Genomic DNA, 115,343 nt, shown 5'->3' on the forward strand with positions numbered 1-115,343 from the left:
AACTGGTGGTCGATCAGGCCAGCCAGACGGTAGTGGGCGCGCATATGCTGGGTGATGACGCGCCCGAGATCATGCAGGGGCTGGCCATTGCCGTCACCGCCGGGCTGAAGAAGGGCGACTGGGACCGTACCATCGGTATCCATCCTTCGGCGGCGGAGGAATTCGTGACCATGCGGACCCGCACGCGCGTCACGCCGCGTAGCGCGGAGTAGGCGCGGACGCTCCAGCGCCGGTCCTGTGCATGGGTACGGGACCGGCCAGGCATGAAAAAACCGTTGGGGGACCGATCCGCCAACGGTTTTTTTTATTTAATATTGCACGCTGGCTTTAGCGCGGCGCGACCCAGCCATTGCCGGTGGAATCGCCAAGCTGCCCATCACCATTGATCCCGCTGCTCTGGTATGCGGAACCGAAGCGCGACAGATCCGTGCCCGTGACCGAATCACGATGGACGTGTTCCAGATGGTCGGGGTCAGGACCGTGGTTCAGTTCCATGGACGGCGCTTCCTCATAGCCCGGCGGCAGATGGCCGCGCTGGCCGTGAACGGTCATCCGGTCCTCGTTCTGGCTGCTTTCATCGCTGCTGTCCGCTGCGGGCGCGGCCATGGCTGTCACGCTGAACAGGCACAGCCCGGCCGATAGGGCGGTTATGAATTTCCCACGTGACGTGGCCATGATCCGTAATCCTTTTACCTGAGTGGCAAGCATGCCAACCCGCCCCCTTTTGGGGAAGCGCCGGTCTGACAGCCCAACCATGTCGCTTTTACATATGGGTTCCGGCCCATGGCAATGCGACCTTCTGGCGTAATGATACGCAGGCTTTGTGGCGACAATGCAACATTTCCCGCCAGCAGGCCCCCACCGATCCCCCGCAAAGCCCAGAACAGGCTTTGCGTTGCCGGGGTTTTTTCGACATAAAGGCTGCCCTTCCGCCACAGGCGGCGGGGATTGTCTTGTATCAAGAGGAATTAGGATCCGACCCATGAGTGCGACGCACAAGCATAACAGTTCTTCCCGGCAGGCCTGGACGCCGGAGAGCTGGCGGTCGTTTCCGGCGCGGCAGATGCCGCGATATCCTGATGAAGCAGCGGTGGAGGACGTGGAGGCACGCCTGCGCCGTTATCCGCCGCTGGTCTTCGCCGGGGAAGCCCGCCGCCTGCGCGCCCATCTGGCCAAGGCCGCTACGGGACAGGCTTTCGTGCTGCAGGGCGGTGCATGTGCCGAAAGCTTCAGCGAATTCACCGCTGACATCGTTCGCGACACCTTCCGCGTACTGTTGCAGATGGCGGTGGTGCTGACGTTCGGTGCAAAAGTGCCGGTCATCAAGATCGGCCGCATGGCGGGGCAGTACGCCAAGCCGCGCTCTTCCGATATGGAAACGAAGGATGGCGTGAGCCTGCCGTCCTACCGTGGCGATATCATCAACGGTTCCGACTTTACGGAAGCTGCGCGCATTCCCGATCCCAGGCGGATGGAGACGGGGTATTTCCAGTCCGTCGGCACGATGAACCTGCTGCGCGCGTTCGCGGGCGGTGGTTATGCCAACCTGCATGAGGTCCATCGCTGGAACCTCGGCTTCGTCGAACGTTCGCCGCTGGCGCAGCGTTATGGCCAGCTTGCCGAACGCATTGGCGAAACGCTGGACTTCATGGCCGCATGCGGCCTGACGGCGGCCACCACGCCCCAGATTGACGAGACCGAGTTCTATACCTCGCACGAAGCCCTGCTGCTGCCCTATGAGCAGGCGCTGACCCGCATCGATTCGACATCGGGCGAATGGTATGACTGCTCGGCCCATTTCGTGTGGATCGGTGACCGTACCCGCCAGCCCGATGGCGCGCATGTCGAATTCCTGCGTGGCGTGCGCAACCCCATCGGCATCAAGGTCGGTCCCACCACGACCATCGAGGATCTGGAGCAGCTTCTCGATATCCTCAACCCGACCGATGAAGCGGGGCGCATTTCGCTCATCTCGCGCATGGGGGCGGGCAAGGTGCGTGATCATCTGCCGCCGCTGCTCGATAAAGTGATGGCCACCGGACGCACGGTCACGTGGTTGTGTGACCCCATGCATGGCAACACCAGCTCGACCGCATCGGGCGTCAAGACGCGGTCCTTCGATGCCATCCTGTCCGAGATTCACGGGTTTTTTGACGTGTTCGAGGCCGCTGGCGCCAGCCCCGGCGGCGTGCATTTCGAGATGACCGGGCAGAACGTGACCGAGTGCATCGGCGGTGCCCACCGCTTGACGGAAGACGACCTTGGTGAACGCTATGAAACCTTCTGCGACCCGCGCCTGAATGCCGAACAGTCGCTTGAGATGGCGTTCCGTCTGGCTGAGGAACTGAAAACGCGGGTCGGTCGTATCGCTGGCGGGGCAGACTAGTCCCGCCATCAGGGGGGATCAGGAGGGTGCATGACCCAAGGTGACCATGCCGGTCAGGGCGCGTTGGCCGATCCGGCGGCATATGATGTGATTGCCGACCGTACGGATGCCTACTTCAACCGCACGCGCGCCATTGTGGAGCATTTTGGCGACAGGAAGGTGACTTACGCCATCTTCCTGCGCCGCCCGGTCATTTCCGCCCCCCGCCTCATGGTGGACTGGTTCCATGCCGTGGCGGCGAAACAGGGCGTGGATATCGACTGCACCATCATGTTTCCCGAAGGGACGTGGGTGGGGGCGGGCGAACCGCTGGCCTATGTGACCGGGTCGTTTGCATGGCTCGCCACGCTGGAGACACTTGCGCTCCAGCAGCTTGGCCCGGCCTGCGTTGCCGCCCATAACGCCTACCAGATGGCCATGGCGCTGCCGCATGTGCGTTTCATGGCGATGGAAGCCCGCCACTGCGCGGGCTTCGACATGCAGGACCAGATGGCCTATGCCGCCTCCGTCGGCAGTCGCGCCGCGCAGAAGGAAGGCGCGCTGGGTTTTGTCGGGGGCGCCAACGACGCCACGGCCCATTATTTCGGGACCGGCAAGGGACTGGGCACCATGCCCCACGCCTTGGTGGGGTATGCCGGGTCCACGCTGCGCGCGGCCGAGATGTTTCATGAAGTCTATCCCCAGATGGACCTTGCCGTCCTCGTCGATTATTTCGGGCGCGAGGTGACAGATGCGCTGGAAGTCTGCCGCCATTTCCCCGAACTGGCCGCAACCGGACGCATCGGCGTGCGGCTCGATACCCATGGCGGCCGCTTTCTGGAGGGGCTGGACCCGCAGTCTTCATACGCGGTGCTGGAACGCCACTCGCCGGGCAGCATACGGCGCTACCGCTCCGACAAGGAACTGAGCTATCTTGTCGGCACCGGCGTTTCCGCCGCCGCCATCTGGCGCATGCGCGAAGTGCTGGACGAGGCGGGATTTCCCCATGTGCGCATCATTGCGTCGTCGGGTTTCAGTGTGGAAAAATGCCTCAGCATGGCGGATGCCCACGCCCCGGTCGATGTGATCGGGACCGGTTCCTTCATTCCCGACCGCTGGTCGGAAACATACGCCACGGCGGACATCGTGGCCTATGACGGCACGCCACGGGTCAAGGTCGGGCGCGAGTTCCTGCTGCGCCGTAACGGCGGCTGACAGCGCGCGGCCCCGCCCGTGGGGACGGATAACGAAAGGCTTCATCTTGTCAGAGACCATTTTTGCCCCCGAAGGGGGGTGGCGCGTACGGATTCTGGATCTGTCAGGCGGCGCGGAGGACAATATTGTCGAGGAAGTGGGTGGTTTCCCCGACCTGATCCAGGCCAACGCCTTTGCGCGCGCCTATGTGCGCGACAGCATCGAACGCTGCCGTATGCCCGGCCTTTCGGCGGCAGACATTCTCAAGGCCTGGTTCTCCTTTGGGGAGGACGCGGAAGTGCTGGAAGCAGGCGATCAGGGCTGGCGTTCAGCCAATGAACTGGATGATTTCGCAGCGCATGCCGCCACCCCGATGGAACGCGACTGGCGTGCGTTTGATCCCCGCCGTGGCGATGATGAGGATGACGGGGCATAAGGATACCCGCAGTTCACTTCGCAATTATCAGAAGTCATAAAAGTTTTGGGTGCTGCCTTTTTTCAACAAGGCGGCGTTCCCCGTAACCCATTAAAACAATCGCCCCATGTGTCGGATATTGGATGGCTAAGCTGTTCAGATACCCTGCTGCGAATCTGACGGAGCCGGCATGTCGGGCCGTTGCTGCAGGTCGGTGTATTCCACACCGGATTGCGCATGTGTTCTCTGGCATTTGGGGCGTAATCGCCGCATATAGGGGGCATGAAACTCCGTTTTGCGCCCAGCCCGACCGGGCTGATCCATGTCGGCAATGCGCGTCAGGCCATTGCCAATGCCCTGTTTGCCCGCCGCCACAATGCACGCTTCCTGCTGCGTATTGACGATACCGATCGCGGTCGATCGAAAGAGGAGTATGTGCAGGCCCTGCAGGATGACCTGCGCTGGCTGGGTATCGGGTGGGATGAATTCGTCCGCCAGTCGGATCGTCTGGACCGCTACGCACTGGCCATCGAGCAACTGAAGGCCAGCGGGCGGCTCTATCCCTGTTTTGAAAGCGAACAGGAACTGGCCTCCAAGCGCGAGGCGCGCATCCGCATGCGCAAGCCCCCGGTTTATGATCGCGCGATGCTGCGCATGACGCCCCAGCAGCGCGCGCAGGCTGAAGCCAATGGCAAGGTGCCTTACTGGCGCTTCCGGCTGTCCGACCATCGCACGGTGGAATGGAACGATCTTGTCATGGGGCCGTCGCGTGTCAAGCTGCCCGCGATTTCCGATCCCGTTCTGGTCCGTGCCGATGGCACGGTGCTGTATACGCTGGCCTCGGTCGTCGATGATATGGAAACGGGTATTACCCACGTCATCCGTGGGGAAGACCACGTCACCAATACCGGCGTGCAGATCGACATTGCCGAGGCGCTGGGTGCGAAGCGCAACCGCTTCACCTTCGCGCATCTGCCGCTCCTGCTGGATGAAGGCGGCGGCAAGCTGTCCAAGCGGTTTGACGGGCTTTCGATTCGGGCGCTGCGTCAGGACGGGATCGAGCCATCGGCCATTGTGTCCTATCTCGCCCGGCTGGGTAGCGCGGATGACCCGGCCCCGCTGTCATTTGATGAACTGGCTGCCAGCTATGACCTCAACCGCGTTTCGCGTTCCGCCGCGCGGTTTGACATGCGGCAGTTGCTGGGCCTGAACCGCCGCATCATGCACGCCATGCCTTTCGATGAAATCCGCAGCCGCCTGCCCGAAGGGGCGACGGAAGCCTTCTGGCTTGCCGTGCGTGGCAATGTGGATATGGCGGGCGAACTGCGCCACTGGTGGGATGTGGTTGCGGGCGAGATCGTGCCCCCGGTAATGGAAGCGGAAGATACGCCTTTCCTGTTGCAGGCCCTCGAAGTCCTGCCCGATGCGCCATGGGACGACACGGTGTGGAAGACATGGACCACCGCCATCCGGGAGGCCACGGGCCGCACGGGCCGCGCCCTGTTCCATCCGCTGCGCCTTGCCCTGACGGGGGAGGATAGCGGACCTGAAATGCGTGACCTGCTGCCGCTCATGGGGCGGGAGCGTGTTGCGGGGCGCCTGCGGATTGCAGCGCGCTGACATGAAAAAAGCCCGGTTCGCACCGGGCTTTTTTATTAAAGGGTGGTTGTGGCCATCCCTTATTTGGCGTCTTTCTGCCGTGCCTTGCGTCCGCGGGACAGTTCCGTCACCACGCCGTGCAGGGTGCGCAGTTCCTGTTCCGTCACTTCCCCGCGCAGGAAGAAGTGGCGCAGGTTGCGCACCATCCCCGCGCGCTTCTGTTCGTTGCGCAGGAAGCCACATTCATCCAGATCACCGATCAGGTGGCGCATGAAGTTGTCGAGTTCGCCCCGTGTCGCGACATGCGTCTCGTTGGTCATGAGGGTGCGCTGGGGCGTGGCGTCTTCGGCCATCCACCATTCATAGGCCATGATCATCACCGCCTGCGCCAGATTGAGCGACATGAAGGCGGGGTTGAGCGGATACCGGATCAGCGCATCGGCGCGGGCCATGTCCTCGTTATCCAGCCCGGCGCGTTCCGGGCCGAACATAAGCCCGACCTTCAGGCCACGCCCGGTCATCTCACGCAGTTCTGCGGCACCGCCCCGGGCGGTCAGCACGGGTTTGACGATGTGGCGCGGGCGTGGGCAGGTGGCGAAGACATGATGCAGGTCGGCTACTGCGTCATCGACCGTTTCATGCACCGTGGCGGCTTCCAGAATGCGGTCCGCGCCCGATGCGCTGCGCCATGCGCGTTCCAGCGGCCAGCCGTCGCGCGGGGCGACAAGCCGCATGTGGAACAGGCCGCCATTGGCCATGGCGCGCGCGGTGGTGCCGATGTTTTCCGCCATCTGCGGGCGGACAAGGATAACGACCGGACTGTTGCCTATGGGGCCGATATCCGCCCCGCCGTCACGTCCGGTCATGCCTGTCTCCATGTCGTGCCCTGCGGGCCATCTTCCAGCACAATACCCTGTGCTGCCAGTTCATTGCGGATTGCGTCCGCGCGGGCGAAATTACGCGCCTTGCGCGCGGCCAGCCGTTCGGCAATCAGGGCTTCGATGGCGCTGGCATCCACATCCACCCCGCCACGGAACCACTGTTCGGGCGTATCGTGCAGCAGCCCGATCAGGTTGCCCGCCGCCTTCAGGCGGGCAGCGGCAATGTTGCCGCCAGCCGCCGCGTCATGGGCCAGCGCGTCATCGGCCAGCGCGTGCATTTCCGCCAGCGCGCGGGGGGTGTTCAGGTCATCGCACAGCATCTGCACGAACCGCTGGGGCGGCGGGGCGGTGATGCCGGGATCAAGCTTTTCCAGCGCGCGGTAGAAGCGGTCGAGCATCTGGCGCGCTTCATCCAGACCGGCCTGCGTAAAGTTCAGCACCGAACGGTACTGCGCGCGCAGCAGCAGCAGGCGCAGGGCTTCGGGCGGGGTGTCCCGCAGCACGTCGCGCACGGTCAGGAAGTTGCCGAGCGATTTCGACATCTTCTCCCCGTTCACCAGTAGCATCGCATTATGCACCCAGTGATTGGCGAAGCGTCCGTGCGGATGGCAGCACATGCTCTGCGCGCGTTCGTTTTCGTGGTGGGGGAACAGAAGGTCCGACCCGCCGCCATGGATGTCGAAGCTTTCGCCCAGATAATGATGCGACATGGCCGAGCATTCAATATGCCAGCCCGGCCGCCCCCGGCCCCATGGGCTGTCCCAGCCCGGCGTCTGGTCATCCGATGGCTTCCACAGCACGAAGTCGCCCGGATCACGCTTGTAGGGGGCGACTTCCACCCGTGCGCCGGCGATCAGGTCATCCGGGCTGCGTCCCGACAGCGCGCCATAGGACGGATAGGTACTTACCGCGAACAGGACATGGCCCTGCGCTTCATAGGCATGGCCGCTTTCGATCAGGCGGCGGATCATATCCTGCATCTCACCGATATGGTGGGTCGCGCGCGGTTCCGCATCCGGGGACAGGATGGAGACGGCCTGCAGGTCCTCATGAAAATCGCGGATGGTGCGTGCCGTCAGGTCCGCGATGGATTCGCCGTTGGCATGGGCGCGGGCGTTGATCTTGTCATCCACGTCCGTGATGTTGCGCACATAGGTCACGCGTGGATACAGGTGGCGCAGCAGGCGCACCAGCACATCCGCCGTAACCATGGCGCGCAGGTTGCCGATATGCGCCAGATCATAGACCGTGGGGCCGCAATAATAGACCCGCACGTTCTGCGGGTCGAGCGGGACGAAGGGAACGGTGCTGCGGGTCCTGCTGTCGTGCAGGTGCAGGCGGGGCTGTGTATCGGGCATGATGCGTCTAGATGCGACAGACAGCCGGTGGGACGCAAGACCTCATCTGCGCGAGCATCCACGCGGCGGATGAATGCCCGGCCAACCCGTCCCGCCGGGCCATCCGGTCAGCCGATTTCCTGTCCGATCTGCTTGATGTCATGAAAGGCCAGATCGGGGTTTCCCTCCGCCGTGCGACGCATCATGAACGCGGAAGATGCAAGGAAGACCGGGTCGCCATCAATGTCATCCGCCATGGCCGTGCGGTTGGCCATGGAAAAGGTTTCCAGCTTTTCCCGTGGTCCCGTGACCCAGCGCGCAAGGTTGTAGGGCGTGGATTCAAAACCGATCGCCACGCCATATTCGCCCTTCAGCCGGGCCTGCAGCACGTCAAGCTGCAGCGTGCCCACCACGCCCACGATGGGGGGCGCGCCATCCTGCGGGCGGAAAAGCTGGACCACGCCTTCTTCCGCCAGTTCGGTCAGCGCCTGACGCAGCTTCTTCGCCTTCATCGCATCATCCAGCCGCACGCGGCGCAGGATTTCAGGCGCGAAGTAGGGCACGCCGGTAAAGCGCAGGTCCTCGCCTTCCGTCAGCGTATCGCCAATGCGCAGGGTGCCATGATTGGGAATGCCCACCACGTCGCCCGCGAATGCTTCTTCCGCCAACTGGCGGTCACGCGCGAAGAAGAACTGCGGTGTATGCAGGGCGAACTGCTTGCCGATGCGTACGTGCTTGAGCCGCATGCCGCGCTGCAGCCTGCCCGAACAGATTCGCGCAAATGCCATGCGGTCTCGGTGGTTGGGGTCCATGTTGGCCTGGATCTTGAACACCAGCGCGGTCAGGGCGGGTTCGTCGGCGCGGACGTTGCGGGTCTCGGTCGCCTGATCGCGCGGCGGCGGCCCGAAGGCGGCCAGCGCGTCCAGCAGGTCGGTCACGCCGATTTCCTTCATCGCGCTACCGAAAAATACCGGCGTCAGATGGCCCGCATTGAAACTTTCCCGGTCGAATTCGGGCAGTGCCGCTTCAACCAGTTCCAGATCCTCGCTCAACTGCACCATGCGCGGGTCGGACTGGTCCAGTTCCTCGCTTACATGCAGTTCGCGGCTGCGCAGGTCGTATGTGCCCACGAATTTCGCGGCACGTCCCACCGGCCATGTGGCCGGAGCGGTATCGAGTGCCAGCGAAGATGAGATTTCATCAAGCAGGGCGAACGGGTCCTGCGATTCGCGGTCCATCTTGTTGATGAAGGTGACGATGGGGATATCGCGCAGGCGGCAGATTTCAAACAGCTTGCGGGTCCGGGCCTCGATCCCCTTGGCGGCGTCGATCACCATCACCGCCGCGTCTACCGCCGTAAGTGTGCGGTAGGTATCTTCCGAGAAGTCTTCATGACCCGGCGTGTCGAGCAGGTTGAAGATGCAGCCGCCATATTCAAACGTCATGACCGATGTCACGACGGAAATGCCACGGTCGCGCTCGATGCCCATCCAGTCCGAACGGGTGCGCCGCCGCTCACCTTTGGCCCGCACGTTGCCCGCCATCTGGATCGCGCCACCCGCGCGCAGGATGCGTTCGGTCAGGGTGGTCTTACCCGCATCGGGATGGGAGATGATGGCGAAGGTGCGCCGCCGGACGATTTCGGCGGTAAGGGAGGTATCGGCAGCGTTGGCGGTCACGTGCTTGTCCATTCCTGCGGCTGGCCCGGCGGAAAGGATAGGGAACGGGGCAGGGGCCAGAAACGCGGACGCCGGACGCGGGGACAAAGCCCCACGCCCGGCGTCACGCCTGCCCGGTTCCGGGTATTGATCAGCGAGAGTAGAATTCGATGACCAGGTTCGGTTCCATCTGGACCGGATAGGGGACATCCGACAGCTTGGCGCTGCGCAGGAACGTGCCCTTCATCTGGCGATGGTCGACTTCCATGTATTCCGGCACGTCGCGTTCGCCGCTCTGTGCCGCATCCAGCACGATGGCGAGCTGCTTGGACTTTTCACGCACTTCGATCACGTCGCCATCACGCACCAGGAAGGAGGGGATGTTGACCTTGCGACCGTTGACCGTGATGTGGCCGTGGCTGATGAACTGGCGTGCCGCGAACGGGGTGATCGCGAACTTCATGCGGTAGACAACCGCGTCCAGCCGGCGTTCCAGCAGGTCGATCAGGTTTTCGGAAGTATCGCCCTTGCGACGCACCGCCTCATCGTAATACTTGCGGAACTGCTTTTCGCCGATGTTGCCGTAGTAGCCCTTCAGCTTCTGCTTGGCCATAAGCTGCACGGAGAAGTCGGACGGCTTCTGCTTGCGGCGCTGGCCATGCTGGCCGGGGCCGTATTCGCGCTTGTTGACCGGGGACTTCGCACGGCCCCACAGGTTCACGCCAAGGCGGCGGTTGATTTTATACTTGCTCTCAAGGCGCTTGCTCATGTCGCGCTCTCACTTCATTCATCTGCATGCACCACGGCGGGCCGTGTTTCATGTCGTTGCACCGGTAGGTCCTGTTCCCCATGAACAGGACGGGCGCGCCACGTATTACCGGCACCGGGGAGCAATCACCCATGGGCACCAGCCGTATCGTCCACATTCCCGGCAGTCGGGCGCGTATAGGGGTACAGCCCGTTCGTGTCAATCATGGCGTGGGGCTGGACCCTGCGTCGGACATGACAAAACCTGTATCGCAGGGGGCTGGCGGCCTGTTATGAAACGGCATGCCGGAACATAGGGAAGGGCTTCGCATGGAAACGCCGCTTACGCAGCGCTGGGGACTGTTTGTCGGGCTTGGGGTGGTATCGCTCGGGCTGGGATTCGTGGCCTGGGCGGACGCGCTGGCGCTGTCGCTGGCCAGTACCATCCTGTTCGGGCTGGTACTGTTCGTCGCGGGCGCGGTCCAGCTTGTCCATGCCTTTGCCGTACGGGACTGGGATGGCAGGCTGATGTCCATCCTTGGCGGTGGTCTTTATATACTGGCGGGCACGATGATGATGGAGGAACCGGCCACCGGCTCCCTGATCATCACCATTTTCATCGCCGCCTGTCTGGTGGTGTCGGGAATCGGGCGCATCATCATGGCGTTCCGGCAGCGTGGGCTGCAGGGCTGGTGGATCATCCTGTTCGGCGGGCTGATCAGCCTTCTGGTCGGGCTGTGCCTGTACATCACGCTGCCATGGTCGGGCCTGTGGCTGATCGGGACATTCATCGCCATTGAACTGATCGCAGCCGGGATCGGCTGGGTCCAGTTCGGCCTTGCCCTGCGCCGGGCCGCCTACCTGCCGCCGGAAGCCTGAGCTGCGGCAAACCGGGCGGCAAGGCTGCGTTCAACGGCACTGTCGCCCGTAACCCCCAGCAGCTGGCGCAGGTCATCGGCGTCCATCCGGGCCTCGAATGCCGGGCCGCCGGGCTGAAACAGGCCTGCCGCTGACAGGCCACCCGCCATGACCGGGTCAAATCCCGCATCATGGATCAGCCAGCCCGCCATAGTGAGCGCCCGTGCCACATCGCCCGCCATGGGCAGCGCCATGCGTGGCGGTGGCCGGTTGCTCTGGGCCAGCAGGGTTGTCATATCCTCTGAATTGAAGGCCCGCACTACGGCGGCGGTGGGAAAGAGCGACTGCGTGACCATGCCCGCGCCCTCAAGCAGCGCCTGACGGCCAATCTTGCCATCGCGCCATGTATAGGGATTCGTCGCGTCGATCAGCGGCCTTGCATTCAGGACCGGGCCAATCGTATGCCCGAGTTGCTGCAATGCCCCATAGGGTACCGCCAGCACCACCACATCGCCAAAGGCAGCGGCATCGTGCGATGTGCCCGCGCTGCCGAAATGCAGTTCCTCAACCCGTTCCTGCGCCTCCCTCAATGTCAGGGCGGACAGCATGACCTCGTGCCCCGCCCGGCTCCATAACTGCCCCAGCGTGCTGCCGACATGGCCGGACCCGATCATGCCAATGCGCAGGGGCGTGCGGGCCATGGCCCCATGGGGCGTAAGGACGGGCAGCAGTCCGGCCAGCAGGGTGGTCAGGCTCTGCCTGCGGGTCAGTTTCAGGGGCATGGCTTTCTCCTGCGCGGGCAGCGGGTGGTAGTATGTCGGGATGTCTGATCTGCCGTTTGGTTCTTTGCCGAACTGACAGGTATATGGCACAGAGTTGGGGAAAGCAGGAGTACAGCGTCAATGACCGACACACCCGATCAGGACAGGACTGTTGTAGCGGAATCCGCTGTTCCCGTGGGCGTGGACCATCCGGTCGAGGCACTGCACGACGCCACGCAGGAAGACGAGGCATCGGCTGCGGCGACCGACGTGCCCGATCCCGGCCCGGTACCCGTGGCCCAGACGCAGGTGGTGCCGCAGGCCGATGACGCTGTTGCGACATCCAGCAGCCATGCCGCCGCCATGGCTGGCGCGTCCGCTCCGTTCATGCCCTACAAGGAACTGTTCCAGTTGATGGGGGCAATCGTGTTCGTGCTGGTCGTGCTGGGTGTGGGGTGGAATGCGCTGCATGCTTCGGGCATCTGGCCGGAATAAGGTTGTCTGCCACGCCGTCCGGTCCTTCAGGTTCAGGGTGGCGATAGCCGAACCGAGACGGGGCAGTGATCGGACAGGCGCATGGCCTGCTCCCGTCCGCTGTCGCGATAGAGCATGACGCGCAGGCTGTCAGGTTGCAGCCAGCCGCGTGCGGCACCCCCCAATATGATGTGGTCGATAAAATAGCTGCCCTGCCCGCAGGGGCTGGCATGGCCCGCCGTGGCAAGGGTCAGCGGCCCGTTTTCGGCAAGGTTGCGCAGCGCCGGGTCATCGGGGGCGAGCAGGCGGTTGAAATCGCCCAGCACGGCAAAAGCCTCGCCTTCATCCTGCCGTTCCATGATCCAGTCCTGAATGACGGCAATCTGCCGTAAAAGCGTACGGCAGGCAGGCTTGCGGCTGGTGGGCGACGAATCCCTGCATCCCGCCTTGAGGTGAACGACAAGCAGCCGCAGCGTGTCCGGCCCGCTGCCAATGCTCAGATCCAGACCGGAACGCAGGTGACGTGGGGCGGTGGCTGGATAGACATCCAGCGCGGTAACATCCGCATGGCGCTCCACCTGTAGGTCGGCCCGGATGGCGAGTGCGACCTTCTGCACCACCTGATCGCCAGATATGATGATGTGATAGAAAGGGGCAGGGAACAGCCGGGCGGCCAGTTCCGGCGTATCCACTTCCTCCAGCGCCGCAATGTCGGGTGCAAGATGGCGGGCATACCGGGCCAGTGCATCCAGTTCGGCGGGCGTGCGGGGCGTTACATCCGGCGGCAGGGCGGCATCGCCCTGCGTGCGGGTGGTCAGCCAGTCAAGATTCCATGTGGACAGTTTAAGACTGGCCGCCGCCTGCGCGGGGCCAGGCGGCATGGTGGTGAGGCACGCGAACAGCGCCAGCCACACCCCATGCCGGTGGGAGCATTCAGGCGGTGGCGGGCGTACCCGACTGGGCGCGCAGCCGGGCGATGGCTTCGTCCACATGGACGAACTGCCGCGACGTTTCATCCAGAACGACAACTTCCCCGCTTGCGATGTCATAGAACCATCCCTGCAACGTCAGGGTGCCACGGGCAAGCCCTGCGGCCACGGCGGGATGGGTGCGCAGATGGGCGATCTGAAGCTGGACATTCTGTTCTGCCAGACTGCGTACGGTCGCGGGGCCAGCATCGGATGCCTCCAGCACGGCGCGCGCGGCTTCGGCGTTGCGCAGCCAGCTTGCGACGGTCGGCATCTTGTTCAGGTTGGTGGGGTCGGGATCGAGCAGGGCCTTCATCGCGCCGCAGTTTGAATGACCGCATACGATGATATGGGACACCTTCAGCGCGCTGACCGCATATTCGATGGCAGACGAGACGCCGCCAAGCATTTCCCCATAGGCAGGCACGATATTGCCGATATTGCGCAGCACGAACAGGTCACCCGGCTGGGTCTGGGTAATCATGCTGGGGTTAACCCGGCTGTCGGCGCAGGCGATGAACAGCGTATCAGGGGACTGGCTTTCAGCCAGACTGGCGAACAGCTCGCGGTTCTGGGGGAAAACTTCCGTATTGAAACGTTCCACGCCCTGCAGCAGCTCGATGAGGGTATCCCGGGCAGTATTGGTATCGGCCATTGTAAAATCCTGTCACCTGAATGTCCGGACATTGGGGGAAGCATGCCGTGCGGTACAGCCGCCGTGGCATCCGATGGTCCGGCCTGTCTCTCCTATCCCCTATACCATGGGAAACACCCGGCGGGCATAAATGTTTCTCAATGCAGTGCAGTGGAAATACTATGTAACCACAATATAATTAATAAATATTCACTTTCTGTACTGAATATATTTCATCCTGTGATTGCACAGTACAGCACAACGGCGCGACTGGGCGCGCCGTTGCATGGTATTGGACCGCAGCAAGAAGCGGGGACTAGCCCGCTGCCTGCTTCAGTGCCGCACGCACCGCATCAAGTGCGGCATCAACCTTGGTGATGTCCGGGCCACCGGCCTGCGCCATGTCGCGTCGGCCACCGCCGCCCTTGCCATCCATGGCGGCACTGGCCACGCGCACCAGGGTCACGGCATCGACCCGTTCCGCCAGATCGGGCGTAGCCGCCACCACGATGCTGCCCTTGCCATCGGCGGTGGAGATCAGCACCACCACGCCGGAGCCGATTTCAGTGCGCAGGGAGTCCGCCAGCGGCTTGAGTTCCTTGGGCGGCAGTTCGCCCACGTTGCGGGCATCGAGTTTGATGCCGTTGATGTCCTCGATGCTGCTGGCGGCCTGACTGCCCGATGCCAGCTTGCGCTGCAGATCGGAAATCTGGCGTTCCATGACCTTGCGTTCTTCCAGCATCACGGCAAGGCGCTCGGGCGCTTCCGCGGGCGGCACGCGCAGCATGGCGGCAATCTGGTTCAGGCGTTCCTCGGTCGCGACGGTGGCGTTTTCTGCGGCACGTCCTGTCACCGCCTCGATCCGGCGCACGCCGGAGGAGACGCCGCTTTCGGACGTGATGCGGAACAGACCGATATCACCCGTGCGGCGCACATGCGTGCCACCGCACAGTTCGATGGACCAGCCTGCGCGCCCTTCTTCCGGGCCACCCATGGACACCACGCGCACTTCATCGCCGTATTTTTCGCCAAACAGGGCCATCGCACCCTGTTCGATGGCTTCTTCCGGCGTCATGTGGCGGGTGGTGACTTCCGTGTTTTCACGGATGCGGGCATTCACCTCCGCTTCGATCTCGGCCAGTTCTTCCGGTGTGATCGGGCGGGGCTGGCTTACGTCAAAGCGCAGGCGGTCGGGTGCGTTCAGGCTGCCCTTCTGCGTGACATGCGCGCCAAGGCGGCGGCGCAGGGCTTCATGCAGCAGATGGGTTGCGGAATGATGCGCACGGATGGCGCTGCGACGGGTATGGTCAACCTGTGCGGTAACGGCCATGCCGGGTTTGACCGTGCCTTCGACAACCGTGCCGTAATGCACCAGCAGGTCGCCCAGCTTCTTCTGGGTATCCGTGATGGCGATGCGCAGGCCCGGTGCCGTGACCGTGCCGGTGTCGCCAACCTGACCGCCACTTTCCCCGTAAAAGGGTGTCTGGTTCAGCAGCAGTGCGATCTGCGCGCCTGGGCCGGCACTTTCCACCTGCGCATTGTCCACGATTATGGTCTGCACCTCGGCATCCGACGTTTCGGTGGTGTAGCCGAGGAATTCGGTCGCCCCGAAGGTGTCGCGGGCTTCGAACCATACGGTTTCGGTGGCGCTGTCGCCCGAACCGCTCCATGCCGCGCGGGCGCGCCTGCGCTGCACGTCCATGGCTTCATTGAAGCCCGCCACATCCACGCCATGGCTGCTGCCGCGCAGGGCATCCTGCGTCAGGTCAAGCGGGAAGCCGAATGTGTCATACAGCTTGAACGCCACATCGCCGGGCAGCGGCGCGCCATCGCCAAGGCGTTCCGTCTCGTCCGCCAGCAGCGACAGGCCGCGGTCGAGCATGGCCTTGAAGCGCTCTTCCTCGCCCTTCATCGTTTCTTCGATCAGGGCGCGGGCATGCACCAGTTCGGGATAGGCTTCGCCCATCTGCCGGATCAGGGCGGGAACCAGACGGTAGAAGGTCGGTTCCGTGGTGCCCATCATGTGCAGGTGGCGCATGGCGCGGCGCATGATGCGGCGCAGCACGTATCCACGCCCGTCCTTGGAGGGCAGCACGCCATCGGCGATCAGGAAGGACGAGGAGCGCAGATGGTCGGCTACAACGCGATGGCTGGCGTTGAACGGGCCATCGGGGTCCTGACCCGTGATCTCGGCGGAGGCGAGGATCAGCGCGCGGAACGTGTCTATATCGTAGTTGTCGCGCTTGCCCTGCAGGATTGCGGCAAAGCGTTCCAGCCCAAGCCCGGTGTCGATCGACGGACGGGGCAGGGGAGAACGGGTGCCGGGCGGGTTTTCGAAATACTGCATGAACACGAGGTTCCAGATTTCGGTAAACCGGTCGCCGTCTTCCTCGGGGGAGCCGGGCGGGCCGCCTGCCACTTCCGGGCCATGATCATAGAAGATTTCCGAACACGGGCCACAGGGACCGGTATCACCCATGCGCCAGAAATTGTCGGATGTGGGAATACGGATGATCCGGTCATCGGACAGGCCGGCAATCTTGCGCCACAGGGCGGCTGCTTCCTCGTCATCGGCATAGACGGTGGTCAGCAGCCTTTCCTTGGGCAGCCCGAACGTGCCGGTCACCAGCTTCCATGCCAGTTCGATGGCTTCGGCCTTGAAATAATCCCCGAACGAGAAATTGCCCATCATCTCGAAAAAAGTGTGATGGCGGGCGGTATAGCCCACATTGTCCAGATCGTTGTGCTTGCCGCCCGCGCGCACGACCTTCTGCGCCGTTGTCGCGCGGGAATAGGGACGTGTTTCCTGCCCGGTGAAAACGTTCTTGAACTGCACCATACCAGCATTGGTAAACAGCAGCGTGGGATCGTTATGCGGCACCAGTGACGAGGACGGCACGATCTGATGCCCATTCCCGGCAAAATAGTCGAGGAAGGTGGCACGAATGTCGTTTGTTGTGGGCATGGCGGGAAACAGACGATCCTGTATTGAAGATAGATGTAAAACCGGATTCATTCACCTAGCGCACGTAGCAGCGGACCGGAAGTGAGAACATGCGTGTTTTGCCCATATGGCCGATGCGTGATGTGCGTGCATACCCAGGCGAAAAGGAAACATGATGCACGACTGGCAGGCGGAACGGGACTGGCCACTGCTGACACGGGGACTGGCGGGACGACTGCGGCAGGACTGCATGCCCCGATGGCTGGATTTCGTACGTCATCCCTTTGTGCAGGGTATGGGCGCGGGGACGGTCAGCCCTGATGCGTTCAGGAATTTCCTGATTCAGGATTACCTGTACCTGATCCAGTACGTCCGTGCCTGCGCGCTGGCCGTCCATAAAGCGGATAGTGTTGCGGGCATGCGGCATGCCGCCCAGCTTCTGTCGGGCATACTGGATACCGAACTGTCGATGCATGTGGCGTATTGCCGGGGATGGGGGATCGAGGAAGCCGATCTTGAGGGGGCGGAAGAATCGCTCGAACTGCTGGCCTACAGCCGTTTCATCCTCGATCGCGCACAGACGGGCGACCTGCTCGATCTGCTGGTGACCATGGCGCCCTGCCTGATCGGCTATGCGGAGGTGGGTGCGCGACTGCATGTTGATCCCGCGACCCGGCGGGAGGGGAATCCCTACTGGTCATGGATCGCGCTTTATGGCGGGGATGAATACACCGCGCTGGTGGAAGACGGTATCAGCCGCCTTGAGCAGGTTGGCGCGGCCTATGGCGCGCAGATGCGTTATCCGGCCTTGCGGCGGGAATTCGAAACCTCGGTCCGTCTGGAAACGGCATTCTGGGCCACGGCGCGCTGCGGCTGAAAGGGCGTGATCTCGGCACTTTTCTGCTGACAGGCCGGGCGGCATGAATGGAAGACAAGCTTCCGGCTGATATGGAAGTTCGCCAGCATGCCCGCTACCGCGCCTGCGGCCAGCGCCAGCACGGGGTTGGCCTTGAAGACCGGGGAGAGGTGGAACATCATGAACACGCAGCCGCGGTTCAGGAAGAAGCCCAGTGAATTGCCTGCAAGAAAGCGCAGCCACTGGATAACGAAATGATGCTGGTTGCCCGCCTTGCGGAAAGTCCACAGCCGGTTGACGAGCCAGTTGATCGACGCCGCAATAAAATAGGCCGCAATCGTGGCGGTCGTCAGTCCGATGAGCGGACGCAGGCTGTAAACGGCTGTTGTGTCCCAGAATAGCCCAAACAGGCCGACAATTCCGAATTTCAGAAATTGTGTGACTTTCTCACGGGAAAGCTGGGGCAAGATGGTATCCTTCTGCCTGCATCGAGTGGAAGGGCCTTGCTATCGGACAGATGCGCGACAGACAGGCTTGTTACCGGCAGGCACCTCATAGGGGAATGAGGCCGGAAATAAAAGAAATGAAAAGTAATAAAGGGAGCAGATGACTGCTCCCTTTATTGACTGCCAGATCAGTGCAGGATGATTTCCACGCGACGGTTCTGGGGCTCACGGGTGTCGGGGCCTGTGGGCACCAGCGGGTGTGCTTCGCCGTAGCCATGGATGTCGATGGCATTGGCGGGCACGCCGTCACGGATCAGTTCCGCCTTCACGCTGTCAGCGCGACGCAGGGACAGACCCATGTTGTACTTCTCACCACGCGGGCCAGGGTGGGCCGCGGAGTTGTCGGTGTAGCCGTTGACTTCGATGCGGGTGGTCTGGATGTGGGTGGAAGCCTGGGCGGCCTCTGCCACGATCTCACGCGCACGGCCGGTCAGGGCGGAGCCGTCCCAGTCGAAGAACACCAGATAGGTGCGGGCTGCTGTCGGCGCGGGCGGCACGACGGCGGGAGCCGGCGGCGGCGGCGGCGGCGCGTTGTTGAACGCGTAGCGGACGCCTACGATGAACTGGTGGTTGAAGCGGTGGTCGAAGCTTGCATGGCCGTCACCAGCGGTGAAGTTGCCCATGGTGAAGCTCTGCGGCTGACCGATCATGCGGTATTCGGTGGTCATCTGCAGGCCCGGCACGCCCGGGATGTCATAGGCCGCACCGACGATACCCTGGTAGGCGAAGCCACCCTTGGTGCCGCTCAGGCTGCGGGCGCCCGACGGGTTGTTCGCGCCGACGGTAACGTTGTGGGCGTTCTGCCACAGGTAACCGGCACCGACACCGACGAACGGCGTGACAGGCACGTCGATGTTGAACAGACGCTTCAGGTCGATGTCATACAGCACATTGACGAAGCCGCCATAGGAGCGGTCGCTGCCCTTGTCGCCACGGGACTGGCTGTAGATTTCGGACCAGTTGTAGTCGCCCTCGACTTCCGCACGCAGGCCGTTGCCGAAGCCCCAGCCAACTGCACCGAAACCGGTCCAGCCATGACGGTGGCCAAGCTTTTCACGGCCCGGCTCGCCGGGGGTGCCTGCACCGGAATTGGTGTCGGCAAAGTGCCCGTGCTGGGTCTGGGTCAGGTTGTAGCCACCGCCGATATCGACATACGGGCCGGTGATGGTCGTGGCCTTGGCTGCGAACGGTGTCGCTGCCAGCAGGCTGGTCGCCAGCAGAGCAGAGCGGAGACGCATATGATCATCCTTCCTCATGTTATTACTTCTTTGTAAACCACATCTTTCGCGTGATGCGAAGATTAATCGATTTCACCAGATCAAACACAGTGTGCTTCAGGTGGTTTCATTCTGTCTGTTATCCAGACGCGGCAGAAAGGTGACACCATAGCGACGCATGCATATGCAAGTGTTTTTTCTGTTTAATAACAACTAATTATATGGGCTGTATCAAAGCAGGCACAATCTTGTAATAAAAGATTTAGAGTATTTTGTGGCAAAATGGACACAAAGTTACGATAGCCTACTGAAGATAAAGAAACGTTTAGAAATAAAAAAAAGGGGCACCGAAGTGCCCCCTTTCCGGTAGTCGCCCTGCGCCAGATCAGTGCAGGATGATTTCCACGCGACGGTTCTGGGGCTCACGGGTGTCGGGACCTGTGGGCACCAGCGGGTGTGCTTCGCCGTAGCCATGGATGTCGATGGCATTGGCGGGCACGCCGTCACGGATCAGTTCCGCCTTCACGCTGTCAGCGCGACGCAGGGACAGACCCATGTTGTACTTCTCACCACGCGGGCCGGGATGGGCCGCGGAGTTGTCGGTGTAGCCGTTGACTTCGATGCGGGTGGTCTGGATGTGGGTGGAAGCCTGAGCGGCCTCTGCCACGATCTCACGCGCACGGCCGGTCAGGGCGGAGCCGTCCCAGTCGAAGAACACCAGATAGGTGCGGGCTGCTGTCGGCGCGGGCGGCACGACGGCGGGAGCCGGCGGCGGCGGCGGCGGCGCGTTGTTGAACGCGTAGCGGACGCCTACGATGAACTGGTGGTTGAAGCGGTGGTCGAAGCTTGCATGGCCGTCACCAGCGGTGAAGTTGCCCATGGTGAAGCTCTGCGGCTGACCGATCATGCGGTATTCGGTGGTCATCTGCAGGCCCGGCACGCCCGGGATGTCATAGGCCGCACCGACGATACCCTGGTAGGCGAAGCCGCCCTTGGTGCCGCTCAGGCTGCGGGCGCCCGACGGGTTGTTCGCGCCGACGGTAACGTTGTGGGCGTTCTGCCACAGGTAACCGGCACCGACACCGACGAACGGCGTGACAGGCACGTCGATGTTGAACAGACGCTTCAGGTCGATGTCATACAGCACGTTGACGAAGCCGCCATAGGAGCGGTCGCTGCCCTTGTCGCCACGGGACTGGCTGTAGATTTCGGACCAGTTGTAGTCACCCTCGACTTCCGCACGCAGGCCGTTGCCGAAGCCCCAGCCAACTGCACCGAAACCGGTCCAGCCATGACGGTGGCCAAGCTTTTCACGGCCCGGCTCGCCGGGGGTGCCTGCACCGGAATTGGTGTCGGCAAAGTGCCCGTGCTGGGTCTGGGTCAGGTTGTAACCACCGCCGATATCGACATACGGGCCGGTGATGGTCGTGGCCTTGGCTGCGAACGGTGTCGCTGCCAGCAGGCTGGTTGCCAGTAACGCTGCGCGAAGACGCATGTTTAAGTCCTTAAAGTCTATTGTTGCAGGGCGGGCCCTGTTCTTGTGGTCCGGGCAATGGTTTTGCCCCGATACAGGGCAGCCTGAGATTACCCGCAAGCTATAATGCGGGGCTTAGCGTGTCTGAAGCGGCTTGAGAATGGGCTAAATGGTGCAAGCCGGACGGGTGTGACCAAAAAAACACATATGTCACGGGTATCTTTGGTAATGCCGATCAAAAGACGTGAGTTTATAAGGGTTTTTCCGATATTGCCGATAGATCTCCTTATTTTGCATAGGTCATTATTATAAACGGAAGACCTCTGCTTTCTTCCGTTTCAGGCCCGGACGATTCGACAGGAAAGGGGGAATGCCGGTGCATTCCCCCTCTGCCTGATCAGGAATATCGTTTGCAGGCCGTTTCGGTTCCGATCAGTGCAGGATGATCTCGACACGACGGTTCTGGGGCTCACGGGTATCTGGACCTGTGGGCACCAGCGGGTGTGCTTCGCCGTAGCCATGGATGTCGATGGCATTGGCGGGCACGCCGTCACGGATCAGTTCCGCCTTCACGCTGTCAGCGCGACGCAGGGACAGACCCATGTTGTACTTCTCACCACGCGGGCCGGGATGGGCTGCGGAGTTGTCGGTGTAGCCGTTGACTTCGATGCGGGTGGTCTGGATGTGGGTGGAAGCCTGGGCGGCCTCTGCCACGATCTCACGCGCGCGACCGGTCAGGGCGGAGCCGTCCCAGTCGAAGAATACCAGATAGGTGCGGGCTGCTGTCGGCGCGGGCGGCACGACGGCGGGGGGGCGGCGGGGGTGGTGGCGGCGCAGTGTTGAAGGCGTAGCGGACGCCCACGATGAACTGGTGGTTGAAGCGCTGGTCATAACGGAGTCGGGTGCTGTCATGACCCAGCGGGCCGGAATAGGACTGCTGTATGAAGCCGTTATCGAAGGATTCGACCTGCCCGATCATGCGGTATTCGGTGGTCATCTGCAGCCCGGCAACTCCGGGGATGTCATAGGCGGCGCCCACGATACCCTGATAGGCGAAGCTGCCATTGGTGCCATGCTGGCTGATGGCGGTCTGCAATGCGGTGGTGCTGTTCACGTTTTCCCACAGATAACCGGCACCGACACCGACGAAGGGGGTAACGGGCACGTCAATGTTGAACAGACGCTTCAGGTCGATGTCATACAGCACGTTGACGAAGCCGCCATAGGACCGGTCGCTGCCATTGGTCCTGCCATGCATGGGGTGCCCTTTCGGGTCGCCCGTGGTGGCGCTGATGCTGCTCAGGTCCGACCAGTTATAGACCCCTTCCACCTCGGCCCGCAGGCCATTGCCGAAGCCCCAGCCGAAGGCGGCGAAACCGGTCCATCCGGCACCATGGCGCACCTGTTCGCGTTCATGCAGGCCGGGGTCGATCCCTTTGTCAAAATCGCGGACGATGGCGGGCGACGCCCCGTTAAGGTAGGTGTTGTTTATGGCGTCACGCCGTTCCACATCGTAATTATGGACATGCTGGGTCTGGGTCAGGCTGTAGCCGCCACCGATATCGACATAGGGACCCGTAATGGTCGTGGCCATGGCGGCAGCCGCCGGGGCCGCGATTATGGGAGTCGCCAGTAAAGCCGCGCGAAGACTCATGTTCCCATCCTTGAAGCTTGATCAGGCGGCTTCGTGTTGGTGGAAAATGGGGGCATGTTCCACATCGGCCTGATACAGGTTGACACAATCGGCCTTCGGGCCGTTATCGCTGTGCCGATGGGTCTGTGCGGGAAAGGGGAACTGGTCCTGTCCGCACAGGGGCCATGGCCCGATCGTTGTGCGGTGCAAGGATTGAAATAAGGTAAATGCCCCTTCCCGCTGTCAGGGGAAGGGGTAACGCGTTGTAAAAAAGTCACATGGCGGTGATGGGCGGGTCAGGGCGTGCAGCCATCAGCGCGCAGGACCTCGATCACGGCGTCATCGGGCACGTCACGGCAGGTGAAGGCCCGGCCAATGCCGCGCACCAGAACAAAGGACAGGCGCCCGTCGCGCATTTTCTTGTCGCGCTGCATGTTGCGCACAAGTTGCGTGGCGGAGAAATTGCGCCCCGTATCGCTGATCCGCGCAGGCATGGACAGGCGTTCAAGGTGGGATGTCACGCGGTCCAGATCCGCCGCCGCGCAGTAGCCCAGCCGGACCGACAGCATGAAGGCCAGCCGCAGCCCGATGGATACGGCTTCCCCATGCAGCAGGCTGCCGTCGTAGCCCATTTCCGCTTCCAGCGCGTGGCCGAAGGTATGGCCAAGATTGAGCAGCGCGCGGCCATCGGCCTTGCGCTCCTCGCGTTCATCATCGCTTACCACCCGTGCCTTGAACGCGCAGGCCATGCCGATGGCTTCGGCCTGGGCTGCAGGATCGCCCGACAGTACGCCCGCGCCATGGCGTTCGCACCAGTCGAACAGTCCCGCATCGCCCAGCAGCCCGGACTTGACGATTTCAGCATAGCCCGCGCGCAGTTCGCGCACCGGCAGGGTGGCAAGGGTGGATGTATCGGCCAGCACCGCGATGGGCTGGTGGAAGGCCCCCAGCAGGTTCTTGCCAAACGGCGTGTTGATGCCGGTCTTGCCGCCAACTGACGAATCCACCTGCGAAAGCAGCGTGGTCGGGATCTGCACGAAAGGCAGGCCGCGCAGCGTGGTCGCGGCACAGAAACCCGCCAGATCGCCCACAACGCCGCCGCCCAGTGCGACGACCGTGGTGCCACGCTCCACATGCGCTTCCAGCAGGGCGTTGGTCACGCGCTCATACATGCTGATGGTTTTTGATCCCTCACCGGGCGGGATGGTGATGACCTCGGCGCGGATGCCGGTTTCCTCCAGCCCTTCCAGCAGACGGGGCAAGTGCAGGGGGGAAACGGTTTCGTCCGTCAGGATCATGACGCGCTTCTGCGGCAGAACCGGGGCCAGCAGCGCGCCTGCGCGGCGGATCACGTCCGGGCCGATCATGACATCGTAGCTGGCCCGTTCCAGCCGCACGGGCACGCGCAGGGGCTGCTGGTTGTGTTTCAGGGCCTGTATGACGCGCTCGGCGCTGTGTTCCACGTTGTCGTCTCCACAATCCACGATGATGTCAGCCTCCGCATAGACGGGGTGGCGTATGCGCATGAGATCCGCCAGCACCGCATGGGGCGGTGCGGCGTTGAGCAGCGGCCGGTGCGTACGTTCCGCCACGCGCTGCACCAGAACCGGTAGCGGGCAGCGCAGCCAGACGGAAACGGCATGCTCGCGTATACCTGCACGCGTCCGTGCGTCCATGAATGCCCCGCCTCCTGTCGCCAGCACCACCGGCGGTCCCGACAGCAGGCGGCGCAGGACAAGCCTTTCTCCCCGGCGGAATTCCGGTTCGCCATATCTGTGGAACAGGTCGGCAATGGTGCAGCCGGCGGCGCGTTCGATTTCCTCATCCGAATCGACAAAAGGCATGCCCAGCCGCGCGGACAGGATGCGCCCGATGGTCGTCTTGCCCGCCCCCATCAGCCCCACCAGCACGATGGTGCGTCCGCTGCCTTCGCGCCACGGGGTGGTGGGACCAACGGCATTGAGGTCGAGGGGGATGGTGAGGGATGGGTCCTCCGGACTGGGCCGGTCGGGGGGAATCGGGCGTGACATGAACGGCAACCTAACATACAGCAGGACGGAACCGGTAGAGTCCGCGGTCAGGGGCGGCCCCGCATGGGGCGGGTGGGCGCTCCGCCAGCCCCGGCAGCGGAACACCGGCATCTGCAGGATATGGGAAGCGGTTGGATGGTCCGTATTTTTATTGCCGTAATAGGCGTCGTTGCGGTGTGCGGCGTGGGGGCATTTGTCTCGCTGGGTGCGTTTCCGCCCGCGCTGGTGGCGCATGACGTGCACAAGGATATCCCGATGGCGGTGGCCCCCGCCCCGGCTCCGATCGCCGCCCCGATGGGCGTGGCAAGCGCCCTGCCGGTCGCCCCGCTGGCCCCCGCGCACTAGGCTGCGGGCGATATGGGCATGGACGCCGTCGATGCCTTTCTGGAAATGCTGGCGGCTGAACGTGGCGCCGCGCTGAATACCATCCGCGCCTATGCCCGCGATCTGGCGGATATGGGGCGTGAACTGGCTGCGCGCGGGCTTACGCCGCTGGATGCGGGGGAAGGCGACCTGCGGGAATATCTGTCCGGTCTGGCCGGGCAGGGGCTGGCCCCGCGCACGCAGGCGCGCAGGCTGTCATGCCTGAAGCAGTATTTCCTGTTCCTTGCACGTGAGGGACTGCGACCGGACAATCCCGCCGCCCTGCTGGAAGCACCCAGGCTGGATGCGCCGCTGCCGCGCTTCCTGTCGGAAGGGGAAGTCACGGTCCTGCTTGCGGCGTGCGAACCGGATGCGGATGCAACGCCTGCGCGCAGGCGGCGGCTGCTTATGGCGCGTGCGGCGCTGGAAATGCTGTATGCGTCGGGCCTGCGCATATCCGAACTGCTGTCCCTGCCGCGCCGTGCGCTACAGGCCGCGCCGGGTATGATACTGGTGCGCGGCAAGGGGGGGCGGGAACGGATGGTGCCCCTGTCCGCGCGTGCGCGTGCGGCGGCGCATGCGCTCATGGACATCGATTCCGCGCGGGGAAGTCCCTTCCTGTTTCCCGGCAGGGGAAAAAGCCAGCCCATGACCCGGCAGGGATTCGACCGCATCCTGCATGACGTGGCCCTGCGCGCGGGACTGGACCCGCAGCGGCTTTCGCCCCATGTGCTGCGCCATTCCTTCGCCACCCATCTGCTGGCCCATGGCGCGGACCTGCGTGCGTTGCAGGTGCTGCTGGGGCATGCGGATATCGCGACGACCCAGATCTATACCCATGTCATGCTTGACCGGCTGCGCGATGCGGTGGCGGCGCATCACCCGCTGTCGGAAACCATGGCGGCGGATGCGGAATAGGTAAAAATGCACGGCAGGGAAAATTCCCTGCGTGAAAATGTTTGGCTGGCGTGCAGGCTGTGCTATCGGCAGCGCATGCGCCAGTTTCTAGATTTCGAAAAGTCGGTCGCCGAGCTTGAGAACAAGATCGACGAGCTTCGCAGGATGTCCGGTCCGGACGGGATCAACATTGCGGAAGAGATCACCCGGTTGAGCGAGAAAGCCGACCGGCAGTTGCGTGCCGCCTATGCCAAGCTGACCCCGGGCCAGAAGGTGCAGGTCGCACGGCATGCCCAGCGGCCGCATACGGTCGATTACATCAGCACGCTGATTACCGAATTTTCGCCGCTGGCCGGTGATCGCCTGTTTGGTGAGGACAAGGCCATCATCGGCGGTATCGGGCGTTTCCGTAACCAGCCGGTCGTGGTGATCGGGACCGAGCGCGGCGCGGAAATCGAAACGCGGCTGAAGCATAATTTCGGCATGGCCCGACCGGAAGGCTACCGCAAGGCGCAGCGCCTGATGAAACTGGCGGGACGATTCGGCCTGCCGGTCCTGACCTTTATCGACACGTCCGGCGCATGGCCGGGTATCGATGCCGAAGCACGCGGTCAGGCGGAAGCCATCGCCCGCTCCATCGAAACCTGCCTGACCGTGCCCGTGCCGGTCATCGCCACCGTCATTGGTGAGGGCGGATCTGGCGGCGCCGTGGCGCTGGGTGCGGGCGACCGCGTGATGATGCTGGAACACGCGATCTATTCCGTCATCTCCCCCGAAGCTTGTGCATCCATTCTGTGGCGTGATCCCAAGCAGGCCGCCACTGCCGCCGATGCGCTCCGGCTTACGGCGCAGGACCTGCTTCAGCTCCGTCTGATCGACCGGATCATTCCCGAACCCCTGGGGGGCGCGCAGCGTGAACCGCAGGTTGCGATTCGCGCCGTGGGTGACGCCATCGCAGCCGAACTGCCTGCGCTGCTGGCGAAAGATCCCGCGCTGCTCAAGGCGCAGCGACGGGAAAAATTCCTCGCCATGGGGCGTGAGGCCGTAGCCTGATTGCCGGCTCCGTGCCAGCAGCCTGCCTTGGGGCAGGTTACTGGCACGGTCCTGATTTCAGCTTTTGGCCGGTTCGCCTTCATACGGCTCGAAGCCAAGCCGTGCGATCATGTCGCGCACGGCGGTGGCGGCGGCCGATACGGCCTGCGCATCCGTTCCCTTGCACAGCAGGCACACCCCGCGCTGGGTTTCATCCAGACGGTAGGGATAAGACCCGATATCAATGGTGGGGTAGTGATTCTGGATCGCTTCAAGCGGGGCGGCCAGCGCGCCTTCATACAGTCCCGTCGCATGCCATGCCCGTGACGTGACCGGCGTGCCGTGGGGCAGGGTGGGCAGCACTTCTTCAAACATGGCGCGCATGATGCGGGGCACACCCGCCATGACATGCACGTTTCCCATGCTGAAGCCCGGAGCGACCGATACGGAATTGCGGATTGGTACCGCCCCCTGCGGCATCGTGGCCATACGCTGACGGGCGGCGTTGAATTCACCGGGTGCGAAATGGGCTTCCAGCAGGCGGAAGGTCTCTGCGTGGTGAACCCATGGCACGCCGAACGATTCCGCAACGCAGGCGGAGGTGATATCGTCATGCGTTGGCCCGATGCCGCCGGTGGTGAACACATTATCGTAAGCGGCACGGGCTTCGGTCACGGTGCGCACGATGACCGCGCGGATGTCCGGTATGATGCGGACTTCGCTCAGGGTAATCCCGGTTTCGGACAGGCGGCGTGCAATATACTGCACGTTCACGTCCTGTGTCCGGCCGGACAGGATCTCGTTGCCTATGACCAGCAGGCAGGCGGTGGGGTTCATGAAGCACATTCCACTATATTGCGGGCAGGAGCATTTTCTCCCCATCCTATAACGACAGGCCGCCAACCGGAAGGAGAAGCCATGGACACGGCAGCAATGCCACAACCACGTTGCGTATGGGACATTCAGGCGCAACTGGGGGAAGGGCCGGTATGGTCCGCGCGTGAACAGGCGCTGTATTTCGTCGATATCGTGGACCACGCCATCCATCGTTTTCATCCCGCCACAGGGGCGCGGTCATCATGGCCCACGCCGAAACGGCCCGGTTTCGTGGTGCCGGTCAGTGACGGGACGCTGATGTGCGGGCTGAAAGATGGCCTGTACCGTTTCGACCCGACGTCCGGCGATTTCCGGTGCGAGGTCGCGGTGGAACCGGGCCTGCCGGGCAACCGGATCAATGATGGCTGTGTGGATTCCATGGGGCGGCTGTGGTTCGGCACCATGGATGATGGCGAAAGCACGCCCACGGGTGCGCTGTATTCCGTAACCCGCAAGCCCGATGGGCTGTGTGTCCAGCGACATGACGAGGGGTATATCGTCACCAACGGGCCTGCCATCTCCCCCGATGGCATGAAGCTGTATCACAACCATTCCCCTGCCGGGATCATCTATGTCTTTGATCTGGCGGCAGACGGGGAACTGACCAACCGGCGCGTTTTTGCCCGTCTGGCGGATGGCTATCCCGATGGCGTGGTGGTCGACAGCGCGGGTGTCCTGTGGGTCGGGGTATGGAACGGGGGGCGGATCGAACGTTTCCAGCCGGACGGCACGCGGCTCGAACCCATCACCGTTCCGGCGCAGAACGTGACGAAAGTGGCTTTTGGCGGGCCTGACCTGCGGACCGTGTACATCACCACCGCGCGCAAGAACACGCCAGACGGGCGTCTGGCAACCCTGCCGCAGGCGGGTGGCCTGTTCAGCATGGCGGTGGAGGTGGCGGGTCAGGCGCCCACCATGTTCCCGGCCACCGAAATGGCCGAGATGGCAGCGCTGCCAGATATTACGAAGGGCTAGAAGCTACAGCAGGTCCTGCAGCAGCGGGACCAGCGGGCGGTCGGCATCGGGCATAGGGTAATCACGCAGCCCGGTGGCGGGCACCCATTCCAGTTTCTGCCCTTCGCGGGGGGTGGGTGTATTTTTCCAGCGGTGGCAGACATAGACGGGCATGAGAAGATGGAAATGCCCGTAATCGTGGGAAATGAACGTGAACGGGGCAAGGCAGGAGCGGGCGACATCCAGCCCCAGTTCCTCATCCAGTTCCCGTATCAGCGCCTCTTCCGGTGTTTCGCCCGCCTCGACCTTTCCACCGGGGAATTCCCACAGGCCGGCCATGGATTTGCCTTCCGGCCTGCGGGCCAGCAGGACACGCGCATCCGAATCGACCAGTGCGACAGCCGCCACCAGCACGATCTTGCGGCCGCCATCCGGTGCGGTTTCCGCCGCCCCGTTTTCGCCTTCACCGGCAAAGTCGGCATGACGCGCTTCAAACAGGCGGACGGGATATTCCCCCCCGCGTGAGACGAATTCCTGTGATCCCGTCCCGTTTTCACGAAAGCCGATGCGGCGCAGGACCGCGACCGAGGCATGGTTGTCATGGGCGACCGATGCCGTAAGGCGGTCCACCGGCAGATTGGCCAGCGCCCAGCGGGCAAGCCGTCCCGCCGCCGTGCTGGCAACCTTGCGGTTCCAGTGCGCGCGCCCGACCCAGTAGCCCAGCGTGCAGGACCGGTCGGCTGGATTGATGCGCAGCCCGATGCAGCCGATCAGCGCATCAGGCTGGTCCGACTGCGGGCAGGTGATGGCAAAGTGATAGGCTTCGCCACGCCGGGCCTGCTCGATGGTGGCGGCGATCCATTCCTCGGTCATGGAAAGGGCGTAGGGGAACGGAACGCGGCTGAGCATCCGCACCACGCTCCAGTCATTGATCAGCCTGTGCATGGTCCCGGCATCGGACATGCGGACTTCACGCAGCCTGTATTCACCGGCCTCCAGCACGGGGCCGGTTCCCTGTCCATTGCGTTCAGGCATGCGGCTGGGGCGCACCTGTGGCGATCGGCGCAGGCGTATCCTGATCCGCGGGCAGCCCGCATTCCGCCAGAAGCGAACGCAGGTTGCAGATGACGGGGAAGATTTCCTGATTCCGGTCGCCGCCTTGTTCGTTCCACGCGGCCTGTTCCAGTTCCACGATTTCCCGGTCCTCGCGGAAGATCCGTTCGGTGAACGCGGTCAGGAACGGCCATGCCAGATCCAGAACGCCCGGAATGCCCGGCCGCTTGATGGACAGTAGCCCGAACACCCGGTTGGTCAGTTCGGCTTCATCCTGCGGCACATAGGCGATCCACAGATCCATGACCGGGGCATTGTCGCCCGTCTGGATATGAAGGGTCTGGTAGGGATAGACCGTGCGGATGGTCATGACATCGCGGAAGGCGAATTTCTCGCTGTTGTCGCGCTTCTGGCCAAAGATCAGCGCTTCCCCCAGCGGCTGCTTGCCGCCGGTGCGCGCGAAGCTGTAGCGGGCTTCTACCAGTCCCGGTCCGCGTTCCTGCCCCAGGAAGCGCGGCTTCATCTGGCCCATCTGCTTCATGTGCATGAACTGATGGTTCATATCCATCAGGTTTTCATGCATGAAGCTGTAGTGGCAGTTCACAAGCTGGCCGAAACGGCGGGTCTTGTAGGCCGGGTTCGCAACTTCCGCCAGCCGGGGCAGGGGTGTTGTATCCGCCTTGGCCGCATCGCCCGGAAAGACGAAGATCAGCCCGTCCATTTCCCGCACGGGATAGGTACGCACCCCGTTGGGCAGCTTGCCCTTGCCAAGGTAGGGCACGTCGATGCAGCGGCCCGAACGGCCATAGGCCCATCCGTGGTAGCAGCACTGTACGGAGTCACCCTTGACCTGTCCCTTGCTAAGCGGGACCTGCCGGTGGGCGCACCGGTCTTCCAGCGCGAAAACACTGCCCCCTTCGCGGGGACGTACGAGGGCTATGGGCTGCCCCGCATAGCGGGTGCCGATGGTCTTGCCCGGCTTCAGTTCCCGTGACCAGGCAACGGGATACCAGAAATCGGGGTTGGCACGGATTCGGCGCAGGTCCCGCCCGTTGACCGGGGCGGTGGACTGCATGCTGTCAGGCGGTGACGACTGATCCATTGTCTCTCTTGACTGTTAACGGGGCATGGCAGCCGGATGTGCCATGGGGCGGGATGCCGATTGCAAGGGGGCACTTGTTCCCAACCGTATCCTGCCACCACGGCGATATTAAGGATGTTTTTTACGGGCAGGGCAAATGGTTCAGTCTTTTAATTATTTTGTAATCTATCGCCGTGGTTTTCCCCGCCTGCCCGATGCTGTCGCAACGGGGACGGGGTGGATGGTGTAATTACGGGCCGGGGGCGAGTTCAGCGCTCAGATCCTCGATGAACTGGAACGCGACGCGGCCCGACCGCCCGCCCCGCGCCAGCGACCACGCATTGGCCCGCCGGGTCAGTTCTTCATCGCCGATCGGCAGCTTCCGTTCCCTGGCGTAGCCCCGGACCATGTCCATGAACGTATCCTGCGCACAGTTATGGAAACCGATCCACAGGCCAAAGCGGTCTGACAGCGATACTTTTTCCTCCGTCGCTTCGGAGGTGTTGATCGCCGTCGAGCTTTCGTTCTCGATCATCTCGCGCGGCATGAGGTGACGGCGGTTGGATGTGGCGTAGAACAGCACATTTTCCGGCCGCCCCGCGATGCCGCCATCCAGAACGGATTTCAGGGCCTTGTAGTCCGCGTCTTCGCGTTCGAACGACAGGTCATCGCAGAATACGATGAACCGGCGCGGACTAGACCGCAGCAGGGCCAGCAGTTCGGGCAGGGTGGCCAGATCCTCGCGCTGGATTTCCACCAGCACCAGCCGCCCCCTGCCGGGGCTTGCGGGTCTGCCGTCCACCATGTTGGCCTGCGCGTGCGCTGCCTTGACCAGCGAGGATTTACCCATCCCCCGCGCCCCCCACAGCATGGCGTTATTGGCCGGAAGCCCGCGTGCGAAGTGCAGCGTGTTGTCCAGTATCATCTGGCGCTGCCGTGCGATGCCCTGCAGCAGTTCCATCTCGACATGCGCGACATGGGGCACGGGGGTCAGCCGTCCCAGCGAGGGATGCCAGATGAAGGCATCCGCCCCGTCCAGCCCGGCAAGGGAGGGGGCAGGCGGCGAAAGCCGTTCAAGGGCCGCGGCAATACGTTCAAGCAGGGGCAGGGTGTTGCTGTCCATCGTCGATCCTGATTCAGCATGGCGAATACGGTGGGCATGCCACCGGGTGATCCGGAGCGCGTTGGCCAGTTGCGGCAGGCGAACGCCTTGACGGGAAACAGGCGAAAACTATGGTCCGCATGACAAACCTGCAACCCGTTCAGTTTCCCCTTGTGCCGGAAAGATAGCAATGCCTTCCATTTTCAACGATTTCCTGACCACGCCTGCCCATGCCCAGTCCGCCGGTGGCGGTTTCCTGAGTGCTGATGGCCTCATGGCGATGCTGCCTTACGTGGCCATGTTCGCCATTTTCTATTTTCTGCTGATCCGCCCGCAGCAGCTCAAGCAGAAGCAGTTGCGCAACAGCCTTGCCGCCATGCGTCGTGGCGACCGCGTGCTGACCGGGGGCGGCATCATTGGCGTGGTGCAGAAGGTGCAGGCGGAGTCGAACGAGGTCGAGATCGAAATCGCGGCGGGTGTGCGTGTGATGGTGCTGCGTGACACCATAAGCTCGGTCATCACAAGCTCCGCCACCCCGGCCAATGACAGCGCGCCGGAAAAGACCGCAAAAGACGCCTGATCCCACCTTTTCGCCCCTTCCTGGCCGGTTGGGGGCGAACTTCCACTGCGTTGTGCCGTTCTTTACTGAAAGCAGATGGAGGCATAATGCACAGGCAGTCCGGCATCGCGCAGACTGGCCCCGCCGTCCGGACCGGGTCAGCGATACGTGGGCGGGCGGGACTGGCCGCCGGGCTTGCAGCCCTGTCCGGCATCCTGTTCGGGCTGGATACGGGGGTCATGTCCGGCGCACTGGATCTGGTGGCGCAGGAATTCATCCTGTCGGATTTCCAGCGCGAATCGGTCGTCGCCATCATGCTGCTGGGCGCTGCGTTTGGCGTGATCGGCGCTGCGTGGCTGTCCTACGTATGGGGTCGCAAGCGCACGCTGGTCCTGACCGCCGGGCTGTTCATATTCGGCCCGCTGTTATGCGCTGAAGCCGAGACCTTCCGCGCATTGTTGATCGCCCGGCTGCTGCTGGGCATGGCTACCGGGGCGACCACCTTCGTCACCCCCCTTTATATTGCTGAAATCGCAGATTCAGGCCGCCGGGGTGCGATGATACTGGGCTACCAGCTCATGATCTCGCTTGGGCTGCTGTCCGCTTTCGTGTCCGATGGGCTGTTTTCCTATTTCGGGGGATGGCGGTGGATGCTGGGCATCGTGGGCTTTCCGGGCCTTGTGTTCATGATGGGCGTGCTGTTCCTGCCGCCCAGCCCGCGCTGGCTTTTGGCGCAGGGACGCGAACGGGATGCGCGCCGTGTGCTGATCGAACTGCGGGGCCTGCCCCGGCTGGTCACGGCGGAACGCAATGCGATCATGGCGCGGCTGGGAACGCGCGGGGACGGCATTACCAGTTTCATCAACAACCCCAACTGCCGGCGCGGGCTGTGGCTCGCCGTGGCGTTACAGGTGGCGCAGCAGTTCTCCGGCATCAACGCGGTCCTGTATTACGCCCCCCATATCATCGGGCTGGCGGGGTATGGGCATGATGTGCAGGTGTGGGGGCCGGTCGGGGTTGGGATCATCAATTTCCTGTCCACCTCCATCGCCATGACATGTGTGGACCGGGTGGGACGCAGGCCCATGCTGATCTGTGGCTTCGCGCTCATGGCGGTGGCCATGGCGGGACAGGCGATCATGTTCGCGGGCGGCGAACCCCCGACGGAGGGCATGCGGCTGCTGATGGGGGCGTTCATGCTTCTGTTCGTGGCGGCGTTCGCTTTTTCCGCCGGTCCGCTGGCATGGCTGCTCTGTGCCGAAATCCTGCCGCTGCGGGGGCGGGAGTTCGGCATGGCGTGTTCCACCTGCGCCAACTGGATCGCCAACCTGCTGGTCAGCGCCACGTTCCTCAGTGGTCTGGAAATCTTCGGCACGAACCGGGTGCTGTGGGGTTATGCAACGCTTAACGCGCTGTTCATGGTGATGGTCATCCGTCATGTGCCCGAAACACGGGGCATGACGCTGGAACAGATCGAGACCGAACTCATGCGCGGCACGCCGCTGCGCACGCTGGGGCGGGATACGCGATAAGACGGCAAGGAATGAAGATTTCAGGACGCGGATACAGAAAACCCGGCGCAAGGCCGGGTTTTCCACATCGTGCCTGATGGATGGGGATCAGGCGGACTGGAGCTGCGCTTCGGCGAACTCGTAGTTGGCCAGCTTGTCCAGGTAGTTGACGATGTAGTCGGGGCGACGGTTGCGGAAGTCGAGGTAGTAGGAGTGTTCCCACACATCCAGACCCAGCAGCACCTTGCCCTGGCCTTCGGCCAGCGGGTTGGAGCCATTGGCGGTCTTCGTCACCTTCAGCTTGCCGTCGGAAGCCAGCACCAGCCATGCCCAGCCCGAGCCGAACTGCGATGCGGCGGCTGCCTTGAAGTCAGCCTTGAACTTTTCGATGCTGCCGAAATCCTCGACCAGCTTCCTGGACAGGGAATCGGGAATCGCCCCACCAGCCGGTGACAGGTTGTGCCAGAACAGGATGTGGTTCCAATGCTGTCCCGCATTGTTGAACACCGGCGCCAGGTCAGGCTTGCCCTTGACCGTCAGGATGATTTCCTCGAGCGACTTGCCCTGAAGTTCCGGCTTGGATTCGACAAAGCCGTTCAGGGCCGTCACATAGGCCTGATGATGCTTGTCATGATGCAGTTCCAGCGTTTCCTGGCACATGCCACGGTTGGCCAGCGCATTGTAGGCGAAGGGAAGGGACGGCAATTCAAAAGCCATGAACATTCTCCTGGGAAGTGCAAGGGGCGGCCTGCGACCGCCATACCAAGATTGCTATGGGGGCGGAGCGGGTGCGTCAAGTGACGGTCCTATGACCATGCCCCTCCGTTCCCTCGTGGGGCAAACGCCATGACCGGCCAGATGGATGCACCCCAATCCGGGGAAGTGGCCTTTTCCACCATGCAGGCCGCGCGTCAGGTTGACCCGGACCGTTTCTTCTGTTCGCTGTTCCTGCCCCCTGCCGCCCGTATCGCAGCCCTGACGCTGATTACCTTCAACCATGAATGTATCCGGGCGGTGGGTACATCGGCTTCATGGTCGGTCGCCGGTCCCATGGCGGGGCTGATCCGCCTGCAATGGTGGCGCGACGTGCTGGAAAGCGGCAACGCGCAGCGCCATGACACGGCACGCGCCGTCCTTGACCTGCTGGCGCGTGGGGCCGTGCGGCGTGAAACGCTGGATGGCATCATTATGGCACGGGAATGTGAACTCGATGGCCTGCCGGACAGGCCGACATGGCAGGCCAGCATGCTGGACGGCGCGGGGGGCGTGCAGGTCGCCATGGCCGAAGCTACTGGCGTGACCGATGCGGAACAACTGGCGCGCATCCGGCTGATGGGCGGGATTTATGGCGTGGGCGCGCTGGTGCGCTACCTGCCTGTCGTGCTGCACGGCGGGCGCTGCCCCCTGCCGGATGATATGCTGGCCGAAACCGGCCTGACCCGTGATGGCCTGCGCACCGGGCAGGCGACTGCCACCCAGATCGCCACCCTGCGCGATGGACTGCGCCAGCAGGGGCGGGACTGGCTGGCGATGGTGCGCGGCGGCGAGGGCGCGCGCCTGCCGCGTGCCGCCATGTCGGCTGGACTGCCTGCCATACTGGGCCTGCGCGACATGCGTCCCCACGCCATTCGGGGCGAGGGCACGCAGCCGCGCGGTCTGGGTGACAGGCTGGCCGTCATGCGCGCCCTGCTGCGCCGCCGAATATAGGAACCTACGCCTGAGCATTTTCCCGGCAGGCATGGGGCGGACGGTCAGGGCGTGTTGGTCACCAGGCTTTCCATGACAGCGAACAGGGCGGAATAATCCTCGTTCGGGTGACGACGGCGGGTGAGTGACAGACTCTGCGTCGCGGCGGCCATCGCTGGCAGCGGGGCGGTCTGCCGGGCCGCATCGGTCATGAGCAGGCGCATGTCCTTCTGCATGAGGCGCGTGGGGAACTGCGGGCTGAAATCCCCTTCCTTCGCAGCTTTCAGCTTGCGCTTGTGGTGGGGAGAGATGACCGGCACCGCATCCAGCGCATCGAACAGCATGCTCCGGTCAAGTCCTGCGGCCAGACCATAGGTCACCCCCTCCGCCACGACGGCGAGTGTCGCGCCCATGATGCCGTTGATGACCAGTTTCAGCTTCGACCCGCTGCCCGCCGGGCCGGCATGGATGGTCAGACGGCCTATGGCATCGAAAACCGGCTGTGCGCGCGCGATTTCGTCCGCCGTGCCACCTGCGAGGATGACGAGATTGCCCGATTCCGCTTCTGGCGTGCTGCCCGCCACCGGGGCGTCGATGACGGCGATGTTGCGCGTCGCACATTCCTGCGCCAGCGCGACGGAGGTTTCTGGTGCGACCGTGCTGGTATTGATCAGCAGGCCACCGGCCTTCAGCCCGGCCAGTGCGCCATCGGACCCGTGCAGGGCGCTGGCAAGTGCTTCATCATCAGGCACGCAGGCGATCAGGATATCGGCTTCCTGCGCCAGTGCGCGCGGCGTGGGCACAAAGCGCGTGCTGCCGTCTCCGCCCTTGCCCGACGGGGTATAGGCGGCAATCCGGTATCCTGCCTTCACCAGATTTGCGCCCATGCGGGAGGCCATGGCGCCGAATCCGACAAAACCGATCAGGGGAGCGGTGGACATGCGTGTTCTCCTTGGTTTGAATGCACACGGTCCGGTTGTGAGGGACCTGCGCCAAAGTGACGCCCAGCATGCATGAGGTCACGCAGGGATGTCACGCGGGGCAGGGGCCTCGCATAAAGATGATGGCAGGGAAGGCCGGGGGGCTGTGGCATCAGGACCAACGGCCAGTCCGTAACCGGAAAAAGAATAGAGATGATGCGGTCCCTGCGTTTTTTTGACGATCTTGCCCAGACCATAGCCAGCCACCCCCCCATGCAACTGGGCGTGGTCTATCCATGCAGCGTGCCGGCGTTGCAGGCCGCGGCTGGCATCGCGGCGCGTGGTCTGGCCGTGCCGACGCTGATCGGTCCGGCGGCGTTGATCCGCCAGATGGCCGCAACCTCCGGGATCGACCTGACCGCGTGCCATATTGCCGATGTCGCAACGCCTGAGGACGCAGCCCGCCATGGCGTGCAGATGGCCCATGGGGGCAAGGTGGCGGCCCTGATGAAAGGCTCGCTCCACTCCCGCATCTTCCTGCATGAACTCGGCCATCACGAAGGGGGGCTGCGCACCACCCGCCGCATGAGCCATGTGTATGTAATCGACGCCCCGCAGGCCCCGCGCGTGCTGCTGGTTACGGATGGGGCGGTGAACATCGCCCCCGAAATCGATATGCGGCGCGATATCGTCCAGAACAGCATCGACCTTGCCCGCATGCTGGGGCTGGACCAGCCGAAGGTCGCGCTGCTCTCGGCAGTGGAAATGGTCAACCCTGCGCTGCCTTCCACGCTGGACGCGGCGATCCTGTGCAAGATGGCCGAACGCGGGCAGATCACCGGCGGCATCCTTGACGGGCCGCTGGCCTTCGATAACGCCATCAGTCCCGAAGCCGCCGCATGCAAGGGCGTGGTGTCCCCCGTGGCGGGGCTTGCGGATATTCTGGTCGCCCCGGATCTGGAGGCAGGCAATATCCTGGCCAAGCAGATGACATTCATCGGGCAGGCACAGGCCGCAGGCATCGTGATGGGCATGCGTGTGCCCGTCATCCTGACCAGCCGGGCCGACCCGGTACCCGTGCGCATGCTGTCGTGTCTGGTGGCCGCCGTCATGATCCGCCACGGCTATGGCGGGAATCCGGTGGCCAGCATGGATCAATGCGGATGACGCTGCGATGTGATGTGTGTAAGGAGGGGCGGCCCGCTCGCGCGATAGTGTCCATGGGGCCGGGGCCTGCCTTCAGGGCGGCAGGCGCGGTTGCGCATCCCTGCGTCCGCCGTGGGGCGATGCGATGGACCGGGTTCCTCGCGCAGAGATGATGCCCCGCCTCGTCCCACATGGTGGCAAGGAAAGGGCTGACAGAAATGACGACGGCGACACTCCGGCGGGTATGGGCACCCCATGCGCGCCACCGCCGCCGTCAGACATGAACGTATGAAACAGGCCGGGTTCCCCGCGCCGCCGGGTGGCTGCCCGGTCCAGCCGATGAACAGCCACGCAGCGGGTTTCCGATGCCGATCCGGAGAAAGCCATGACCTCGAATCCCTCATCCTCCGCTTCCACCTATGATGTGGTCCTGATTGGCGGCGGGATCATGAGTGCAACACTGGGCGCGCTGCTGCGGCAGCTTGAGCCCAACCTGTCCATTGCCCTGTTCGGACGGCTCGATGATGTGGCGCTGGAAAGTTCCAATGCGTGGAACAACGCGGGCACGGGTCATTCCGCCCTGTGCGAACTGAACTACACGCCGCTCCGCCCGGACGGGAATGTGGATATTTCCAAGGCGGTCGCGGTCAACGAAGCCTTCCAGATATCGCGTCAGTTCTGGTCCTATCTTGTGGAAACGGGACAGATCGCTTCCCCGCGCGATTTCCTCAACCCCATCGCGCATATGAGCTTCGTCTGGGGACCGGAAAACGTGGATTTCCTGCGCAGGCGGCATGCGGCGTTGCAGGATCATCCGTTATTCGAAGGCATGTCCTTCTCGACCGATGAGGCGCAGCTTGCCCAGTGGATGCCGCTGGTCATGCAGGACCGCGCGCCGGGCCAGCCGCTTGCCGCCACGTGGCACCCGGCGGGAACGGACGTGAATTTCGGTGCGCTGACACGCCGCCTGATCCAGCTTCTGCAGGGCAAGCCGGGCTTTGAACTCAACCTCGCCCATGAAGTCGAGGACCTGAAGCCCGCAGGCAACAATGAATGGGATGTATCGGTCCGCGCCATGCATGGCGGGGCGGAGCGCAAGGTGCGCGCGAAGTTCGTGTTCATTGGTGCGGGCGGTGGCGCGCTGCCGCTTCTGCAGAAAAGTGGCATACCCGAAGCGCACGGCATTGGCGGTTTCCCGGTCAGCGGGCAGTTCCTGCGCTGCACCAATCCCGATGTCGTCGCCCGCCATCATGCCAAGGTGTATGGCAAGGCGTCGGTTGGTGCGCCCCCGATGTCGGTGCCGCATCTCGATACCCGCGTGATCGATGGACAGCGCGGGCTGCTGTTCGGGCCGTATGCCGGGTTCTCGACCAAGTTCCTGAAGTCGGGATCGTGGCTGGATCTGCCGCGCTCGATTCGCATGGACAATATCGGGGCTATGATGGCGGTCGCCCGCGACAACATGGCGCTGACAAAATACCTGATCCAGCAGGTGCTCCAGTCCAATGAGGACCGGATGAAGGCGTTGCGTGATTTCGTCCCCACCGCCCGCAAGGAAGATTGGGAACTGATTACCGCGGGCCAGCGCGTGCAGGTCATCAAGAAAGATGCGACACGCGGCGGCGTGCTTCAGTTCGGGACGGAGGTCGTGACCGGTGCCGGCGGGTCCGTGGCGGCCCTGCTGGGGGCATCCCCCGGCGCATCCACGGCGGCCCCCATCATGCTGACGGTGCTGCAGCGCTGCTTCGCCAGCCGCATGCCGCAGTGGGATGCCCGCCTGCGTGAGATCGTGCCGTCCTTCGGCACGCGACTGGGGCAGGATGCGCAGATGTGCGCGCAGGTGCGTGAGCGCACCCGTAAGGTATTGCAGTTACAGGGCTGAAGGCAGGTTCCCCGCCCGGCTGTCCGGGCGGGGATGGCCGTTATTCGTCGTCGTTTTCGCTCATCTGGTCCGCCGGGTGGCGAACGGGCGGCGCAGGCGCGCGCTGGGGCCGGTTTTCGATCTGGCGACGCATGAAATGGGTGGCGATATCCGCCAGTTCGATGAACTGGTCGGCCTGACGGCGCAGTTCGTCGCCAATCAGCGGTGGCGTGGTCTTGATCGATCCGACCACGGTGGCCCGCACGCCCTGACGCTGCACGGCTTCCAGCACGCGGCGGAAATCGGAATCCCCGCTGAACAGCACCGCATGGTCGATATGCGGGGCCATTTCCATCATGTCCACCGTCAGTTCGACATCCATGTTGCCGCGCACCCGGCGGCGGCCGTTATGGTCGATGAATTCCCGCGCGTTCTTGGTCACCAGCGTATAGCCGTTATAGACCAGCCAGTCCGTCAGGGGTTTCAGCGGAGAATATTCTTCGGTGTCCAGTACGGCGGAATAGTAATAGGCGCGCAGGACGTTTGATTTCGAGCGGAAAAACTGCAGCAGCTTGCGATAGTCGACTTCAAATCCAAGGTTGCGGGATGCGGAATACAGGCTGGTGCCATCTATGAAGAGGCAGAGCCGATCCTGTGGTTGAAAAAACATTTACGGTCAGTCCCTGAAACAAGAAAGTGGAGATGTCGCGGTCACGTTAAATTTCGTTATGGGTATGTATTCGGGCATCGAAGTGAAAGTTGTCGGACATAATGATTCATGGTGTATGAAGCCGGTTGCCTTCCAGAAGTTTCCTGTGGGGGGAATTACTAACCGACCGTGAACGCCCGGAATACAGTTTTCATATGACAATGCTGCAACCTCCTGCTTCCCTTACGGATATCGTGATTGCGGTGGGCGCGAACCTGCCGCGCGAAAGTGGTGAAACTGCGGCTGCCACCTGCCTGTGGGCGGTGGACGAACTGGGGCGCATTCCCGGCCTGTCGGTCGTGGCGGTGTCGCGCTGGTATGAAAGCGCGCCCGTGCCACCATCGGGCCAGCCACCTTATGTTAATGGCATCGTGCGGCTGTCGGGCCGGATCGATCCCGCTGGCCTGCTGGCCCGGCTGCATGAAATCGAGGCCCGCGCCGGGCGCAGGCGCACGGTGGTCAACGCCGCCCGGCCGCTTGATCTTGATATCATTTCCATGGGCGATCTGGTGCGCGCCAGTCTTGACCCCATTATACCACACCCGCGCGCGACGCAGCGGGCCTTTGTCGTGCTGCCGCTGCGCGATGTCATGCCCGACTGGCGCGACCCGGTTACGGGGCAGGGGCTTGACGCCTTCCTGCCCGGCGTGGCGGATCAGGACATCGCCGTGATGAAGGCCACGCCCGCCGACTGAATGCTTGCATCAGGACAGGGGTGGGGCTAGTAAGGTAAATTCTGATCCACGTAACCAATTAATAACCGGAGTTCAGGCCTGATGGCACGCGTCACTGTCGAGGACTGCGTTGAGCGGGTTCCCAATCGTTTTGAACTGGTGCTGCTGGCTGCCCAGCGTGCGCGCGCCCTGTCCCGGGGCGAGGAAATGACGGTTGACCGCGACAACGACAAGAACCCCGTCGTCGCCCTGCGCGAAATTGCTGACCAGACCGTCGGTCTGGACCAGATCCGCAGCGACCTCGTCCGCTCTCTGGCCCGCGCGCCCGAGCCGGAGCCCGCTGATGAGGAAGTGGTCGACCTGATCCCGACCGAACAGAACATCTTCGGCCTGCAGGATGTCTCGGCCGAGGAAGAGGCCCGCAATTCCGGCGGCATGACGGCTGAAGAACTTGAAGCCTCTGTCGAGGCGGCCCTGAGCGGACGGGGCCGGTAACATCTGGCGAAAGGGTGGAAGGTGACTGACCCGGTCAGATCGGAAACGACATCTTCTTCCATGCCTGTGCCTGCCACAGGTGGAGTGACCGAGGGTGCGGTGGCCCTGCCTGCCGTGCAGGGCGAAGGGGAGCGGGTCATCTCGTGCGAGGGGCTGATCCGTCGCATCCACGCTTATGACCCGTCGGCCGATGCGGACCTGATCCGGCGGGCCTTCGCGGTGGCGCAGGCCGCCCATGCCGGGCAGGCGCGCGACAATGGTGATCCCTACATCACCCACCCGCTGGCCGTCGCCAACATACTGGCGGGCTTCCACCTCGATACCGCATCCATCATTACAGCCCTGCTGCATGACACCATTGAGGATACGGGTGTCACCCAGCAGGAACTGCGCGACAAATTCGGTAATACGGTTGCCGAACTGGTTGATGGCGTCACCAAGCTGACGCGGCTGGAGCTTCAGTCCGACCGGACCAAGCAGGCCGAGAATTTCCGCAAGCTCGTGCTTGCGATGTCGCGCGATATCCGCGTGCTGCTGGTCAAGCTGGCGGACCGCCTGCACAACATGCGCACGCTGCATTACGTGCAGCGTCTGGACCGCAGGCAGCGCATCGCGCGCGAAACCATGGAAATCTACGCCCCCCTTGCCGGTCGTATCGGCATGGACAAGGTGAAGGGCGAACTCCAGAACCTGTCTTTCGCGGCACTTGAGCCGGAAGCGATGGCGACCATCCGCGCCCGCCTCAATTACCTGCGCGGGCAGGGTGCTGACGTTATCGAGGAAATCCGCCGCGAACTTCTGGCCCTGTGCGCCGATGCCGGGGTGGAAGGCGTGGATGTGACCGGGCGCGAAAAGACGCCCTATTCCATCTGGGAAAAGATGCAGCGGCGCAATGTCGCGTTCGAGCAGCTTTCCGACATCATGGCGTTCCGCATCATCGTTCCATCGCGGGAAGCCTGCTATATCGCGCTTGGGGCGGTGCATGGCGCCTATCCGGTCATTGCCGGGCGCTTCAAGGACTATATTTCCACCCCCAAGGCCAATGGTTACCAGAGCCTGCATACCGGGGTGACGCTGCGCCATCCGCGCAACCAGAAGATCGAGGTGCAGATCCGCACGGCGGAAATGCACGACGTGGCCGAAAACGGTGTGGCCTCGCACTGGCTGTACAAACAGTTGCCCGATGCGGGCGCCAATGGCGCGGCCAGGGGGGTCGTGTCCGGGCTGCGCTGGGTGCAGGACCTGCTGGATATTCTGGAAGATTCGGCAGCCCCTGACGAGTTCCTCGAGAACACGAAGCTCGAACTCTATCAGGACCAGGTTTTCTGCTTTACCCCCAAGGGGCAGCTCATTCCCCTGCCGCGTGGGGCGACGCCGGTCGATTTCGCCTATGCCGTGCATAGCCAGGTTGGCGATGCGTGTGTGGGCGCGCGCATAAACGGGCGGCTCATGCCGCTGCGCCATGAACTGCAGAACGGCGATCAGGTCGAGATCATGACCGCGCGCGGCGGCACGCCTTCGCCGTCGTGGGAACGCTTTGTCGTCACCGGCAAGGCGCGGGCGCGTATCCGCCGTCATGTCGCCCTGCAGCAGCGTGAAGCCCATCTGGAAAGCGGCCGCGTAGCGCTGGCCAAGGCGTTCCGGCAGGAAGGGGTGGACGGATCGGAAAAGGTGCTGGACAGCCTGCTCAAGGACCTGCGCCTGCAGACTGTGGCCGACCTGTATGTGGCCGTGGGCAATGGCAACCAGTCCGCGCGGGAAGTGGTGCAGCTTGCCTATCCCGAACTGCGCCGCGCGCCGCGTGCGCCGCGTATGGTGCCGGGCCTGTCCATGCGTTCCTCCGCCGGGGCGTCCGGTGGTGCCGCAGGGCGGCGTAGACCGGCAGCGGGCATGGCGCTGGCGGGCGTGGGTGCGGGCATGGCGGTGCATTTCGCCGGATGCTGCCATCCGCTGCCCGGCGACCGGATCGTGGGGATCGTCTCGACCGGCAAGGGGATCACGGTGCATACGCTGGGGTGCCAGACGCTGGAAACCTTTGCCGCAACGCCTGAACGCTTCATGGACCTCGACTGGGATTACGACCTGATCGCCCGCAATGCGACCGGGCACCATACCGGGCGGCTGAGCGTGGTGACGGCCAATGAACCGGCCATGCTGGCGACGCTGACCAATATCGCCACCAAGCATGAAGGCATCATGGCCAACCTGCGTATCGTCAACCGTCAGCTTGAATTCATGGAAATCCTTGCTGATATCGAAGTGCGCGACCTGCGGCACCTGACCGCCATCATGGTGGGGCTACGTTCCGCCAAGGGCGTGGTTCAGGTTGAACGGGCAAGGGGTTAGGTCATGCTGATCGGCATAGGCTCCGACCTGTGCGATGTCAGGCGGATCGAGACGGTACTGGCGCGTCATGATGGCAGGTTTCTGAAACGGGTCTTCACGGACCGGGAACAGGCAGCAGCGGAGCGCAGGCAGGGAACCGCCCGACTGGGTACCTACGCCAAGCGCTGGGCGGCGAAGGAAGCCTGTGCGAAGGCGCTGGGTACGGGGTTCGCGCAGGGCGTGTTCCATCACGACATGGGGGTTGAAAACCTGCCCGGTGGCCAGCCTGTCATGCGGCTGACCGGCGGTGCGCTGGCGCGGCTGGAAACGCTGCTGCCTGCCGGACATGCCGCGCGGATTTTCCTGACGATGACGGACGAGCATCCCTACGCCTTCGCGCAGGTCATGATCATGGCGGAAAAGGCCGCCGCGGACTGATCCCATTCCCTTCCGCAAGGGCAATGCTTGACACGGCGGGGGTGCGTGGGCTTGATCCGCACGTTATTCGTCCGGCGGTCCGTGCCCGGTCGATACCAGATCCGGATTAAAGAGCGCTTATGCCAATGGACGATAACAAGACATTTTCTTCCTCTCCCAAGGCCGGGACATCGCGCCGCGAGGGCGGTCTGCTTGAACTGCTGCGCACCATCGTCATTGCCGGGGTGCTGGCCATCAGTGTGCGTACCGTACTGTTCGAGCCGTTCAATATCCCCTCCGCCTCCATGATCCCGACGCTACAGGTGGGCGATTATGTGTGGGTGGCAAAATACAGCTACGGCTATTCCCGCTTTTCTCTGCCCGGTTCGCCAAACCTGTTCGAAGGCCGGATATTCAACAGCCTGCCCCATCGTGGTGACGTGGCCGTGTTCCGGTTCACCAAGGATACGTCCATTGATTACATCAAGCGCATTGTCGGCCTGCCCGGCGATGTGATCCAGATGCGTATGGGCAGGCTTTACCTCAACGGTCAGGAAGTCCCGCGTGAGCCGGAAGGCGAATATGTGGCGATCGATGAACACCGCACCCACATGGAAGGGGATCGCTACCGCGAGATCCTGCCCGGTAGTGGCGGCCATGGGCCGGTTGCGCATGATATCCTGAAACTGACGGATGAGGGCGGCAAGAACGATACGCCGGAATATGTCGTGCCGCCGGGCTATTTCTTCGCCATGGGCGACAACCGCGATGATAGCGCCGACAGCCGCTTCATGGGGGACGAGCCGCAGGATCTGGGCTTCGTGCCCATGGAAAATCTGGTCGGGCAGGCGAAATGGATCTTCATGTCCGTCGATGGCGCGCATCCGTTCTGGCAGTTCTGGTACTGGCCTGCTGAAATCCGGTGGAACAGGCTGTTCATGGGGGTTCGCTGATATGCAGGCGGCAGGTGTGCCCGCAGCCGAAATCAAACGGCTGGAAGGGTGTCTTGGCTACCATTTCACCCGGCCCGAACTGTTGCTGCGCGCCCTGACGCACCGCTCCGCCGCGCATGAGCGCAATGGGGGTAGGCGCGCGCGTCAGGGCACGGCGCAGCGTGGGGCCGGGTCCAACGAGCGGCTGGAATTCATAGGCGACCGCGTACTGGGCCTGCTTATGGCGGAATGGCTGCTCGAACGCTTTCCCGATGAGCAGGAAGGCGCGCTTGGCCCCCGGCACGCGCATCTGGTTTCGCGCACGGTGCTGGCGCGGATTGCGCAGGATATGGGACTACATTCCGCGCTGGACGTAGCCGAGCACGAGGCGCGTGCCGGGGTGCGCCAGACCGCCAATGTGCTGGCGGATGCGGTGGAAGCCATCCTTGGCGCCATTTATCTGGATGGCGGGCTGGACCCCGCGCGTGGCTTCGTGCGGCGGGTATGGAATGAATCCATCGTGGCGCAGGCCAGGCCGCCCAAGGACCCCAAGACCGCATTGCAGGAATGGGTGCTGGCGCGCGCGCTGCCTTTGCCGCAGTACCGCGTTGTATCATCGGATGGCCCATCGCATGCGCCGCGTTTCGTCATTGCGGTGGACGCACAGGGAAAAACCGGGCAGGGCGTAGCCGGAAGCAAGCGCGCGGCCGAAAGCGACGCCGCATCCGACCTGCTGCGCCAGCTTGGCGCGGACAGGCAGGCCAACGCCTCCACGCACCGTAAAGGGCACGAATAATGACTGGGCTGGATCAGGACAACACGACACGCTGCGGGTTCGTGGCCATTGTGGGGGCGCCCAACGCGGGCAAGTCCACATTGCTCAACCGCATGGCGGGGACCAAGCTGTCCATCGTCAGCCCCAAGGCGCAGACGACGCGCTTTCGGGTGCTGGGCATCCTCATGCGCCAGCAGACGCAGATGCTGCTGGTTGACACGCCGGGCATCTTCCAGCCGAAGCGCAAGCTCGACCGTGCCATGGTCGCTGCCGCGTGGACGGGTTCGGAAGATGCGGACATCACCATGCTGATCGTCGATGCGCGCGCGGGCATGACCGATGCGCTGCGCGCCATCGCCACCCGCCTTGCGGAACAGAAGCGCAGGCTGTGGCTGGTGCTGAACAAGACCGATCTGGTGCGGCGCGACGCGCTGCTGCCGCTGACGGCGGAACTGTCCGCCATCCTGCCGGTGGAGCATGTGTTCATGGTCAGCGCCCGCTCAGGCGAAGGGGTGGACGACCTTATGGATCGTCTGGCGACCGAGCTGCCACTCGGCCCCTATCTCTACCCCGAAGATGACCTGACCGACCTGCCCGACCGCCTGCTCGCGGCCGAACTGGTGCGTGAGCAGATATTCCTGCAGACGCATGAGGAAGTGCCGTATTCCGCCACTGCCGAGACCGAAGGATTTGAAGAACGGCCCGATGGCTCGGTCCGCATCGATGTCACCATCTACGTGGCGCGGGCGTCGCACAAGGCGATCCTGATTGGCGAGCGCGGCAGCCGGATTCGCGCCATAGGCGAAAAGGCGCGGCGCGAACTGGGCCGCCTGCTGGGGCGCACATGCCATCTTTTCCTGAATGTGAAGGAACGCGCCGGATGGGATGAGGAGCGCGCCCGCCTGCGCGCCATCGGTCTGGATGACGCATCCTGAATCCTTAAAAGAGGGGCATCATCGGCTTGTGGGGGGGGGCTTCCCTCTATATGACAGGGCATGGCCGGGTGGCCTGCCCGTTCCTTGCCCTGTTTGCCTGATCTGTTCCGAGGACCAATGACCCAGCCCGTCAAACCCCACGTTCCCCCCTACAAGCGCGTCCTTCTGAAGGTATCGGGGGAGGCCCTGATGGGCAGCGGGTCGTACGGGGTCGATCCGGCGACGGTCGATGGCATCGCGGCAGATGTCGCAGCGGTCGCCGGCACGGGTATCGAGGTCTGTCTGGTCATTGGCGGCGGGAACATCTTCCGTGGCATGGCCGCAGCAGCCCGTGGCATGGACCGCGCCCAGGGCGATTACGCCGGGATGCTGGCCACCGTCATCAATGCGCTGCTCATGCAGAATTCGCTCGAACGCCACGGCGTGCCCACGCGTGTCATGACCGCCATCCACATGTCCTCCATTGCCGAACCCTATATCCGCCGCCGCGCGGTCAGGCACATGGAAAAGGGCCGCGTGGTCATTTTCGCCGCCGGCACCGGCAACCCGTTCTTCACGACCGATACGGGGGCTGCGCTGCGTGCGGCGGAAATGGAATGTGACGCCCTGTTCAAGGGTACGCAGGTTGACGGCGTCTATTCAGACGATCCGCGCAAGAACCCTGACGCGCAGCGTTATGATACCCTGACCTACCGTGACGTGCTGGCCAATGACCTCAATGTCATGGATGCGGCGGCCATTAGCCTTGCGCGTGAAAACCGGCTGCCTATCGTGGTATTCAACATTCACGAACCTGATGCCTTTTCCCGCGTCATGCGGGGCGAGGGACGTTTCACCACCATCGTGACGGCGGACTGAAGCAGGGCCATCCCTGTTTGCGCATGGGCTGTCATGCCCGGTGGATAGAGAATTAGAAGGAGGGCCACAGTGTCTGTCGATCAGAAAACTTTGCTGGCGGATCTGACCCGCCGTATGGACGGCGCGATTGAAAGCCTGCGTCGTGATTTCGCGGGCCTGCGTTCTGGCCGTGCCAGCCCGGCGCTGCTGGAACCGGTGCGCGTTGAAGCCTATGGCGGCGAAGTGCCGCTGACGCAGGTCGGCTCCATCGCCGTGCCGGAAGCGCGCATGCTGACGGTGCAGGTATGGGATCGCACGCTGGTTGGCGCGGTTGAACGCGCCATCCGCGATGCCGGTCTGGGTCTGAACCCGGCGGCTGATGGCCAGACGGTGCGCGTGCCCATTCCCCAGCTTACGGAAGAACGCCGTAACGAACTGGCCCGCGCCGCCGGCAAATATGCTGAAAATGGCAAGATCGCCGTACGTGGCGTCCGTCGTGACGGCATGGACCAGAGCAAGAAGCTGGAAAAAAGCGGCGACATCAGCGAAGACGATGTGAAGGTCTGGTCGGATGCGATCCAGAAGCTGACCGATCAGTACGTCAAGCGTGTTGACGAACTGCTGAGTGAAAAAGAACGCGAGATCAAGCAGGTCTGATCGATTCGTGCGCGCAGCATCCGCCCCGTTTTTCCCCGTGCGTGACTGAGGAGGACGACCAGCTCTTGTCCGGGTCAGATCATCGTACGGCAGCCCCTGTGTGCCTGCCGGAGCATGTTGCCATCATCATGGATGGCAACGGGCGCTGGGCGAACATGCGGGGCCTGCCGCTGCTTGCGGGCCACCGCGCGGGCGGGGAAGCCGTACAGCGCACGGTGCGCGCCGCCATCAGGCGGGGTGTGAAATGGGTCACGCTTTACGCTTTTTCATCGGAAAACTGGCGGCGCACGCCCGGTGAGGTCGCGGACCTGACGGGGCTGCTGCGCTATTACCTGCGGCACAAGGTGGCCGAGCTGTCGCGCGAAGGCGTGCGGCTGCGGGTCATCGGCGATCTGTCGCGCTTTCCCGACGATGTCCAGAACGAAGCCCGGCTGGCTGAAAAGGTCACGGCGGGCAACGACACGCTGGTGCTGGTGCTGGCCCTGTCCTATGGCGGGCGGGCTGACATCGTGCAGGCTGCCGCCCGGATGGCGCAGGCGGTCGCGCGCGGGGAGCTTGAAGCCAGTGCGATAGACGAGACGGTTTTCGCAACCGCCCTGCAGACGGCAGGCATGCCGGACCCGGATATGGTTGTACGGACCAGCGGGGAATGTCGCCTGTCCAACTTCCTGCTGTGGCAGTCGGCCTATGCCGAACTGGTTTTTCTCGAAACGCCCTGGCCGGATTTTGACGAAACGCATTTCGATACCGTGCTGGATATCTACTCACGGCGTGAAAGGCGATTCGGTGCCCGGCCAGTCTGCAAATAATGGTGCGTCCCCGACCGGGACTGCGCCGAAGAAATCCACCAACTGGAAAGACCTCCGCGCCCGCGTGATCTCGGCTGCCGTGCTGGTGCCGTTCGCGGGGCTGTGCGTGTGGGCGGGCGGACTGGTCTATGGTGGCCTGATCGTGCTGGCCATGGCGGGCATGGCGGTCGAATGGGCGCGGATGTTCGGCTATGGTCTGGACACGCGGCGCGGCCAGCTCAGTCTGGCATGGGCGGTGTGTATCGGAATTGCCGCGATCGCGGGGCACTGGGGCGGTGCGCTGCTGGTCATGCTGGCGGCCCTTGTGCTGGGTCCGGCGCTGGGGGCGGGGCAGGTTGCCATTGGCTGTGCGGGGCTGTCCCTTCTGTGGCTGCGTTACATGAGCGAACCGGGGGCGGGTGTTGTCCTGTTCCTTGTCGCCTGCGTGGCGCTGAGCGACACGGGCGCGTACATGGCCGGGCGTATTTTTGGTGGCCCCAAGCTGGCCCCGCGCATCTCGCCCGCCAAGACATGGTCGGGGTCGGCTGGTGGCCTGCTCAGCGCCGTGCTGGGGGGCATGCTGATCGCGGGGCTCATGCCCGGTGCGCTGCCGGGTGCGGTATGGCGCGGTGCGGTATTCGGCGCGCTTGTCGCCATTGCGGCCCAGACCGGTGACCTTGCGGAAAGCGCGCTCAAGCGTGCGCGTGGCGTGAAGGATTCGGGCACGATCCTGCCGGGTCATGGCGGGCTGCTGGATCGTTTTGACGGCCTGCTGGTTGCAGCCCCCATGGCGGCCCTGCTGTCTTTGGGGGCAGTCGGTCGGGCGGCTTTCTGGTATGTGGGGCAGCGCTGAAGGCGCGGCCATGCCTGCGGGGCGGGCCATGAAAAGTTTTAGGGAATGACGCGATAATGAAGACAGTTTCCGTTCTGGGCAGTACGGGCAGCATCGGCTGTTCCACCGTTGACCTGCTGCTTCAGGCGCCGGGGCAGTTCCGTACCGGCGCGCTGGTGGGGGGGCGGAATGTCGCCCGTCTGGCCGAGCAGGCGCGGGCATTGGGCGCGCAGCGCGCGGTCATCGCGGACGAGAAGCTGCTGCCTGAACTGGAAACCCTGCTTGCGGGCAGTGGCGTGGAAACAGCCGGTGGCCGTGAAGCGGTAATCGAAGCGGCAGCCCTGCCGGTGGACTGGACCATGGCGGCCATTACCGGGGCGACCGGGCTGGAACCGACCCTCGCAGCGGTGCGCAACGGCCGGTCCGTGGCGCTGGCGAACAAGGAAGCGTTGGTCTGCGCGGGTGATGTCATGCTTCGCGCCGTAGCGGATGCGGGTGCGACCCTGCTGCCCGTCGATTCCGAACATAACGCCGTATTCCAGTCCATGGCTGACAAGCAGGCGGATGAAGTCGAACAGATCATCCTGACCGCATCGGGCGGTCCCTTCCGCCGTGCCAGTCTGGAAGAAATGGAAAAGGCCCCGCTTGAAGCCGCACTCAAGCATCCCACATGGTCGATGGGCGCCAAGATCACCATTGATTCCGCCACCATGTTCAACAAGGGACTGGAACTGATCGAGGCCGCGCGTCTGTTCAACGTGACGGAAGACAGGCTGGGCGTGGTCGTGCATCCGCAGTCCGTGGTGCATGGCATGGTGCAGTATACCGATGGTTCCATCGTGGCGCAGCTTGGCTCGGCGGACATGCGTATCCCCATCGCCCACACGCTGGCATGGCCGCAACGCATGCCCACCAATTCGCCGCGTCTGGATCTGGCGACGCTGGCCCGCCTTGATTTCGAAGCCCCGGATGAAGTCCGCTTCCCCGCATTGCGCCTTGCGCGCGAATCCCTGCGGACCGGGGGGGCAATGCCCGCCATCCTGTCCGGGGCCAATGAAATTGCGGTTGAAGCCTTCCTGAAGCGCGAAATCGGTTTTCTGGATATTGCACGCATTGTCGAGGATGTGATGCAATCAATTGGCGCACAGCGGGCCGATACGCTGGAAGAAGTACTGCACTGGGATAGCGAAGCCCGTCGTGTAGCGCGCCTTCGCACGGTTGCCCGCGCCGCCTGATGTGATTCTGGATGGTCTTTCGGGCCGTCGGGAGATAGCGTAGCGATCATGCATGATCTGATCCGGACTGTTCTGGCCTTCTCCCTCGTCCTGGGGGTTCTGGTTTTCATTCACGAACTTGGTCACTACCTCGCCGCTCGCTGGCGGGGTGTGCATGTCGAGGTCTTCTCGATCGGGTTTGGTCGTCCGCTCCTGCGCTGGCATGACAGCGTGGGCACGGAATGGCGGCTGTGTCCCGTGCCTCTGGGCGGCTACGTCCGCCCCCATGGATTCGAGGGACCTGAAGACGCGACCGAGGAGCAGAAAGCCGCATGGCAGCCGGGTCGCACGTTTCATGACAAGCCGGTCCTGTCGCGTGCCATCGTGATCGTGGCGGGGCCCGTCTTCAATTTCATTCTCGCCATCGTCCTGTTTACCGGGCTGTTCGTCATGTCCGGTCAACCGCATATCCTCAATCAGGTCGCGCAGGTGCTGCCGGGCAGTCCGGCCGCGACCGCAGGGGTGGAAAAGGGCGATGTCATCGTGCGTGTCGGCACCCATGCCGTGCGTGACGTGACCGACCTGCAGTCCTTCGTCGGTGGCCAGCCCGATGTCGATACGACGCTTACGGTCCATCGGGGGGATGCAGACCAGACGCTGCCGGTTCATATCGGCAGTGTGGGGGATAAGGGGGAAGCCCGTCACGGGCAGATCGGCGTGTCCTTCGCAGCCGAGATCGGCAAACCGCAGTCCCTGCCCATGGCCTTCGTCTCCGCCGTGAAGGAGACATGGCATGTCTCCGTCCAGACGCTGGACGGCCTGTGGCAGATGATTACGGGCCAGCACAGCACCAAGGATCTGGGTGGTCCGCTGCGTATCGCCCAGATGTCGGGGCAGGTCGCGCAGTACGGATTTTCCAGCCTTGTCTCGTTCATGGCGCTGCTGTCGATCAATCTCGGGCTGATCAACCTGTTTCCCGTGCCGATTCTCGATGGGGGACGGCTGGTATTTTATATCTGCGAGGCCATACTGGGGCGGCCGGTTTCACGCCGTGTGCAGGAAATCAGTTTTCAGGCCGGTTTCGCACTTATTGCCGGGCTGTTCCTGTTCTCAACATTTAACGATCTGTCACATTTCGGGCTGTTTCAGTGGCTCGCCTCACGTGCCGGACAGGGCTAAGGTACGCTGAGTGATACAAGTGCTTGCACATTGTGACGGATATCGGATAGGTCCGCCACGAAAGCTGATACATGACAGGAAGGGAGCCGGCCCTCCATCCGGTCTTAATGCATGGCTGATCCGCATGCCGAGTGGTGAGGAATAGCGATTTTGTCGAGTAAACGTTCAGCGCTGCTTGCGTCTGTCTGCGTTGTGCCGCTGTTCGGGACGGCCAGTGCATACGCACAGGAAGAAGCGGCACAGAACACACCATTCGGTGGAGAAATGGCGCCGGGCGATGCGGAGCAGCAGGGGCCACAGGTCGAAGCGATCAAGCCGCCGCCGCTGGAAGACCCGATCGAGGCGGTGGACATCAAGGGCAACAGCCGGATCGAGACCAGCACCATCCTGTCCTACATGGTTGTCCAGCCCGGCGACCGTTTCAATCAGGATCTGCTCGACCGTTCGCTCAAGACCCTGTACGCCACCGGCCTGTTCCATGATGTAACCCTCAAGCGCGTGGGTAACGTGCTTGAGGTGCATGTGGTCGAGAACCCGATCGTCAACCGTATCGTGTTCGAGGGAAACCACGCGGCCAAGGACGATGACCTGACCAAGGTCATCTCGCTGCGTCCGCGCGCGGTCTATTCGCCCCAGGGCATTTCGGCCGACCGGAAGAAGATCCTGGGCGTCTATGCGGAAAAGGCGCGTTACGCCGCGACGGTTACGCCGCAGATCATCCGCCTTGCGCATAACCGCGTGGACGTGATCTTCCATATCAATGAAGCGCAGAAGACGCTGATCAAGAAGGTCACCTTCGTCGGCAACCACGCTTTTAGCAGCGCGGCGCTGGCCGGTGTTGTCTCCTCCAAGGAGACGGCGTGGTACCGCTTCTTTGCCTCAAGCGACCAGTACAGCCCCGAGCGTATCAAATACGATGCGGAACTGCTGCACCGCTTCTACCTGAAGAACGGCTTCGTTGATTTCCAGATCAAGAACGCCACGGGCGAACTGTCGCCGGACCGCAAGTCCTTCTACATCACCTATACGATGGAAGAAGGTCCGCGTTACCGCCTGAACAAGATGGATGTCCGTTCATCCCTGCGGCACGTAACTGCGGAGTCCATGCGCAAATACATCTCGCTGTTCCATAATCAGTGGTACGATGGCAGCGCGATCCAGCATAACGCGACCGACATGCAGGAAATGCTGCAGGGCAAGGGCTATCCCTTCGCCATGGTCCACCCGGAAATCGCCCGTAACCCGGAAAAGCATACGGTCAACCTGCTGTTTGACATCAGCGAAGGCCCCCGGATGTATGTCGAGCGCATCGACATCAACGGTAACACGATCACCGAGGACAAGGTGATCCGCCGCCAGTTGCCGATGGCCGAAGGCGACCCGTACACCCCGCTTGACCGCAAATACTCCAAGATGATCCTTGAGGATCTCGGCTTCTTCAAGACCGTCTCGATCGACCAGACCCCCGGTTCTGCGCCAGACAAGGTCAACATCTCGGCCGATGTGGTGGAGAAGCCAACGGGTGAGTTCTCGCTCGGTGGCGGGTATTCGACCGATGCGGGCGTGCTGGGTAACCTTGGCCTCAAGCAGCACAACCTGCTGGGCACGGGTATCGATGCGGGCTTCACCGGCACGGCGGCGTATTACGAGGAACAGGCCGACATCTCGTTGACGGACCCGTATTTCCTGAACCGCAACCTTGTGGCGGGCATCGACCTGTTCGGTATCCAGAACCGCTACATGACCTACCAGAGCTATTCCGAAGCGCGTATCGGCATGACCCTGCGTATGGGTTATTCCTATAACAACCACCTGTCGCAGTCGTGGAGCTATACGCTTACCGATCGTGATATCGGCGATACGTGGTCGGATTCGTCATATTACGTGCAGGACCAGAACGGCTGGTCGCTGCTGTCGCAGCTCAGCACCACGCTGACCTACGATACACGTGACCGCAGGCAGCAGCCGCATAAGGGCTTCGTGATCCGCGTGGGCGGTGACTTCGCCGGTATCGGCGGCAATGAACGCTACCTGCGTGGCAAGGTGGATGCCGCCTACTATATTCCGCTGGACAGCATCATGGGCAACCATGAATGGACGGTCAGTTTCCGTGGTGGCGCGGGCGACATCATGAACTGGGGCGGCGGTCGCAGCGATATCATCGATAACTTCTATCTGGGCGGTAACTCACTGCGTGGGTTCATGGACGGTGGTGTCGGGCCGCGAAGCTACGCCATCCCGGCGCGTGACGGTAACCCCATGCATTCGCAGCAGGACTTCCTTGGTGGCCGGTTCATGTATACCGCATCCGCCCAGGTGGACTTTCCCATTCCCTTTGCATCGGCCATGGGGATAAAAGGACGTTATTTCGTGGATATGGGTGGACTGGACGGGCTGCGCGTCCGCCGCCGCTATACATCCATGAAGGACTGGCCCAAATATACGCCGGTCTATGACGATACGCTTACGCCCGTGGTATCCACCGGTGTAGGCGTGGCGTGGAAAAGTCCGTTCGGTCTTGTGAACATCGATCTGGGTGTGCCGCTGCATAAGGGCACGAACGACAGGACCCAGTTGCTCCGCTTTGGTTTCGGCCAACAATTCTGAGGTGATAATGTTGCGTAAATCCGGCATCCGTCTGCTTGCCGCAACCGCTCTGCTCGGGTGGGGATATCAGGCCATTTCGGGCGCGCATGCCCAGGCCGCCAACGGGAACGCGGGCTGGTTCGTGCCCAAGACGGCCCAGCCCGCGGCCCATGCTCCCCAGCATGAAGCGGCGCCGTCCCCGGTTCAGTTGCCAGCCTCCGCCGCCGATAGCGAGGAAGCGCAGTCGCAGAATCCGCCCATCCTGCCGCAGCCGCCCGTGCCCAAGGCACCGGATGTCGCCAAGAGCGCCCCGCCGCCAGCACCCATTATCGGCGTGATCAGCGTGCCCGAAGTCATGCGTCTGTCCTCTGCCGCGCAGCAGGCGGAGCGCGTTCTGGGCGCACGGCGTGATGACCTCGCCCGCGATGCGCAGAAGGAACAGGCTGGCTGGCGTGACGAGCAGCAGAAGCTGCAGGGTCAGGCGCGGACCATGTCGTCCACCCAGATCCAGGCAAGCGAGCGCCAGTTGCAGGAACGCGTGCTGGCGGCGCAGAAGGACTTCCGCAACCGCAACCGCGTGATTCAGGAAGCGGCACAGGTTTCGCTGGGTCAGATCGAGCGTGAACTGATCCAGATCATCCGGCAGGTCGCGGCCAGCCATGGCATGAACCTTGTGCTGCACCGTGAACAGGTGGCCCTGAGTCAGGAAAGCCTTGATATCACGCAGCAGGTTGCAAGCCAGCTCAATGGCGTACTGCCCACCGTGTTCATCCCGGCTGCCGATGTCGATCCCGAAGTGCTGGCGAAGTCCGGCACCATGCCCACCACGGCGGATGCCGACAAGCCGGCTTCGGTCCCGACTCCCGCTGCCCCGGCAAAGCATTAAGGTCTGTTGCATGACCGTAATGCCGGATAACGTGCCGGGCGATCCGCGTTTTTTCATAACGCAGGGTCCCTTCGGGCTGGATGAACTGGCGCAGTGCAGTGGGGCTGAACTGCGCATGGCGGCGGATGGGGCTGGCGCCAGTCGTTTCACTGGTATCGCCCCCCTTCAGTCCGCCACGCGCGATCAGGTCAGCTTTCTCGATAACAGGCGCTATCTGCCCCTGCTGGAAGGCACACAGGCCGGGGCGGTGATCGTTGCCCCCGCTTTTGCCGACAAGGTGCCGGCCCATGCCGCCGTTCTGGTATCAAAGGCACCGTACCAGGCATGGGCCCGTGTCGCGTCCCGGTTCTACCCGCTTCCCCCGGTAAAGCCCGGTGTCCATCCGACAGCCGTAATCGGTGCAGGGTGCGAAATTGATCCGACAGCGGCCATCGGGCCGTTTACGGTGCTGGGTGACCGGGTTCGTATTGGCGCGGGCGCGGATATCGGGTCGCATGTCAGCATCGGGGCGGGTGTGGAAATCGGTGCGCGCTGCCGTATTGGCGCGCATGTCGCCATTTCGCATGCGCTGCTGGGTGAACGCGTGACGCTGCTGCCCGGCGCACGGATTGGGCAGGACGGGTTCGGCTTCGCCGTAACGGCGGAAGGCTTCGAAACCGTGCCCCAGCTTGGTCGCGTCATACTGGAGGACGGGGTGGAGATCGGCGCCAATTCCACGGTCGATCGCGGCTCCATCCGCGATACCGTGATCGGCGCTGGCTCACGCCTCGACAATCTGGTGCAGATTGGCCATAATGCGCGGCTGGGACGGTGCTGTATCGTGGTGTCCCAGGCCGGTATTTCCGGTTCGACCGAACTGGGTGATTTCGTGACGGTTGCGGCGCAGGCCGGGCTGATCGGACATATCAAGATCGGTACCAAGGCCCGGATCGGCGCCCAGTGTGGCGTCATGTCCGATGTGGAGGCCGGAGCCGACGTGATCGGCAGTCCGGCCATGCCTTTTCGGGAGTTTTTCCGGAACGTGGCCTTTCTGCGCAGGATGGCCAGAAAAACGACGCAGGATGGAGGCGGCGAAAAGGCCACAAAGGCCTGATTGTCTGCCGCTGTCAGATATTCAACCGGCAGGAAGCCACTGTTTTCCCTCTGGTGGCAGGGTTCCTTCCTGACCGAACAAGTGGTTGGACGACGTGGATAAAGAAGTAGAGGCACAGCCCGCGGACGCAACACCTGCGACGCTGGAATCGATCGACATCATGCGGATAATGGAGGCGATCCCCCATCGCTATCCGTTCCTGCTGATCGACCGCATGGTTGATATCGTGATGGGGCAGTCGGCTGTCGGCATCAAGAATGTCACGGTTAACGAGCCGCATTTCCAGGGGCATTTCCCGGCGCGTCCCGTGATGCCCGGTGTCCTGATCATCGAGGCGATGGCCCAGACCGCCGCGACCCTCGTGGTGCTGACGCTGGGTGCCGCGTTTGAAGGCAAGCTGGTTTACTTCATGACGATCGATGGCGCGAAATTCCGCCGCCCCGTCGGCCCGGGCGACCAGCTTCGTATTCACGTCGAGAAAGAACGCAGCCGCGCCAATGTGTGGAAGTTCAAGGGTGTGGCGCGCGTCGATGGCGTATCCGTTGCCGAGGCGACGTTCAGCGCCATGATCATGGGGTAATTCCGCAGGAAACGGACGTACTGGCTTCCCCCCGCGCGGGCGGGCCGGACGTCGCCCTGTGGGTTGTGCCCACAGGGACTTGCGGGAAGGGAGGCTATTCTGGCTGAAAGTTCACCTAACGGTGCCCAAATGGATGACCGACGTGGCAAGGCGCCTGAGATTCATCCGTCCTCTATTGTTTCCAGCCATGCCCGGATTGGCACTGGCGTACGTATCGGCCCGTGGTGTTCGGTCGGTCCCGATGTCGTAATCGGGGATAACGTCGAACTTGTCTCCCATGTGGTGATCGATGGCCATACCACGCTGGGCGAGGGGGTTGTCTGCTACCCGTTCACGACCGTGGGCATGGCCCCGCAGGACCTGAAATATCGGGGTGAGCCAACGTCGTGCATCATCGGCGCGCGTACCACCATTCGTGAAAATGTAACGATCCATCGTGGCACGGCGACCGGCACGGGCATTACCCGCGTGGGGGCCGACTGTCTCATCATGGCCAATTCCCATGTGGCCCATGACTGTACGCTGGGGCGTGGCGTGATCATCGTGAATAACGTGGTCATGGGTGGCCATGTGACCATTGGCGACGATGCCCGGATCATGGGGGCCGCCGCCCTGCATCAGTTCGTGCGTATCGGCCATGCCGCCCTTGTCGGGGGCGTATGTGGTGTCGAGGCCGATGTGATCCCGTATGGCAGCGTGCTGGGCAATCGCGCCCGACTGGTGGGTCTGCACTGGATCTGGCTGCGCCGTAACGGCGTCCAGCCCGAGGAAGTGCGGCGCATGCGTCAGGCCTTCCGTGCCCTGTATCCCAAGGCCGCCCATGCCACCGGCGCGGTTTTTCAGGACCGGCTGGAGCATGTCAGGCAGAGCTATGCCGATGATGCGCGCGTGGTCGAGATCCTTGATTTCATCGCAGCCCCCAGCCATCGCGGCCTGGTACGTGTTCAGAGCGGGGACATGATCGAGAGCGATGGCGCCTGATATCGCCGCGTATCGGCGGGAGACGGCCTGCGTCGGCATTCTGGCCGGTGGTGGTCCCCTGCCGGGGCAGGTCGCCCAGGCGGTTGAGCAGGCAGGCGGCCGCGTCTTTATCGTCGGCTTTCAGGGCTTTGCCGACCCGGATGTGATCGGCCGGTGGCCACACCGCATGATCCGGCTTGCGGCCGCGGGGGAAATCCTGTCTGCGCTGCATGAACATGGCTGCCGTAACCTTGTGCTGATCGGGCCGGTGCGTCGGCCTTCCCTTATCAACCTGCGGCCGGATGCGACGGGCGCGCGTATTCTGGCGCGTATCGGCAAGGCCCTGTTTGCGGGCGATGACGGACTGCTGGGTGCCATCGTGCGCGTGCTGGGTGAGGAAGGCTTCACCATCCGGGGCGCGCATGAATATCTGTCCGGCTCCGTCGCGCGCCGTGGGGCGATGGGCGCAGTGACACCCGATGAAGCTGCCCGCGCCGATATCATGCTGGCCCGGAAAGTGATCCGGCGGCTGGGTGAACTGGATATCGGTCAGGGCTGCGTGGTGCAGGGCGGTCTCGTGCTGGCGGTGGAGGCACTGGAAGGCACGGATGGCATGCTCGAACGCGTGGCAGGTCTGCGGCAACCGGACCGTCCCGGTGGCGTTCTGGTCAAAATGGCCAAGCCGGGACAGGAACGCCGCGCGGACCTGCCCACAATAGGTCCGCGTACCCTTGCCGGTGTCATCGCGGCCGGATTGCGCGGTATCGCCATCGAGGCCGGGGCCACGCTGATTACCGATCCCGCCGCCTGCATCACCATGGCGAATGAAGCGGGGCTTTTCCTGACCGGTATCGGTGGCGGGGATGAAAAAATAACCTGAAGGGAGAACGTAAAATGGGAAGCTACCTGCATACGATGGTGCGCGTCCGCAACCTTGATGCAAGCCTTGCCTTTTACCGGCTGCTGGGCATGCACGAACTGCGGCGCAAGGACGTGCCGGAAGGGAAGTATACCCTCGTTTTCATTGGTTATGGCGATAACGCTGCCGGACAGGCTGAAATCGAACTGACCTATAACTGGGGGCAGGATGACGGTTACGATGTGGGCACCGGATTCGGTCATTTCGCCGTGGGCGTGCCTGATGTCGCGGCCCTTGTGGAAAAGGTGCGTGCCGGGGGTGGCAAGGTCACGCGTGAAGCCGGGCCGGTCAAGTTTGGCACGACCGTCATCGCGTTTGTGGAAGACCCGGACGGCTACAAGATCGAACTGATCGAAAAGAAATAGTCGTCTCCATCCCGCATTTCCCGTTACGGCTGGCGCGATCCCAGCAGGCGGCGCATGGCGGCGAGTTCCGCCGTCGTGGCGTCGAGCGCGTCCAGAATGGCCTGTGCCGCCTTTCGTGTCCGTTCATCAGTACTCAGCGCCAGCGAATCCGCCTGCAGCATGGCCGGGGAAAGATGGCCCCGGATATCATGCAGGTGCTTGCGCAGCATTTCATTCAGGGCGGGTGCAGAGTCGCAGGCTGGGCTGGTCATGGAAAACATCCGGTTACGGGGGGAAGGGGCGGTCAGCATTGACGTTGCCTGAAAGCGGCAGTATAAGGCGCCGCTCGGGCCTTCCGTATGATATGGGGCCTGCTGGAATTTATTCCGTAACCTGTCTGTCATTGTCAATCTGGGAGTGCCGTTGTGAAGCGCACGTATCAACCCTCGAAGCTGGTCCGCAAGCGTCGCCACGGCTTCCGTTCGCGTATGGAAACCGTTGGTGGCCGCAAGGTTGTTGCAAACCGTCGCAGCAAGGGCCGCAAGCGTCTTTCTGCCTGAGGCAGGTGACGTCTGCACGTTCCGGGCGCCTGTGCGCCCGGAACGCGAAATGTCTCTACAAAGGGGCGGCTGAAAGTGGCCGATAAGTCCACGCGTCTTAAAAAACGCGCCGAGTTCCTGCGGGTGGCGGCCAAAGGCCGCAAGGCACCCGTTCCGGGGCTGGTGCTGCAGGCGCTTGAACGCGGCGACACGGAAGCTGCCCGGTACGGTTTTACCGTTACCAAGAAAGTGGGTAATTCCGTTGTGCGCAACCGGGTCCGGCGACGCCTGCGGGAAGTCGTCCGGCTGCTGGATCGCGAACGTACGCTGCAAGGTGTCGATATCGTGGTTATCGGCCGGTCTGGCACGCGGGATCGGCGGTTTGATGCCCTTGTGGGCGATTACCGCAAGGCCCTGCGCAAGGCGGGGGTGAAGGAAGAATCGTGACTACGTCTTCCCTAAGCCCGCCTGCCCACATCCTGCGCGCGATCATTCGCGCATACCAACTGGTGATCCGGCCCATATGGGGCGCGCATTGCCGGTTTACCCCTTCATGCAGTCATTACGCACGTGACGCGATTGCCCGGCATGGGGCTGCGCGCGGTACGGTGCTGGCCGTGTGGCGCATCCTGCGCTGCAACCCGTGGAACGCGGGCGGTCATGATCCGGTTCCCCATGGGGCCTGCGGATGTGGCATGCATGACTCCATGAAAAACAGTAAAAGTCTGGCGGGTCGCTGATGGATATCAAGCGTTTTATGGTGGCAACAGCACTGTCTGCCGTGGTGCTGGTCGGTTTCGAGTATTTCCTGCCACAGCAGAACCATAAGACGGTCGAGCAGCAGGCCCCCAATGCCACACCGGGTCTGCCGCCCGTCGCGGCTGGCGGCAATACGTCCGCCGTACCGCCGGTGGCTGACGCCGGCCAGCCCGATCCGCGCGTGGCGATCGACGCGGACCGCGTGCATGGTTCGCTCGACCTGCGTGGCGCACGCCTCGATGACCTCGTGCTCAAGAATTATCATGAGACCGTGAAAGCAGGCAGCCCGCTGGTCCGTGTGCTGGAGCCGCGCGATCAGGCGGAACCCAATCTGGTCGAGGTCGGCTGGGCCAATGTCAGCGGTGGCCATGTCAGCGTGCCTGATGCCAACACCGTCTGGACTGCCGACCACGATACGCTGACACAGGCCCAGCCAGTGACCCTGTCATGGGATAACGGTCAGGGACAGGTATTCCAGATCAATATCGCCATTGACCAGAATTACATGTTCGCGGTCACGCAGAAGGTGATCAACCATGGGGGGGAAGCCGTTTCCCTCTATCCCTTCTCGCGCGTGGAACGTGGCTACACCCCGGTCGAGACGGGTGGTTACCTTGTGCATGAAGGGCCGATTTCGGTCATTGATCACAAGCTGGACGAAAGTTCGTACAAGTCCCTGCGCAAGGGAGCCGTGCCGCCGGGTAACATCGCATGGACCAAGGCGGGGCAGGGCGGCTGGGCCGGCATTACCGACAAATACTGGCTGTCCGCCGTTATTCCGCAGCAGGATAGCGACGTGGCGGGCACCTATTCCTATCAGCCCACCGGCGGGGACAAGGGTGTCTATGACGTAGGCTTTACCGCGCGCACGCCACTGGTTGTGGCGGGTGGCGGGGAGGCGGTTTCCGCCAGCCATGTCTTTGCCGGTGCCAAGGAAGTGCCGCTGCTGGAAAAATATGAATCCAGCCTGCATATCCCCGATTTCTGGAAAGCGGTCGATTTTGGCTGGTTTGCGTTCCTGACGCGTCCGATCTTTACGGTGCTGGACTGGCTGAACACCATGCTGGGCAATTTCGGCCTTGCCCTTATGGCGTTCACCCTGCTGGTCAAGGCGCTGTTCTTCCCGCTGGCGACCAAGCAGTTCCAGTCCATGGGCAAGATGCGTCAGCTTCAGCCCAAGATCAAAGCCCTGCGTGAGCGCTACAAGGACGACCAGATGGCGCTCAACCAGCAGATGATCGCCCTGTACAAGCAGGAAGGCGTGAACCCGGCCAGCGGCTGCCTGCCCATGCTGCTGCAGATCCCGGTTTTCTGGTGCCTGTATAAAGATCTGTACGTCACCATCGAAATGCGTCATGCGCCGTTCTTTGGCTGGATTCATGACCTGTCGGCATTTGACCCGACAAACCTGTTCACCCTGTTCGGCCTGATCCCGTGGGACCCCACCGTCATTTCGCCCATGCTCCAGCTTGGCCTGTGGCCGATTGCGTTCGGGCTGACGATGTTCATCCAGCAGCGGATCAATCCCGCCCCGGCGGCGGACCCCGCGCAGCAGAAGATGTTCCAGCTCATGCCGGTCATTTTCACCTTCTTCATGGCGCGTCAGCCTTCGGGGCTGGTGATCTACTACTGCTGGAACAACCTGCTGACGATGGCGCAGCAGACGCTGATCCAGCGCCGCGTGAAGAACCGTTCTGACAGCAAGCCCAAACTCCCCGCCGGGAAGAAATAACCACAGGGATCGAGATGGTGGATTTTTCCTCCCCCCCGCTGACACCTGAAGAACTGGAACGCGACCGTGAAATCGGGCGCGTTCTGTTCGCCGGTGAGTTCAATTTTGTATTTGGCGCACAGAAGCTCGGCCAACTGCCTGATCCGCTACTGCCGGAAATCGCGTTTGCGGGCCGCTCCAACGTGGGCAAGTCCAGTCTGATCAACGCCCTGACCGGGCGTCGGGCGCTGGCGCGCGCCTCGTCCGAGCCGGGACGGACCAAGCAGCTCAATTTCTTTGAACTGGCCGACCGGCTTACGCTGGTCGATATGCCCGGTTACGGTTTTGCCAAGGCGGCGAAAGCGGTGAAGGAAGACTGGCAGGGCATGATGTTTTCCTACCTCCGCGGCAGGCCGACGCTGCGCCGTGTCGTGCTGCTGCTGGACAGCCGGGTGGAGGTCAAGGCCAGTGATCAGGAAATCATGAAGATGCTGGATCGCGCCGCCGTAACCTTTCAGGTGGTGCTGACCAAATGCGATGTGCCCAAACCCAATGCGCTGGCGGCCAAGCTGCGCGAAGTGGGTGAAATCGTAAGGGCGCATGCCGCAGCTTTCCCCGATGTGCTGGCCACCAGCAGCGAAAGCGGGGAAGGGATCGAGATGCTGCGCGCGGAACTGGCCCGACTGGCCAATCCGGTGCAGGCCGCCAGATAGGGTCCATCCGCCCATGTTAACGGGCGGGGGCAGGGATATTCAGCAGTCAGGAGCGAAGGGACCGTTCGGATGACAGGAACAGAACCGGGCGACCGGGAAGCACAGGTACGGGCCGAGGTTCTGGCCAGGGCGCTGCCCTATCTGCGCCGCTATGCCGGTGACACGATCGCGGTGAAATATGGTGGCAGCGCGATGGTCGATACCTCGCTGTCCAGCGCGTTTGGCCATGACATCGCGCTGCTCAAGCAGGTCGGCATCAATCCCGTCGTGGTGCATGGCGGTGGTCCGCAGATCAGCGCCATGCTCAAGCGGCTGCAGATTGAATCGACCTTCATCGATGGACTGCGCGTAACCGATGCGGCCATGATCGACGTGATCGAAATGGTGCTGGGCGGCAAGGTGAACAAGCAGGTCGCCGGTCTCATCAACCGCGCGGGCGCGCTGGCCGTGGGTATTTCCGGGCTGGATGGTGGTCTGATTTCGGCCCGCAGGCTCCAGCGCCGCGCGCGCGTGGGCGGGGTGGAAACCGACCGCCTGCTTGATCTGGGTTTCGTGGGGGAACCTACCCGCATCGACCCGCGCGTGATCTATGCACTGTCCGGTTCGGGGCTGATCCCCGTTATCGCCCCCATCGGTGGCGGCGAGAATGGCGAGACGTATAACATCAATGCCGACACGGCTGCCGGTGCGATTGCAGGCGCGATCAATGCCAGCCGCCTGATCATGCTAACGGACGTGCCCGGCGTGCTTGATGGCGAAGGCAGGCTTATCCCGGAACTGACGGCGGAAGACGCGCGTAAGGGCATTGCCAGCGGCATGATTTCGGGTGGCATGATCCCCAAGGTGGAGACCTGCCTTGAAGCCGTGCGCGCGGGTGCGAAGGCGGCGGTCATTCTCGATGGCCGCGTGCAGCATTCCTGCCTGCTCGAACTGTTCACCGAAGCTGGCCCCGGAACCCTGATCCGCGGCGCATGACCGGGCGTGCGGGGTAATCCGGGGCGGTGCGTTGACATTGCCCCCGATCCTCCGCATGGTCCGCAGGCAAATTAACACAGGCCCCCGGCATGTCCCGCCGGGGAAACCAGCCCCAGACAGGATTTTGCAAATATGACCGATACATCCCTTCAGAGCCAGATCGAGGCCCTGTGGGAGCGTCGTGAGACGCTGTCCACCGCCACAACCGGGGCCGACCGCGACGCGGTGGAGGCCGCCCTGCTGGCGCTGGATTCCGGCAAGCTGCGCGTCGCCACGCCGGGCGCGGATGGCTGGACTGTCAATGAATGGCTGAAGAAGGCCGTGCTCCTGTCCTTCCGCCTGAATGACAACCGTCTGGTCGAAGGTGGCGGCGCGGGTGCACCCAGCTATGACAAGGTGCCGCTGAAATTCGCAGGCTGGGATCAGGCGGCTTTCGCCGCGGCCGGTTTCCGTGCCGTGCCGGGTTCGGTCGTGCGTCGTTCCGCCTTCATTGCCCCCGGCGTCGTGCTTATGCCCAGCTTCGTCAACGCCGGTGCGTATGTCGATAGCGGGACGATGGTCGATACCTGGGTTACGATCGGAAGCTGCGCGCAGATTGGCAAGAACTGCCACATCAGCGGCGGCGTCGGTATTGGTGGCGTGCTTGAGCCGCTGCAGGCCGCCCCGGTCATCATCGAGGACGGCTGCTTCATCGGTGCGCGTTCGGAAGTGGCCGAAGGCGTGGTGGTCGAACGCGGCAGCGTGCTGTCCATGGGCGTGTTCCTTGGCGCATCCACCAAGATCGTCGACCGCACCACGGGCGAAGTGTTCATGGGCCGCGTTCCGGCTTACTCGGTCGTCGTGCCCGGCACGCTGCCGCCGCGTCAGGCCACATCGGCTGATGGCAAGCCGCTGCCGTCGCTGGACTGCGCCGTGATCGTCAAGCGCGTGGACGAACGCACACGCTCCAAGACCTCGATCAACGACCTGCTGCGCGGCTGATCGCGATGGCGGATGACGGAATGGCCGGTATGGAACACGACCCCGGTGGTGTTGTCACCCTTGCGCGGGATCTGATCCGCTGTCCTTCCGTCACCCCTGATGATGGGTGTTGCATCAACACGCTGGCCGGTGTGCTGGAGCAGATCGGTTTCAGCGTGACCCTCCTCCCGTTCGGGGAGGGAGAGGCCCGCACGCCCAACCTGTTTGCCCGTCTGGGCACGGGCCATCCCCATCTGTGTTTTGCCGGGCATACCGATGTGGTGCCGGTAGGCAGCGCCCGGTGGCAGCATGATCCCTTCGGCGGGGAAATTCATGACGGCATCCTGTTCGGTCGGGGTGCATGCGACATGAAGGGGGGCATCGCCGCCTTTGTCGCAGCCGTACGGCTGTATCTGGACCAGACCCCGGATCAGCGTGGTTCCATCAGCCTGCTGATTACCGGAGACGAGGAAGGCCCCGCCACCAACGGCACCGTGCGCGTGCTGGAATGGATGGAAAAGCAGGGGCAGATACCGGATTTCTGTCTTGTGGGCGAACCGACCAATCCCGCCGGGATGGGAGAGGTCATCAAGATCGGTCGCCGTGGCAGCCTGAACGCCCGCATTACCGTCAACGGCACGCAGGGCCATGTGGCCTACCCGCACCGCGCGGATAATCCCGTGCACCGCCTTCTGGCGCTGCTGGGGGAACTGACTGCGGCACCGCTGGATACGGGTAGCGAGTGGTTTGAACCCTCCAGCCTGCAGGTGACCAGCGTGGATGTGGGCAATACGGCCACAAATGTCATTCCGGCGCAGGCGCATGCCCGGCTGAACATCCGCTTTAACGACCTGCATACGGGTGCGGACCTGTCCGGCTGGCTGCGTACGGTTACGGCCCGGCATGCTCCCGGCGCCGGGGTCAGTATTTCTATCAGTGGGGAATCGTTCCTGACGCAGCCCGATGCGCCGGTCGAGGCCCTGCGTGCCGCAATCCGCGCCGAGACCGGTCAGGTACCCCGCCTTGATACAGGTGGCGGCACATCCGATGCGCGCTTTATCAGCCGTTACTGCCCCGTTGCGGAATTCGGGCTGGTGGGGGCGAGCATGCACAAGGTGGACGAGCATGTCAGTCTGGCTGACCTGAAGCAGTTGACGGCGATCTATGCCGGGTTTCTTGAAAAGGTGATGCACTAATGGCCGATCGCGGTTCCTCTCCCGACCCGACCGCATCCGGGTTAGGCGGTATCCTTAAGGGTATGCTGCTGCTGGGGCGTGGCCGTGCGGAAGGCATTGCCTATTTTGGCAATACGCGCGATTCCGTTCTGTCGGCCCTTGCCCCCCGTCTGGCGCTGTGGCTGGTGGGTGGTGGCCTGACCGTTGCCTACGCCCCGCAGCCGCTTAGTGGGGTCAAGGTGCTGTTCGCCCTGTGCCTGATCCTGATGCCCGCCGTGGTGACACATGCGCTGGCGCGGCACTGGAAACGCGAAGGGCTGTGGCTGCGCTACATAACGGCTGCATGGTGGACGGACTGGGTCACGCTGTTTGTGGGGCTTGTTGTCGCCCTGATCATGGCGCTGGCCTCGCCCAGACTGCTGGAAACCCAGACCGGTGAATTGATCCTGAACGGGACGGAGTTCGTCTACAGCCTGTGGCTGACATGGTATGTTGCCCGCGTGGGCCTGCTGCTGCGGCGCGGGCAGGCGGTCCTGATGGTTCTGGCCATTCTGGGCAGCCTTGTCGCGCTGGGTGGCGTGACGGCGCTGTTTTCACCCGACCAGCGGGCGTGGCATGAATTCCTCTATCCCCTGCTCATGCAACAGGGCGGCGCGCACTGAACATGTGCCGCGATGGGGTGGTCCCGCGCGAAGTCCGAGGTTTCGTGTCGCTGCGTAAATCATGCCCGTTGAGGCACGTTCGGTCGGGCAGATAGACCAGAGAGATTGTTTGAAAAGAAATTCCTGATAAAAAACAGGAACAGTTTTCTGGTGTCGCTTTTTTGTCAAAAAGCTTCACCTGAAGCTTTCTTATGATCTCTGGACAGGCCGCTTCAAACAGCTTCTATGATGCGTCGGAAAGCGTGCTGAATATTTCCACGCGCAACATGTCCTGGGTGCAGGGCGGAAACGAGCAGCCTTTTACAGTTCTGCTTCAGCCGGATCTGGCGCACGCAGTTGCCGGTAATCCGCCGTCCTTTGGTCGAATGATGACAGACCTTATCCCGTCAGAAACAGATCAGGACGATGCGTGTCGGATGCTTTCGGGCGTTGGATGAAACACGAAACTCCGCACAGGCACCCGCTCAGAAGGCGATCAGTCAAGGCATGCTTCTGCCTGCTGTGTAACGGCAATGGCGGGAAAGGTCTGCCGGGCTAGCGGATGAAGGGATTGTCTTCATAGCCTACCCCGGTCAGGCACAGGCCATCGGGTGGGGCCGTGGGGCCGGCGGCACGGCGGTCACGGGCGGCGAGGGCCTGTTCGACACGTTCCACGTCCCACCGGCCTTCACCCACCAGCTTCAGTGTCCCGGCCATGTTCCGTACCTGATGATGCAGGAAGGAGCGCGCATGGGTTTCGATTATGACGGCCTCTCCCTCGCGCCGGACCTCAAGGTGGTCCAGCGTGCGGACGGGGCTTCTGGCCTGACAGGCGGTGGCGCGGAAGGATGTGAAATCATGGCGGCCCACCAGTACCCGGGCTGCCTGCTGCATGGCTTCAACATCCAGCGGTGACTTGACGTGCCAGACCCGTCCCTCATCCAGTGCCGGTCGGGCCGCGCGGTTGAGGATACGGTAGCGGTAGGAGCGCATCCGCGCCGAAAAACGGGCGTTCCACTGTGGCAGCACGGGGCGGGCCATCAGGACCACCACCGGATGGGGCTTCATGTAAAAATTCAGCCCGTCGCGCACCGTGGCGCTGGATAATGTCACATCGGCGGGGAAATCCAGATGCGCGACCTGACCGCTGGCATGCACGCCTGCATCGGTGCGGCCTGCGGTAATGCTGGGCACGGTACGGCCTGCGGTCAGCCTGTTGGCCGCCCCTTCCAGCAATCCCTGTATGGACAGCAGGGTTTCCGATGGCTGTCGCTGCCATCCCACGAAGCCCCGCCCGTCATATTCGATCAATACCGCCCATCGGCAGACCGAAGGGGGGGCTGCATCATCCGGGCGGGAAACAGGCGTATCAGGCATTGGACGGTTCCATGCCAAAGTGCGTTCCGCGGCTGATGGCCTGCCCACGCAGGAAGTCCGCGGCTTCCATCATGCCGCGTCCGGGGCGCTGCAGGCGGGAGATGCGCAGCGTCGTGCCCGAACCGCAGGCGACAAGCAGGCTATCGTCAATAACCGTGCCGGGGACGGCCTGCGTCATATCGGTTGTGATCGCCGTGGCCCCGATCTTGAATACCTGACCGTCCAGCGTGGTGAAGGTGCCGGGCCATGGGGTCAGGGCGCGGACCTGACGGTCGATATGGGACGCGGGGGCGGTCCAGTCTATGCGTCCGTCTTCCCGGCTCAGGCGCTGCACATAGGTAACGCCCGTATCGGGCTGCGGCGTACCTGCCCGGGGCATCTGGCGCAGGGTTTCGACAATCAGGCGCCCCCCCATTGCGGCCAGATCGTCATGCAGGCTGGTTGCGGTGGTGTGCGGGGTCAGGGCCACGCGATCGCGCAGCAGCATGGCCCCGGTATCCAGTCCGGCATCCATCTGCATGATGGTCACGCCACTTTCGCTGTCACCCGCCAGGATCGCGGCCTGAATGGGGGCAGCCCCCCGCCAGCGTGGCAGCAGGCTGGCATGGATGTTCAGGCAGCCATACTTGGGTGCATCAAGCATGTCCTGAGGCAGGATCAGCCCGTATGCGGCGACAATCGCGGCATCCAGATGCAGGTTACGGAAATGGGCCAGTTCGTCCGTATTATTGCGCAGGCGCAGCGGCGTGCGTACCGCAATGCCCAGTTCTTCCGCCGCGCACTGCACGGGTGAGGGGCGCAGTTTCTTCCCCCGTCCCGCCGGGCGCGGGGGCTGGCTGTATACGGCTACGATTTCATGTCCGGCCTGATGCAGGGCGCGGAGCGCCGGCACCGCGAAGTCGGGCGTGCCCATGAAGGCCAGTCGCATGTCGTTTGGGTCCGTTCAGGCTGGCCGGAACCATGGGCGGCATGCCGTGGTTCCGGCGGTGGTCCGCAGGGGCGTTCAGCGGGGCTGATCAGTTCTTCTGGCGCTGTTCCTTGGCCAGCCGACGCATGATCATGTTGCGCTTGAGCGTGGACAGATGATCAACGAACAGGATGCCTTCGAGATGGTCGATTTCATGCTGCAGGCAGGTCGCCAGCAGGCCGTCGGCCTCCAGTTCCTGTTGCCTGCCGTCCATGTCCTGATAACGCACGCGCACGGCTTCGGGGCGGACAACCTCGGCATACTGGTTGGGCAGCGACAGGCATCCTTCTTCCCGTGCGGCCATGCCGTCCGTTTCGGCAATGACTTCGGGGTTTATCAGCACGATCGGGTTGCGCTTCTCGTCCTTGTCCGCCACGTCCACGATGGCGAAGCGCATGCCCAGCCCCACCTGTGGGGCCGCTAGCCCGATACCGGGGGCCTGGTACATGGCGGAGAACATGCGGGGAATGGTGGTGCGCAGTTCGCTCATGTCCTCGGGCCGGACAAGGCGGGTTTTCTGGCGCAGGACCGCCTGGGGTGCGACCAGGATCGGCATGGGGGTCGCCTGAGCGATGACATCATGATCAATCATAGTTCGCCATTTAGCGTTTCCACACACGGGATGCCAGTGGGTGATGCAGCCAAAATGCCCGTAAACGGGGCATATGTACGGTTATGGGGGCGTACCCTTGCGTATGGCTATTATTCTACCATATCGTGAAGGGATGGAAGGCGGGCGCCGTTCCGGGTCCGTTTTTTTCCGTTTCCTGTCTCGCTCAAGCAGAGGAGGCCGATTTGTCGGGAAGAGTTTTCGGGTCGCCCATGTTTCTGGGGTTTGACCATCTGGAGCAGATGCTCGAACGCGCATCCAAGAATGCGTCGGACGGGTATCCGCCCTATAATATAGAGCAGGTCAGCCCAACGACCCTGCGCATCACACTGGCTGTCGCCGGGTTTGTGATGGAAGACCTGCACATAACACAGGAAGATAACCAGCTTGTCATTCGCGGGCGGCAGAGTGATGACGGTCAGGGCCGCATCTTCCTGCACCGTGGCATCGCGGCGCGCCAGTTCCAGAAGGCTTTCGTATTGGCCGAAGGAATCGAGGTCGGCGGCGCGTGGATGGATAATGGCCTGCTGCATATCGAACTGACCCGTCCCCAGCCCGAAGCCCGGATACGCAAGATCGAGATCTCGCGTGCGCCGGTGGCGCCGTCGCATGAACGTGTTCCGCCCGTGGTGGATGTGCCGCCTGCGCGCAAACAACGTGTCGTGAGGGTGATTGACGAGGAATGACAGCCTGCGCCGTAATGGAACGGCCCATGTTGCGATGCGCGGAAGAAGGGTGACATCCCTTCATGATGCAGGAGAGAACGTGATGAGAGTCACAACACAGAATGGCCGGGTCCTGCTGCATAACGAGGCGGAGACGCCGGTATGCGATCCCCACACGATCAGCACGGGTGAGCTGCGTGGACTGGGCGTGGAATCGGTTGCCTATATCCGGGCAATTCAGGTGGATGGGGAAGATGCCTTTGCCATCCATGCCGCTGATGGTACGCCGATGGCGGTGACGGATGACCGGGAAACGGCGGTCAACGCCATCCTCCAGCACGAGATGATGCCGGTCCCGCTGCACTGATGGACTGACGGTAACCGTCAGCAGCCTTACATTTTTATGGCCCTGTCCCGCATGTCGGGACAGGGCCGGTTTGTATGGAAGGGTCACGATGCCGCCCGCCCGCACTGGCGCGCGGCGCGGGCAGGGCGGGTCAGCCGTCCTGCGGGCTGGCCGAAGGATCAAGCCAGCCGATGTTCCCGTCCGGCCGGCGGTAGAGCACATTGACCGTATCGGTCGCGCTGTTGCGGAAAAGCTGGATCTGGCTGTCGGCAAGATCGAAGCGCATGACGGCTTCGCTGACGCTCAGCGTCACGATCTCGGCCGGGTGTTCGGCAATGATGGTGGCGTAGGGGCCGGTCGCGGGCAGGGACGCGTCCTCCTCGACGGGGGTTTCCTCATCCGTGGCGGCTGCTTCGGTCATGCCGGGGCGCAGGACATAGTCACGACCGATTTCCGGCATCTGCTGGCGGGTCTTGAGGTGACTGTGGTTGGTGGCCTTGCGGTGGTAGCGGCGCAGGCGGCGCGCAATGTGTTCCGCCGCGTCATCGAAGGCGGAATTGGCATCGGCGGCTTCGCCTTCACCGCGCAGGGTCAGGCCGCGCGTGGCATGAAGATTGATGTCACAGGTAAAAAACGAACGCGCACGGCTGAAGGTCACGCGTGCTTCCATGGCCTGTCCGAAATACTTTTCCGAAATACGGTCCAGATGGGCGCTTACCCGGTATTTCAGGGCATCGGACAGGTCGATCTGTTTTCCGGCAACACTGATGTGCATAAGGGGCAACTCCTTATAAAATCACAGCGCAGTCGCATGCGGGAGACGGAATACGTTCAGTCAGCTATTGTTTCAGTCAGGGTGACGATCCTGCTCCCGTAGGCGTGCATGATAGGGGTGGTTGCGTTGTACCTGTCGGGCACATGATCCCGAACGGGTACATTTGGGCACGGTTCCCCGCCTGCTGTCCATGCTTTCCCTGCATGAAAGACTACAGTTTTTTTACAGCCCGCCCCCTTGCACGGGGGCGCAGAAATACAGGGTGGGGACCGCAGGCTTACAGCGTGAATTTTTCACCCAGATAGACACGGCGCACATCTTCGTTCGCCACGATCTCCTCTGGCCGCCCTTCGGTCAGGACCTGCCCGCTATGCATGATATAGGCCCGGTCGATCACTTCCAGCGTCTCACGCACGTTATGATCGGTAATCAGCACGCCGATGCCACGGTCCTTCAGGTGGGCCACCAGATCACGGATTTCCCCCACCGCGATGGGGTCGATACCGGCCAGCGGTTCGTCAAGCAGGATATAATGCGGCTGGCTGGCCAGCGCGCGGGCGATTTCCAGCCGTCGCCGCTCCCCCCCCGACAGGGCGAGGGAGGGGGAATGACGCAGCCGTGTGATGCCGAACTCCCCCAGCAGGCCATCAAGCATCGTCTGGCGCCGGTCGGGGTCGGGTTCGACGATCTCAAGGGCGGCCATGATGTTCTGTTCGACATTAAGGCCACGGAAAATGCTTGATTCCTGCGGCAGGTAGCCAATGCCCATCCGCGCGCGGCGATACATGGGCAACTGCGTGATGTCCGCGCCATCCAGCGTGATGGTGCCCATGTCGGGACGCACAAGCCCCACGATCATGTAGAAGCTGGTGGTCTTGCCCGCGCCGTTCGGGCCAAGCAGGGCCACGGCCTCCCCACGCTGGACCTGTAGCGACACATCACGCACGACCTGCCGTTTCTTGTAGCTTTTGCCGATGCCGCTGGCGATCAGCCCGGCGGAGGGGGCAGGCGGTTCGGCGGTCTGGGGACCATCGGATGGCTGTGTCATGTTCATCTTGCTGATCCCTTGTCACCTTTTCCGGCCTGATTGGGTATGATCAGGCCACTGACGCGTGAGCCGGGGCTGTCGGTCAGGGTGGCGATATCGGTGTGCATGTTCACGATGGCCGCCGTACCACTGACCTGATTTTCCCCACGGGTGATATGCACGTCACCCACCAGCCGGGCAATGCCCGTATCGGGCACGTATACGCCCCGGTCGCCTGTCACGGTTTCCGTGCGGGTCCGGATCACGATGTGACCGAAAGCGTTCATATGGTCCATCGTGCCCGCGCCGGGGGCCGGTCTGTCATTGGCGGTGGCGGCTGTTCCGGCGGGCTGGGACGCATCGGACGCGCCATTTGCATTCCCCGGCTGGCTACCGGTGTGATCACGGCCCGGATGGGTGCGCTGGTCCTTTGGCTTGTCATAGCCCACCAGTACGTCGGCGCGCATCTGGCGGCCATCATTCGTGGTCATGGTCGCGTTGCCGCGGGCGACGGACATATGTTCGCGCGAATGGTATTCCAGCACGTCCCGCGCCGTCAGGATATCCTGCGGGGATGTCATTTTCAGGTGCGCGCCCGTCATGACCAGAACGGCCTGGTCCATGTCATAGACCGCATGGTCGCCCCATGCCTGGTCATTGGTGTTGAAGGCATGGACATGACCGATGGCTTCCAGACGATAGACCTCGCTTGCGCCGCCGCCATCGCCGCCATCGGACGGTGGGCCGCCTGCGCTTGCAGCACCTTTGTCGCCACCGGGCGCACCGGCGGGCGCAGGTCCATCGGGTGTGGGCAGATCCTGCGGCAGCACGTCGGTCGCGGTCGCAAGGCTGGTATCCACATCCCCTGCGCCCCCGGCTGTTGCGGCTGCCGGGGCGGCCGGTTGCGTTCCTGCTGCCGTGGGGGCTGGGGAAGCCTGCGTATTCGCGGGCTGGGTCGGGTCATCGACAATATGCGGGCGACGGGTTTCGACCGGTGGGGCAATGCCCAGATGGGCGGATAGGGGGGCGTCCGCTCCCGGTGGGCCGGGCCGGGGCGTGGCGGCCTGTCCTGTCGCCACAGTGGCGGTCGTGGGCGTTTTCTTGCGGTAATAGGCGATCAGCCGGTCCGCCCGCACGGTCACATCCCCACGGATGGCCTGCGCCTGATCATAGGCGGTGACGGTCTGCGCGTTCTGGTCCCAGTCGAAGCCACCCAGCGCGGTGACGTTGACCTGCTGCCCATGGGACATGTCCAGCCCCTGCGCCATGGCGGGGCCTGCCACGACCAGCCCGAGCAGAACCCCGCCAAACGACAGGTGGGAGGATACGCGCGCCATCAGTTCGATCTTTCCGCTGCGTTGAGGATCATGCGACCGGGGCCACGAAACAGCATGATGCCGCCCCGCGTGTCCAGCATGCTGCCGCCTGCGTCGATGGTCCCGATCGGGCCTTCACCATGAATCCAGCTATCGGATACGATGATGTTGTGGCGCATGTCGATATCCGCGCTGGGGGTAAGCATGATGGTCCCGTCATTGCGATAGAGGGTGACGTCGTGCGTAAGGTTCAGCAACTGGCTGTGCTGGATATACACGCCATCGCGCGCGGTGACATACAGCCAGTTCCGGTCATCCAGCAATATGTCGGCGGCTGCATTCGTAAGGTCGATCCGCTCGTTCGATATCTGGCGGGCTTCATCGGCGGTGACCATGTAGGGGTGGTCGTGATCGTCCAGACCGCGATAGGTCGGGTTGAGCATGCTGCCGCTTTTCACGCGCACCCGGCTCATCTGCGCCATGGTGCCGGTATGCATGATCACCGCGCGTTCAACCGCAGGCCACGCAGCGATGGAGCCAAGCAGGACAAGGGCAAGCAGCGGCAGAACCCATTTGGCCGAACGCAGGATCGTCTGGCGGCGCGCAAGGGATTCCGCATTGGGAAGCAGGCGCGTGCGGGTGGACTGGTCGAATATGCTGCGCTGGCGTTCGATGTCGGCGGCGCTGCGGGCGTAATCCTCGCGCTGGATGCCGCCGGGATCGGTGCCGGTATCCCTGTCGTCGGTCGGCTCGGTCATGCAACGCCGGCACGCAGCAGGTCATGAAGATGCACGATGCCAACCGGGTGCCCGCCTTCATCCAGCGCGAAGATGCTGGAGATCGGGCGCGGGCGGTCGTTCATGATGCGCAGGGCCTCCGCCGCCAGCACATCGGGGCCGATGGTCTGGGGATGGGCGTTCATGATGTCGGCGGCGCAGGTGTGGTCCAGATCCTGTTCCAGCGCAAGGCGCAGGTCGCGGTCGGTAATCAGGCCGATCAGCCGATTGCCCTCATCCACAACGCCCATGCAGCCGAAGGTCTTGCGGGTCATTTCCATAATGACCTGCCGCAGCGGCATGGTGGGATGGCCCAGCGGCATGCGGTCGCCGCCGTGCATCAGTTCCTGCACGCGGCGCAACTGCGTTCCCAGCCGGCCACCGGGATGGAAAATGCCGAAATCATTGGCGCTGAACCCCCGGCGCTGCAGCAGCACGATGGCCAGTGCATCGCCCAGCGCAAGCTGCATGGTGGAACTGGTGGTGGGGGCCAGGCCGATGGGGCAGGCTTCGGGCGCGTAGGGAAGCAGCAGCCCGATATCCGCCGTGCGGGCCAGCGTGGAATGCGCGCGCGATGTCATGGCGATCAGCAGCAGGCCGAACCGGCGGGTGTGGGAAATAATGTCCGCCATTTCCGCCGTTTCACCCGAATTGGAAATGGCAAGGACCGCATCACCCTTCTGCAGCATGCCCAGATCCCCGTGCGAGGCTTCCGCCGGATGCACGAAAATCGCGGGCGTGCCGGTGGAAGCCAGCGTCGCCTGTATCTTGCGCCCGATATGCCCCGACTTGCCAATGCCGGTCACGACCACACGCATATTGCCCGACAGGATGCGCTCGACCACCTCGATGAAGGCGGCGCCAAGTCCCTCCTGATCGGGCGTGGACGGGGCTTCCAGTGCGCTGATCATGGCGTGCAGGCCAGCGGATTCCGTGCGCAGCACGTTGCATGCCTCCGCCAGCATATGGAGATGCTGCGGCGTGGCGCTTTCGCCGATATTGGCGGTAAGGGAAGGTGAAAGGCTGCTGTTCATGCCCGACCTGCTATCATCATGGAATGGCTCCGGTCAGACCGGGGGCGCTCTATCAGGCGGCCCGGTGTGCGAAAATATCCGGTTCCCCATAGCCCAGAATATCCAGCCGGGCGCGGGTGGGCATGAAATCGTAGCATGCCTGCGCCAGTTCGCGCCGCCCCTCGCGGAGCAGCAGGGCTTCGAGTTTTTCCCACAATGCATGCAGGTACAGCACGTCGGAGGCGGCATAGGCAAGCTGTTCGGGCGTAAGCTGCGGCGCGCCCCAGTCCGAGGACTGCTGCTGCTTGCTCAGATCCACCCCGAGCATGTCCCGGCACAGATTGGCCAGCCCGTGGCGGTCGGTATAGGTGCGCACCAGCTTGGATGCGATCTTGGTGCAGATGCACGGCGCTACCGTGATGTCGAGCGTGTGCTGGAGGATCGCCACGTCAAAGCGGGCGAAATGCATGATCTTGGGCCGGTCCGGGTCGGTCAGCACGCGTACGAGGTTGGGGCAGTCCGCCGCCGTGACGCCAGCGGGCATCTGCACCAGATGGGCATGCCCGTCACCACCTGAAAGCTGCACGAGACAGAGCCGGTCACGATGCGGGTTCAGCCCCATCGTTTCCGTATCGACGGCAACGGCGGCGGGAAACGTAACGTCCGCCGGCAGGTCGCCGCGATGGAAATGGATGCTCTCGGGTGCTGGGCTTACAGCCATGTGGAAATTGCTCCGTCACGATGGTCAGTTCACGGTGGCAGGTCTGGAACGCAACCGCAAGGAAGGCAATCCGTTCTCTGTTTGCCGGGTCCCGGATGCGGGGCGCGGACGGTGGGCCTGTACGTAAATTGTGTGTTCGTGGGCGGTTTACACCAATTTGAACGGGCGAACAGGCAAAAAGATAACGGGACAGTCCCCGAGGGGCTGTCCTGACCGCCCCCGGAGGGGTTTATTATCTTTTTAGGAGAGATGGTGCCCAGAAGAAGACTCGAACTTCCACGACCTTGCGGCCACAGGTACCTGAAACCTGCGCGTCTACCAATTCCGCCATCTGGGCTCAGAGGCTCCCCAGCGGAGGCCGCCGGGGTGGTGTGAGCGCTGTTTAGTCCGGCACGCCGGGGCGGTCAACAGGGTAAATGCATTTTTTTGAAAACAGGCGCATTTTTTTCTTTCGGGTCTGTCCGTGCGGTGGAAGGAGGGGTGGAAAAAGCGAATGCCTTCATCCGTCCTCAAGGGCGCAGGATACGCCCACGATTACCAACCCCGGAACGGGAGCAGGGAATGACACGCAGGGTGGCGACGGTTTTTGGTGGTAGCGGCTTTGTGGGCCGCCACGTTGTGCAGCGGCTGGCGCAGGCTGGATATGTGGTGCGCGTGGCCGCGCGCGCCGCCACCAGCGCAGCGGGCCTGCGCATGCTGGGTGACGTGGGGCAGATCGTGCCGATTGTCGCCTCCATTACCGAGGAGGCAGCCTGTGTCGCCGCCATCGAGGGGAGTGAACTGGTCATAAACCTGGTGGGCATTCTCTCGCCCCACGGGGCTGCGACGTTCGATGCCATCCATGTGCAGGGTGCGGGACGCGTGGCCCGGCTGTGCGCCGCAGCGGGGGTGGGGCGGCTTGTCCATGTTTCCGCGCTGGGGACGACGATGGACAGCCCATCGGCGTACGCGCGCAGCAAGGCGGCGGGGGAAGCGGCGGTCAGCCAGTACATGCCCGAAGCGGTGATCGTGCGGCCGTCGCTCATATTCGGTCAGGAAGGGTCGTTTCCCAACATGTTCGCCCGCATGGCCCGGATGCTGCCTGTCATGCCGGTCTATGCGGGGGCGACGCGTTTCCAGCCGGTATGGGTCGGGGACGTGGCGGAGGGGATTGTCCGTATCGCAGCCGGAGGGGAGGACATGGCGGGCGCGATTTTCGAATTCGGTGGCCCCCGTATCCTGACCATGCGCCAGATCGTGGCATGGGCGGCGCGATGGGCCGGACATCCACGCCCGCTTGTGGCCGTGCCGCGCTGGCTGGCGCTGCTGCAGGGCGGCATACTCGAACACCTGCCGGGCCGGGTGCTGACGCGCGATCAGGTAAGGCTGCTATATGTCGATAATGTCGTGGCCCCCGGCGCGCGCACGATTGCCATGCTGGGCATTGCCCCATCCCCGATGGATCTGATCCTGACCGGAGTGCCGTAAGACGGAAAACTTCGGTTTTTCGGTATTTTTCAGCATATTTCGGTATTAAGGTCAGTACTGCTGTCTTTTATTGGCGCGGGGTGTTGCGTAAGACCTGTGCCACGTCGCGGGCACGCCTGTCGTGCCTGCCGCGTTCCTTACCTTCACGCACACCGGGGGCAGACCGATGGCCGAGCGCATGCTGAAATTCGTCTCTGTGGCGCAGGAGCAGCCGGACAAACGGCCTGCCGAGGCGCGCCGCAAGGATTTTAACGAGATTTACGCCGAATTCGTGCCTGCGAAGGCCGAAACGCAGGCCTCGCGCTGTTCGCAGTGCGGCGTGCCCTTCTGCTCGGTGCATTGTCCGCTGGGCAACAACATTCCCGACTGGCTGATGATGACGGCGGCAGGCCGGATGCAGGAGGCGTATGAACTCTCCTCCGCAACCAACACCTTCCCCGAGATCTGTGGCCGCATCTGCCCGCAGGACCGCCTGTGCGAAGGGAACTGCGTGATCGAGGAAGGGTTCGAAAGCGTCACCATCGGCGCGGTGGAACGCTACATCACGGACACCGCCTTCGATAACGGCTGGGTCAGGCCGGTCGTGCCGGTGGCTGAACGCAATGAAAGCGTGGCCATCATCGGGGCTGGTCCCGGTGGTCTGGCGGCTGCCGTGCAGTTGCGCGAACAGGGCTATCAGGTCCACGTCTACGACCGTTACGACCGCATTGGCGGCCTGCTGATGTATGGCATCCCCGGCTTCAAGCTGGAGAAGGACATTGTCACGCGCCGCCACAGGCTGCTGGTGGAATCGGGCATTACCTTCCATCTCGGCAAAGGGGTCGGCGATACCGACGGGGCGGACAGCATCGCGTTCTCCACCCTGCGTGCGCGCCATGACAGCGTGCTGATCGCGACAGGCGTGTACAAGTCGCGCGATATCGGCGGTCCCGGCGCGGGGCTGGGCGGCATCGTGCGCGCGCTGGATTATCTGACCGCGTCCAACCGTGTCTCGCTTGGGGATACGGTCGCGGAATATGACAGTGGCGAACTGAATGCGGCAGGCAAGTCGGTTGTGGTGATCGGCGGTGGCGATACGGCCATGGACTGCGTGCGCACGGCCATCCGGCAGGGCGCGAAATCGGTCAAATGCCTGTACCGCCGCGACCGCGCCAACATGCCCGGTTCGGTGCGTGAAGTGAAAAACGCCGAGGAAGAAGGTGTCGAGTTCGTATGGCTCGCAGCCCCGCAGGCGTTTGAAGGCGACAGCAGCGTAACGGGCGTGCGCGCCAGCCGCATGAAGCTGGGTCTGCCCGACGCGAGCGGTCGCCAGTCGGTCGAACCGGTTGAAAACAGTGCGTTTACGCTGGAAGCGGACCTTGTGGTCAAGGCGCTGGGCTTCGATCCCGAACCGCTGCCCACCCTGTGGGGGCAGCCGGAACTGGAGGTTTCACGCTGGGGCACGCTCATGGTCGATCGCAAGACATTCATGACCAGCCTGCCCGGCGTGTTTGCGGCAGGCGATATCGTGCGCGGGGCCAGTCTGGTTGTGTGGGCCATCCGCGACGGTCGTGACGCGGCAGCCCGGATGCACGAATGGCTTGAGGAAATGACGGCGGCGCAGGCCGAGGTGGCGGAGTAAGCATGATGGACCAGTTTGAACAGCAGCCGACCGATTTCGTGCAGGAATGGGAAGCGAACGCCAAAGCCATCTCCGGCCTGTACAGTCCGGCGGATGAGCATGACGCCTGTGGCGTGGGCATGGTTGCGGCACTGGATGGCAAGCCGCGCCGCGACGTGGTGGAAGCCGGTATCGCGGCGCTGAAGGCCGTGTGGCACCGTGGCGCGGTCGATGCAGACGGCAAGACCGGCGATGGCGCAGGCATTCATGTCGAGATCCCGCAGGACTTCTTTGCCGATGCGATCCACGCAGGTGGCGCCGAAGGCGGCGTGGACAGCCAGATCGCCGTTGGCATGGTCTTTCTGCCCAAGACCGATATCGCGGCGCAGGAACGCTGCCGCCAGATCATCGAAAGCGAGATCCTTGCTTTCGGCTACAGCATCTATGGCTGGCGGCAGGTGCCGATCAACACCGACTGTATCGGTGAAAAGGCCAACGCCACCCGCCCGGAAATCGAGCAGATCCTGATCCGCAACCTGCCCGGCAGCGCGGAAGACGAGTTCGAGCGCGACCTGTACATCATCCGCCGCCGGATTGAAAAAAGCGCGATCGCCAATCAGGTGGACCTGTATGTGTGTTCGCTGTCGTGCCGGTCGCTGATCTACAAGGGCATGTTCCTGGCCGAACATCTGACGGTGTTCTATCCCGACCTGCTCGACCCGCGTTTCGTCAGCCGTTTCGCGATCTATCACCAGCGTTATTCGACCAACACCTTCCCCACATGGAAGCTGGCCCAGCCTTTCCGTCGCCTTGCCCATAATGGTGAAATCAACACCATTTCGGGCAATGTGAACTGGATGAAAAGCCACGAGACGCGGCTGGCCGATCCCGTGCTGGACCCGTATATGGAAGACCTCAAGCCCGTCGTGCAGGCGCAGGGGTCCGATACGGCGTGTTTCGACAATGTGTTCGAACTGCTGACCTTCGCCGGGCGCGACGCCCCCATGGCGCGTTGCCTCATGATCCCGGCCAGCATCGGCGGCAATTCCGCCATGCCGAAGCGGCACAAGGACATGTATTCCTACTGCAATGCCGTGATGGAGCCGTGGGACGGCCCTGCCGCGCTGTGCGCCACGGATGGCCGCTGGCTGGTGGCGGGTCTGGACCGTAGCGGCCTGCGTCCGCTGCGTTATACCGTGACCAGTGACGGGCTGCTGATCGTCGGTTCCGAAACCGGCATGGTCAAGGTGCCCGAAGCCAAGATCGTAAGCCGCGGGCGGCTCGGGCCGGGGCAGTCGCTGGCCCTCGACCTGAAAACGGCGAAACTGTACAGCAATGACGAACTGCTGGACGAACTGGCCGGCCGTCAGGATTTCGGTAGCTGGGTCCAGCGCACGCATGAAATCTCCAGCATCGTGCGCCCCGATGGCAGCGAGCCGGTGCTGTATGACGCCGAAACCCTGCGCCGCCGCCAGCTTGCCGTAGGCATGACGCTGGAAGACCTCGAAACCATTCTCCAGCCGATGGTGGAAAGTGCTTCCGAAGCCATCGGGTCTATGGGCGACGACACGCCGCTTGCGGTGCTGTCCACCCGTTATCGCGGGCTTGCGCATTACTTCCGTCAGGCTTTCAGCCAGGTCACCAATCCGCCCATCGACAGCCTGCGTGAAACGCGGGTGATGAGCCTGGTGACGCGACTGGGCAACCTTGGCAACATCCTTGAGGAAAGCGAGACGCAGTGCGACCTGCTCCAGCTTCCTTCCCCGGTGCTGACCACGGGTGAATTCCAGGCGCTGGTCGAATTCTGTGGCAAGGATGCCTGCATCATCGACTGCACCTTCCCCGCGGCGGAGGGTGAAGCCGGACTGCGCAGCGCCATTGCACGCATCCGCGCGGAAGCCGAGGACCGCGTGCGTCAGGGCTGCACCCATGTCTTCCTGACCGATGAACACCAGTCCGGGGACCGGGCCTATATTCCGATGATCCTCGCCACGGCTGCGGTGCATACGCATCTGGTGCGGCAGTCGCTGCGGACCTTCACCTCGCTGAACGTGCGTTCCGCCGGTGCGCTCGATGTGCATGCCATTGCGGTGACGATCGGCGTGGGTGCCACCACGGTCAATCCGTATCTGGCGCAGGAAAGCATCGCGGACCGGCACCGGCGCGGGCTGTTCGGCAACCTGTCACTGTCGGATTCGGTCGAGCGGTATCGCAAGGCGGTCAACAAGGGCCTGCTCAAGATCATGTCCAAGATGGGCATTTCCATCGTGGCATCCTATCGCGGCGGCTATAATTTCGAGGCCATCGGCCTGTCGCGCGCGCTGACGGCGGAATTCTTCCCCGGCATGCCCTCGCGCATTTCCGGCATCGGCCTGACCGGCATCGCGCGCAATGTGCTGAGCTTCCATCACAAGGCATGGAACAGGCAGGTTGAGACGCTGTCCGTCGGTGGGCGTTACAAGCTGCGCCGCAGCGGTGAAGTCCATGCCTTTGACGGCAACCTGATCCATATGCTCCAGACCGCCGTGGCGACGGGCAGCTTCTCGGTCTACCAGCGTTACGCGGATGCAGTGCGCCGCCAGCCGCCGGTGGCGCTGCGCGACCTGCTGGACTTCCGTGGCGGGCGCACGCCCATCCCCGTGGAATCGGTCGAAAGCATCACGGAACTGCGCAAGCGCCTGATCGCGCCGGGCATCTCGCTGGGTGCGCTCAGCCCCGAAGCGCATGAGACGCTGTCGATCGCCATGAACCGCATCGGTGCGAAGTCCGATTCGGGTGAGGGCGGCGAAGACCCGGCCCGCGCGAAGCCGCGCGCCAATGGTGATAACGCATCGTCGGCCATCAAGCAGATCGCATCGGGCCGTTTTGGCGTGACCGCGCAGTACCTCAATGACTGCCGCGAGATCGAGATCAAGATGGCGCAGGGTGCGAAGCCGGGCGAGGGCGGACAGCTTCCCGGCTTCAAGGTGACGGGCCTGATCGCCCGGCTGCGTCATGCGACCGAAGGCGTGACCCTGATCTCGCCCCCGCCGCACCACGACATCTATTCGATCGAGGATCTGGCCCAGCTCATCTACGACCTCAAGCAGATCAATCCTGAAGCCACGGTTACGGTGAAGCTGGTCGCGCGTTCGGGCATCGGCACGATTGCAGCCGGTGTCGCGAAGGCGAAGGCGGATGCGATCCTGATCTCGGGCCATTCCGGCGGCACGGGTGCAAGCCCGCAGTCCTCGGTCAAATATGCGGGCATGCCGTGGGAACTGGGGCTGGCGGAAGCGCATCAGGTACTGATGCTCAACCGCCTGCGCCACCGGGTGAAGCTGCGTACCGATGGCGGGCTGAAAACCGGGCGCGACGTGGTGATCGCCGCCATGCTGGGCGCGGAAGAATTCGGCATCGGCACCGCCAGCCTCGTCGCCATGGGCTGCATCATGGTGCGTCAGTGCCACTCCAACACCTGCCCGGTGGGTGTGTGTACGCAGGATGATGAACTGCGCCGCAAGTTCGAGGGCACGCCGGAGAAGGTGATCAACCTGTTCTCCTTCATTGCCGAGGACGTGCGCAACATCCTTGCCTCGCTGGGCTTCACCTCGCTCAACGAGATCATCGGCCGCACCGACCTGCTGCATCAGGTGCTGCGTGGGGCTGATTATCTGGACGATCTGGACCTCAACTCGCTTCTGGCGCAGGCGGACCCCGGCCCTTATGGCCGCTACTGCACCCGCGAAGGCCGTAACGAGGTGCCGGAGACGCTGGATGCACAGATGATTGCGGATGCGCGGCCGCTGTTCGACCATGGCGAGAAGATGCAGTTGCAGTACAACGTGCAGAACACGCATCGCGCGATCGGCACGCGCATTTCCTCGCTGATCGTGCGGCAGTTCGGCATGACCAAGCTGGCGCCGGGGCACCTTACGGTGCGTCTGCGTGGGTCGGCGGGGCAGTCGCTGGGTGCGTTTGCGGTGCAGGGCCTCAAGCTTGAGGTGCTGGGCGATGCGAACGACTATGTGGGCAAGGGGCTTTCGGGTGCGACCATCGTGGTCCGTGCCTCCCCGTCCTCCAGCCTTGTGTCGAACGAGAACGCGATTGTCGGCAATACCGTCCTGTATGGCGCGACAGCGGGTGCGCTGTATGCGGCGGGGCAGGCGGGTGAACGCTTTGCTGTGCGTAACTCGGGCGCTACGGCGGTGATCGAAGGGTGTGGATCGAACGGTTGCGAATACATGACCGGCGGCACCGTGGTCATCCTTGGCGAGATTGGCGACAATTTTGGCGCGGGCTTCACCGGCGGCATGGCGTTTGTGTATGACGCAAGCGGCACGTTTGCCGAGCGTGTAAACGCCGATACCGTCATGTGGTGCCGCGTGCAGGACCCGAAATGGGAAGCCGTGCTGCGTGAGCAGGTCGAGATCCATGCACGCGAAACCGGCAGCCGGTATGCCGAACTGCTGCTGCATAACTGGGACAAGACGCTGCCGCGCTTCTGGCAGGTCGTGCCCACGGAATATGCGCGCGTGATCGGTTTCGAAGCACCCGCACTGGCACGTGGTGCGTGAAATCAGGGCTGACCTGATGACGGGATAAGGCGGCGGGGCCGGGCAGCAATGTCCGGCCCTGTCTGTTTTTAAGGCGGAATATCGGCCTGCGGGGTCGCACATGCGACCATGACGCACTAGATTCAGGATAAAGGGAATCGCGAGGCCGGTGCGCATGCGCTGGCTTCGCCCGATCTGATGGGTGTGCCTGATCTATGTCCAAAGCGTATTTTTCCGCCCCCGTGGCCGGTGCCACCACCACATCCCGCGTGCGGCGCGACGTTGCCGGGGAATCCGGTGGCGCACCGGCGCTTGCGGGGCTGCCGCGATGGGATCTGTCGGATCTGTATGACGGGCCGGAAAGCCCGAAGCTCGTCACCGACCTCGATCAGGCCGATGAGGACGCGCAGGCTTTCGCCCGTGTGTGGCAGGGCCGTCTGGACAGCCTGCCCGGCAGCGAACTGGCGCAGGCTCTAGCCGAATACCAGCGCATTGATGAGGTGCTGGGCCGTGCCGGTTCCTATGCCCAGCTTCTGTTCGCGGCCAATACATCGGATTCGGGCGTGGGCCGTTTCGCGCAGTCGATCAATGAACGGCTGACCGGCATTTCAACGCATCTCCTGTTCTTCACGCTGGAAATCAACCGTATCCCCGATGATGTGCTGGCCACGCAGCTTGCGGACCCGGCGCTGGCGCACTGGGGTCCGTTCCTGCGCGACCTGCGGGTTTTCCGGCCCTACCAGCTTTCGGACGAAGTCGAAGCTGTCCTGCATGAAAAATCGGTCACGGGTGCCGCCGCCTGGAACCGCCTGTTCGATGAGACGATGGCCGGCCTGCGCGTGCGTCTGGGCGGGGAGGAAGTCACGCTGGGCAGCGCGCTCGACACCATGTCCAGCCCCGACCGCGCCACGCGTGAACGTGCGGCCCGCGCCATTGGCGATGTGCTGGGGGGGAATGTGAAACTGTTCTCGCTGGTGACGAACACGCTGGCGAAGGACAAGGCCATCATGGACGGGCTGCGCCATTACCCGCGTCCGACTTCCGCGCGCAACTGCGCCAACATGGTCGAGGACGAAGTGGTGGACGCGCTGGTTCAGGCCGTGACCGAAGCCTATCCCCGCCTGTCGCATCGCTATTACGCGCTCAAGGCCAAATGGCTGGGGCTGGAAAAGCTGGAATACTGGGACCGTAACGCCCCGCTTACCACGCAGGACGAACCGCTGATCACATGGCCCGACGCCACCCGGCAGGTCATGGCGGCGTATGAGGGCTTTGACCCGCGCATGGGTAAGGTCGCCCGGCAGTTTTTCGATAACGCATGGATCGACGCCCCGCCTGTTCCGGGCAAGGCGTCCGGTGCCTTCGCCCATCCGACCGTGCCGTCCGCCCATCCCTATCTTCTGCTCAATTACCGTGGGCGCACGCGCGATGTGATGACGCTGGCGCATGAACTGGGGCATGGCGTCCATCAGGTTCTGGCGGGCGAGCAGGGCTATCTCATGTCCAACACGCCGCTGACACTGGCCGAAACCGCCAGCGTGTTTGGCGAGATGCTGACCTTCCGCGCCCTGCTGGATGCGCAGACCGACCCCGCCCGGCGCAGGCTGATGCTGGCCGCCAAGGTGGAGGACATGCTCAATACCGTGGTGCGCCAGATCGCCTTTTACCGGTTCGAGACACTGGTGCATGACGAACGCCGCAAGGGCGAACTGCTGCCTGCGCGCATTGGGGAGATCTGGCGGCAGACGCAGGTTGAAAGCCTGGGCCCGGCCTTCAGCTTCACCCCGGATTACGATGCGTACTGGACCTACATCCCGCATTTCATCCATTCGCCGTTCTATGTGTATGCCTACGCCTTTGGTGATTGTCTGGTAAACGCGCTATACGGGGTTTTCCGGTCCGGTCATCCGGGTTTCCAGGACAAGTATATCGACATGCTGCGCGCAGGCGGCACCAGGCGGCATAAGGAACTGCTGGCCCCGTTCGGACTGGATGCGGCAGACCCCGGATTCTGGCAGAAGGGGCTGGATGTGATCGCCGGATTTATTGATGAACTGGAGCGTGTCTGACGTGGCGGATGAACGGAATCTCGATAATACCGGCCTGTTTGGCGAATTCCGCCGCATGGTGCGTACGTCGGGCACGGTGGGCGGCATCGCGGCGCGTATCGCCGGGCACAAGATGGGGTTCAGGTCCAACCAGACCATCCATGCCGAGGACCTGAAAAGCGTGCTGGGCGGCCTGAAGGGGCCGCTTATGAAGGGCGCGCAGCTTCTGTCCACGATCCCCGGCGCCCTGCCGGAGGAATATGCCAAGGAACTGGCCCAGCTTCAGGCCAATGCGCCCGCCATGGGCTGGAATTTCGTCCGTCGTCGCATGGCTACCGAACTGGGGCCGAACTGGGAGCGTAATTTCCGCTCCTTCAACCGGGAAGCGTCTGCCGCGGCCAGTCTGGGGCAGGTCCATCGCGCGGTGCTGCCCGACGGGCGGCCTGTCGCGTGCAAGCTGCAATATCCCGACATGCGCTCGACCGTGGAATCCGACCTCAAGCAGTTTCGCATGGCGGTGGGGCTGTTTTACCGTCTGGACAGCACGATCTGTCAGGATGACGTGCTGGAAGAACTGCAGGACCGGCTGTACGAGGAACTGGATTACCAGCGTGAAGCGGCGAACATGCGGCTGTATCGCCTCATGCTGGCGCAGTGGTCGGACGTGACCATCCCGGCCCCCATCGACAGCCTGTGTACCCAGCGCCTGCTGACCATGGACTGGGTCAATGGCCGTGGCATCCAGAAGGTGCTGGATACCAATCCCACGCAGGAAGAGCGTAACAGCATGGCCCGTGCCCTGTTCCGGGCATGGTATGCGCCGCTGTACCGCTATGGCGTGATCCATGGCGACCCGCATATGGGCAATTTTACCGTGCGCGATGATTACGGCATCAACCTGCTCGATTTCGGGGCCATCCGCATCTTCCCCGCGCGCTTCGTGCAGGGAATCATCGACCTGCACAGGGCGATCGAGACGGATGACGAGGATCTGGCCTATCATGCCTATCAGGCATGGGGCTTTACCAACATGTCGCGCGATACGATGCGGGTGCTCAATGAATGGGCGCGCTTCATCTACGGTCCGTTGATGGAGGACCGTGAACGCTTCATTCAGGAAGATAACGACCCGCAATATGGCCGCGCGGTGGCTGAACGGGTCTATGCCGGTCTCAAGCGCACGGGGGGCGTGCAGCCGCCGCGTGAATTCGTGCTGGTTGACCGTTCCGCCGTGGGGCTGGGCAGCGTGTTCCTGCGCCTCAGGGCAAAGGTCAACTGGTATCAACTGTTTCAGGAAATGGCCGCCGACTTCGATGAGGCCGCGCTGGCGCGCCGTCAGGCCGAAGCTATGCGCGAAGCCCGCGTGCCGCCGCCGCTTGGCACGCATGGCTGAACGGCGGGAGTAGGGATGGAGCCGCATACAGCCCTTGTGCTGCGGCGGTTTTATCCCCACTTTCCTTAACCATGGCGACAGCATCCCGCAGGAAAAAGAAGACTACCGATATCGATCCGGCTGACAGGCCCGTCCTGTTCCAGCCGGAACGTCAGCCCGCGAAACCACGCACCCATACCTTTCGCGTCAGTTCCCCCTATGAACCGGCAGGCGACCAGCCCACCGCCATTGCCGAACTGGTCAGCGGCGTGGAAAAGGGCGAACGCGATCAGGTTCTGCTGGGCGTGACCGGTTCGGGCAAGACCTTCACGATGGCCAAGATCATCGAGGCCACGCAGAAGCCCGCCCTGATCCTCGCGCCCAACAAGACGCTGGCCGCCCAGCTCTATGCCGAGATGAAACAGTTCTTCCCCGACAACGCGGTGGAATATTTCGTCAGCTATTACGATTACTACCAGCCGGAAGCCTATGTGCCCCGGTCGGACACGTATATCGAAAAAGACAGCCAGATAAACGAACAGATCGACCGTATGCGCCATGCCGCCACGCAGGCGCTGCTGGAGCGTAACGATGTGATCATCGTGGCCTCGGTTTCGTGCATTTACGGTATCGGCTCGGTCGAGACCTATTCGCGCATGGTGGTCAAGCTGGAGGTCGGTGGCGAGATCGACCGCGACCGCCTGATAAAGGGGCTGGTCGAACTTCAGTACCGCCGTAACGATGCCGCCTTCCAGCGCGGCACCTTTCGCGTGCGTGGCGAGACGATCGATGTCTTTCCCGTCCAGAACGAGGATCGGGCATGGCGCGTCAGCCTGTTTGGCGATGAGATTGACGAAATTATCGAATTCGATCCGCTGACCGGTGAAAAGACCGGTGATCTGGAAGCCATCAGCATCTACGCCAACAGCCATTACGTGACGCCGCGCCCCACGCTTACGCAGGCGATGACGGGCATCAAGCAGGAACTGCGTGAAACGCTGGCCCGCTTCAATGCGGATGGCAAACTGCTGGAGGCCGAACGCCTGCAGCAGCGCACCACCTTCGATCTGGAAATGATCGAGACCACGGGCGTCTGTAAGGGAATCGAGAATTATTCCCGCTACCTGTCCGGTCGCGCGCCGGGTGAACCGCCGCCAACCCTGTTTGAGTACCTGCCCGAGGATGCGCTGCTGATCGTGGATGAAAGCCATGTGACCGTGCCGCAGATCGGCGGGATGGAACGCGGGGATCATGCACGCAAATCCGTGCTGGCCGAATTCGGCTTCCGCCTGCCTTCCTGCCTCGACAACCGCCCGCTTACCTTTGCCGAATGGGATTCCTACCGGCCGCAGACGGTCTTCGTCAGCGCGACTCCCGGCCCGTGGGAAATGCGCCGCACGGAGGGCGTGTTTGCCGAACAGGTCATCCGCCCCACCGGCCTGATCGACCCGGTCACCATCGTCCGGCCGGTTGAACATCAGGTCGATGACCTGCTGGCCGAATGTCGTCTGACCATTGCCGATGGTGGCCGCGTGCTTGTCACGACGCTGACCAAGCGCATGGCTGAAGACCTGACCGAATACATGAACGAAGCCGGTATCCGTGTGCGGTACCTGCATTCGGATGTGGATACGCTGGAGCGTATCGAGATCATCCGCGACCTGCGGCTTGGCGCGTTCGACGTGCTGATCGGCATCAACCTGCTGCGCGAAGGGCTGGATATTCCCGAATGTTCCCTTGTCGCCATTCTGGATGCTGACAAGGAAGGCTTCCTGCGTTCGCGCACGTCCCTGATCCAGACCATTGGCCGCGCCGCGCGCAATGTGGAAGGGCGCGTGCTGCTTTATGCGGACAGGATGACCGACAGCCTTGCCTACGCCATCGAGGAAACCGCCCGCAGGCGCGAAAAGCAGAGCCTGTGGAACGAGGAACACGGCATCACCCCCCAATCCGTGCGCAAGCATATCGGCGATGTCATTTCGTCCGTGTTCGAGCAGGATTACGTGACCGTCACCCCCACGGCGGATGGCAGCGTGCAGGAAATGGTCGGCAAGGATTACAAGGCCGCCATTGCCGAACTGGAAAAACAGATGCGCGCGGCCTCGGCGGAACTGGAATTCGAGACAGCCGCCCGCCTGCGTGATGAAATCCGCAGGCTGGAAGCCTTGGAACTGGGCATGGTTCCGCCCCCGCTGCCCCAGTCCAGTGCGGGGCGTCCGGGCACCAGCCCCAAGGCCATCGCCCGGCGCAACCGTGGCCCCGTGCCGCTGGGGCCGGGGGGCGGGGGCTATGACCCGGAACAGGCGAAGGGAAGGGGAAAGCGACGTGGACGATAGGACCACCTCCTTCAACATGCCCTGCACGGGCCAGCGCGAACGCGAAATGACGGCGGTTGTCGAACTTGAGGCCGGCGGCGCGAAGCTGGGGCTCATGCCCGATGTGGGCGGCAGCATCGCGTTCTGGCGGTGTGGGGAGATGGACCTGCTGTGCCCGGTCAGTGATCCCCATCTGATCGCCCAGCACGGTCGTGCCGTGGCAGGTTATCCGCTGGTGCCGTTTTCCAACCGGGTGGCGGGTGACCATTTCCGTTTTGAAGGGGTGGACTATCACCTCGCTCCCAGCTTCGGCGGGGAGAACTGCGCCATTCACGGCAACGGGTGGCAGCGGCGCTGGGGGCTGGACAGGCTGGCCAACAGCAGCGCCACGCTTACCCTCGATCACGCGCCCACGCGCGACCTGATGGGGCAGTGGCCGTTCAGCTACCGCGCGCAGTTGCGTTACGACCTGCGTGAAAACGGGCTTTCCATCGGCATATTGCTTGAAAATACCGATACCCGCGACCAGCCGGTGGGCATGGGCTTTCATCCTTATTTTCCCCGTCATGCCGGGCTGAAGCTGGGTTTTGCCGCCAGCAGCGTATGGACAAACGGACCGGACCACCTGCCTGCCCTGCGTGTGCCGGTGGAAGGGGAATGGTCCTTCGCCCATATGCGCGATGCAGGGCAGGAGCCGATCGACAACTGTTATGCGGGGTGGTCCGGCAGTGCCTTCCTGCGCTGGCCGCGCGAAGGTTATGCGCTGACGGTGGAAGGCAGCCCCGAACTGCGGCATCTGGTAATTTTTACCCCACCCGGCCAGCCCTATATCGGGCTTGAACCGGTCAGCAACATGACCGATGGCTTCAATCGCCCGATCATTGCCGATAGCGGCGTGCGCGTACTGGCGCCGGGCCAGAAGATGGAAGGGCATATCCGCATGACGGTGACACGGTGCTGACAGCGGGCAGGTCATCCACGGCCAAGGGGGGAAAACCGGCCACGGGCGGGCTGTCATGTTATATCACACCCGCCGGAATCGCGGCCATGCGCACCGAGCTTAATGCCCTGCTGCGCGATGAACGCCCCCGGATCGTGGAAATTGTATCGTGGGCCGCAGGCAATGGCGACCGTTCTGAAAACGGCGATTACCAGTATGGCAAGCGCCGGCTGCGTGAGATCGACCGCCGCATCCGCTTCCTGACCAAGCGGATCGATAACGCCATTATTGTCGATCCGGCCGCCCAGCAGCAGCGCGATCGGGTGTTTTTTGGCGCTACGGTCACATATGTTGATGAACGCGATGCGGAACGCACCGTTACAATCCTTGGTGTGGATGAGGCGGACATGACGGCGGGGCAGATCAGCCTCGTCTCGCCGGTGGCGCGCGCACTCATGCGTGCGGCGGTGGGCGATGAAGTCAGGCTGACAACGCCACGGGGGGATGAAATGATCGAGGTACTGGGCATTTCCTATCCCCCTTTGCCGTAATGGGGGGCTGGCCGTGTGGCTGAAGGCATATTATGACATTTGGGCGCGGGCCGTTTCAGTTTGTGACGTCCGGCGCGAACCGGTCCTGTGCGGAGATACTGATTAGATGCCACGCCCCCTGAAGGTCGCCGTCCAGATGGACCCGCTTGGCGGCATCGACATCAATGGCGATTCAACCTTTGCCCTGATGCTGGAAGCACAGGCGCGGGGATATGAACTGTTCGTCTATCAGGTCGAGGCCCTGAGCCTGAGCGAGGGACGCCGCACGCCTGACGCCCCGCGCGCGGCACGGGTGACCGCCCGTGCCCGCCCGGTAACGGTGCAGCGCAAGGCAGGCGCACATGCGACCTTTGGCGATGAACAGGTGATCGACCTGTCCGCCATGGATGTGGTGCTGATGCGTCAGGACCCGCCTTTCGACATGGCCTATATCACCGCCACCCATATCCTTGAGCATATCCATGGTGTCGGTCCGGGCCGCGCGCTGGTGGTCAACAACCCCGCGGCGGTTCGCAACGCGCCCGAAAAGCTGCTGGTCACGCATTATCCCGATCTCATGCCCCCTACGCTGGTGACGTGGGATGTGGCGGCGATAAGGGATTTCCGTGCGAAGTGGGGCGACATCATCGTCAAGCCGCTTTTCGGCAATGGTGGCGCGGGCGTGTTCCGCATCCGTCAGGATGATCCGAACCTGAACGCCCTGCTGGAAATGCATTTCGCCCGCTCACGCGAGCCGCTGATGATCCAGCGTTACGAACCGGCGGTGCGCAAGGGGGACAAGCGCATCATTCTGGTCGATGGCAGGCCGGTCGGCGCGATCGACCGCATCCCGGCGGAAGGGGAGACGCGGTCCAACATGCATGTGGGCGGTCGCCCGGTGCGCGCGGAACTGACCGCGCGCGACCGTGAGATATGCGACACCATCGGGCCGTTCCTGCGCGATCAGGGCCTGATTTTCGTGGGGATCGACGTGATTGGGGAATGGTTGACCGAGATCAATGTCACATCCCCGACCGGACTGCAGGAAATCGACCGCTTTGACGGCATCAATACGGCGGGCCTGATCTGGGATGCGATCGTATCGCGTCTGGCTACGGTTGACGTGGGCGCGTAAGGATTGGAAACGGTGTCCATGGCAGGCGCGGTGATCGTGACTGCCGTGCCATGTGGCATGGCATCGTGTATGGATTACAGGCGGCTACGCGGGCCGGATGGGCGCGCGGGCAGGTCAGGTGGAAGTGTAATGCAGCAGAACGGAACGGATTTGATCATGGCGGATGCGGTGCGGAAGGGGGCGGGCGATGCCTTCTTTCATGGCAAGGGCATGGGAACAGCCTGATGAGTGACGTTCTGCACGACGAAGCAGCCGAGAAGGTTGTGGAAATCCCCTCTCCCAAATCCGCGCTGGATGCTGCGGCGGTCAAGGCTGCGTACCGCCGCTGGGCCAGTGTGTACGATGCGCTGTTCGGCAGCGTTTCCGCCTTCGGGCGCAAGCGCGCGGTGGAGGCGGTCAACGCGCTGCCCGGTACGCAGGTGCTGGAAGTGGGCGTGGGCACCGGCCTTGCCCTGCCATATTATCGCGCGAACAAGCGGATCACGGGTATCGACCTGTCGGGTGACATGCTTGAGCGTGCGCGTCAGCGCGTGCGCCGCATGAAGCTTTCCAACGTGGAAAACCTGTTGGAAATGGATGCCGAGGCGACCCAGTTCGCCGATGGCACGTTCGATGTCGCGGTTGCGATGTTCGTGGCCTCCGTCGTGCCGCATCCGCGCGCGCTGCTGGCTGAACTCAAGCGCGTGGTCAAGCCGGGCGGGCATATCCTGTTCGTCAATCACTTCCTTGCGCAGGGCGGGGTCCGCCTTGCGGTGGAACGCGGCATGGCACGTGCTTCGCACTCGCTGGGCTGGCATCCGGATTTCGCCATTGAATCGCTGCTGCCGCCCGCCGACCTGCGCCGTGCGGTCCTGCAGCCGGTACCGCCCGCGGGCCTGTTCACGCTGGTCACGCTGGAGCGCGAAGCCGGGTCATGCGCCAGTCCGCTGGTGGCCTGATTTCCCGCTGAGCTCATCCACAGCCCTGTTCCTGTAGCAGGGCTGAAATGACATCTGCGCGACCACGGGAACGATCCACAGTATCGTTTTCGTGTATAAGTCGGGCTATATGATGAAATCATGGTAACGATTGGCCATGCCCAGACACCGGCGCATGGCAGCAGGGAGTGATCTGATGCCCACAGGCACACAGTTCGGGGCGGATGGCAGGCATGATTCCAGCCGGGCCGGGGACTACCGGACCGTCGGCATGCTTTATCTCGTCATGGCGATTGTGGCGGGCGTGGCCGGTGGGCTGATGGCTGTCGGCCTGCAGGCGGGCCTGCTGCCGCATTCCGTGCTGGCCGCATGGGCCGGTGGGGATGCAACTGCCGCCGTTGAGCGCATCGGTCGCCGCCATGGCATGATGATGGTGTTCTTCTGTGCCCTGCCTGCCCTGTTCGGCGGGTTCGGCAACTGGCTGGTGCCCCTGCTGCTGCGCGCACGCGCTCTTGCCTTTCCCCGTCTGGCGCTGGCCGGGTGGGGGCTGACGGCAGGCAGCTTCGTGGCTGTTCTGGCCGGTCTTTCCCCTGCCGTGCCCGCGCAGGTTTCGGTCATCGCCCTTATGGTCTGGTGTCTGGCCATGCTGTTTCAGGCCATCAACATGGTGGCGACGGTTCTGAACATGGGGCCGATGGGACAGCGCCTGCGGGATATGCCCATTTTCGTATGGGCACAGGGCCTTACGGCGCTGATGACGGTCATGGTCATGCCGGTTCTTGCTGGCGGCCTGACGCGGGTATGGCTTGATGGCGGCGATATGTCCGCGCGGATCGACGGGCTGCTGCATGTCTTCGCCGGGCCGGAAATCGCATTGCTGCTGCTGCCCTCGCTGGGGATCGTGTCGCAGGTGATCGAGACATTCTGTGCGAAGCCACTGCAGATGCCCCGTGTCGTGCTGGGGGCGCTGGTCGTGCTGTCCGTGGGCGGCAGTTCGGTCTGGGTTCATGACCTGCTGCATGGTGGGCTGGATCATATGGCGACTTCCGCACCCGTGGTGCAACTGGGGCTGATCGTGCTGCCGGTGCTGGCCGTTCTGGCCGCATGGGTGCAGACGGCACGTCTGGGCCACATGTGCGCCGCCGTGCCGATGGAATGGGCTGCAGGCTTCGTTGCCCTGCTGCTGGTCGGTTCCGTCATGTCCCTGCTGCCCGGCGGCATGGCCGATGTGCATGCGGCTACGCTGTATGCCGCCATGTTCGCGGTGTTCGCGGGTTTCTATTACTGGATTGGCAAGATGGTGGGCCATGTCGCCCCCCGCGGGGCCAGCAGGCTGCACTTCGGCCTGACGACGGCTGGCACCGTTCTGTCGCTGATGGCGTTTCATGGGGTGGCCGGTATGGTCGGTGCCGTGCTGATGGGGCTGTCCGTTCTGGTTTTCGCCGGGATCGTGGTGCAGGTGGCCCTTAGCCCCGCCCGGTCGCTGCCTGCCAATTACTGGGGGCCGGGTGCCCGCACGCCGGAATGGCAGGCACCGTCCCCCGCACATGGGGATGCCTGAACATGAGCGGCACCATCACGACGCCCGGCGCGGCGGATAGCGCCGCCGTTACATTTGATGCCTCACGTGTGGGCACGGAAGCACGGGACTGGTTCGTGCTGCTCAAGCCCCGTGTCATCTCGCTGGTGGTCTTTACCGGGGCGGCCGGTCTGGCCATGGCGCCGGGACCGCTCAACCCGCTGGTGGCGGCTGTCAGCATCCTGTGCATCTGCATGGCTTCCGGTGCCGCCGGGGCCATCAACATGTGGTACGACCGCGATATCGATGCGGTCATGAAGCGTACCGTTACCCGTCCCATACCCGATGGCCGCGTGGGGGCGGAAGCCGCGCTGGGTTATGGTGTCGGGCTGTCGGTTGCGTCCGTCATCCTGATGTGGTTTGCAACCAACGCGCTGGCCGCGGGTATCCTTGCGTTTTCCATCTTTTTCTACGCCGTGATCTATACGATGTGGCTCAAGCGTTCGACGCCGCAGAATATCGTGATCGGCGGGGCGGCAGGAGCATTCCCGCCCATGATCGGCTGGGCTGCGGCCACGGGGTCCATGGCGGTCATGCCGGTGGTGATGTTCGGCATCATCTTCCTGTGGACGCCGCCGCATTTCTGGTCGCTTTCGCTTTATGCCTGCAAGGATTACGGACGGGCAGGTATTCCCATGCTGCCGGTGGTGCGTGGTGCGCGGCATACGCGGTGGCAGATCCTGTGGTACACCTTCATCCTCATGGCGGTATCGCTGGTGCCTTCATTCACGCATCAGGCGGGCTGGCTGTACACGGTTGTCGCCAGTGTGCTGGGGTTGGGATTTATCCTGTGCGCCATCGGGGTGCTGCGTGACCGGCAGGACGCCAATGGCGTGAGCCTGACGGGTGATGGCCCGGCGCGCCGTTCCTTCCGTTATTCGCTGGCTTACCTGTTTTTTCTGTTTCTGGGCCTGCTGGCCGACCATGCCTTCATCGCCCACTGATCGGGCAGTTTTATCCATGCGGGAGTTCGGGCAGATGGATCAGGCAACAACGGTTCAGGTTACACCGCAGATGGAAGCGCAGGAGGCGGCGCGTCGGCACAAGGGGCGCATCCGGGCCGTAGCGGTTACGCTTTCGGCGCTGGCTGCGATCCTGTATGCGCTCAGCCTTGCGCACATCTAGGCGGGGCTGAACCAGAGGGGCATGATCCCGGCCCGATAGTTTATGGCCATAAGTACTCCTCGATCACGGTTTCAGTTTTACCGTCATCTGAGCCGATGCGTCCCCGTTCTTTTTTGCGGATGCGCGGTGCTGTCTTTTCCGTTCCATCAGGCAGCGGCTACGGACGGCGCAAATACTGCGTGTGGCAGGGTTGAGGCCGGGTATAGAACGGAGACCAGCGTAAAAGGTCCGGTTGGGGCCACTGCGCCTGTGATGGCCTGCATTGACGTCCTGCGCGGGCGGGATGACGGGCCACGTCGCCTGCGCATTTTCGTTGCGGGCAGGCAGGTTATCTCCAGCGATGATATTGCCAGAGGGCCATCCGATGGTGGCATTATGGGCGACCCGTTTCAGGGGGTTACCCTCAGTCATGGTTCTGTCGTGGTGAAGAATTATGGTGGCAGTGCGTGGCGCTGGAATGAAACTTGGCGCCTGACCATACGGCAGGGCCAATGGATCATTGCCGGGTGGGACGAGGAGTACTGGCATGCTGGCAGCGGTAATGACGGGTTGCATGTAAGCGTAAATGCCCTGACGGGCACCGTGCGTGAGGATGGAACGCCGTTCAATGACGATGCGGTAGAGCCACCGCCGCCTGCCATCCATAAAACCTGCCTGCTGCCCCGGCAATGGCGCACGCCATCCATCATGCAGGCAGCCGCCATAGGAACATCAAGCTGGGAGTGTGACGCCAGGCTGGGCACCAGGGCGAACTGACGTGATACGCCGGTTATGCCGCCATGGACGGTCTGGGGCGCGGATAATAAAAAAGGCCTGCATCGGGGGGATGCAGGCCGTTTTCCGTCAAACATGAAATGCGGGGATCAGCGGCCCGGTGTCTGCTGGATGGCGGACAGAAGCCAGCTTCCCGTTCCGGCCGAGCGCACGAACGTCCACAGTTCGGTAACGCTGACCCGGTTGGTCGGGTCGCCTTCGATCACACGGCCGGTCATGTCGGTGGTGATGTCGATCATCGAATACTGCATGGCGACCGTGGCGTAATCGAAGCCGTTTTCACGCCAGCTTTCCACCAGATCACCCCGGTCGAAACGTATGTCGGACACCACGTTGCGCGCGCCACGGCTGGCCAGATTGCTCAACTGGTTGTTGAAGTAGGACACCATTTCCGGTGTCGCCATGTGCTGCATGGCCCGCACATCCTGCTGGCTCCACGCCGTCTGGATGTTGATAAGGGCCTGCTGGAACGCCTGATAGTCAGCCGCCGTAATGGCCACGCCAACCGGCTGTCGTGCCCCCTGCGGCGCCATACCGGCGGGGGAGGGCGTGCCCATCGCTCCCGCACCGGTGCTGGCACCCATGCCGCCACTAAAGCGCCGGATGGCCCAGCGCACGATGAAGAAGACCAGCGCCAGTTGGATCAGCAGGCCAAGGAAGCCGCTGCCCCCCATGCCCGAACCGAACATGCCATGGCCGAACAGCATGCCAAACAGGCCAGCACCGACCAGACCGCCCATAAACCCGTTCATGAACGGATGGCGGGGACGTGCCATGGCCATGCCAGCACCCGCGCCGAAGGGAGCGCGCGCACCAAAGCCGGGCATCTGCTGGCGCGGGGTCATCGTCTGCTGGAAGGGTGTTGCGCCATAGGGCGCGGTCTGCGACGGCGCGGGCGCGCTGTAGGTGCGCGATCCACGGCTACCCATAGAGAAACCACCACCCGCACGGGCTTCCGCCGCGTGGGGATGAGCCAGCAGCGGCAGCACGGTCAGGGCCGTCACGGCGGCGAGAGCGATGCTTTTACGCGGCATCATGCGCGGGGAAATTGTCTTCATCTGGGTCAGGGTATCTGCAATCCTGTGTCGGAACCATCTTTATCCGTGCGGTCTCGTGAAACGGACCACGTGTTACAGATATAAGTAAGCCCGCGCCCCGGTAACAGGGGGCGCGGGCTCGCAGCAACATGAAATCATGGAAAGGAAACGATTACGCCCCGGCAATCATCATGTCGTCGATACGGATGGTGGGGGCATTGGTGGACTGGCGGAATGTCAGGTCATTGGCCGGAACCAGCCGCATGAACATGTCATTGAGGTTCCCCGCGACCGTCAGTTCGGCCACCGGTTCGGCCAGCACGCCGTTACGGATCATGAACCCTGCGGCGCCACGGCTGTAATCGCCGGTAATGCCGTTGATGGCGGACCCCATCATCTCGGTTATGTAAATGCCTTCGGTGATGTCGGCCATCAGTTCGGTGGGTGTCATGCTGCCCGGCTGCATGTACATGTTGCCAAGGCTGGGTGCAGGCGGCCCCGATGTGCCCCGGCTGGCGCAGCCATTGGGCTTCAGCCCGAGCTGGCGGGCGGATCGTGAATCCAGCGCCCATGTCTTCAGCACGCCATCTTCCACCAGTGTCCGCGTTGCGGTCAGCATGCCTTCCCCATCGAAGGGACGGGCGCCGGGGCCACGTACGCGACGGGGATCGTCGATGATGGTGATGCCAGCGGGCATGATCCGGCTGTCCATCTTTTCCTTCAGGAAGGAAGTGCCACGCGCAATGGAAATGCCGTTGATCGCGCCCGACAGGTGCCCCAGCATGCTGGTGGAAACGCGCGGGTCCAGCACGATGGGCATGCGGCCCGTACGTGGCCGGACCGGGTTCAGGCGTGCGACCGTCCGCTCACCCGCGCGGCGACCGACAAGGGCGGCATCTTCAAGGTCGGACAGATGGACGGCAGCGTGATAATCGTAATCGCGCTCCATCTTCGTGCCGCTGCCCGCCACGGTGCTGACGGAGACGGAATGGCTGGTGCGGGCATAGCGACCCGAAAAACCGGCCGATGTCATGAGGATGATGTCCGACAGTCCGAAACTTGCGGATGCACCGTTGCTGTTGGAAACGCCTTCCACCGCCAGGGCCGATTCCTCCGCCACGCGGGCGCGGGTGATCAGATCGCCGGTCGCGGGTTCGGTGGGGTCGAACAGATCCAGCCCCGCCGCATCGACAAAGCGATGCTCGGCTTCGGCGCACAGACCGGCAAAACGGTCTTCCGGCACGACGCGGGCCATGGCCACCGCGCGTTCGGCCAGTGCGTCGAACCGCGCGGGATCAAGTGCTGTGGCCGAGACGATGGCCGCGCGCTGGCCCACGAAAACCCGCAGGCCCAGATCACACGTTTCGGAACGTTCAAGGTCTTCGGTGCGGCCATTGCGCACCTGTGCGCCATGGGCGGTGCGGCTGACGTAAATCGCATCCGCCGCATCGGCGCCCGCGCCCTTTGCACGGGTGATGAGGGTTGCGATCTGGTCGATGGGATTGGAACTCATGCCGCCAGTGCCCCCGTAATGCTGTCGAGCGAGGGCAGGTGTCTGACCGGCCCCAGCGATGTAAGCGTGGGCCGGCCGCTGAAGATGCGGGTGGCGACGCGCTGCACGTCCTCGATGGTGACGGCGTCCACCCGGCGCACGGTTTCGGCGGTCGGGATCAGCCGGTCGAAGATCTGGAGCTGGCGGGCAAGCTGTTCACACCGGCTGCCCGTGCTTTCCAGCGACATCAGCAGCGATGACTTGAGCTGCGCCCGCGCGCGCGCCAGTTCCGCCATGGTAACGGTGTGGCGCACCTTGGTCAGTTCATCCAGCGTGACGGGGATGAGGTCGGCGACCTGCGTTTCCCCCGTTCCGGCATAAATGCCGAACAGCCCGCCCTGACGGAACGGCGCGTTGAAGGAATAGACGGAATAGACCAGTCCGCGCTTTTCGCGGATTTCCTGAAACAGGCGCGACGACATGCCCCCACCCAGCAGCGTGGACAGCAGCAGGGCCGGGTAATAGTCCGGGTCGCCATAGGGCATGGACGGAAAGCCCAGCACGATATGGGCCTGATCCAGTTCGCGTTCCTGCGTGAACTCTCCGCCCACGTAACGCACGGGCGGCTGGGGCGGCACGATGCCGGTCGGCAGGTCACGGAAATGCTGCTGCACCAGATCGACCACGCGGGCATGTTCAAGGTTGCCCGCCGCCGCGATGATGGTGTTGCCCGCCGTGTAATGGGTGTTCATGTAGTTGACCAGCGTTGCGCGCGACATGGTCTGGATACCCGCTTCCGTGCCCAGCGTGGGGCGGCCCATCGGCTGGTCGGGGAAGGCGGTTTCCTGAAAATGGTCAAACACGATATCGTCGGGCGTGTCGTTCGCCTGTCCGATTTCCTGCAGGATCACCCCGCGTTCGCGCTCCAGCTCCTCGGGGGCGAGGCTGCTGTGGGTCAGGATATCGCCGATGATATCCGCGCCCAGATCAAGGTTTTCCTTCAGGAGCTTGACGTAATAGGCGGTGTGCTCGCGCGCGGTGTAGGCGTTGATGTGGCCGCCCACATTCTCGATTTCCTCCGCGATTCCGGCGGCGGTGCGGGTGCCGGTTCCCTTGAAGGCCATATGTTCGAGAAAGTGGGAAACGCCGTTTTCCTGCGCGGTTTCATTGCAGGTGCCCGCGGCGACATACGCCCCGAGGGACACGGTCTCCACCCGTTCCATCCGTTCGGTCACGATGGTCAGGCCGGAGTCCAGTCGGGTCACATTGATCAGGTCGGTCATGCTGGTCCTGCGGGCCGCATGGCGCATGTTCGCGCCCGTGCCGCCCCTTGTTGGCGTAAGGGAATGGAGGAAGGAAGCGTCAGCCCGCGTTGGTCATCACGGCGGCGCGCACCCTGTCCTCGATCATGTTCAGATCCGCCGGAACCACGCTGTAGCGCTCGGGGCGGTCATACAGATCGGCCAATGCGGCGGGCAGGGCGGGGCGGATGCCGGTTGCCTGCGCCATCGCATCGGGGAACTTGGCGGGATGCGCGGTCGCCATGGCCACCATGGGAATGCCCGGTTCGCGGAAGGCGCGGCCCGCGGCGATGCCGATGGCGGTATGCGGGTCGGCCAGATAATGGCTGCGATTGTTCAGCGTGCGGATTTCCGCCAGCGTCGCGGCGTCATCCAGCGATACCCCGTGGAACAGCGCATGGGCGCGGTCCCATACGGGGTCTGCCACCTTCATCACGCCGGTCTTGCGGAACTCGGTCATGATCCTTGCGCAGGCCGTCGCATCCCGGTCGAGCAGTTCGAACAGCAGGCGTTCGAAATTGGAAGATACCTGAATATCCATGGAAGGCGACAGGCTGGGCACCACGCCGTGGATGCTCATGTCGTTTTCATTCAGGAAGCGCGACAGGATGTCGTTGCGGTTCGATCCCACGCACAGCGCGCGGATGGGCAGCCCCATGCGGCGCGCGACCCATGCGGCCAGCACGTTGCCGAAATTGCCGGTGGGCACCGCGAACGAAACTTCCCGGTCCGGCGCGCCCATCGCCAGGGCCGCATAGACGTAATAGGGCACCTGTGCCGCAATGCGCGCCCAGTTGATGGAATTGACCGCCGACAGGCGCATGTCGGTGCGGAAGGGCAAATCGGCGAACATGGCCTTGACCATGTCCTGACAGTCATCGAACGTACCCTGTACCGCAAGGTTGGTCACGTTGGGTTCCCGCACGGTGGTCATCTGCCGGCGCTGCACTTCCGACGTGCGGCCTTCGGGGTGCAGGATCACCACGCGCAGCCGTTCACGCCCACGACAGGCTTCGATCGCCGCCGACCCGGTATCGCCCGATGTCGCGCCGACGATGGTGACGGTTTCATTCCGCTCGGTCAGTACATGGTCGAACAGGCGGCCAAGCAACTGCATGGCCATGTCCTTGAACGCGAGCGTCGGGCCGTGGAACAGTTCCTGCACGAACAGCCCGTCTTCCACCTGCGTCAGCGGCACGATCGCCGGATGGTCGAATCGGGCGTAGGCCTCGCGGCACAGCTTCAGCAGCACATCATGCGTGATCGACCCTTCGGCAAAGGGGGCGATGATGCGGGCCGCCAGTTCGGGATAGGGCAGGGCGCGCAGTTCGCGCCACTGGGCTACCGAAAGCTCGGGCCAGCTTTCCGGCAGGTACAGGCCACCGTCCTCTGCCAGCCCCGCCAGCAGAACAGACGAAAAATCGCGGACGGGGGCAGTCCCCCGGGTAGAAATATAGCGCATCCTCCTATCATAATCCCAACCGTCCCCCGCGCGAAGGGGGCGCATGCGGCCCCCGGCGCAATTCCGCGCGTGGTGTGTCAGAATTTGGGCGGTGGCAGCGCGCCGATATTGATGCGGTAGATATGAACGGGCCACTGGATGGCGTTATGCCCGCCATTGAACGGCGCGGTAAGGTCGATCTGGCCCGTGGGGATGTAAAGCTGCCCGTCGCGCGTGGCGAAGGAGCCACCGGGCCAGTGCAGGCGGCTGTCTGTTACGATTTTCTGGTAAACCCGGTCGGGCATCAGCCGGAAGATGCTGTTGGTCGATACATCATTGAAATACAGCGTACCGTCGGGCGCCAGCGTGATGCCGCCCAGCGCCGGGGTCTTGTACCACAGCGTAGGCCCTTCTTCCAGTTCGATGGGGGTTACGGTCGGATCGATCAGCAGGTCGGTATCCAGCTTGTAGACCGGACCGCATAGCGGTTCGAAATACAGCCACTGCCCGTCGGGGCTTATGGCCATCTGGCTTATGTTGACAATGGCGGTATGGCCCGTCGCATTGGTCAGTACGCGACCATTGACGGTAATGGGCTGGCCCGCCGTGAGGGATGAGGTGTGCTGCATAAGCCGCCGCTGCCGGTTGGTGTCCAGCCGGATCACGATCATGGCCGGAACGCCCGAATCCCCGATGAAGGCATGCCCGCGCCCCACACGCATGGTGGCGGGATGGCTGCCATCATGCAGCATGGACGGGTCGATGGCCCATGTCTGCGCGACCTGGCCGGTATGGGCGTCGATTTTTACGATCTTGGGGCCATCCGCCACAGGCGGCCGGGTGGGGTCGGGCTGTCCACTATCCAGCACCCATAACGTGCCGTCTGCCTCCATCTGGATGTCCGTAGGTGCCACCAGACGTCTGACCGCCGGTGTGGCGGAGTCGTTCCATGCGTCGTCAGGGTAGGGATGGGGCGTGCCGCTGGCGTCCAGCACCGCGAGGCCCGGTCCGGTATTTCCTGCCCAGCGGGGCAGTTCCACCAGCAACCGGCCATCGGGCAGCACGGCCACGCGGTCCCATGCGCTGGTGGTGGAGGACGCCACCTCTTCCAGCGCCGCGGGCGGGTTGAGCGGCGGCGCGGGCTTGGCGGCATGGGCGGCCTGCATGGTGCCCAGCATGGCGGTGCCGCAGGCCAGAAGGAAGCCCGCATGGCGCAGGCGGCGGATGATGGGGGAGGAGTTCGCGTACATCGCGCGGTATCTCGTCACGAACCGCCGTGAATGGCAAGGGCATGATGCAGCATGTCCGCCCTTCACCGATGCGGTGGCAAAGGGCGGCGGCTTTTTCAGGCTTACGCGCAGTAACGCTGGCGCAGGTGACGCAGGTAAGGCCCGGTATTGGGGGCGGCCCCCGTCGCGTCGCGTACGATATCAATGGTCGAGGCCCCGCTGCCACGGGCATGGATGCGTGGCCGCAGCCAGCCAAGCAGGGGGGAGAAATCGCCCCTGCCGATGGCGGCCATCATGTCAGGCGTGTCCCGCTCGGCGGCTTCACGCAACTGGGCCGCGATGATCGCGCCCAGCGTGTAGGTGGGGAAATACCCCCATGAACCCGATGGCCAGTGAATGTCCTGCAGGCAGCCCAGCCGGTCTTCGGTCACGGTCAGGCCAAGCAGGTCATGGATGCGGGCATTGAAGGCGTCCGGCAGGTCGGACAGCTTCATCGTGCCAGCGATCAGCGCGGTTTCCATCTCGTACCGGACGAGGATATGGGCCGGATATGTGATTTCATCGGCATCCACCCGGATGAACCCGGGGCGCACGCGGGTCATGAGGCGGTGCAGGTTGGCGGCGTCCCACGCCCCGTCATCCGCCGTGCCATCAAACGCCGCGCGCAGGCGCGGGGCCATCCAGTCCATGAAGGGGCGCGAGCGGCATATCTGCATTTCCATCAGCAGGGACTGGCTTTCATGCAGGCTCATGCCCCGCGCCTCGCCGACCGGCTGTGCGCGCCATGCCCGGGGCAGTCCCTGTTCATACAGGGCGTGGCCGGTTTCATGCACGATACCCATCAGGGCGTTCAGGCAGTCGTCTTCCACGTAACGGGTGGTGATGCGCACATCGTCCTCCGCCCCGCCACAGAAGGGGTGCAGGCTGACATCAAGCCGCCCGCGCTGCATGTCGAATCCCATGGCCGTCATGGTTTCCGTTCCCAGCTTTTCCTGTGCCCCCACCCCGAACGGACCGGAGGGCGCGTGCGGCGGTGGCAGGCTGTCCTGATGTGCGAGCGCGGATGCAATCAGGTCCGGCAGCTCGCGCGCCAGTTCGGCAAAGACCGGGTCGATATCGGCCTGCCGCGTGCCCGCGTCATACTGGTCCAGCAGCGCATCATAGGGGCTGAGGCCAAGGGCTTCGGCCTTTGCCGCCGCGATTTCGCGCGTGCAGGACAGCACCGCCTGCAGTTGCGGCAGCAGGGAGGCGAAATCGCTGTTCTGGCGGGCGGTGCGCCATGCCATCTCGCAGCGTGACGCGGCGCGGGACGCGGCTTCCACCAGTTCACCGGGCACGGCGGCCGCATGGGCGTGCTGGCGGCGCATTTCATGCAGGTTGGCCCGCGCCATGGCGTCGGCCGGGGGCTGCGCGCGATCCAGCAGTTCGGCCATGTCCGGCGCGGTCATGAGTTCGTGCGACAGGACGGCAAGGGTTGCGATGCTTTCGGCGCGGCTGTCGCTCGCGCCCACCGGCATCATCGTATCCTTGTCCCAGCCCAGAATGCCCAGCGCATTGCGGATCTGTCCCATACGGGCGAAGCGCTGTCGCAATGTGTCATAGGCCTGCTGACCGGCATGGCTGGACTGGATATTCATGTGGGGTCCTGACTGAATCTTAATGGTCTGTCCCGTATGGACTGGTGCGTGAACTGTGCGGGAGCGCGCCGCGCCATGCAAGGGGAGGGCCGGATGATGCAGGGTAGCCATGACCGTGAAGGCAGGCTGGCGCAGGGGCATGCCGCCCTGCTGGCGGATGACATCGTAACCGCGCGGGCCTGTTTCGCCCAATTGCAGGGCATGCGGGGGGACGATCCCGATGCGCTTCACGGTCTGGCCTGCGTGGCGCTGGCCATTGGCCGGGCGGATGTTGCCATCGGTCTGGCCGGTCGCGCGCTGCGTATCGCGCCACGGGGGCAGTATCATGTCGTGCTGGCGCGTGCGCTGCTGGTGCAGGGGCATCATGATGCTGCGCGGGCAGCTATGAACATTGCCTGCCTGTCGCATCCCGATGACGTCGGCATCATGCTGTGCGCAGCCGACATGATGGAAAGCACGGGTGATACGCTGGCCGCCGCCCGTGCCTATGCGCGCGTGGTCAGTCTGGCCGGTCCGCATGATGGTGACAGTCGCGCCCTGCATGCCCGTTTCCTGTGGCGACGCGGAAGGCGGACAGCGGCGTGCGCGCAGATGCGGCAGGCCGTGCGCCTTGCCCCCGGCCGGGCGGAATATCTGCATGAACTGGTGGAAATGCTGCTGGCCCTCGGCGCGCGGAAGGAGGTGGAGACGCTTTTACGCGCGCATCTGGAGCATGATCCGCACGATGGGGTGGCGCTGTCGCAGCTTGGGGCACTGCTGTTCGCGGGTGGGCACATGCGGGATGCCGTGGACAGGCTTCAGCGGGCCATGGATCATGCACCTTCGGTGGAAGCCTGTAACAACCTTGGTCTCGCCCGCATGGCGTTGGGGGATATGGCGGGCGCGGATGCCGCCCTGCGACAGGCGATGCACATGCAGCCATCCGATGCCCGCATCGCCCTGAACCATGCCACCGGACTGTTCGAAGGCGGTCAGCCCGTCGCTGCCCGTGTGGCTTATGACGCCATACTGGGCACGACCCCGCCAGTTGATGAGGACACAGAGGCACGCGCCCGCTTCAATATGGGTGTCGCCCTGCTGGCCTGTGGCGAGATGGAGCAGGGATGGATGTTGTGGGAATCCCGGCTTGCCTTTCTGCCGCCCCATCCATCGGCCAGCCATCTGCCACGATGGAACGGTCGGGTGTTCGCCGGGGGCGGGAAGGTACTGGTGCATCTGGCGCAGGGACTGGGCGATGCCATTCATTTCCTGCGTTACGTGCCGCTTGCGGCGCAGCGTGCGCCCATCGTGCTGGCGGTGCCGCAGACACTGCGCAGGCTTGTGCATACATTGGGCTGCGCAACGGCGAATGGGGTGAATTATCCAATAGAAATTATCGCTCCTGATGAATATGTAAATATGGGCATCACCAGCCAGTGCGACCTGTTCAGCCTGCCGCATGTGTTGGGTGGCGCGCAGGTGCCTGCGTTCAAACCTTATCTGGGGGAAAAGCCGTGGCGGACGCACAAAAGGACAAAGGGGCCGCTACGCATCGGCCTGTGCCATGCCGGCAATCCGGCCTATCGCTTTGACGCACGGCGTTCCGTGCCTGTTGCGGCGCTGGCGCCGCTGACCCAGGTGACGGGAGTGGAGTTCATATCCGTGCAGCCACGGGTCGCTGAAGGTGCGCAGGCAGGCTTCGTGCGGCACAGCCTTGCGCCTGATGCCGATCTGCTTGATACGGCGCGCCTGATCGCGACGCTGGATCTGGTCATCAGCGTGGATACGCTCGCGGCCCATCTGGCCGGGGCCATGGGGTGCCCGGTCTGGCTGCTCAATCGTTTCGGGGGGGACTGGCGCTGGTATCCCGCCTTTGATCTGGACGGGCCGGAGGGTGTGCCTCCGGGTTATCCATCTGTGCCGGACGGCTGCCCGCGCAGCCGGTGGTATCCGTCCCTGTGGCAGTTCCGGCAGGGCGGCCTTCAGCCCCCCGATCAGGCGTGGGGGGTGGTCATGACGGCTGTCAGCAGCGCCCTGCAGGCATGGATTGCAGGGCGGGAAACTGTCAGATTGTGATACTTTCCAGTTCGGAGGAACGGCGCTGCGCCGCTGCCTCCGCTTCCTGCAGGCCGGACAGCAGGGCCGTGCGGATGCGGTTCAGGCGTTCCTTGTCCGTGATCTTCAGGCCGAACAGGTCCTTGACGTAGAACACGTCCACTGCCCGCACGCCGTAGGTGGTGATATGGGCCGACGCGATCTGCAGTTTCTGTTCGCTCAGTGCGGCGGTGACATCATGCAGCAGGCCAGGGCGGTCCCGACCATTGATTTCGACCACGGTGCAGGTGTTCGACGCCCGGTTGTCGATCACCACGCGCGGCGGCACATGGATGGCCCGCATGCGCCGCCCGCTCAGACGGCGGCCACACTGGGCAATCTCGCGGTCGATATTGATGCGGCCCGTCAATGCCTGTTCGATCAGCAACGACAGGCGGCCAAGCTGCTGCGGCTCCTCGAACGCGGCGCCGCCCGCATCCTGAATCCATAGCGTATCCAGCGCCATGCCATTGGTCATGGTATGGATACGCGCATCCACGATCGAGGCCCCGGAAATGGCCACCGCCCCCGCGATCTTGGAAAACAGGCCGGGATGGTCGGCCGCATAGATCGTAACCTCGGTCACGCCCCGGGCGGGAAGCGGCTGGGTTTCTACCGTAAGGGGGGAATGCAGGCGTTCGGAATCGCCAATCAGCCGGGCATGGCGGGCATGGGTATCGTGATCGAACGACAGCCAGTAACTGCCATAGCCCAGATCCATGAAGTGGCCGACATCGGTGGCGTTCATGCCTTCTTCCACCAGCCACTGTGCGGTGGCGGCCTTGGCGCGTTCCACGCGCACGTCGCGTTCGGTGGTGGCAAGGCTGCCTTCCAGCACTTCGGCCACGCGCATGTACAGTTCGTTCAGCAGCGTCGCCTTCCATGCGTTCCATACGCGCGGACCCACGGCGCGCATGTCCACGATGGTCAGCAAAAGCAGCAGGCGCAGGCGCTCGGGCGACTGGATGATGTCGGCAAGGTCAAGGATGGTCTTGGGGTCGTCGATATCACGCTGGAACGCGGTGTGGCTGAGCAGCAGGTGATGCAGCACCAGCCATGAAACGGTTTCCGTCTCCTCGCTGTCCATGCCCAGTTCGGGGCAGACATACAGCGCGATCTGCGAACCGATTTCCGAATGGTCGCCGCCCCGGCCCTTGGCGATGTCATGCAGCATCACCGCAACATACAGCGCGCGGCGCGAATGCAGGTTATGCGCCAGATCGTAGGCGATGGGGATTTCATCGGCCATCTGGCCATGTTCCACCCGGCCCATAATGCGCAGCGCGTCGATGATGTGCTCATCAACCGTGAACACATGGTAGGTGTCGAACTGCATCTGCCCCACGACACGCGACCAGTCGGGCAGCAGGCGACCCATGAGGCCGGTCTCGTTAAGGATATGCAGCCAGTAGGCGTTGCCCTTGCGCCGTCCCTCATCCATCAGGTGGAAACTGGGGGAGGCATCCGGCGCATCCGGTGTCTCGCCCGCGCGTGGCGTGCGGGCCTGACGTTCGGGCGGATCGCCACACATGAGGTCAAGGAAGATACGCGCGGTTTCCGGATCGCCGCGCAGGCTGGCGGCCTTGCGTTCCCAGCGGATCAACTGGTGCATGGCCATGGGATGGATGGGCAGCTTGCGCTTCTTGGCCCAGTTCAGCAGGCGCATCATCTGGATGGGTTCGTTTTCAAACGACGTGCCGCGCTGTGGCAGGATGCGGCCATCCAGCACCGTAAAGCCCGCATCGCGCATCTGGCTGTCGGCTTCCGGCGCATTGGCCACCGGGCCAAGGGCCTGTCGCAGCACGGCAGGTTCCAGCACCAGCGTCAGGCGCATGACCTCGCGCACGGTCAGGAAGTAGTGGCGCATGAACCGCTCCACGCCCACCTGCCGACCATGGCGGGTGTAACCCATGCGCCCGCCCACAACCGGCTGTACATCGAATGTCAGGCGCTCTTCCGCCCGGCCCGATACGTAATGCAGGTGAAAGCGCACGCGCCACAGGAAGTCCCATGCCCGCCGCGCGCGCTTGGCTTCCTGTTCGGTCAGCAGGCCGAGTTCACTGAATCCGGGCGCAAGCAGGTCGGATACATGCCGGGTGCCGAAGGTATAGCGGCACATCCAGTACAGCGTCTGCAGGTCGCGCAGGCCACCCCGGCCTTCCTTGATGTTGGGTTCGACAAGGTAGGGGCTGTCGCCAAAGCGCTGGTGGCGCGCCGCGCGTTCCTTGCGCTTGTCGGTAATGAAACGGTCGGCCCCGGCCCGCACGCAGGCCACGATATAGCGGGCCTGGAACATGGAAAACAGGGTCTCGCTACCCGTCAGCACGCGCGCGTCGAGCAGGGTGGTGCGGACCGTGGTGTCGGCTTCCGCCTCCGCAATGCATTCGTTGATGGTGCGGGTGGCATGCCCGACCTTCAGCCCCAGATCCCACAGGAAATACAGGATGTATTCCACGCAGGCCCGCACATCCTCCGCCTGCGTGTCCGCTGTCAGGAACAGAAGGTCGATATCACTGAACGGGGCCAGAAGGCCGCGCCCGTATCCGCCGGTCGCGGCAACGGCGAACGGGGCTTCGGGCTGCGAGTCGATCCCGGCTTCCCGCATGGCGAACTCGCCTAGTACCCGGATCATGCCATCGGTATAGGCGGCAAGCAGCTTGCCCGCTTCCGCCCCGCCCAGGTGATGGTGCTCGAACGCCTCGCGCACATGGGCCTGATAGCGCGACAGGTGGCGGCGGAACAGCCCGATCGCCTCCTCACGCGGCAGGGCGCGCGTATCGTCGGTGTCCCCCGGCGGGAAAAGGGCGGCATGGAGGGCGTCTGTCATCGCCTCGACGGAGGAGGCGTTAAGGGGGGCGGCGTTCGACATCGTGGCCAGATGGCGTCCTGTGAATGACGATAGGGATAAGGGTTGGAGTGTGCCGCCCTTAATGGCGGCAGGTCCAGTGCTGTATCAGGCTTTCAACAGTTTTTTGAGTTTATAAAGCATTTCCAGCGCCGTGCGAGGGCTGAGCGCATCCGGGTCCAGTTCTTCCAGCATGTCCACCACGGCGGGCGGAACGGCGGGGGATGGGGGTGCGATGTCCTCTTCGGGCTTTTCCGCCATGTGCTGTTCAAACAGGGGCAGTGGCGGCGCCTGCCTGCCGCGTTCTTTTTCCAGCATGCCCAGCAGCCTGCCCGCGCGGCGCACCACCGGTTCGGGCACGCCAGCCAGGCGGGCGACATGCACGCCCCAGCTCCGCCGCGCGCAGCCGGGAACGACCTCGTGCTGGAAAATGACCTGCCCCTTCCATTCCCGCACGCTCATGGTGTGGGGGGAAAGGCGCGGCATGCTGTTGGCCAGTTCGGCCAGTTCATGGAAATGGGTGGCGAAGATGGCACGCGAGCGCAGGGTGGAATGCAGCGTTTCCAGCACGGCCCATGCAATGGCCAGACCATCGAGCGTGGAGGTGCCGCGCCCGATCTCGTCCACCACCACTAGCGATTTCGGTCCCGCCTGATTGAGGATGGCTGCGGTCTCGGTCATTTCCACCATGAAGGTGGAGCGACCGCGCGCAAGGTCATCGGCAGCACCCACGCGGGAGAACAGGCGGTCCACCACCCCGATACGCATGGCCTGCGCCGCCACCGGCAGCCCGGCCTGCGCCAGAATGACCGCCAGCGCCGTCTGCCGCAGGAAGGTCGATTTGCCCGCCATGTTGGGGCCGGTCAGCAGCATGATGCGGCGGTCGGGTTCAAGGTCGCAGTCATTGGGGGTGAAGCGTGCGTTTCTGGGCAGGGCTGCTTCCACCACCGGGTGGCGGCAGCCTTCGATGACGAAACCCGTGTCATCTCCCACCACGGGGCAGCACCATGTACCCCCGCCCGCCAGCATGGCGCAGGACTGCGCGATGTCGATGCAGGACAGGGCGGCGGCCATGTCCGGCAGGGCGGCTTCATCGAGAATGTGGCGCACGACCTGCGTGAACAGGTGGCGTTCGCGCAGGCCGGCGTTTTCAGCCGCCTGTGCGATCTGCTGGTCAAGGCTGACCAGCCGTTCGGTTGAAAAGCGGCTGGCGCTGGCCGTGCCCTGCCGCATGATGAGGTCCTCATGTCCGCGCAGGCGCGCACTGGCGGCTGCCGGAACCTCGATCACATAGCCAAGCTGCGCATGGTGACGGATCTTGAGGTTGGCGATGTCGAACTGTTCGGCATATTCCTTCTGCAGGGCGGCGATAACGCGGCGGCTGCCGTCGCGCAGTTCGCGCTGCGCATCCAGTTCCTCATCATAACCCGTGGCGATGATGCCGCCGTCATCAAGGCGGGCGGGCGGGTTTTCGGCCAGTGCGCGCGCCAGCAGGTCCTGCAGTTCATGCGCGCGGTCCAGATGGCCCACGGCCTGCGCCAGTATGGGGGGCAGTTCTTCCTGCCGGTTCAGGATCTGTCCGACCTCGCGCGCGACCCCAAGGGCGATGCGGATTGCGACCGCATCGCGTGGCTGCCCCCGCCCCAGTGAAAGACGGCCAAGCGCGCGCGCCATGTCGGGCGCGGTGCGCAGGCAGGCGCGCAGGTCATCGCGTATGCCGTGCTTGTCCAGCAGCCACGTCCAGCCTGCCTGACGGCGGGCGATGCGCTCGGGATCGGTCAGGGGGGCTGCGATCCAGTCCGCCAGCAGGCGGCTGCCCGCTGCGGTAACCGTGCGGGCCACGGCTGCGAACAGGGTATGCTCGGTCGTGCCATCGCGCGTGCGCAGCAGGTCAAGGCTTGCCCGCGTGGCGGGGTCGAGGCCCAGGACATCCCCGCTGTAGCTGGGCCGGGGATGCGACAGGCGCGGCAACTGCCCGGCCTGACTGCGGCGGATGTAATCGATGGCGGCCCCGGCAGCCAGCGCTTCCGCATCGCTGAAGGTGCCGAAGGCGTCCAGACTGGCCACGCCGAAGGCTTCCGCCATGCGCTGGCGGGCGGCCTCCGGTCCTGCGGGCAGCAGGACAGGGGTGCGGCGGTCGGCGAAATCACCCAGTTCGACATTGTCCGCGCACAGGATTTCCGCCGGGTCCAGACGGCCCAGCAGGTCGTGCATGTCGCGCGCCGGGACGCACGCGGTTTCAAACAGGCCGGTGGAAATATCGATCCATGCCAGACCCGGATCGGCGCTGTCGCGGCCGGTGGGGCAGACGATGCAGGCCAGCAGGTTCTGCCGTCCCGCTTCCAGCAGTTCATCTTCCGTCAGGGTGCCCGGCGTGATCAGCCGCACGACCGCGCGCCGCAGCGGTCCCTTGGATGCGGGGCGTCCCTTGCGTGGCTGTTCCGTCTGTTCAGCCACCGATACGCGAAAACCCCGGCGGATCAGCCGGGCCAGATAGGCCTGCGCCGCATGCACCGGCACGCCGCACATGGGAATGGGTTCCCCCCCATGCGTGCCGCGTGCGGTCAGTGAGATATCCAGCGCGGAGGCCGCCGCTTCCGCATCGTTGAAAAACAGTTCGTAGAAATCTCCCATCCGGAAGAACAGGAGCGCATCGGGATGTTCGGCTTTAAGCGCGAACCACTGCGCCATGGCGGGCGAAGCACCTTCGGGGGATGGGAATGTCATGCCCGGTGTCTAGCGGCGGGATGGCGGATTCGCCAGTCCGGATTTTATGGCTTTCCTATGCCTGCCTGTTGCGGTGCAACCGGCGGTTGATGGCACTGGCGACCTGTCGCATATCGGTGATCCCCAGCAGGTGCAGCGCTGCAAGGTAGATGCTTATGCCAATGGCGATCAGCACGCCCACATCCATAATGCGCAGCACGGGACCGGCCTGCATCGCCCCGCCCAGCGGCGTGTATCCCGCCGCCGCAAGCCCTGCCGCCATCAGGGCCGCGCACACGACCATGCCACCAAGCTGGCGGACAAGCAGGGGATCAGGCATCAGCGCCCCGCGCCGCATCAGGATGAACGCCAGAACGCCCGCGTTGACCATGGCGGCCAGACTGCTGGCCAGTGGCGGTCCGATATGCGCCAGCCAGTGCATGAAGCTTATGTTGAGAATGAAGTTCAGCACCAGCGTGCCAAGTCCCACCAGAACCGGCGTGCGGGTATCGCCACGGGCGAAAAACCCCGGTGAGAGTATCTTGACTAGCACGAAGGCAGGCAGGCCCACAGCGTAGGCACGCAGCGACTGTGCCGCCAGAACCGCATCCCGCGCCGAGAAATGGCCATGACCGAACAGCGCCATCATCACCGGGGCCGCAACGACCAGCAGCCCTGCCGCCGCTGGCAGCGTCAGGATCAGCGCATAGGAAATGGCCCGGCCCTGCGTGCGGTGCGCACCCGCGATATCTCCCGCCGCAAGCGAACGGGTCAGTACCGGCAGCAATGTGGTGCCCGCCGCCGCCCCCAGCACGCCAAGGGGAAGCTGGTTCACCCGGTCGGCGAAATACATGAGCGAAACGCTACCCGCCGGCAGCAGGGTGGCGATGATGGTGTCCACCATGAAATTGATCTGCGTGATGCCGCTGCCCACCAGTCCCACGCCCATCCGCGCCAGCAGGGTGCGGATGCGGGGCGTAAGGCAGGGCATGACCAGCCGCAGCCGCATGCCCGCGCGGCGGGCGGCGTAAAGCAGGATGCCAAACTGGACCACGCCCGATGCGCTCACCCCCCATGCGGCGGCATGCGCGACATCACCCGTGAAGGGTGGCAGGATCAGGATGGCGGCAATGCCGATCACATTGAAGCTGACATAGGCCGCCGCCGCCACGCCAAACTGATGCATGCCGTTCAGCACGCCCGACACCAGCGCCGCCCCGCAGATCAGCAGCAGGTAGGGAAAGGTGATGCGGCTGAGCGATATGGCCAGCGAATCGCGTGCGCCGCCATGGGTGAAGCCCGGTGCGATCACGCTCAGCACGCCGGGCATGAAAACTTCCCCCAGCACGGTCAGCAGCAGCAGCCATGACAGCAGCACGCTCATCGTCTCGCACGCAAAGCGCCGGGCGGTGTCCTTGCCTTCGCGTTCCAGCAGGGAGGAGAACAGCGGCACGAAGGCGGCGTTCAGCGCCCCTTCGCCAAACAGGCGGCGGAACATGTTGGGCAGGCGGAAGGCGATCTGGTAGGCGTCCTGCGCAACGCCAGTACCCAGAAAGGCCGCAAGAAGCTGGTCGCGCACCAGCCCCAGCACGCGGCTGATCATGGTCCAGCCGCTTACGGTCAGAAAGCCCTTCAGCATCGCGCCAGCAGGAAATGCCCGCCGCTTCGATCCGTCATCAGTGGTCCATCACGGCGCGTTCGACCGCCATGCGCACGCGCCGCGATTCGGGGGATGTGATGGATGTGAACCAGTTCACCAGATTGCCGTCGCGCCCGATCAGGTATTTGTAGAAATTCCACCGCGGCAGCGACAGGAACCCACCCTCCCGCGCCAGCCAGCGGAACAGGGGAATCGCCTGCGGTCCCTTGACATGGCTCTTGGCGGTCAGGGGGAAGGTGACGCTGTAGTTGCGCTGGCAGAAGGTGGTGATTTCGTCGGGGGTGCCGGGTTCCTGTGCGCCAAAATCATTCGACGGCACGCCAATGACCATCAGGTCGTGGCTGCGCCACGTCGTCCACAGGTTCTGCAATCCTTCATATTGCGGCGTGAAACCGCATCGGGAAGCCGTGTTGGCGATAAGGATCGGCTTTCCCCGCAGGGTGGAAAGATCGATCTCCCCTCCGTTCAGGCTGGGCAGGACGAAGTCATGGATTGTGGTCATTGAAAAGCTCGGTTCTGTATGCGCGCCGGAGTGACCCGATTGCAGGCTGTGATGGCGGTGGTCAAGCGGTCAGTTCGCGTGTGTGAAATGTGGCGGCGTGGAACCTTCATGCGAATTCGTGCCCGACGGGCCGCGCCAGCAGGCGGCGGCTGGCTTCGGCCATGTCGATCGTTCCCGCAAGCAGTCCCGTTACGGTGGCGATGACGGGGGTGCTGACATCGTGGCGCTGCGCGAGTTGGTACAGCGCCGGGGCGGTGGCCATGCCTTCGGCCACGCCTTCCAGCGCCT

At 63.4% G+C, this 115,343-nt stretch carries 106 protein-coding genes, 1 tRNA gene and 1 pseudogene (2 of these 108 cut by a window edge); 65 read left to right on the top strand and 43 right to left on the bottom strand.

Annotated elements, in window-relative coordinates:
* On the top strand, positions 1–212 hold the final stretch of the coding sequence (gene gorA, locus KSAC_RS12485; RefSeq protein ID WP_118962456.1) for a glutathione-disulfide reductase. 1,189 nt of this gene lie to the left of the window's left edge; 212 of the gene's 1,401 nt are visible here — the last part of the coding sequence; the start codon falls outside the window, past its left edge; it ends in the stop codon at positions 210–212.
* A 115-nt stretch (positions 213–327) separates the two neighbouring features.
* Here the strand turns inward: gorA and KSAC_RS12490 are convergent, their stop codons facing one another.
* A complete protein-coding gene (locus KSAC_RS12490) occupies positions 328–675 on the bottom strand; it encodes a hypothetical protein (protein ID WP_132305660.1) in 348 nt (115 codons plus the stop codon).
* A 307-nt stretch (positions 676–982) separates the two neighbouring features.
* Between KSAC_RS12490 and KSAC_RS12495 the strand changes: the two genes are divergently transcribed.
* The 4 genes from KSAC_RS12495 to gltX all read left to right on the top strand — a co-directional run bounded on the left by KSAC_RS12495 (position 983) and on the right by gltX (position 5,594).
* Complete coding sequence (locus KSAC_RS12495; RefSeq protein WP_102324627.1) at positions 983–2,386, top strand: class II 3-deoxy-7-phosphoheptulonate synthase; 1,404 nt, start codon at positions 983–985, stop codon at positions 2,384–2,386.
* Positions 2,387–2,416: 30 nt separating this feature from the next.
* Positions 2,417–3,580: a beta/alpha barrel domain-containing protein gene (locus KSAC_RS12500; protein WP_102324626.1), complete on the top strand. Its 1,164-nt coding sequence runs from the start codon at positions 2,417–2,419 to the stop codon at positions 3,578–3,580.
* A gap of 46 nt (positions 3,581–3,626) precedes the next feature.
* On the top strand, positions 3,627–3,995 hold the full coding sequence (locus KSAC_RS12505) for a hypothetical protein (protein ID WP_102324625.1): 369 nt from the start codon (positions 3,627–3,629) through the stop codon (positions 3,993–3,995).
* A gap of 261 nt (positions 3,996–4,256) precedes the next feature.
* Complete coding sequence (gltX, locus tag KSAC_RS12510) at positions 4,257–5,594, top strand: glutamate--tRNA ligase (protein WP_110546885.1); 1,338 nt, start codon at positions 4,257–4,259, stop codon at positions 5,592–5,594.
* 59 nt (positions 5,595–5,653) lie between these two features.
* On the opposite strand, the gene KSAC_RS12515 is transcribed toward gltX, so the two are convergent.
* The 4 genes from KSAC_RS12515 to rpsD form a co-directional block, all read right to left on the bottom strand.
* A complete protein-coding gene (locus tag KSAC_RS12515; RefSeq protein ID WP_174234077.1) occupies positions 5,654–6,439 on the bottom strand; it encodes an RNA methyltransferase in 786 nt (261 codons plus the stop codon).
* Complete coding sequence (gene cysS / locus KSAC_RS12520; protein WP_132305662.1) at positions 6,436–7,812, bottom strand: cysteine--tRNA ligase; 1,377 nt, start codon at positions 7,810–7,812, stop codon at positions 6,436–6,438. Before cysS ends, KSAC_RS12515 begins: the two co-directional genes overlap by 4 nt.
* 107 nt (positions 7,813–7,919) lie before the next feature.
* Entirely contained in the window at positions 7,920–9,482 is a 1,563-nt protein-coding gene (locus KSAC_RS12525) for a peptide chain release factor 3 (RefSeq protein WP_102324621.1), read from the bottom strand.
* Positions 9,483–9,600: 118 nt separating this feature from the next.
* On the bottom strand, positions 9,601–10,218 hold the full coding sequence (gene rpsD / locus KSAC_RS12530) for a 30S ribosomal protein S4 (RefSeq protein ID WP_102324620.1): 618 nt from the start codon (positions 10,216–10,218) through the stop codon (positions 9,601–9,603).
* 80 nt (positions 10,219–10,298) lie between these two features.
* Between rpsD and KSAC_RS12535 the strand changes: the two genes are divergently transcribed.
* On the top strand, positions 10,299–10,493 hold the full coding sequence (locus KSAC_RS12535) for a hypothetical protein (RefSeq protein ID WP_132305664.1): 195 nt from the start codon (positions 10,299–10,301) through the stop codon (positions 10,491–10,493).
* Between the two features lie 33 nt (positions 10,494–10,526).
* A complete protein-coding gene (locus KSAC_RS12540; RefSeq protein ID WP_102324619.1) occupies positions 10,527–11,075 on the top strand; it encodes an HdeD family acid-resistance protein in 549 nt (182 codons plus the stop codon).
* Here KSAC_RS12540 and KSAC_RS12545 read toward each other — a convergent pair.
* Positions 11,054–11,836, bottom strand: a complete 783-nt coding sequence (locus tag KSAC_RS12545) for an NADPH-dependent F420 reductase (RefSeq protein ID WP_132305666.1) — start codon at positions 11,834–11,836, stop codon at positions 11,054–11,056. The genes KSAC_RS12540 and KSAC_RS12545 overlap by 22 nt on opposite strands.
* Positions 11,837–11,956: 120 nt before the next feature.
* On the opposite strand from KSAC_RS12545, the gene KSAC_RS12550 reads away from it, so the two are divergent.
* Positions 11,957–12,310 carry a hypothetical protein gene (locus KSAC_RS12550; protein ID WP_102324617.1) on the top strand — a complete coding sequence of 118 codons (354 nt, stop codon included), beginning with the start codon at positions 11,957–11,959 and terminating at the stop codon, positions 12,308–12,310.
* A 32-nt stretch (positions 12,311–12,342) separates the two neighbouring features.
* Here the strand turns inward: KSAC_RS12550 and KSAC_RS12555 are convergent, their stop codons facing one another.
* The 3 genes from KSAC_RS12555 to alaS all read right to left on the bottom strand — a co-directional run bounded on the left by KSAC_RS12555 (position 12,343) and on the right by alaS (position 16,856).
* On the bottom strand, positions 12,343–13,170 hold the full coding sequence (locus tag KSAC_RS12555; protein ID WP_132305668.1) for an endonuclease/exonuclease/phosphatase family protein: 828 nt from the start codon (positions 13,168–13,170) through the stop codon (positions 12,343–12,345).
* A gap of 52 nt (positions 13,171–13,222) precedes the next feature.
* On the bottom strand, positions 13,223–13,912 hold the full coding sequence (locus KSAC_RS12560; protein WP_102324616.1) for a carbonic anhydrase: 690 nt from the start codon (positions 13,910–13,912) through the stop codon (positions 13,223–13,225).
* 295 nt (positions 13,913–14,207) lie between these two features.
* The gene (alaS, locus tag KSAC_RS12565) at positions 14,208–16,856 is read right to left on the bottom strand and encodes an alanine--tRNA ligase (RefSeq protein WP_132305670.1); all 2,649 of its coding nucleotides are present in this window, start codon (positions 16,854–16,856) and stop codon (positions 14,208–14,210) included.
* 151 nt (positions 16,857–17,007) lie between these two features.
* Here alaS and tenA point away from each other — a divergent pair, with 151 nt between their 5' ends.
* Complete coding sequence (gene tenA / locus KSAC_RS12570; protein ID WP_132305672.1) at positions 17,008–17,712, top strand: thiaminase II; 705 nt, start codon at positions 17,008–17,010, stop codon at positions 17,710–17,712.
* On the opposite strand, the gene KSAC_RS12575 is transcribed toward tenA, so the two are convergent.
* The 5 genes and pseudogenes from KSAC_RS12575 to aroB all read right to left on the bottom strand — a co-directional run bounded on the left by KSAC_RS12575 (position 17,634) and on the right by aroB (position 24,551).
* On the bottom strand, positions 17,634–18,158 hold the full coding sequence (locus KSAC_RS12575) for a GtrA family protein (protein ID WP_102324613.1): 525 nt from the start codon (positions 18,156–18,158) through the stop codon (positions 17,634–17,636). The genes tenA and KSAC_RS12575 overlap by 79 nt on opposite strands.
* Before the next feature lie 167 nt (positions 18,159–18,325).
* A complete protein-coding gene (locus tag KSAC_RS12580) occupies positions 18,326–19,435 on the bottom strand; it encodes an OmpA family protein (RefSeq protein ID WP_102324612.1) in 1,110 nt (369 codons plus the stop codon).
* Positions 19,436–19,799: 364 nt separating this feature from the next.
* A complete protein-coding gene (locus KSAC_RS12585; protein WP_102324611.1) occupies positions 19,800–20,909 on the bottom strand; it encodes an OmpA family protein in 1,110 nt (369 codons plus the stop codon).
* Positions 20,910–21,320: 411 nt separating this feature from the next.
* A pseudogene (locus tag KSAC_RS12590) lies at positions 21,321–22,542 on the bottom strand (OmpA family protein).
* Positions 22,543–22,817: 275 nt separating this feature from the next.
* Positions 22,818–24,551, bottom strand: coding sequence for a 3-dehydroquinate synthase (gene aroB / locus KSAC_RS12595; protein ID WP_132305674.1), 1,734 nt, complete (start codon positions 24,549–24,551; stop codon positions 22,818–22,820).
* Positions 24,552–24,686: 135 nt separating this feature from the next.
* Here aroB and KSAC_RS12600 point away from each other — a divergent pair, with 135 nt between their 5' ends.
* The 3 genes from KSAC_RS12600 (at position 24,687) to KSAC_RS12610 (ending at position 26,864) form a co-directional block, all read left to right on the top strand.
* Positions 24,687–24,896, top strand: coding sequence for a hypothetical protein (locus tag KSAC_RS12600; protein WP_132305676.1), 210 nt, complete (start codon positions 24,687–24,689; stop codon positions 24,894–24,896).
* Positions 24,897–24,908: 12 nt separating this feature from the next.
* Positions 24,909–25,832, top strand: a complete 924-nt coding sequence (locus KSAC_RS12605) for a tyrosine recombinase (RefSeq protein ID WP_132305678.1) — start codon at positions 24,909–24,911, stop codon at positions 25,830–25,832.
* Positions 25,833–25,907: 75 nt separating this feature from the next.
* Complete coding sequence (locus tag KSAC_RS12610) at positions 25,908–26,864, top strand: acetyl-CoA carboxylase carboxyltransferase subunit alpha (protein WP_102324836.1); 957 nt, start codon at positions 25,908–25,910, stop codon at positions 26,862–26,864.
* A 57-nt stretch (positions 26,865–26,921) separates the two neighbouring features.
* Here the strand turns inward: KSAC_RS12610 and KSAC_RS12615 are convergent, their stop codons facing one another.
* Positions 26,922–27,680, bottom strand: coding sequence for a competence/damage-inducible protein A (locus KSAC_RS12615; protein ID WP_102324835.1), 759 nt, complete (start codon positions 27,678–27,680; stop codon positions 26,922–26,924).
* An 81-nt stretch (positions 27,681–27,761) separates the two neighbouring features.
* Here KSAC_RS12615 and KSAC_RS12620 point away from each other — a divergent pair, with 81 nt between their 5' ends.
* Positions 27,762–28,694, top strand: a complete 933-nt coding sequence (locus KSAC_RS12620; RefSeq protein WP_243705220.1) for an SMP-30/gluconolactonase/LRE family protein — start codon at positions 27,762–27,764, stop codon at positions 28,692–28,694.
* A 3-nt stretch (positions 28,695–28,697) separates the two neighbouring features.
* On the opposite strand, the gene mutT is transcribed toward KSAC_RS12620, so the two are convergent.
* The 3 genes from mutT to KSAC_RS12635 form a co-directional block, all read right to left on the bottom strand.
* A complete protein-coding gene (gene mutT, locus KSAC_RS17730; RefSeq protein WP_132305680.1) occupies positions 28,698–29,708 on the bottom strand; it encodes an 8-oxo-dGTP diphosphatase MutT in 1,011 nt (336 codons plus the stop codon).
* Complete coding sequence (locus tag KSAC_RS12630; RefSeq protein ID WP_102324832.1) at positions 29,701–30,801, bottom strand: aromatic ring-hydroxylating oxygenase subunit alpha; 1,101 nt, start codon at positions 30,799–30,801, stop codon at positions 29,701–29,703. The genes mutT and KSAC_RS12630 overlap by 8 nt, the downstream gene beginning before the upstream one ends.
* Before the next feature lie 256 nt (positions 30,802–31,057).
* On the bottom strand, positions 31,058–31,930 hold the full coding sequence (locus KSAC_RS12635; RefSeq protein WP_118962449.1) for an ATP-binding protein: 873 nt from the start codon (positions 31,928–31,930) through the stop codon (positions 31,058–31,060).
* A 169-nt stretch (positions 31,931–32,099) separates the two neighbouring features.
* On the opposite strand from KSAC_RS12635, the gene yajC reads away from it, so the two are divergent.
* A complete protein-coding gene (yajC, locus tag KSAC_RS12640) occupies positions 32,100–32,489 on the top strand; it encodes a preprotein translocase subunit YajC (RefSeq protein ID WP_102324606.1) in 390 nt (129 codons plus the stop codon).
* A gap of 86 nt (positions 32,490–32,575) precedes the next feature.
* The gene (locus KSAC_RS12645; RefSeq protein WP_180967519.1) at positions 32,576–34,000 is read left to right on the top strand and encodes a sugar porter family MFS transporter; all 1,425 of its coding nucleotides are present in this window, start codon (positions 32,576–32,578) and stop codon (positions 33,998–34,000) included.
* An 87-nt stretch (positions 34,001–34,087) separates the two neighbouring features.
* Here the strand turns inward: KSAC_RS12645 and KSAC_RS12650 are convergent, their stop codons facing one another.
* Positions 34,088–34,696, bottom strand: coding sequence for a superoxide dismutase (locus KSAC_RS12650; RefSeq protein ID WP_102324830.1), 609 nt, complete (start codon positions 34,694–34,696; stop codon positions 34,088–34,090).
* Positions 34,697–34,825: 129 nt separating this feature from the next.
* Here KSAC_RS12650 and KSAC_RS12655 point away from each other — a divergent pair, with 129 nt between their 5' ends.
* Entirely contained in the window at positions 34,826–35,686 is an 861-nt protein-coding gene (locus KSAC_RS12655; RefSeq protein ID WP_132305682.1) for a squalene/phytoene synthase family protein, read from the top strand.
* A 44-nt stretch (positions 35,687–35,730) separates the two neighbouring features.
* Here KSAC_RS12655 and KSAC_RS12660 read toward each other — a convergent pair whose 3' ends face one another.
* Entirely contained in the window at positions 35,731–36,606 is an 876-nt protein-coding gene (locus KSAC_RS12660; protein ID WP_132305684.1) for an NAD(P)-dependent oxidoreductase, read from the bottom strand.
* 192 nt (positions 36,607–36,798) lie between these two features.
* Here KSAC_RS12660 and KSAC_RS12665 point away from each other — a divergent pair, with 192 nt between their 5' ends.
* Both KSAC_RS12665 and KSAC_RS12675 read left to right on the top strand, forming a co-directional pair.
* Positions 36,799–37,752: a bifunctional enoyl-CoA hydratase/phosphate acetyltransferase gene (locus KSAC_RS12665; RefSeq protein ID WP_102324603.1), complete on the top strand. Its 954-nt coding sequence runs from the start codon at positions 36,799–36,801 to the stop codon at positions 37,750–37,752.
* Positions 37,753–38,116: 364 nt separating this feature from the next.
* Positions 38,117–39,613, top strand: coding sequence for a malate:quinone oxidoreductase (locus KSAC_RS12675; RefSeq protein WP_102324602.1), 1,497 nt, complete (start codon positions 38,117–38,119; stop codon positions 39,611–39,613).
* Positions 39,614–39,653: 40 nt separating this feature from the next.
* On the opposite strand, the gene KSAC_RS12680 is transcribed toward KSAC_RS12675, so the two are convergent.
* Positions 39,654–40,262, bottom strand: coding sequence for a LabA-like NYN domain-containing protein (locus KSAC_RS12680; protein WP_102324601.1), 609 nt, complete (start codon positions 40,260–40,262; stop codon positions 39,654–39,656).
* A gap of 194 nt (positions 40,263–40,456) precedes the next feature.
* Between KSAC_RS12680 and folK the strand changes: the two genes are divergently transcribed.
* The 20 genes from folK (at position 40,457) to gloA (ending at position 59,750) form a co-directional block, all read left to right on the top strand.
* On the top strand, positions 40,457–40,996 hold the full coding sequence (folK, locus tag KSAC_RS12685; RefSeq protein WP_132305686.1) for a 2-amino-4-hydroxy-6-hydroxymethyldihydropteridine diphosphokinase: 540 nt from the start codon (positions 40,457–40,459) through the stop codon (positions 40,994–40,996).
* Positions 40,997–41,077: 81 nt separating this feature from the next.
* Positions 41,078–41,470 carry a DNA-directed RNA polymerase subunit omega gene (gene rpoZ, locus KSAC_RS12690; protein WP_102324599.1) on the top strand — a complete coding sequence of 131 codons (393 nt, stop codon included), beginning with the start codon at positions 41,078–41,080 and terminating at the stop codon, positions 41,468–41,470.
* Positions 41,471–41,530: 60 nt separating this feature from the next.
* Entirely contained in the window at positions 41,531–43,816 is a 2,286-nt protein-coding gene (locus KSAC_RS12695) for a RelA/SpoT family protein (RefSeq protein WP_110547147.1), read from the top strand.
* 3 nt (positions 43,817–43,819) lie between these two features.
* On the top strand, positions 43,820–44,233 hold the full coding sequence (gene acpS, locus KSAC_RS12700; RefSeq protein WP_102324597.1) for a holo-ACP synthase: 414 nt from the start codon (positions 43,820–43,822) through the stop codon (positions 44,231–44,233).
* 125 nt (positions 44,234–44,358) lie between these two features.
* Positions 44,359–45,165 carry a signal peptidase I gene (gene lepB / locus KSAC_RS12705; RefSeq protein ID WP_102324596.1) on the top strand — a complete coding sequence of 269 codons (807 nt, stop codon included), beginning with the start codon at positions 44,359–44,361 and terminating at the stop codon, positions 45,163–45,165.
* 1 nt (position 45,166) lies between these two features.
* The gene (gene rnc / locus KSAC_RS12710; RefSeq protein ID WP_102324595.1) at positions 45,167–45,940 is read left to right on the top strand and encodes a ribonuclease III; all 774 of its coding nucleotides are present in this window, start codon (positions 45,167–45,169) and stop codon (positions 45,938–45,940) included.
* Entirely contained in the window at positions 45,940–46,854 is a 915-nt protein-coding gene (gene era / locus KSAC_RS12715) for a GTPase Era (protein ID WP_102324594.1), read from the top strand. The genes rnc and era overlap by 1 nt, the downstream gene beginning before the upstream one ends.
* A 117-nt stretch (positions 46,855–46,971) precedes the next feature.
* On the top strand, positions 46,972–47,712 hold the full coding sequence (gene pyrH / locus KSAC_RS12720; protein WP_132305688.1) for a UMP kinase: 741 nt from the start codon (positions 46,972–46,974) through the stop codon (positions 47,710–47,712).
* A gap of 69 nt (positions 47,713–47,781) precedes the next feature.
* Positions 47,782–48,348, top strand: a complete 567-nt coding sequence (gene frr / locus KSAC_RS12725; protein WP_102324592.1) for a ribosome recycling factor — start codon at positions 47,782–47,784, stop codon at positions 48,346–48,348.
* Between the two features lie 128 nt (positions 48,349–48,476).
* Positions 48,477–49,157 (top strand): polyprenyl diphosphate synthase, encoded by a 681-nt coding sequence (gene uppS / locus KSAC_RS12730; RefSeq protein ID WP_243705376.1) that lies wholly within the window; start codon positions 48,477–48,479, stop codon positions 49,155–49,157.
* Complete coding sequence (locus KSAC_RS12735; RefSeq protein ID WP_165927251.1) at positions 49,120–49,989, top strand: phosphatidate cytidylyltransferase; 870 nt, start codon at positions 49,120–49,122, stop codon at positions 49,987–49,989. Before uppS ends, KSAC_RS12735 begins: the two co-directional genes overlap by 38 nt.
* A gap of 56 nt (positions 49,990–50,045) precedes the next feature.
* Positions 50,046–51,203: a 1-deoxy-D-xylulose-5-phosphate reductoisomerase gene (gene dxr, locus KSAC_RS12740; protein WP_132305692.1), complete on the top strand. Its 1,158-nt coding sequence runs from the start codon at positions 50,046–50,048 to the stop codon at positions 51,201–51,203.
* Positions 51,204–51,251: 48 nt separating this feature from the next.
* Positions 51,252–52,361 carry an RIP metalloprotease RseP gene (rseP, locus tag KSAC_RS12745; RefSeq protein WP_132305694.1) on the top strand — a complete coding sequence of 370 codons (1,110 nt, stop codon included), beginning with the start codon at positions 51,252–51,254 and terminating at the stop codon, positions 52,359–52,361.
* Between the two features lie 192 nt (positions 52,362–52,553).
* Positions 52,554–54,968 carry an outer membrane protein assembly factor BamA gene (gene bamA, locus KSAC_RS12750; protein WP_102324828.1) on the top strand — a complete coding sequence of 805 codons (2,415 nt, stop codon included), beginning with the start codon at positions 52,554–52,556 and terminating at the stop codon, positions 54,966–54,968.
* Between the two features lie 7 nt (positions 54,969–54,975).
* Positions 54,976–55,833 carry an OmpH family outer membrane protein gene (locus KSAC_RS12755; RefSeq protein WP_102324829.1) on the top strand — a complete coding sequence of 286 codons (858 nt, stop codon included), beginning with the start codon at positions 54,976–54,978 and terminating at the stop codon, positions 55,831–55,833.
* A gap of 10 nt (positions 55,834–55,843) precedes the next feature.
* Positions 55,844–56,926 carry a UDP-3-O-(3-hydroxymyristoyl)glucosamine N-acyltransferase gene (gene lpxD, locus KSAC_RS12760; protein ID WP_207918694.1) on the top strand — a complete coding sequence of 361 codons (1,083 nt, stop codon included), beginning with the start codon at positions 55,844–55,846 and terminating at the stop codon, positions 56,924–56,926.
* A 94-nt stretch (positions 56,927–57,020) separates the two neighbouring features.
* The gene (gene fabZ / locus KSAC_RS12765; RefSeq protein WP_102324827.1) at positions 57,021–57,506 is read left to right on the top strand and encodes a 3-hydroxyacyl-ACP dehydratase FabZ; all 486 of its coding nucleotides are present in this window, start codon (positions 57,021–57,023) and stop codon (positions 57,504–57,506) included.
* A 129-nt stretch (positions 57,507–57,635) separates the two neighbouring features.
* On the top strand, positions 57,636–58,487 hold the full coding sequence (gene lpxA, locus KSAC_RS12770; protein ID WP_132305698.1) for an acyl-ACP--UDP-N-acetylglucosamine O-acyltransferase: 852 nt from the start codon (positions 57,636–57,638) through the stop codon (positions 58,485–58,487).
* The gene (locus tag KSAC_RS12775) at positions 58,477–59,346 is read left to right on the top strand and encodes an LpxI family protein (protein WP_132305700.1); all 870 of its coding nucleotides are present in this window, start codon (positions 58,477–58,479) and stop codon (positions 59,344–59,346) included. The genes lpxA and KSAC_RS12775 overlap by 11 nt, the downstream gene beginning before the upstream one ends.
* A 14-nt stretch (positions 59,347–59,360) precedes the next feature.
* Positions 59,361–59,750, top strand: a complete 390-nt coding sequence (gene gloA / locus KSAC_RS12780) for a lactoylglutathione lyase (protein WP_102324584.1) — start codon at positions 59,361–59,363, stop codon at positions 59,748–59,750.
* 23 nt (positions 59,751–59,773) lie between these two features.
* Here the strand turns inward: gloA and KSAC_RS12785 are convergent, their stop codons facing one another.
* Positions 59,774–60,001 carry a hypothetical protein gene (locus KSAC_RS12785; RefSeq protein WP_102324826.1) on the bottom strand — a complete coding sequence of 76 codons (228 nt, stop codon included), beginning with the start codon at positions 59,999–60,001 and terminating at the stop codon, positions 59,774–59,776.
* 153 nt (positions 60,002–60,154) lie between these two features.
* Between KSAC_RS12785 and rpmH the strand changes: the two genes are divergently transcribed.
* From rpmH to KSAC_RS12835, 10 genes are all read left to right on the top strand, one after another.
* Positions 60,155–60,289 (top strand): 50S ribosomal protein L34, encoded by a 135-nt coding sequence (gene rpmH / locus KSAC_RS12790; RefSeq protein ID WP_007399178.1) that lies wholly within the window; start codon positions 60,155–60,157, stop codon positions 60,287–60,289.
* A gap of 75 nt (positions 60,290–60,364) precedes the next feature.
* Positions 60,365–60,715, top strand: coding sequence for a ribonuclease P protein component (gene rnpA / locus KSAC_RS12795; RefSeq protein ID WP_102324583.1), 351 nt, complete (start codon positions 60,365–60,367; stop codon positions 60,713–60,715).
* A complete protein-coding gene (gene yidD, locus KSAC_RS12800) occupies positions 60,712–61,008 on the top strand; it encodes a membrane protein insertion efficiency factor YidD (RefSeq protein WP_102324582.1) in 297 nt (98 codons plus the stop codon). The genes rnpA and yidD overlap by 4 nt, the downstream gene beginning before the upstream one ends.
* Positions 61,008–62,759, top strand: a complete 1,752-nt coding sequence (yidC, locus tag KSAC_RS12805; protein WP_132305702.1) for a membrane protein insertase YidC — start codon at positions 61,008–61,010, stop codon at positions 62,757–62,759. Before yidD ends, yidC begins: the two co-directional genes overlap by 1 nt.
* A 14-nt stretch (positions 62,760–62,773) precedes the next feature.
* Complete coding sequence (gene yihA, locus KSAC_RS12810) at positions 62,774–63,451, top strand: ribosome biogenesis GTP-binding protein YihA/YsxC (protein ID WP_102324580.1); 678 nt, start codon at positions 62,774–62,776, stop codon at positions 63,449–63,451.
* A 69-nt stretch (positions 63,452–63,520) separates the two neighbouring features.
* Positions 63,521–64,426: an acetylglutamate kinase gene (gene argB / locus KSAC_RS12815; RefSeq protein WP_132305704.1), complete on the top strand. Its 906-nt coding sequence runs from the start codon at positions 63,521–63,523 to the stop codon at positions 64,424–64,426.
* Positions 64,427–64,558: 132 nt separating this feature from the next.
* Positions 64,559–65,407 (top strand): 2,3,4,5-tetrahydropyridine-2,6-dicarboxylate N-succinyltransferase, encoded by an 849-nt coding sequence (gene dapD, locus KSAC_RS12820; RefSeq protein WP_132305706.1) that lies wholly within the window; start codon positions 64,559–64,561, stop codon positions 65,405–65,407.
* A gap of 20 nt (positions 65,408–65,427) precedes the next feature.
* Positions 65,428–66,582: a succinyl-diaminopimelate desuccinylase gene (gene dapE, locus KSAC_RS12825; RefSeq protein WP_132305708.1), complete on the top strand. Its 1,155-nt coding sequence runs from the start codon at positions 65,428–65,430 to the stop codon at positions 66,580–66,582.
* Complete coding sequence (locus KSAC_RS12830; RefSeq protein WP_207918696.1) at positions 66,582–67,223, top strand: hypothetical protein; 642 nt, start codon at positions 66,582–66,584, stop codon at positions 67,221–67,223. The genes dapE and KSAC_RS12830 overlap by 1 nt, the downstream gene beginning before the upstream one ends.
* Positions 67,224–67,414: 191 nt before the next feature.
* Positions 67,415–67,660, top strand: a complete 246-nt coding sequence (locus tag KSAC_RS12835; protein WP_132305710.1) for a hypothetical protein — start codon at positions 67,415–67,417, stop codon at positions 67,658–67,660.
* Between the two features lie 97 nt (positions 67,661–67,757).
* On the opposite strand, the gene truA is transcribed toward KSAC_RS12835, so the two are convergent.
* The 3 genes from truA to def form a co-directional block, all read right to left on the bottom strand.
* Complete coding sequence (truA, locus tag KSAC_RS12840; RefSeq protein WP_132305712.1) at positions 67,758–68,579, bottom strand: tRNA pseudouridine(38-40) synthase TruA; 822 nt, start codon at positions 68,577–68,579, stop codon at positions 67,758–67,760.
* Entirely contained in the window at positions 68,572–69,507 is a 936-nt protein-coding gene (gene fmt / locus KSAC_RS12845; protein ID WP_132305714.1) for a methionyl-tRNA formyltransferase, read from the bottom strand. The genes truA and fmt overlap by 8 nt, the downstream gene beginning before the upstream one ends.
* Before the next feature lie 88 nt (positions 69,508–69,595).
* Positions 69,596–70,138, bottom strand: a complete 543-nt coding sequence (gene def, locus KSAC_RS12850) for a peptide deformylase (protein ID WP_102324573.1) — start codon at positions 70,136–70,138, stop codon at positions 69,596–69,598.
* A 230-nt stretch (positions 70,139–70,368) separates the two neighbouring features.
* Here def and KSAC_RS12855 point away from each other — a divergent pair, with 230 nt between their 5' ends.
* Together KSAC_RS12855 and KSAC_RS12860 are read left to right on the top strand one after the other, a co-directional pair.
* On the top strand, positions 70,369–70,842 hold the full coding sequence (locus tag KSAC_RS12855) for an Hsp20 family protein (protein WP_102324572.1): 474 nt from the start codon (positions 70,369–70,371) through the stop codon (positions 70,840–70,842).
* A gap of 82 nt (positions 70,843–70,924) precedes the next feature.
* The gene (locus KSAC_RS12860; protein WP_102324571.1) at positions 70,925–71,188 is read left to right on the top strand and encodes a DUF1150 family protein; all 264 of its coding nucleotides are present in this window, start codon (positions 70,925–70,927) and stop codon (positions 71,186–71,188) included.
* A 130-nt stretch (positions 71,189–71,318) separates the two neighbouring features.
* Here KSAC_RS12860 and hpf read toward each other — a convergent pair whose 3' ends face one another.
* The 7 genes from hpf to KSAC_RS12895 all read right to left on the bottom strand — a co-directional run bounded on the left by hpf (position 71,319) and on the right by KSAC_RS12895 (position 77,132).
* Positions 71,319–71,942 (bottom strand): ribosome hibernation-promoting factor, HPF/YfiA family, encoded by a 624-nt coding sequence (gene hpf / locus KSAC_RS12865; RefSeq protein ID WP_132305716.1) that lies wholly within the window; start codon positions 71,940–71,942, stop codon positions 71,319–71,321.
* 277 nt (positions 71,943–72,219) lie between these two features.
* Positions 72,220–72,996, bottom strand: a complete 777-nt coding sequence (gene lptB, locus KSAC_RS12870; RefSeq protein WP_102324569.1) for an LPS export ABC transporter ATP-binding protein — start codon at positions 72,994–72,996, stop codon at positions 72,220–72,222.
* A complete protein-coding gene (locus tag KSAC_RS12875; RefSeq protein WP_132305718.1) occupies positions 72,993–74,306 on the bottom strand; it encodes a hypothetical protein in 1,314 nt (437 codons plus the stop codon). The genes lptB and KSAC_RS12875 overlap by 4 nt, the downstream gene beginning before the upstream one ends.
* Positions 74,306–75,043, bottom strand: a complete 738-nt coding sequence (lptC, locus tag KSAC_RS12880; protein ID WP_102324567.1) for an LPS export ABC transporter periplasmic protein LptC — start codon at positions 75,041–75,043, stop codon at positions 74,306–74,308. The genes KSAC_RS12875 and lptC overlap by 1 nt, the downstream gene beginning before the upstream one ends.
* Positions 75,040–76,095 carry a KpsF/GutQ family sugar-phosphate isomerase gene (locus KSAC_RS12885; protein WP_102324566.1) on the bottom strand — a complete coding sequence of 352 codons (1,056 nt, stop codon included), beginning with the start codon at positions 76,093–76,095 and terminating at the stop codon, positions 75,040–75,042. Before KSAC_RS12885 ends, lptC begins: the two co-directional genes overlap by 4 nt.
* A 52-nt stretch (positions 76,096–76,147) precedes the next feature.
* Positions 76,148–76,795 (bottom strand): ribonuclease D, encoded by a 648-nt coding sequence (locus KSAC_RS12890; protein ID WP_102324565.1) that lies wholly within the window; start codon positions 76,793–76,795, stop codon positions 76,148–76,150.
* 250 nt (positions 76,796–77,045) lie between these two features.
* A tRNA-Leu gene (locus KSAC_RS12895) sits at positions 77,046–77,132 on the bottom strand.
* Positions 77,133–77,356: 224 nt separating this feature from the next.
* Here KSAC_RS12895 and KSAC_RS12900 point away from each other — a divergent pair.
* From KSAC_RS12900 to KSAC_RS12965, 14 genes are all read left to right on the top strand, one after another.
* Positions 77,357–78,262, top strand: coding sequence for a complex I NDUFA9 subunit family protein (locus KSAC_RS12900; protein ID WP_132305720.1), 906 nt, complete (start codon positions 77,357–77,359; stop codon positions 78,260–78,262).
* A 166-nt stretch (positions 78,263–78,428) separates the two neighbouring features.
* Positions 78,429–79,883 carry an NAD(P)-dependent oxidoreductase gene (locus KSAC_RS12905; RefSeq protein ID WP_132305722.1) on the top strand — a complete coding sequence of 485 codons (1,455 nt, stop codon included), beginning with the start codon at positions 78,429–78,431 and terminating at the stop codon, positions 79,881–79,883.
* A gap of 2 nt (positions 79,884–79,885) precedes the next feature.
* Positions 79,886–84,418: a glutamate synthase large subunit gene (gene gltB, locus KSAC_RS12910; protein WP_110547130.1), complete on the top strand. Its 4,533-nt coding sequence runs from the start codon at positions 79,886–79,888 to the stop codon at positions 84,416–84,418.
* 194 nt (positions 84,419–84,612) lie between these two features.
* Entirely contained in the window at positions 84,613–86,466 is a 1,854-nt protein-coding gene (locus tag KSAC_RS12915; RefSeq protein WP_132305724.1) for a M3 family oligoendopeptidase, read from the top strand.
* Positions 86,447–87,838, top strand: coding sequence for an ABC1 kinase family protein (locus tag KSAC_RS12920; RefSeq protein WP_110547128.1), 1,392 nt, complete (start codon positions 86,447–86,449; stop codon positions 87,836–87,838). Before KSAC_RS12915 ends, KSAC_RS12920 begins: the two co-directional genes overlap by 20 nt.
* Positions 87,839–87,909: 71 nt before the next feature.
* Positions 87,910–90,153 carry an excinuclease ABC subunit UvrB gene (gene uvrB / locus KSAC_RS12925; protein WP_102324559.1) on the top strand — a complete coding sequence of 748 codons (2,244 nt, stop codon included), beginning with the start codon at positions 87,910–87,912 and terminating at the stop codon, positions 90,151–90,153.
* Between the two features lie 46 nt (positions 90,154–90,199).
* Positions 90,200–91,093 carry an aldose 1-epimerase gene (locus tag KSAC_RS12930; protein WP_132306271.1) on the top strand — a complete coding sequence of 298 codons (894 nt, stop codon included), beginning with the start codon at positions 90,200–90,202 and terminating at the stop codon, positions 91,091–91,093.
* Positions 91,090–91,623: a transcription elongation factor GreB gene (greB, locus tag KSAC_RS12935; protein ID WP_207918838.1), complete on the top strand. Its 534-nt coding sequence runs from the start codon at positions 91,090–91,092 to the stop codon at positions 91,621–91,623. Before KSAC_RS12930 ends, greB begins: the two co-directional genes overlap by 4 nt.
* A gap of 106 nt (positions 91,624–91,729) precedes the next feature.
* Positions 91,730–92,737, top strand: a complete 1,008-nt coding sequence (gene gshB, locus KSAC_RS12940) for a glutathione synthase (RefSeq protein WP_132305728.1) — start codon at positions 91,730–91,732, stop codon at positions 92,735–92,737.
* Between the two features lie 224 nt (positions 92,738–92,961).
* Positions 92,962–93,675, top strand: a complete 714-nt coding sequence (locus tag KSAC_RS12950; protein WP_102324555.1) for a class I SAM-dependent methyltransferase — start codon at positions 92,962–92,964, stop codon at positions 93,673–93,675.
* A gap of 175 nt (positions 93,676–93,850) precedes the next feature.
* Entirely contained in the window at positions 93,851–95,215 is a 1,365-nt protein-coding gene (locus tag KSAC_RS12955) for a cbb3-type cytochrome c oxidase subunit I (RefSeq protein WP_207918698.1), read from the top strand.
* 2 nt (positions 95,216–95,217) lie between these two features.
* Positions 95,218–96,177 (top strand): heme o synthase, encoded by a 960-nt coding sequence (locus tag KSAC_RS12960; RefSeq protein ID WP_102324822.1) that lies wholly within the window; start codon positions 95,218–95,220, stop codon positions 96,175–96,177.
* Positions 96,178–96,211: 34 nt separating this feature from the next.
* Positions 96,212–96,358 (top strand): hypothetical protein, encoded by a 147-nt coding sequence (locus KSAC_RS17345; protein ID WP_162900365.1) that lies wholly within the window; start codon positions 96,212–96,214, stop codon positions 96,356–96,358.
* Between the two features lie 252 nt (positions 96,359–96,610).
* Positions 96,611–97,114, top strand: coding sequence for a hypothetical protein (locus tag KSAC_RS12965; protein ID WP_132305732.1), 504 nt, complete (start codon positions 96,611–96,613; stop codon positions 97,112–97,114).
* Between the two features lie 107 nt (positions 97,115–97,221).
* Here the strand turns inward: KSAC_RS12965 and KSAC_RS12970 are convergent, their stop codons facing one another.
* From KSAC_RS12970 to KSAC_RS12995, 6 genes are all read right to left on the bottom strand, one after another.
* Positions 97,222–98,190 (bottom strand): Tim44 domain-containing protein, encoded by a 969-nt coding sequence (locus tag KSAC_RS12970; protein ID WP_132305734.1) that lies wholly within the window; start codon positions 98,188–98,190, stop codon positions 97,222–97,224.
* Between the two features lie 151 nt (positions 98,191–98,341).
* Positions 98,342–99,682, bottom strand: a complete 1,341-nt coding sequence (locus tag KSAC_RS12975) for a TldD/PmbA family protein (RefSeq protein ID WP_132305736.1) — start codon at positions 99,680–99,682, stop codon at positions 98,342–98,344.
* Positions 99,679–100,944: a M16 family metallopeptidase gene (locus KSAC_RS12980; protein ID WP_118962425.1), complete on the bottom strand. Its 1,266-nt coding sequence runs from the start codon at positions 100,942–100,944 to the stop codon at positions 99,679–99,681. Before KSAC_RS12980 ends, KSAC_RS12975 begins: the two co-directional genes overlap by 4 nt.
* A gap of 79 nt (positions 100,945–101,023) precedes the next feature.
* On the bottom strand, positions 101,024–102,424 hold the full coding sequence (thrC, locus tag KSAC_RS12985) for a threonine synthase (RefSeq protein ID WP_132305738.1): 1,401 nt from the start codon (positions 102,422–102,424) through the stop codon (positions 101,024–101,026).
* A 77-nt stretch (positions 102,425–102,501) separates the two neighbouring features.
* Positions 102,502–103,653: an L-dopachrome tautomerase-related protein gene (locus KSAC_RS12990; protein ID WP_132305740.1), complete on the bottom strand. Its 1,152-nt coding sequence runs from the start codon at positions 103,651–103,653 to the stop codon at positions 102,502–102,504.
* A 101-nt stretch (positions 103,654–103,754) separates the two neighbouring features.
* Positions 103,755–105,269: a carboxypeptidase M32 gene (locus KSAC_RS12995; RefSeq protein WP_132305742.1), complete on the bottom strand. Its 1,515-nt coding sequence runs from the start codon at positions 105,267–105,269 to the stop codon at positions 103,755–103,757.
* Between the two features lie 93 nt (positions 105,270–105,362).
* Between KSAC_RS12995 and KSAC_RS13000 the strand changes: the two genes are divergently transcribed.
* The gene (locus KSAC_RS13000) at positions 105,363–107,324 is read left to right on the top strand and encodes a tetratricopeptide repeat protein (protein WP_132305744.1); all 1,962 of its coding nucleotides are present in this window, start codon (positions 105,363–105,365) and stop codon (positions 107,322–107,324) included.
* On the opposite strand, the gene KSAC_RS13005 is transcribed toward KSAC_RS13000, so the two are convergent.
* The 5 genes from KSAC_RS13005 to KSAC_RS13025 all read right to left on the bottom strand — a co-directional run.
* A complete protein-coding gene (locus KSAC_RS13005; RefSeq protein WP_132305746.1) occupies positions 107,314–110,211 on the bottom strand; it encodes a [protein-PII] uridylyltransferase in 2,898 nt (965 codons plus the stop codon). The genes KSAC_RS13000 and KSAC_RS13005 overlap by 11 nt on opposite strands.
* 84 nt (positions 110,212–110,295) lie before the next feature.
* Positions 110,296–112,914: a DNA mismatch repair protein MutS gene (gene mutS, locus KSAC_RS13010; RefSeq protein WP_132305748.1), complete on the bottom strand. Its 2,619-nt coding sequence runs from the start codon at positions 112,912–112,914 to the stop codon at positions 110,296–110,298.
* Between the two features lie 55 nt (positions 112,915–112,969).
* Positions 112,970–114,532 (bottom strand): murein biosynthesis integral membrane protein MurJ, encoded by a 1,563-nt coding sequence (gene murJ / locus KSAC_RS13015; RefSeq protein WP_132305750.1) that lies wholly within the window; start codon positions 114,530–114,532, stop codon positions 112,970–112,972.
* A 37-nt stretch (positions 114,533–114,569) separates the two neighbouring features.
* Positions 114,570–115,055, bottom strand: coding sequence for a glutathione peroxidase (locus KSAC_RS13020; protein WP_102324544.1), 486 nt, complete (start codon positions 115,053–115,055; stop codon positions 114,570–114,572).
* A gap of 106 nt (positions 115,056–115,161) precedes the next feature.
* Positions 115,162–115,343: the final stretch of an NAD(P)H-dependent glycerol-3-phosphate dehydrogenase gene (locus tag KSAC_RS13025; protein ID WP_102324543.1), read on the bottom strand. It continues 790 nt past the right edge of the window; 182 of the gene's 972 nt are visible here — the last part of the coding sequence; its start codon lies beyond the right edge, outside the window — the gene reads right to left on this strand; the stop codon is at positions 115,162–115,164.

This window comes from Komagataeibacter saccharivorans, from assembly GCF_004348195.1.
GTDB lineage: Bacteria > Pseudomonadota > Alphaproteobacteria > Acetobacterales > Acetobacteraceae > Komagataeibacter > Komagataeibacter saccharivorans.

Coding starts and splice junctions, on each gene's coding strand:
- KSAC_RS12490 (WP_132305660.1), bottom strand. CDS start 675: ATGGCCACGTCACGTGGGAAATTCATAACCGCCCTATCGGCCGGGCTG.
- KSAC_RS12495 (WP_102324627.1), top strand. CDS start 983: ATGAGTGCGACGCACAAGCATAACAGTTCTTCCCGGCAGGCCTGGACG.
- KSAC_RS12500 (WP_102324626.1), top strand. CDS start 2,417: ATGACCCAAGGTGACCATGCCGGTCAGGGCGCGTTGGCCGATCCGGCG.
- gltX (WP_110546885.1), top strand. CDS start 4,257: ATGAAACTCCGTTTTGCGCCCAGCCCGACCGGGCTGATCCATGTCGGC.
- KSAC_RS12515 (WP_174234077.1), bottom strand. CDS start 6,439: ATGACCGGACGTGACGGCGGGGCGGATATCGGCCCCATAGGCAACAGT.
- cysS (WP_132305662.1), bottom strand. CDS start 7,812: ATGCCCGATACACAGCCCCGCCTGCACCTGCACGACAGCAGGACCCGC.
- KSAC_RS12525 (WP_102324621.1), bottom strand. CDS start 9,482: ATGGACAAGCACGTGACCGCCAACGCTGCCGATACCTCCCTTACCGCC.
- rpsD (WP_102324620.1), bottom strand. CDS start 10,218: ATGAGCAAGCGCCTTGAGAGCAAGTATAAAATCAACCGCCGCCTTGGC.
- KSAC_RS12535 (WP_132305664.1), top strand. CDS start 10,299: ATGAACAGGACGGGCGCGCCACGTATTACCGGCACCGGGGAGCAATCA.
- KSAC_RS12540 (WP_102324619.1), top strand. CDS start 10,527: ATGGAAACGCCGCTTACGCAGCGCTGGGGACTGTTTGTCGGGCTTGGG.
- KSAC_RS12545 (WP_132305666.1), bottom strand. CDS start 11,836: ATGCCCCTGAAACTGACCCGCAGGCAGAGCCTGACCACCCTGCTGGCC.
- KSAC_RS12550 (WP_102324617.1), top strand. CDS start 11,957: ATGACCGACACACCCGATCAGGACAGGACTGTTGTAGCGGAATCCGCT.
- KSAC_RS12555 (WP_132305668.1), bottom strand. CDS start 13,170: ATGCCGCCTGGCCCCGCGCAGGCGGCGGCCAGTCTTAAACTGTCCACA.
- KSAC_RS12560 (WP_102324616.1), bottom strand. CDS start 13,912: ATGGCCGATACCAATACTGCCCGGGATACCCTCATCGAGCTGCTGCAG.
- alaS (WP_132305670.1), bottom strand. CDS start 16,856: ATGCCCACAACAAACGACATTCGTGCCACCTTCCTCGACTATTTTGCC.
- tenA (WP_132305672.1), top strand. CDS start 17,008: ATGATGCACGACTGGCAGGCGGAACGGGACTGGCCACTGCTGACACGG.
- KSAC_RS12580 (WP_102324612.1), bottom strand. CDS start 19,435: ATGCGTCTCCGCTCTGCTCTGCTGGCGACCAGCCTGCTGGCAGCGACA.
- KSAC_RS12585 (WP_102324611.1), bottom strand. CDS start 20,909: ATGCGTCTTCGCGCAGCGTTACTGGCAACCAGCCTGCTGGCAGCGACA.
- aroB (WP_132305674.1), bottom strand. CDS start 24,551: ATGTCACGCCCGATTCCCCCCGACCGGCCCAGTCCGGAGGACCCATCC.
- KSAC_RS12600 (WP_132305676.1), top strand. CDS start 24,687: ATGGTCCGTATTTTTATTGCCGTAATAGGCGTCGTTGCGGTGTGCGGC.
- KSAC_RS12605 (WP_132305678.1), top strand. CDS start 24,909: ATGGGCATGGACGCCGTCGATGCCTTTCTGGAAATGCTGGCGGCTGAA.
- KSAC_RS12610 (WP_102324836.1), top strand. CDS start 25,908: ATGCGCCAGTTTCTAGATTTCGAAAAGTCGGTCGCCGAGCTTGAGAAC.
- KSAC_RS12615 (WP_102324835.1), bottom strand. CDS start 27,680: ATGAACCCCACCGCCTGCCTGCTGGTCATAGGCAACGAGATCCTGTCC.
- KSAC_RS12620 (WP_243705220.1), top strand. CDS start 27,762: ATGGACACGGCAGCAATGCCACAACCACGTTGCGTATGGGACATTCAG.
- mutT (WP_132305680.1), bottom strand. CDS start 29,708: ATGCCTGAACGCAATGGACAGGGAACCGGCCCCGTGCTGGAGGCCGGT.
- KSAC_RS12630 (WP_102324832.1), bottom strand. CDS start 30,801: ATGCAGTCCACCGCCCCGGTCAACGGGCGGGACCTGCGCCGAATCCGT.
- KSAC_RS12635 (WP_118962449.1), bottom strand. CDS start 31,930: ATGGACAGCAACACCCTGCCCCTGCTTGAACGTATTGCCGCGGCCCTT.
- yajC (WP_102324606.1), top strand. CDS start 32,100: ATGCCTTCCATTTTCAACGATTTCCTGACCACGCCTGCCCATGCCCAG.
- KSAC_RS12645 (WP_180967519.1), top strand. CDS start 32,576: ATGCACAGGCAGTCCGGCATCGCGCAGACTGGCCCCGCCGTCCGGACC.
- KSAC_RS12650 (WP_102324830.1), bottom strand. CDS start 34,696: ATGGCTTTTGAATTGCCGTCCCTTCCCTTCGCCTACAATGCGCTGGCC.
- KSAC_RS12655 (WP_132305682.1), top strand. CDS start 34,826: ATGACCGGCCAGATGGATGCACCCCAATCCGGGGAAGTGGCCTTTTCC.
- KSAC_RS12660 (WP_132305684.1), bottom strand. CDS start 36,606: ATGTCCACCGCTCCCCTGATCGGTTTTGTCGGATTCGGCGCCATGGCC.
- KSAC_RS12665 (WP_102324603.1), top strand. CDS start 36,799: ATGATGCGGTCCCTGCGTTTTTTTGACGATCTTGCCCAGACCATAGCC.
- KSAC_RS12675 (WP_102324602.1), top strand. CDS start 38,117: ATGACCTCGAATCCCTCATCCTCCGCTTCCACCTATGATGTGGTCCTG.
- KSAC_RS12680 (WP_102324601.1), bottom strand. CDS start 40,262: ATGTTTTTTCAACCACAGGATCGGCTCTGCCTCTTCATAGATGGCACC.
- folK (WP_132305686.1), top strand. CDS start 40,457: ATGACAATGCTGCAACCTCCTGCTTCCCTTACGGATATCGTGATTGCG.
- rpoZ (WP_102324599.1), top strand. CDS start 41,078: ATGGCACGCGTCACTGTCGAGGACTGCGTTGAGCGGGTTCCCAATCGT.
- KSAC_RS12695 (WP_110547147.1), top strand. CDS start 41,531: ATGCCTGTGCCTGCCACAGGTGGAGTGACCGAGGGTGCGGTGGCCCTG.
- acpS (WP_102324597.1), top strand. CDS start 43,820: ATGCTGATCGGCATAGGCTCCGACCTGTGCGATGTCAGGCGGATCGAG.
- lepB (WP_102324596.1), top strand. CDS start 44,359: ATGGACGATAACAAGACATTTTCTTCCTCTCCCAAGGCCGGGACATCG.
- rnc (WP_102324595.1), top strand. CDS start 45,167: ATGCAGGCGGCAGGTGTGCCCGCAGCCGAAATCAAACGGCTGGAAGGG.
- era (WP_102324594.1), top strand. CDS start 45,940: ATGACTGGGCTGGATCAGGACAACACGACACGCTGCGGGTTCGTGGCC.
- pyrH (WP_132305688.1), top strand. CDS start 46,972: ATGACCCAGCCCGTCAAACCCCACGTTCCCCCCTACAAGCGCGTCCTT.
- uppS (WP_243705376.1), top strand. CDS start 48,477: ATGGATGGCAACGGGCGCTGGGCGAACATGCGGGGCCTGCCGCTGCTT.
- dxr (WP_132305692.1), top strand. CDS start 50,046: ATGAAGACAGTTTCCGTTCTGGGCAGTACGGGCAGCATCGGCTGTTCC.
- rseP (WP_132305694.1), top strand. CDS start 51,252: ATGCATGATCTGATCCGGACTGTTCTGGCCTTCTCCCTCGTCCTGGGG.
- KSAC_RS12755 (WP_102324829.1), top strand. CDS start 54,976: ATGTTGCGTAAATCCGGCATCCGTCTGCTTGCCGCAACCGCTCTGCTC.
- lpxD (WP_207918694.1), top strand. CDS start 55,844: ATGACCGTAATGCCGGATAACGTGCCGGGCGATCCGCGTTTTTTCATA.
- lpxA (WP_132305698.1), top strand. CDS start 57,636: ATGGATGACCGACGTGGCAAGGCGCCTGAGATTCATCCGTCCTCTATT.
- KSAC_RS12775 (WP_132305700.1), top strand. CDS start 58,477: ATGGCGCCTGATATCGCCGCGTATCGGCGGGAGACGGCCTGCGTCGGC.
- gloA (WP_102324584.1), top strand. CDS start 59,361: ATGGGAAGCTACCTGCATACGATGGTGCGCGTCCGCAACCTTGATGCA.
- KSAC_RS12785 (WP_102324826.1), bottom strand. CDS start 60,001: ATGACCAGCCCAGCCTGCGACTCTGCACCCGCCCTGAATGAAATGCTG.
- yidC (WP_132305702.1), top strand. CDS start 61,008: ATGGATATCAAGCGTTTTATGGTGGCAACAGCACTGTCTGCCGTGGTG.
- yihA (WP_102324580.1), top strand. CDS start 62,774: ATGGTGGATTTTTCCTCCCCCCCGCTGACACCTGAAGAACTGGAACGC.
- argB (WP_132305704.1), top strand. CDS start 63,521: ATGACAGGAACAGAACCGGGCGACCGGGAAGCACAGGTACGGGCCGAG.
- dapD (WP_132305706.1), top strand. CDS start 64,559: ATGACCGATACATCCCTTCAGAGCCAGATCGAGGCCCTGTGGGAGCGT.
- dapE (WP_132305708.1), top strand. CDS start 65,428: ATGGCCGGTATGGAACACGACCCCGGTGGTGTTGTCACCCTTGCGCGG.
- KSAC_RS12830 (WP_207918696.1), top strand. CDS start 66,582: ATGGCCGATCGCGGTTCCTCTCCCGACCCGACCGCATCCGGGTTAGGC.
- KSAC_RS12835 (WP_132305710.1), top strand. CDS start 67,415: ATGATCTCTGGACAGGCCGCTTCAAACAGCTTCTATGATGCGTCGGAA.
- truA (WP_132305712.1), bottom strand. CDS start 68,579: ATGCCTGATACGCCTGTTTCCCGCCCGGATGATGCAGCCCCCCCTTCG.
- fmt (WP_132305714.1), bottom strand. CDS start 69,507: ATGCGACTGGCCTTCATGGGCACGCCCGACTTCGCGGTGCCGGCGCTC.
- def (WP_102324573.1), bottom strand. CDS start 70,138: ATGATTGATCATGATGTCATCGCTCAGGCGACCCCCATGCCGATCCTG.
- KSAC_RS12855 (WP_102324572.1), top strand. CDS start 70,369: ATGTTTCTGGGGTTTGACCATCTGGAGCAGATGCTCGAACGCGCATCC.
- KSAC_RS12860 (WP_102324571.1), top strand. CDS start 70,925: ATGAGAGTCACAACACAGAATGGCCGGGTCCTGCTGCATAACGAGGCG.
- hpf (WP_132305716.1), bottom strand. CDS start 71,942: ATGCACATCAGTGTTGCCGGAAAACAGATCGACCTGTCCGATGCCCTG.
- lptB (WP_102324569.1), bottom strand. CDS start 72,996: ATGAACATGACACAGCCATCCGATGGTCCCCAGACCGCCGAACCGCCT.
- KSAC_RS12875 (WP_132305718.1), bottom strand. CDS start 74,306: ATGGCGCGCGTATCCTCCCACCTGTCGTTTGGCGGGGTTCTGCTCGGG.
- lptC (WP_102324567.1), bottom strand. CDS start 75,043: ATGACCGAGCCGACCGACGACAGGGATACCGGCACCGATCCCGGCGGC.
- KSAC_RS12885 (WP_102324566.1), bottom strand. CDS start 76,095: ATGAACAGCAGCCTTTCACCTTCCCTTACCGCCAATATCGGCGAAAGC.
- KSAC_RS12890 (WP_102324565.1), bottom strand. CDS start 76,795: ATGGCTGTAAGCCCAGCACCCGAGAGCATCCATTTCCATCGCGGCGAC.
- KSAC_RS12900 (WP_132305720.1), top strand. CDS start 77,357: ATGACACGCAGGGTGGCGACGGTTTTTGGTGGTAGCGGCTTTGTGGGC.
- KSAC_RS12905 (WP_132305722.1), top strand. CDS start 78,429: ATGGCCGAGCGCATGCTGAAATTCGTCTCTGTGGCGCAGGAGCAGCCG.
- gltB (WP_110547130.1), top strand. CDS start 79,886: ATGATGGACCAGTTTGAACAGCAGCCGACCGATTTCGTGCAGGAATGG.
- KSAC_RS12915 (WP_132305724.1), top strand. CDS start 84,613: ATGTCCAAAGCGTATTTTTCCGCCCCCGTGGCCGGTGCCACCACCACA.
- KSAC_RS12920 (WP_110547128.1), top strand. CDS start 86,447: ATGAACTGGAGCGTGTCTGACGTGGCGGATGAACGGAATCTCGATAAT.
- uvrB (WP_102324559.1), top strand. CDS start 87,910: ATGGCGACAGCATCCCGCAGGAAAAAGAAGACTACCGATATCGATCCG.
- KSAC_RS12930 (WP_132306271.1), top strand. CDS start 90,200: ATGACGGCGGTTGTCGAACTTGAGGCCGGCGGCGCGAAGCTGGGGCTC.
- gshB (WP_132305728.1), top strand. CDS start 91,730: ATGCCACGCCCCCTGAAGGTCGCCGTCCAGATGGACCCGCTTGGCGGC.
- KSAC_RS12950 (WP_102324555.1), top strand. CDS start 92,962: ATGAGTGACGTTCTGCACGACGAAGCAGCCGAGAAGGTTGTGGAAATC.
- KSAC_RS12955 (WP_207918698.1), top strand. CDS start 93,851: ATGCCCACAGGCACACAGTTCGGGGCGGATGGCAGGCATGATTCCAGC.
- KSAC_RS12960 (WP_102324822.1), top strand. CDS start 95,218: ATGAGCGGCACCATCACGACGCCCGGCGCGGCGGATAGCGCCGCCGTT.
- KSAC_RS17345 (WP_162900365.1), top strand. CDS start 96,212: ATGGATCAGGCAACAACGGTTCAGGTTACACCGCAGATGGAAGCGCAG.
- KSAC_RS12965 (WP_132305732.1), top strand. CDS start 96,611: ATGGCCTGCATTGACGTCCTGCGCGGGCGGGATGACGGGCCACGTCGC.
- KSAC_RS12970 (WP_132305734.1), bottom strand. CDS start 98,190: ATGAAGACAATTTCCCCGCGCATGATGCCGCGTAAAAGCATCGCTCTC.
- KSAC_RS12975 (WP_132305736.1), bottom strand. CDS start 99,682: ATGAGTTCCAATCCCATCGACCAGATCGCAACCCTCATCACCCGTGCA.
- KSAC_RS12980 (WP_118962425.1), bottom strand. CDS start 100,944: ATGACCGACCTGATCAATGTGACCCGACTGGACTCCGGCCTGACCATC.
- thrC (WP_132305738.1), bottom strand. CDS start 102,424: ATGCGCTATATTTCTACCCGGGGGACTGCCCCCGTCCGCGATTTTTCG.
- KSAC_RS12990 (WP_132305740.1), bottom strand. CDS start 103,653: ATGTACGCGAACTCCTCCCCCATCATCCGCCGCCTGCGCCATGCGGGC.
- KSAC_RS12995 (WP_132305742.1), bottom strand. CDS start 105,269: ATGAATATCCAGTCCAGCCATGCCGGTCAGCAGGCCTATGACACATTG.
- KSAC_RS13000 (WP_132305744.1), top strand. CDS start 105,363: ATGATGCAGGGTAGCCATGACCGTGAAGGCAGGCTGGCGCAGGGGCAT.
- KSAC_RS13005 (WP_132305746.1), bottom strand. CDS start 110,211: ATGTCGAACGCCGCCCCCCTTAACGCCTCCTCCGTCGAGGCGATGACA.
- mutS (WP_132305748.1), bottom strand. CDS start 112,914: ATGACATTCCCATCCCCCGAAGGTGCTTCGCCCGCCATGGCGCAGTGG.
- murJ (WP_132305750.1), bottom strand. CDS start 114,532: ATGCTGAAGGGCTTTCTGACCGTAAGCGGCTGGACCATGATCAGCCGC.
- KSAC_RS13020 (WP_102324544.1), bottom strand. CDS start 115,055: ATGACCACAATCCATGACTTCGTCCTGCCCAGCCTGAACGGAGGGGAG.